This window comes from uncultured Sunxiuqinia sp. (genome assembly GCF_947495665.1).
In the GTDB taxonomy this organism is placed as follows: Bacteria; Bacteroidota; Bacteroidia; order Bacteroidales; family Prolixibacteraceae; genus Sunxiuqinia; species Sunxiuqinia rutila.
The window spans coordinates 115,344-230,686 of sequence record NZ_CANLZV010000001.1; the positions used below are offsets into that span (position 1 = coordinate 115,344).

The 115,343-nt window shown below is 43.9% G+C and carries 89 protein-coding genes, 8 tRNA genes and 1 other RNA gene (2 of these 98 cut by a window edge); 33 read left to right on the forward strand and 65 right to left on the reverse strand.

All coding sequences use genetic code 11. The annotated features are described in order from the left end of the window. From Q1A18_RS00490 to pyrE, 6 genes are all read right to left on the reverse strand, one after another. A protein-coding gene (locus Q1A18_RS00490; RefSeq protein ID WP_299576231.1) for a polyphosphate polymerase domain-containing protein crosses the window boundary here: on the reverse strand, nt 1–183 show its 5' end (the start). 564 nt of this gene lie to the left of the window's left edge; 183 of the gene's 747 nt are visible here — the first part of the coding sequence; the start codon lies at nt 181–183; its stop codon lies off the left edge, out of view. Nucleotides 184–351: 168 nt separating this feature from the next. Continuing rightward, entirely contained in the window at nt 352–717 is a 366-nt protein-coding gene (locus tag Q1A18_RS00495; RefSeq protein ID WP_299576233.1) for a DUF6686 family protein, read from the reverse strand. Nucleotides 718–794: 77 nt separating this feature from the next. Further along, on the reverse strand, nt 795–1,397 hold the full coding sequence (locus tag Q1A18_RS00500; RefSeq protein ID WP_299576235.1) for a LuxR C-terminal-related transcriptional regulator: 603 nt from the start codon (nt 1,395–1,397) through the stop codon (nt 795–797). After that, a complete protein-coding gene (locus tag Q1A18_RS00505; RefSeq protein WP_299576237.1) occupies nt 1,394–2,092 on the reverse strand; it encodes a hemerythrin domain-containing protein in 699 nt (232 codons plus the stop codon). The genes Q1A18_RS00500 and Q1A18_RS00505 overlap by 4 nt, the downstream gene beginning before the upstream one ends. Nucleotides 2,093–2,433: 341 nt before the next feature. Beyond that, nucleotides 2,434–2,883, reverse strand: a complete 450-nt coding sequence (locus tag Q1A18_RS00510) for a hypothetical protein (RefSeq protein WP_299576239.1) — start codon at nt 2,881–2,883, stop codon at nt 2,434–2,436. Nucleotides 2,884–2,948: 65 nt separating this feature from the next. Continuing rightward, nucleotides 2,949–3,581 (reverse strand): orotate phosphoribosyltransferase, encoded by a 633-nt coding sequence (pyrE, locus tag Q1A18_RS00515; protein WP_299576241.1) that lies wholly within the window; start codon nt 3,579–3,581, stop codon nt 2,949–2,951. 33 nt (nt 3,582–3,614) lie between these two features. Here pyrE and Q1A18_RS00520 point away from each other — a divergent pair, with 33 nt between their 5' ends. Continuing rightward, entirely contained in the window at nt 3,615–4,241 is a 627-nt protein-coding gene (locus tag Q1A18_RS00520; RefSeq protein WP_299576243.1) for an NUDIX domain-containing protein, read from the forward strand. On the opposite strand, the gene Q1A18_RS00525 is transcribed toward Q1A18_RS00520, so the two are convergent. The 10 genes from Q1A18_RS00525 to Q1A18_RS00570 all read right to left on the reverse strand — a co-directional run bounded on the left by Q1A18_RS00525 (nt 4,229) and on the right by Q1A18_RS00570 (nt 16,708). Continuing rightward, nucleotides 4,229–5,668: a redoxin domain-containing protein gene (locus Q1A18_RS00525; RefSeq protein ID WP_299576245.1), complete on the reverse strand. Its 1,440-nt coding sequence runs from the start codon at nt 5,666–5,668 to the stop codon at nt 4,229–4,231. The genes Q1A18_RS00520 and Q1A18_RS00525 overlap by 13 nt on opposite strands. Then, on the reverse strand, nt 5,643–6,125 hold the full coding sequence (gene coaD / locus Q1A18_RS00530; protein WP_299576247.1) for a pantetheine-phosphate adenylyltransferase: 483 nt from the start codon (nt 6,123–6,125) through the stop codon (nt 5,643–5,645). The genes Q1A18_RS00525 and coaD overlap by 26 nt, the downstream gene beginning before the upstream one ends. 522 nt (nt 6,126–6,647) lie before the next feature. After that, nucleotides 6,648–7,811 carry a sigma-54 dependent transcriptional regulator gene (locus Q1A18_RS00535; protein ID WP_299576249.1) on the reverse strand — a complete coding sequence of 388 codons (1,164 nt, stop codon included), beginning with the start codon at nt 7,809–7,811 and terminating at the stop codon, nt 6,648–6,650. A gap of 30 nt (nt 7,812–7,841) precedes the next feature. Next, the gene (locus Q1A18_RS00540) at nt 7,842–8,756 is read right to left on the reverse strand and encodes a phosphatase (protein ID WP_299576251.1); all 915 of its coding nucleotides are present in this window, start codon (nt 8,754–8,756) and stop codon (nt 7,842–7,844) included. Nucleotides 8,757–8,813: 57 nt separating this feature from the next. Continuing rightward, nucleotides 8,814–9,731: a hypothetical protein gene (locus Q1A18_RS00545; RefSeq protein WP_299576253.1), complete on the reverse strand. Its 918-nt coding sequence runs from the start codon at nt 9,729–9,731 to the stop codon at nt 8,814–8,816. A 103-nt stretch (nt 9,732–9,834) separates the two neighbouring features. Continuing rightward, nucleotides 9,835–11,082 carry a class I SAM-dependent methyltransferase gene (locus Q1A18_RS00550; protein WP_299576255.1) on the reverse strand — a complete coding sequence of 416 codons (1,248 nt, stop codon included), beginning with the start codon at nt 11,080–11,082 and terminating at the stop codon, nt 9,835–9,837. 909 nt (nt 11,083–11,991) lie between these two features. Next, a complete protein-coding gene (locus Q1A18_RS00555) occupies nt 11,992–13,125 on the reverse strand; it encodes a GDP-L-fucose synthase (RefSeq protein ID WP_299576257.1) in 1,134 nt (377 codons plus the stop codon). A 48-nt stretch (nt 13,126–13,173) separates the two neighbouring features. Further along, nucleotides 13,174–14,355 carry an adenylyltransferase/cytidyltransferase family protein gene (locus Q1A18_RS00560; RefSeq protein WP_299576259.1) on the reverse strand — a complete coding sequence of 394 codons (1,182 nt, stop codon included), beginning with the start codon at nt 14,353–14,355 and terminating at the stop codon, nt 13,174–13,176. Nucleotides 14,356–14,507: 152 nt separating this feature from the next. Next, a complete protein-coding gene (gene gmd, locus Q1A18_RS00565) occupies nt 14,508–15,695 on the reverse strand; it encodes a GDP-mannose 4,6-dehydratase (protein ID WP_299576261.1) in 1,188 nt (395 codons plus the stop codon). A 293-nt stretch (nt 15,696–15,988) separates the two neighbouring features. Continuing rightward, on the reverse strand, nt 15,989–16,708 hold the full coding sequence (locus Q1A18_RS00570) for a hypothetical protein (RefSeq protein ID WP_299576263.1): 720 nt from the start codon (nt 16,706–16,708) through the stop codon (nt 15,989–15,991). A 1,393-nt stretch (nt 16,709–18,101) separates the two neighbouring features. On the opposite strand from Q1A18_RS00570, the gene Q1A18_RS00575 reads away from it, so the two are divergent. Then, on the forward strand, nt 18,102–18,788 hold the full coding sequence (locus Q1A18_RS00575; protein ID WP_299576265.1) for a hypothetical protein: 687 nt from the start codon (nt 18,102–18,104) through the stop codon (nt 18,786–18,788). Between the two features lie 1,106 nt (nt 18,789–19,894). Here Q1A18_RS00575 and wecB read toward each other — a convergent pair. From wecB to Q1A18_RS00670, 19 genes are all read right to left on the reverse strand, one after another. Further along, on the reverse strand, nt 19,895–21,094 hold the full coding sequence (gene wecB, locus Q1A18_RS00580) for a UDP-N-acetylglucosamine 2-epimerase (non-hydrolyzing) (RefSeq protein WP_299576267.1): 1,200 nt from the start codon (nt 21,092–21,094) through the stop codon (nt 19,895–19,897). Between the two features lie 533 nt (nt 21,095–21,627). Further along, nucleotides 21,628–22,620: an NAD-dependent epimerase/dehydratase family protein gene (locus Q1A18_RS00585; RefSeq protein ID WP_299576270.1), complete on the reverse strand. Its 993-nt coding sequence runs from the start codon at nt 22,618–22,620 to the stop codon at nt 21,628–21,630. Nucleotides 22,621–22,622: 2 nt separating this feature from the next. Further along, nucleotides 22,623–23,372, reverse strand: a complete 750-nt coding sequence (locus Q1A18_RS00590) for a glycosyltransferase family 2 protein (protein ID WP_299576272.1) — start codon at nt 23,370–23,372, stop codon at nt 22,623–22,625. Nucleotides 23,373–23,407: 35 nt separating this feature from the next. After that, on the reverse strand, nt 23,408–24,565 hold the full coding sequence (locus Q1A18_RS00595; RefSeq protein ID WP_299576274.1) for a glycosyltransferase: 1,158 nt from the start codon (nt 24,563–24,565) through the stop codon (nt 23,408–23,410). Between the two features lie 74 nt (nt 24,566–24,639). Next, nucleotides 24,640–25,722 carry a glycosyltransferase gene (locus Q1A18_RS00600; protein ID WP_299576276.1) on the reverse strand — a complete coding sequence of 361 codons (1,083 nt, stop codon included), beginning with the start codon at nt 25,720–25,722 and terminating at the stop codon, nt 24,640–24,642. Continuing rightward, the gene (locus Q1A18_RS00605) at nt 25,719–27,080 is read right to left on the reverse strand and encodes a hypothetical protein (RefSeq protein WP_299576278.1); all 1,362 of its coding nucleotides are present in this window, start codon (nt 27,078–27,080) and stop codon (nt 25,719–25,721) included. Before Q1A18_RS00605 ends, Q1A18_RS00600 begins: the two co-directional genes overlap by 4 nt. A gap of 229 nt (nt 27,081–27,309) precedes the next feature. Next, nucleotides 27,310–28,434 (reverse strand): hypothetical protein, encoded by a 1,125-nt coding sequence (locus tag Q1A18_RS00610; protein ID WP_299576280.1) that lies wholly within the window; start codon nt 28,432–28,434, stop codon nt 27,310–27,312. Nucleotides 28,435–28,701: 267 nt separating this feature from the next. Further along, on the reverse strand, nt 28,702–29,670 hold the full coding sequence (locus Q1A18_RS00615) for a N(5)-(carboxyethyl)ornithine synthase (protein WP_299576282.1): 969 nt from the start codon (nt 29,668–29,670) through the stop codon (nt 28,702–28,704). Between the two features lie 268 nt (nt 29,671–29,938). Continuing rightward, complete coding sequence (locus Q1A18_RS00620; protein ID WP_299576283.1) at nt 29,939–31,033, reverse strand: glycosyltransferase family 4 protein; 1,095 nt, start codon at nt 31,031–31,033, stop codon at nt 29,939–29,941. A gap of 57 nt (nt 31,034–31,090) precedes the next feature. Then, on the reverse strand, nt 31,091–32,632 hold the full coding sequence (locus Q1A18_RS00625; protein WP_299576285.1) for an MATE family efflux transporter: 1,542 nt from the start codon (nt 32,630–32,632) through the stop codon (nt 31,091–31,093). Next, a complete protein-coding gene (locus tag Q1A18_RS00630; RefSeq protein ID WP_299576287.1) occupies nt 32,632–33,711 on the reverse strand; it encodes an SDR family oxidoreductase in 1,080 nt (359 codons plus the stop codon). Before Q1A18_RS00630 ends, Q1A18_RS00625 begins: the two co-directional genes overlap by 1 nt. A gap of 18 nt (nt 33,712–33,729) precedes the next feature. Further along, on the reverse strand, nt 33,730–35,016 hold the full coding sequence (locus tag Q1A18_RS00635) for a nucleotide sugar dehydrogenase (RefSeq protein ID WP_299576289.1): 1,287 nt from the start codon (nt 35,014–35,016) through the stop codon (nt 33,730–33,732). Between the two features lie 904 nt (nt 35,017–35,920). Further along, the gene (locus tag Q1A18_RS00640) at nt 35,921–36,295 is read right to left on the reverse strand and encodes a type II toxin-antitoxin system VapC family toxin (protein WP_299576291.1); all 375 of its coding nucleotides are present in this window, start codon (nt 36,293–36,295) and stop codon (nt 35,921–35,923) included. Next, nucleotides 36,276–36,515, reverse strand: a complete 240-nt coding sequence (locus Q1A18_RS00645; RefSeq protein ID WP_299576293.1) for a hypothetical protein — start codon at nt 36,513–36,515, stop codon at nt 36,276–36,278. Before Q1A18_RS00645 ends, Q1A18_RS00640 begins: the two co-directional genes overlap by 20 nt. Before the next feature lie 314 nt (nt 36,516–36,829). Further along, nucleotides 36,830–38,266, reverse strand: coding sequence for a UDP-glucose 6-dehydrogenase (locus Q1A18_RS00650; RefSeq protein ID WP_299576295.1), 1,437 nt, complete (start codon nt 38,264–38,266; stop codon nt 36,830–36,832). Between the two features lie 218 nt (nt 38,267–38,484). Further along, nucleotides 38,485–39,609, reverse strand: coding sequence for a Wzz/FepE/Etk N-terminal domain-containing protein (locus Q1A18_RS00655; protein WP_299576297.1), 1,125 nt, complete (start codon nt 39,607–39,609; stop codon nt 38,485–38,487). Nucleotides 39,610–39,888: 279 nt separating this feature from the next. After that, nucleotides 39,889–40,269: a four helix bundle protein gene (locus tag Q1A18_RS00660; RefSeq protein WP_299576299.1), complete on the reverse strand. Its 381-nt coding sequence runs from the start codon at nt 40,267–40,269 to the stop codon at nt 39,889–39,891. A 63-nt stretch (nt 40,270–40,332) separates the two neighbouring features. Beyond that, a complete protein-coding gene (locus Q1A18_RS00665; protein ID WP_299576300.1) occupies nt 40,333–42,735 on the reverse strand; it encodes an SLBB domain-containing protein in 2,403 nt (800 codons plus the stop codon). Nucleotides 42,736–42,772: 37 nt separating this feature from the next. Then, complete coding sequence (locus Q1A18_RS00670; RefSeq protein ID WP_299576302.1) at nt 42,773–43,303, reverse strand: ArsR family transcriptional regulator; 531 nt, start codon at nt 43,301–43,303, stop codon at nt 42,773–42,775. An 852-nt stretch (nt 43,304–44,155) separates the two neighbouring features. On the opposite strand from Q1A18_RS00670, the gene Q1A18_RS00675 reads away from it, so the two are divergent. Then, complete coding sequence (locus tag Q1A18_RS00675; RefSeq protein ID WP_299576304.1) at nt 44,156–45,727, forward strand: flavodoxin domain-containing protein; 1,572 nt, start codon at nt 44,156–44,158, stop codon at nt 45,725–45,727. A 648-nt stretch (nt 45,728–46,375) separates the two neighbouring features. On the opposite strand, the gene Q1A18_RS00680 is transcribed toward Q1A18_RS00675, so the two are convergent. From Q1A18_RS00680 to Q1A18_RS00695, 4 genes are all read right to left on the reverse strand, one after another. Next, nucleotides 46,376–48,676: a family 78 glycoside hydrolase catalytic domain gene (locus Q1A18_RS00680; protein WP_299576306.1), complete on the reverse strand. Its 2,301-nt coding sequence runs from the start codon at nt 48,674–48,676 to the stop codon at nt 46,376–46,378. Between the two features lie 44 nt (nt 48,677–48,720). Then, nucleotides 48,721–50,409 carry a gamma-glutamyltransferase gene (ggt, locus tag Q1A18_RS00685; protein ID WP_299576308.1) on the reverse strand — a complete coding sequence of 563 codons (1,689 nt, stop codon included), beginning with the start codon at nt 50,407–50,409 and terminating at the stop codon, nt 48,721–48,723. A 268-nt stretch (nt 50,410–50,677) separates the two neighbouring features. Beyond that, nucleotides 50,678–51,076, reverse strand: coding sequence for a hypothetical protein (locus Q1A18_RS00690; RefSeq protein WP_299576310.1), 399 nt, complete (start codon nt 51,074–51,076; stop codon nt 50,678–50,680). A 411-nt stretch (nt 51,077–51,487) separates the two neighbouring features. After that, on the reverse strand, nt 51,488–51,898 hold the full coding sequence (locus Q1A18_RS00695; RefSeq protein ID WP_299576312.1) for a hypothetical protein: 411 nt from the start codon (nt 51,896–51,898) through the stop codon (nt 51,488–51,490). Between the two features lie 161 nt (nt 51,899–52,059). On the opposite strand from Q1A18_RS00695, the gene Q1A18_RS00700 reads away from it, so the two are divergent. Continuing rightward, nucleotides 52,060–52,260, forward strand: a complete 201-nt coding sequence (locus tag Q1A18_RS00700; RefSeq protein ID WP_299576314.1) for a YwbE family protein — start codon at nt 52,060–52,062, stop codon at nt 52,258–52,260. A gap of 169 nt (nt 52,261–52,429) precedes the next feature. On the opposite strand, the gene pheT is transcribed toward Q1A18_RS00700, so the two are convergent. After that, entirely contained in the window at nt 52,430–54,886 is a 2,457-nt protein-coding gene (gene pheT, locus Q1A18_RS00705; RefSeq protein WP_299576316.1) for a phenylalanine--tRNA ligase subunit beta, read from the reverse strand. Nucleotides 54,887–55,115: 229 nt separating this feature from the next. On the opposite strand from pheT, the gene Q1A18_RS00710 reads away from it, so the two are divergent. The 8 genes from Q1A18_RS00710 (at nt 55,116) to Q1A18_RS00745 (ending at nt 67,496) form a co-directional block, all read left to right on the forward strand. Further along, the gene (locus Q1A18_RS00710) at nt 55,116–57,227 is read left to right on the forward strand and encodes a M3 family metallopeptidase (protein WP_299576318.1); all 2,112 of its coding nucleotides are present in this window, start codon (nt 55,116–55,118) and stop codon (nt 57,225–57,227) included. A 130-nt stretch (nt 57,228–57,357) separates the two neighbouring features. Continuing rightward, nucleotides 57,358–58,293 carry an EamA family transporter gene (locus tag Q1A18_RS00715; RefSeq protein ID WP_299576320.1) on the forward strand — a complete coding sequence of 312 codons (936 nt, stop codon included), beginning with the start codon at nt 57,358–57,360 and terminating at the stop codon, nt 58,291–58,293. 442 nt (nt 58,294–58,735) lie between these two features. Further along, entirely contained in the window at nt 58,736–61,036 is a 2,301-nt protein-coding gene (locus tag Q1A18_RS00720) for an alpha-L-rhamnosidase C-terminal domain-containing protein (RefSeq protein ID WP_299576322.1), read from the forward strand. Between the two features lie 61 nt (nt 61,037–61,097). Further along, nucleotides 61,098–63,908, forward strand: coding sequence for a family 78 glycoside hydrolase catalytic domain (locus tag Q1A18_RS00725; RefSeq protein ID WP_299576324.1), 2,811 nt, complete (start codon nt 61,098–61,100; stop codon nt 63,906–63,908). Between the two features lie 40 nt (nt 63,909–63,948). Continuing rightward, complete coding sequence (locus tag Q1A18_RS00730; protein WP_299576326.1) at nt 63,949–65,685, forward strand: family 78 glycoside hydrolase catalytic domain; 1,737 nt, start codon at nt 63,949–63,951, stop codon at nt 65,683–65,685. Between the two features lie 62 nt (nt 65,686–65,747). Further along, the gene (gene tnpA / locus Q1A18_RS00735) at nt 65,748–66,179 is read left to right on the forward strand and encodes an IS200/IS605 family transposase (RefSeq protein ID WP_299576328.1); all 432 of its coding nucleotides are present in this window, start codon (nt 65,748–65,750) and stop codon (nt 66,177–66,179) included. A 19-nt stretch (nt 66,180–66,198) separates the two neighbouring features. Then, nucleotides 66,199–67,239: an alpha-L-rhamnosidase C-terminal domain-containing protein gene (locus tag Q1A18_RS00740; RefSeq protein WP_299576330.1), complete on the forward strand. Its 1,041-nt coding sequence runs from the start codon at nt 66,199–66,201 to the stop codon at nt 67,237–67,239. A gap of 5 nt (nt 67,240–67,244) precedes the next feature. After that, entirely contained in the window at nt 67,245–67,496 is a 252-nt protein-coding gene (locus Q1A18_RS00745) for an alpha-L-rhamnosidase C-terminal domain-containing protein (RefSeq protein ID WP_299576332.1), read from the forward strand. A gap of 217 nt (nt 67,497–67,713) precedes the next feature. On the opposite strand, the gene Q1A18_RS00750 is transcribed toward Q1A18_RS00745, so the two are convergent. The 8 genes from Q1A18_RS00750 to ffs all read right to left on the reverse strand — a co-directional run bounded on the left by Q1A18_RS00750 (nt 67,714) and on the right by ffs (nt 68,993). After that, nucleotides 67,714–67,787, reverse strand: a tRNA-Arg gene (locus Q1A18_RS00750). A gap of 326 nt (nt 67,788–68,113) precedes the next feature. Further along, nucleotides 68,114–68,186, reverse strand: a tRNA-Gly gene (locus tag Q1A18_RS00755). A 45-nt stretch (nt 68,187–68,231) separates the two neighbouring features. Then, nucleotides 68,232–68,314: transfer RNA gene (locus Q1A18_RS00760), tRNA-Tyr, on the reverse strand. Nucleotides 68,315–68,379: 65 nt separating this feature from the next. Continuing rightward, nucleotides 68,380–68,453: transfer RNA gene (locus Q1A18_RS00765), tRNA-Thr, on the reverse strand. 78 nt (nt 68,454–68,531) lie between these two features. Then, nucleotides 68,532–68,604 (reverse strand) — tRNA-Gly (locus Q1A18_RS00770). Between the two features lie 66 nt (nt 68,605–68,670). Then, nucleotides 68,671–68,753, reverse strand: a tRNA-Tyr gene (locus tag Q1A18_RS00775). A 65-nt stretch (nt 68,754–68,818) separates the two neighbouring features. Continuing rightward, nucleotides 68,819–68,892, reverse strand: a tRNA-Thr gene (locus tag Q1A18_RS00780). Nucleotide 68,893: 1 nt separating this feature from the next. Further along, an RNA gene (ffs, locus tag Q1A18_RS00785) (signal recognition particle sRNA small type) lies at nt 68,894–68,993 on the reverse strand. A 211-nt stretch (nt 68,994–69,204) separates the two neighbouring features. On the opposite strand from ffs, the gene Q1A18_RS00790 reads away from it, so the two are divergent. Together Q1A18_RS00790 and Q1A18_RS00795 are read left to right on the forward strand one after the other, a co-directional pair. Then, nucleotides 69,205–69,756 (forward strand): DUF4199 domain-containing protein, encoded by a 552-nt coding sequence (locus tag Q1A18_RS00790; RefSeq protein ID WP_299576335.1) that lies wholly within the window; start codon nt 69,205–69,207, stop codon nt 69,754–69,756. Nucleotides 69,757–69,762: 6 nt separating this feature from the next. Continuing rightward, nucleotides 69,763–70,716 carry a glycosyltransferase family 2 protein gene (locus Q1A18_RS00795; protein ID WP_299576337.1) on the forward strand — a complete coding sequence of 318 codons (954 nt, stop codon included), beginning with the start codon at nt 69,763–69,765 and terminating at the stop codon, nt 70,714–70,716. 4 nt (nt 70,717–70,720) lie between these two features. Here Q1A18_RS00795 and Q1A18_RS00800 read toward each other — a convergent pair whose 3' ends face one another. Next, nucleotides 70,721–71,575 (reverse strand): Nif3-like dinuclear metal center hexameric protein, encoded by an 855-nt coding sequence (locus Q1A18_RS00800; protein ID WP_299576339.1) that lies wholly within the window; start codon nt 71,573–71,575, stop codon nt 70,721–70,723. 55 nt (nt 71,576–71,630) lie between these two features. Continuing rightward, nucleotides 71,631–72,761, reverse strand: coding sequence for a hypothetical protein (locus tag Q1A18_RS00805; RefSeq protein WP_299576341.1), 1,131 nt, complete (start codon nt 72,759–72,761; stop codon nt 71,631–71,633). Between the two features lie 167 nt (nt 72,762–72,928). On the opposite strand from Q1A18_RS00805, the gene Q1A18_RS00810 reads away from it, so the two are divergent. Together Q1A18_RS00810 and Q1A18_RS00815 are read left to right on the forward strand one after the other, a co-directional pair. Next, the gene (locus Q1A18_RS00810) at nt 72,929–74,269 is read left to right on the forward strand and encodes an MFS transporter (protein ID WP_299576343.1); all 1,341 of its coding nucleotides are present in this window, start codon (nt 72,929–72,931) and stop codon (nt 74,267–74,269) included. A gap of 56 nt (nt 74,270–74,325) precedes the next feature. Beyond that, entirely contained in the window at nt 74,326–75,807 is a 1,482-nt protein-coding gene (locus tag Q1A18_RS00815) for a DUF1080 domain-containing protein (protein ID WP_299576345.1), read from the forward strand. Here Q1A18_RS00815 and Q1A18_RS00820 read toward each other — a convergent pair. Then, on the reverse strand, nt 75,804–76,526 hold the full coding sequence (locus tag Q1A18_RS00820; protein WP_299576347.1) for a cytidylate kinase-like family protein: 723 nt from the start codon (nt 76,524–76,526) through the stop codon (nt 75,804–75,806). The two genes, Q1A18_RS00815 and Q1A18_RS00820, sit on opposite strands and share 4 nt — an antisense overlap. 185 nt (nt 76,527–76,711) lie before the next feature. On the opposite strand from Q1A18_RS00820, the gene Q1A18_RS00825 reads away from it, so the two are divergent. Next, on the forward strand, nt 76,712–78,097 hold the full coding sequence (locus tag Q1A18_RS00825; RefSeq protein WP_299576349.1) for an aminopeptidase P family protein: 1,386 nt from the start codon (nt 76,712–76,714) through the stop codon (nt 78,095–78,097). A gap of 29 nt (nt 78,098–78,126) precedes the next feature. On the opposite strand, the gene Q1A18_RS00830 is transcribed toward Q1A18_RS00825, so the two are convergent. Continuing rightward, a complete protein-coding gene (locus Q1A18_RS00830; RefSeq protein WP_299576351.1) occupies nt 78,127–78,561 on the reverse strand; it encodes a hypothetical protein in 435 nt (144 codons plus the stop codon). 208 nt (nt 78,562–78,769) lie between these two features. On the opposite strand from Q1A18_RS00830, the gene Q1A18_RS00835 reads away from it, so the two are divergent. Further along, a complete protein-coding gene (locus Q1A18_RS00835) occupies nt 78,770–79,906 on the forward strand; it encodes a HAMP domain-containing sensor histidine kinase (protein WP_299576353.1) in 1,137 nt (378 codons plus the stop codon). Between the two features lie 142 nt (nt 79,907–80,048). On the opposite strand, the gene Q1A18_RS00840 is transcribed toward Q1A18_RS00835, so the two are convergent. From Q1A18_RS00840 to Q1A18_RS00865, 6 genes are all read right to left on the reverse strand, one after another. After that, complete coding sequence (locus tag Q1A18_RS00840; RefSeq protein ID WP_299576355.1) at nt 80,049–81,701, reverse strand: SulP family inorganic anion transporter; 1,653 nt, start codon at nt 81,699–81,701, stop codon at nt 80,049–80,051. Between the two features lie 233 nt (nt 81,702–81,934). Then, nucleotides 81,935–82,354 carry an Rrf2 family transcriptional regulator gene (locus tag Q1A18_RS00845; protein WP_299576357.1) on the reverse strand — a complete coding sequence of 140 codons (420 nt, stop codon included), beginning with the start codon at nt 82,352–82,354 and terminating at the stop codon, nt 81,935–81,937. A gap of 19 nt (nt 82,355–82,373) precedes the next feature. Further along, complete coding sequence (locus Q1A18_RS00850) at nt 82,374–82,949, reverse strand: YceI family protein (RefSeq protein ID WP_299576359.1); 576 nt, start codon at nt 82,947–82,949, stop codon at nt 82,374–82,376. Between the two features lie 144 nt (nt 82,950–83,093). After that, complete coding sequence (locus Q1A18_RS00855) at nt 83,094–84,257, reverse strand: hypothetical protein (protein ID WP_299576361.1); 1,164 nt, start codon at nt 84,255–84,257, stop codon at nt 83,094–83,096. Nucleotides 84,258–84,294: 37 nt separating this feature from the next. Further along, entirely contained in the window at nt 84,295–84,858 is a 564-nt protein-coding gene (locus tag Q1A18_RS00860) for a YceI family protein (RefSeq protein ID WP_299576363.1), read from the reverse strand. A 188-nt stretch (nt 84,859–85,046) separates the two neighbouring features. Beyond that, nucleotides 85,047–86,501, reverse strand: coding sequence for an aminoacyl-histidine dipeptidase (locus tag Q1A18_RS00865; protein WP_299576365.1), 1,455 nt, complete (start codon nt 86,499–86,501; stop codon nt 85,047–85,049). A 187-nt stretch (nt 86,502–86,688) separates the two neighbouring features. Between Q1A18_RS00865 and Q1A18_RS00870 the strand changes: the two genes are divergently transcribed. Beyond that, the gene (locus Q1A18_RS00870) at nt 86,689–87,894 is read left to right on the forward strand and encodes an L-serine ammonia-lyase (protein ID WP_299576367.1); all 1,206 of its coding nucleotides are present in this window, start codon (nt 86,689–86,691) and stop codon (nt 87,892–87,894) included. A 101-nt stretch (nt 87,895–87,995) separates the two neighbouring features. Here the strand turns inward: Q1A18_RS00870 and Q1A18_RS00875 are convergent, their stop codons facing one another. Together Q1A18_RS00875 and Q1A18_RS00880 are read right to left on the reverse strand one after the other, a co-directional pair. Next, complete coding sequence (locus Q1A18_RS00875; RefSeq protein ID WP_299576369.1) at nt 87,996–89,147, reverse strand: hypothetical protein; 1,152 nt, start codon at nt 89,145–89,147, stop codon at nt 87,996–87,998. A 169-nt stretch (nt 89,148–89,316) separates the two neighbouring features. Further along, on the reverse strand, nt 89,317–90,114 hold the full coding sequence (locus tag Q1A18_RS00880; RefSeq protein ID WP_299576371.1) for a phosphatase PAP2 family protein: 798 nt from the start codon (nt 90,112–90,114) through the stop codon (nt 89,317–89,319). A 125-nt stretch (nt 90,115–90,239) separates the two neighbouring features. On the opposite strand from Q1A18_RS00880, the gene Q1A18_RS00885 reads away from it, so the two are divergent. Then, nucleotides 90,240–90,815, forward strand: a complete 576-nt coding sequence (locus Q1A18_RS00885) for a pentapeptide repeat-containing protein (protein WP_299576373.1) — start codon at nt 90,240–90,242, stop codon at nt 90,813–90,815. An 85-nt stretch (nt 90,816–90,900) separates the two neighbouring features. Here Q1A18_RS00885 and Q1A18_RS00890 read toward each other — a convergent pair whose 3' ends face one another. Together Q1A18_RS00890 and Q1A18_RS00895 are read right to left on the reverse strand one after the other, a co-directional pair. Further along, entirely contained in the window at nt 90,901–91,716 is an 816-nt protein-coding gene (locus tag Q1A18_RS00890) for a hypothetical protein (protein ID WP_299576375.1), read from the reverse strand. 212 nt (nt 91,717–91,928) lie between these two features. Beyond that, nucleotides 91,929–93,074: an aldose epimerase family protein gene (locus tag Q1A18_RS00895; protein WP_299576377.1), complete on the reverse strand. Its 1,146-nt coding sequence runs from the start codon at nt 93,072–93,074 to the stop codon at nt 91,929–91,931. A gap of 140 nt (nt 93,075–93,214) precedes the next feature. Between Q1A18_RS00895 and Q1A18_RS00900 the strand changes: the two genes are divergently transcribed. From Q1A18_RS00900 to Q1A18_RS00915, 4 genes are all read left to right on the forward strand, one after another. Then, nucleotides 93,215–93,556: a hypothetical protein gene (locus Q1A18_RS00900; protein ID WP_299576379.1), complete on the forward strand. Its 342-nt coding sequence runs from the start codon at nt 93,215–93,217 to the stop codon at nt 93,554–93,556. A gap of 123 nt (nt 93,557–93,679) precedes the next feature. Further along, nucleotides 93,680–97,486 (forward strand): efflux RND transporter permease subunit, encoded by a 3,807-nt coding sequence (locus Q1A18_RS00905; RefSeq protein ID WP_299576381.1) that lies wholly within the window; start codon nt 93,680–93,682, stop codon nt 97,484–97,486. Further along, the gene (locus tag Q1A18_RS00910) at nt 97,483–98,727 is read left to right on the forward strand and encodes a TolC family protein (protein ID WP_299576383.1); all 1,245 of its coding nucleotides are present in this window, start codon (nt 97,483–97,485) and stop codon (nt 98,725–98,727) included. Before Q1A18_RS00905 ends, Q1A18_RS00910 begins: the two co-directional genes overlap by 4 nt. A gap of 44 nt (nt 98,728–98,771) precedes the next feature. Continuing rightward, the gene (locus Q1A18_RS00915; protein WP_299576385.1) at nt 98,772–100,670 is read left to right on the forward strand and encodes an efflux RND transporter periplasmic adaptor subunit; all 1,899 of its coding nucleotides are present in this window, start codon (nt 98,772–98,774) and stop codon (nt 100,668–100,670) included. Between the two features lie 81 nt (nt 100,671–100,751). Here Q1A18_RS00915 and Q1A18_RS00920 read toward each other — a convergent pair. Continuing rightward, nucleotides 100,752–100,823: transfer RNA gene (locus tag Q1A18_RS00920), tRNA-Thr, on the reverse strand. Between the two features lie 67 nt (nt 100,824–100,890). Between Q1A18_RS00920 and Q1A18_RS00925 the strand changes: the two genes are divergently transcribed. Beyond that, nucleotides 100,891–101,262 carry a cation transporter gene (locus Q1A18_RS00925; protein ID WP_299576387.1) on the forward strand — a complete coding sequence of 124 codons (372 nt, stop codon included), beginning with the start codon at nt 100,891–100,893 and terminating at the stop codon, nt 101,260–101,262. A gap of 1,058 nt (nt 101,263–102,320) precedes the next feature. Further along, nucleotides 102,321–102,911 (forward strand): DUF3365 domain-containing protein, encoded by a 591-nt coding sequence (locus Q1A18_RS00930; RefSeq protein WP_299576389.1) that lies wholly within the window; start codon nt 102,321–102,323, stop codon nt 102,909–102,911. A gap of 107 nt (nt 102,912–103,018) precedes the next feature. Here the strand turns inward: Q1A18_RS00930 and Q1A18_RS00935 are convergent, their stop codons facing one another. Continuing rightward, complete coding sequence (locus Q1A18_RS00935; protein ID WP_299576391.1) at nt 103,019–104,071, reverse strand: serine hydrolase domain-containing protein; 1,053 nt, start codon at nt 104,069–104,071, stop codon at nt 103,019–103,021. A 240-nt stretch (nt 104,072–104,311) separates the two neighbouring features. Next, nucleotides 104,312–105,046, reverse strand: a complete 735-nt coding sequence (locus tag Q1A18_RS00940; protein ID WP_299576393.1) for a glucose 1-dehydrogenase — start codon at nt 105,044–105,046, stop codon at nt 104,312–104,314. A gap of 697 nt (nt 105,047–105,743) precedes the next feature. Here Q1A18_RS00940 and Q1A18_RS00945 point away from each other — a divergent pair. The 7 genes from Q1A18_RS00945 to Q1A18_RS00975 all read left to right on the forward strand — a co-directional run. Further along, nucleotides 105,744–107,183 (forward strand): arylsulfatase, encoded by a 1,440-nt coding sequence (locus tag Q1A18_RS00945; protein ID WP_299576395.1) that lies wholly within the window; start codon nt 105,744–105,746, stop codon nt 107,181–107,183. 54 nt (nt 107,184–107,237) lie between these two features. Further along, entirely contained in the window at nt 107,238–107,474 is a 237-nt protein-coding gene (locus tag Q1A18_RS00950) for a glycoside hydrolase family 97 C-terminal domain-containing protein (protein WP_299576397.1), read from the forward strand. A gap of 182 nt (nt 107,475–107,656) precedes the next feature. Then, a complete protein-coding gene (locus Q1A18_RS00955; protein ID WP_299576399.1) occupies nt 107,657–108,967 on the forward strand; it encodes a sulfatase in 1,311 nt (436 codons plus the stop codon). Between the two features lie 163 nt (nt 108,968–109,130). Beyond that, nucleotides 109,131–109,739, forward strand: a complete 609-nt coding sequence (locus Q1A18_RS00960; RefSeq protein WP_299576401.1) for an RNA polymerase sigma-70 factor — start codon at nt 109,131–109,133, stop codon at nt 109,737–109,739. A 193-nt stretch (nt 109,740–109,932) separates the two neighbouring features. Next, entirely contained in the window at nt 109,933–110,949 is a 1,017-nt protein-coding gene (locus Q1A18_RS00965) for a FecR domain-containing protein (protein ID WP_299576403.1), read from the forward strand. A gap of 94 nt (nt 110,950–111,043) precedes the next feature. Continuing rightward, the gene (locus Q1A18_RS00970; protein ID WP_299576405.1) at nt 111,044–114,487 is read left to right on the forward strand and encodes a TonB-dependent receptor; all 3,444 of its coding nucleotides are present in this window, start codon (nt 111,044–111,046) and stop codon (nt 114,485–114,487) included. A gap of 4 nt (nt 114,488–114,491) precedes the next feature. After that, nucleotides 114,492–115,343, forward strand: the beginning of a protein-coding gene (locus Q1A18_RS00975; protein WP_299576407.1) for a RagB/SusD family nutrient uptake outer membrane protein. It continues 1,059 nt past the right edge of the window; 852 of the gene's 1,911 nt are visible here — the first part of the coding sequence; it begins with the start codon at nt 114,492–114,494; its stop codon lies beyond the right edge, outside the window.

A 115,343-nucleotide genomic window follows, 5' to 3' on the forward strand; every position in this document is an offset into this window, starting at 1 on the left:
GTATTCCAGAAGTCGTTTGGAATCGATTTCCAGAATGAAATAATGAAGCTCGATAGCCTGGAAAATACCAGGCAGCATGCGTGCAGGTACTAAAAATTTTTTATCGGTTCGTTCCATCAGCTGAACCCGATCCAGATCCTCCAGTCCAATTGCTTCGAAACCAAAAGCATGTTTCGCATTCATGTTAGCGTACTTAAGTTGAGCTGGATGGCAATATAATAGAATTCGGCTTGATTTGCTACAAATTCAAATGATATTGTTTGTTTTGAAACAACGAGTTGTTCAGGGGCAGATTTCAATGATCAAACTAAAAAATCAGCTGATCTAATGCGATTGCCTTGGCGGTGGCACTTAGTTTGGTGATATTCTGGTCAGCGCACTAATCTTTTTAGGGTTGATTAATTTGAAATGCGTGAACTTCGATGGCTTTGGTTCATCCAGAAAGACCTGAATCAACCGGATTATTTCAACAATTTCCCAGTCAGACAGCAAGAGTTTGATGGGGGTATTTGCAAACGGAATTAAAATCTGGCGTCGGTCATTATTCTTCAGAGTTTCATTGGCGAAGTGGCTGGATCGAACGGTTCGCAAGTATTGCATTAGCTCGTTCAGCTTTTTTTCGGAAATGAAATCCATGCCGACGTTGCCGTACTCCAGATGAATTTTGCGACAAGCATCGCAAATAAATAGCTGACCGTTTTCACTCAACTTTTTCATGGGCTTTGTTTTTTTTGATGTGTAAACAAAGTTGCAGGAAAACAGCTGAACCCACAATCCCCATAAATTGGGGTTTTCTAGATCAACTCTTCGGGATTAATGTCCTGAATGTCCAGCAGATTATTCATGATGGCATAGACGGTAAGCCCTGAAATGGATTTGATGCCCAGCTTTTCAGTCAGGTTTTTCCGGTGCGAAATTACCGTGTGAATGCTAATGAAAAGTTTATCTGCAATCTCTTTATTGGCTAGTCCCAGGGCGATGAGTTTAATCACCTCTTTCTCGCGGCTGGTTAGTTCGCCGTTTTCCACCATCGCATTTTTAGGTTTACCACCTGATTGCCGGATGATCTGAATCAGCTTTTGAATTTGAACCGGTGAGGCATAAAGCGTCAGCTGATAGTCGAATACTGGAGCCTGATGCGCTTCTTCCTCGTCCTGACAAATCGCAACCAGCGCAACCTCGTTGTTTTTCTTCAACAGGTCAATGGCTTTCTGGTTAATTTCTGCCTGAGCGTCCAGCATTAAAATCATGATGCTGTTGGTGATGCCGGTGAAGGAACTTAAGTCACTGGCAGTCGTCAGCTGGGTGATTTCCATCTTGAAATACTCCTGAAGGATGAGGGACAGGCCTTTCCGGATGATTTCGGACCGATGAACGATGAAGACACTTTCTTTCATTTTTTCAATTCTTTTTCGAACTCAATAACCTGAGTGATTAAAATATGGTCTTCAATGCGGGCATGATCGTTTAAATCATTTTCAAACTGAAGCAAGGCCGTTAAAAATTCGTTCATGGCATTGTCGTCGTAGTTGGGGCTTAAGTGACGAATAATCAGGTTTTCCAGGTCGCTTAGCTTGACTTCAACGTTGGTGTGTTCATTTTCAATGACCTCGATGAACGAGCCTTCCGCCGACAGTTTCTTGTTCTTGTACAGTTCAATGATGTACGGAAAAACTTTCTCATCTTCGAGCTTAAGGTGCAGCAAAAGCTCGGCTTTATACTTCTGATAAAACGAATTGATCATTTTTAAGCTTGAGCAATTGTCGGTACAGCTCTCAAGCACTTCGTTGAGTAAACGCTCAATTTTGGGAAGGACATATTGAATGTAATACTTGTGCGTATTTTTCAGATAGTCAATCAGCAAAATGGGAGAAAAAGATAAGAATTCAGCTTCCGGAAAGTAGCTGTCATCGGTGTAAGTGTTCACAATGGCTAGAAAAAAATCGGTGTTGATTTGTTTTTCCTGACAAACTTCGCCGATGGTTTTTTCTTTGAACCCCAGGCGGATTCCAAACCGATTGATTACCGGCAGCAGGTTGTAGTTTCGGTTAATTAAGGAGGACATCTTATCTTCTTTCCTGAATAGTTCCATCGGTATTTGTTTTGTGTGTTGTAGTATAAACAGCTTTGTGCGGGTTTAGATTAAAATATTTTTAACGAAATGGAATAAAATCGCCAATAAGTCAGTTTCTGATTTGTTGCAAAGCCCCTTAGGAGGCTGGCTTTATCAGAATGTTGTTTTAAAATGGACGTTGAAATGAGCCCAAAGTAGTTCGCTAAAACGAACGAAGAGGATAAAAAAGCAGTCTTTCTTGTCCTCTTCGATAGAGTTTGCCGGGAGACCGGCTTATTTTACTTGTTATTTTGGGAAATCCGGGCTTTGTTAACCGGACCCCATGTAGGCAGTGTCGCAGCCGCTTGGTCTTTTGTCGACTAGCGGTAAGGCAGTTTGGTCAGCACTTCGGCCAGCTGATTGATGCCTTCCTTCAGTTTTTTGCCTGCCATCATTTTGATCATCATGCCCATTTCGGCATGCAGGGTCAGCTTCATTTTCGTTTGGTAAGGGCTAACCGGAAGCAACTGAATCCAGAAGGTGATTTCAACGGGTAAACTGCCTGAACTTTCAACTTTAATGGTTTTGAAGGGCTCCCGGTTGATAATCCGGATTTCGGCCTGGCCCATGCCTCCAATGTTAAACCGACACGAATCACTGTCCGATTCAAAATTGTTGATCTTGATTTGCGGAACTTGTTCGGTCACCTTTTGCAATAAATTGTCGTTCACATATTGCGATAGGTTTTCAAAGTTTGAAAGAAAATTGAAGACCACTTCTTCATTGTGGTCAATGAATTTGATGTCGCTGGTATATTTACTTAAAGCCATAAATTACAGATTAAAAAAAAATCCCCGGATGCTGTCCGGGGAGTATCTATCAAAAGTTTTATTTCTTATCTACCCCAATTGGCTGGGTCTTGTCGCCATTGGTTTAAAGATTCAACCTGCGATTCTTTAATTTCGCCAGATTCCAAGGCCACTTCAATCAATGTTTTGTAGCGGCTTAATGTTGTCAGCTCGATGCCTGCTTTTTCAAAATTTTCCTTAGCAACCGGGAAGTTGTAGGTGAAAATCGCCATCATGCCCAAAACGTCGCCACCAAAGTTTGAGATTGCTTCAGCTGCTTTCAAGCTGCTGACACCTGTTGAAACCAAATCTTCAATGATAACCACTTTTTGTCCGGCTTTCAAATCGCCTTCAATCAGGTTTTCCAACCCGTGATCTTTCGGTTTTGAACGTACGTAGATGAATGGCAGGCCAAGCTCCTGAGCAACCAACATGCCGTGGGCAATAGCTCCGGTAGCTACTCCGGCAATGACTTCTGCATTGGGGTATTGTTCACGAATCAACTTTACAAATTGATCACGGATAAATGTACGCGCTTCCGGGTAAGACAAAATTTTACGGTTGTCGCAGTAGATCGGAGCTTTCCATCCTGACGCCCAGGTGAATGGGTTTGATGGTTGAATTTTTATTGTGTTTATTTGTACGAGTTTCTTCGTAACCTCAACGTGAATCTCTTGCATAATCTATGAATGTTTAATCTGTTTTCGGGACAAATGTACAAAGTTTTTTTCAATGAGCACCTGCTGGTTCAGGGAGACCAAATCAACAATTCACCTAAAGATAACATTTATGAAGTTGTTGATATAAAGGATTTTAATGACCTCGAAACGCTTCTTCAAACTTTAGAAAGAAGTAAACATGTTGTAAAACTGTTAATTGTCCTGAAAGAGGGACTTGACCTCATGCAATTGCTTGCCGATAATATGACTTTAATTTCGGCGGCAGGCGGTTTGGTAACCAATGCCAACGGGCGTTTTTTATGCATACGACGATTGGGGAGATGGGATCTTCCCAAAGGAAAAATTGAAGCTGGAGAAGAACCGGAAAAAGCGGCTATTCGTGAGGTGGAGGAAGAGTGTGGAATTTCCGGAATGAGCATTTCTGAGCGACTTCCGTCAACCTTCCATATTTATCGTTCGCCCTACCTGCCAGCGGACAACAATTGGGTGTTGAAAGAAACCCATTGGTTTAAAATGGACTATGCCAGAGAAGAACGCCTAACGCCTCAGCTGGAAGAACAAATTGAGGAGGTGCACTGGGTTTCGGAGGATGAGCTGCCGATGGTATACGGAGATACCTATGGTAACCTGAAAGAATTGTTAAAGCCTTACCTGGTTTGATGGCGTTGTTTTTCCAGGTGCTTTTTGCGCAGCAGGTTGATAAAATGTTGCTCGAAGCCATCGAGTGGGTTGGGCGCTGGCGACAAAACCAGCTTGCCCGCCGGATCCAGCAGGTAAGCAATTGGAAAATTGGAGATGCGATACTTGTCTGCGGTCTGCTCATCAACCACATAAAAGGTTCCAAGCCAGTTTTGCTGGCTGATTATCGCCTGCTTTTCGGCTTCGTCGTGCATAATCAGGTTCAGAATTTGTAATTCCTGCTGAAGGGGAGCCTCCAGGCTTTTGAGTTGATCCAAGTGTTGCCGGCAAATGGGGTTGGACACCCGTGTGAAGTTCAGGTAGACGTATTTTCCGGCAAAATCAGCTAGCAGGTGCTGTTGCCCTTTAAAATCAGTCATTGAAAATTGGGGAGCCTGACTGCCCTGTTGTAAATAGGTTAATTTGGCTTTCAGGCGTTGAGCTATGTCTTTTTTATTTTGTTCCCACGAGCTTGCTTTAATTTTCGTTAGCAGGCTGAGTAAACTTCGTTGCGAAAATTTGCCTTGAAAATAGGCATCATTAATGGCTTGCAGGATAACCAGCCGACTAAGTTCACTATTCCAGCCGTTTTCGCTAATTAGGTAAGCTTCAATACCCGCCAGGTTCGCTTGCCCAACCAGCCGTTTGAAATTGGTTCCCTGAATTTTATTTCCTTCAAATTCAAACTGATTAGAGAATACTTGTTTGAACAGTTGGGCACAGGGCGGAATGGCCAGGTCGGGTTTTTGAGCAATAAAATAGGTTTGGATGAATTGTTTGGACTCGCCTTGGTGGAGAATAAATTCAGCAAATGCCAGGCGGTAAAACTTGTATCGTTCAAAGTAAGTATTGGATGTTGGTGGAAAAGCCTGGAGCAAACGCTTGTTCAACGAATCGACAGCCGCTTGCGACTGCTGGTGGTAGATTTGGTTAAAGTAACGGCTTTCCTCTTTGAAATAGGCCAACTCAAAGGCTTCAATTTGTCGGTTGAGTTCCTGTGGGGTGCTGTTTTTGAGGACAAAGCTGATTTCATCCGCCTCGAAAAAGGCACTGCGCTTTTGACTGGGCGGCACTGGTTTTAGCGGAGGGAAAATCAGCTCGTATTGTTGCCCGGGTTCCAGAAACAGCGAGGCCTGATAAGCATCGAAAGTGGCAAAGGCCCAGGTGGTTTCCCGCAAGCTTAGCTCTGCCTGAAAACTGCCATCTGTTGCAATTGCCAATCGGGTAAGCAGTTGCTTTTCCTCCGAAATCGGATCAGCGTAACGGTACAGCTCTATTTGGTAACCGGCATATTCCGGCGCTTTTCCTGATAGAACAACCTGTTGCTGAGCTTGCAAAAAAGGCTGGAAGCCCATGGTTAAAGCGAAAAAAAGAAGGAGGGTTTTAAGCTTCATCTTTTTTAAATTCATCCATGTTTAATTTATTGGGTAAAAACATGCTGGCATCGCCGCCATGCAGAATAATGTCGCGAACAATGGAAGAGTTGACCGGCGTGTGCTCTGGTTTGGTTAGCAGGAAAATGGTCTCAATCTGCGGGTGCATATTTTTGTTAACCTGCGCAATGGCCCGTTCGTATTCAAAGTCGGCCGATGTGCGTAAGCCCCTTAAAATGTAGTTGGCGTTTACTTTCTTGCAAAAGTCAACCGTCAGCCCTTCATGGGTTTGAACCTCTACTTTGGGCTCATCGTCAAAAACCTGGTCAATCCATTTCATGCGTTTTTCAATGGGGAAGAAGGATTGCTTGTTGGTGTTATACCCAATCATGATGATAATTTTATCGAACATGGGAAGGGCCCTTCTGACAATACTTTCATGTCCGATGGTAAACGGATCAAACGAACCGGGAAATATGGCGACACGTTTCATAGTTTGCGTGTTTTATGTTTTTAAACCTCCAAATATAACGGATATTCTTTGTAATTATTCGATATCTGAATGCTTATTGCCGAAGTGCGTGCCTGGAGAATTGGCAAACATACAGAAAATGAAGAGCTATCCCGAGCCAATTTACAGGTCTTTGCCAATGGGGTTTTCAAATTTGAAGTGGTTTTTTGTAAAGTGATTGAGCAGGAAACTTTGCAATTTACAGTAAGTGACTTACCGTTTATAAGAAGATTAAAAAAGGAAACCCATGAAACTCGGTCCGTTCCCCAGGAAACAATAAACCCCGGGGTGAAGTGTTTAAATACGCCATGACAACAACAAAAACTTTCCGGCTTCAGCGGGTCTCCTTAATTTTGTACTATGTCTTTCTAAGGTCGGTAATCTTTCGTTTTGTTATAACAACAAATTCTCAAAGAAGTTTGCTTATTCCGGAAAAACATGTTGTACGGCTTTTAAGAGGCCAGATAAGCTGAGACTTAACAATGTTATGGATTATCTTTATCACTATTTGATAGGAGCTGCAAAGGTTTCAACATCACTGTCGGTAATGGATTTGTTTCCCAGAATGATCAGGCGTTCGATGACATTTCGAAATTCACGAATATTTCCGGTCCAGTTAATCTGTTGCAGTTTAACCAAAGCTTCGTCGGTGATGGTTTTTTCGGGCATGCCATATTCGCTGCAAATTTGCTTGATAAAGTGGTTGGCCAGTTCGGGAATGTCTTCAGCCCGTTCGTTGAGGGTGGGCACTTGAATCAGAATAACACTCAACCGGTGGTATAAGTCCTCGCGGAAGTTGTTGTTTTCAATTTCTTCACTTAGGTTTTTATTGGTTGCTGCTACCACGCGCACATCCACCTTAATGGGTTTGTCGCCTCCAACCCGGGTGATCACATTTTCCTGCAAGGCACGCAATACCTTGGCTTGGGCTGAAAGGCTCATATCGCCAATTTCGTCCAAAAAGAGGGTTCCACCTGAAGCTTGCTCAAACTTCCCTTTGCGTTGTTTGACAGCCGAGGTAAAGGCTCCTTTTTCATGGCCGAACAGTTCGCTTTCAATCAATTCAGAAGGGATGGCTGCGCAGTTGACCTCGATGAACGGACCGGAAGCGCGGTTGCTTTGATCATGTAGGCGACGGGCGACCAGTTCTTTCCCTGTTCCGTTGGCACCGGTAATCAGCACCCGGGCATCAGTTGGAGCTACCTTATCGGCCATCTGAATGATTCTTTGCATGGCTTCGGATTGGCCGACAATTTCGTATTTTTTGTTCACCCTTTTTTTCAACACCTTGGTTTCGGTAATCAGGTTCGATTTGTCCATGGCGTTGCGGATGGTGATGAGCAGCCGGTTCAGGTCGAGCGGTTTTTCAATATAGTCAAAGGCTCCCTTTTTGATTGATTCCACAGCGGTATCAATATTACCATGTCCGGAGATCATCACAACGGGTACATCGGGGGCAAGGATCTGGATCTTTTGAAGCACTTCGATGCCATCCATACCAGGCATTTTGATGTCGCACAACACGATGTCGTAGACGTTTTTACGAATCAGGTCAATCCCTTGCTGACCATCTTCAGCCAGGTCAACCTGGTATTTTTCAAACTCCAGAATATCCTTCAGCGTGTTTCTGATACTGCGCTCATCGTCGATCACTAATATTTTTGACATGGTGTGCTTTTTAATTTTATTCGTTCAAAATTAATGATTAATCCATTCGAACAAAACGCCTTCACGAAGCGCGTAGTCCGTTTGGATGATTTCGCGGACTCCCAGCTTCTGAATCGTGAGGCGAATGAGCAGGAGTGCCGGAACGATCATTTCTACACGCAGGGGGTCCATTCCAATCATTTGATCGCGCTGTGCTTTGGTTGAGAAAATGACCTGAGCGGCGATCCGGTTGAAATCCTGAATCGAAATGAGCTGCCTGGAGCGGCTTTTGGTTCCGGGGGGCGTTTCATCCAGCAAGTCGGCCAGGGTGTCGAAGGCTCCCGAACAACCAATGAGTTGGTAAACCTGCTTGTTGTTAAGCTGTTGCCAAAGTGGTTTCATTCCTTGCAAAAACCAGTTTTCGATGGCTGTAATTTCGTTGGGGCGGATGGGATCGGAAATGGGAAGTTGTTCCAGCACGCGGGCCATGCCCAAAGGAAAGCTTGCCTTCCAATGAATCGCCTCGTCATGGGGTTCGATAAATTCGTTGCTGCCACCGCCAATATCCATAATCAAACTGTGGTTGGGGAGTTTGCCCAAGGCCAGTTGAACCCCCTCGAAAATCAGCTGAGCCTCGCGTTCTCCGGAAATGGTTTCCAGACGAAGGCCAGTTTCGGTAAACAGGTGTTGGGTAAATTCCTGCTGGTTGGCGGCATCGCGCACGGCCGAGGTCGCCAGCGTTCGCACGGTATCGACCGAATAAGAAGCGATGGTTTGCAGGTGTTGCTTGAGGGCAGCCGTTGCCCGCTGGAAAGCCTCTGGAGTCAGCTGGTTTTTATGGATGCCTCCTTTGCCCAACTTCACCCCAACTTTACTTTGATGGATGAGGGAGTAGGTTTTTCCGCTGATTTCGGCAATCAGCAGGTTGCAGGTGTTGGTTCCAAGGTCAATAACGGCAAGTTTCATAATCGGATTGAATGCAATTTCAACAAAGATAAAAATTGTGCGGCATGGAACAGGGTTTTACGGGCGGTCCAGTTTAAACGGGGAACGCGGGTGCCAGTTGAATCCAACGGAGAAGGAGCTGTAGTAATAATCCTGCAGCCCGGTTTTGTATTCCACAAAATAGTTTACGATCGGATTATTGATGATCAGACGTCCTTTGAGTTGAATGGGGCGGTCTTCACCATACCATTTCCAGCCATTGTAGCCCGATGCCCCCACGCCCAGTTCCAGTTTGCGGTAGTTGAACTGGCTTTCCAGTCCCCACAGGAAGCCTTCATTTTGCTCCAAGTCAAATTGATTGGTTTGCCACACGTAAAACCCAGCCATGGCATTGAGCCGGAACTGAAACTGCCCGAAGTTCACCAACTGTTTACCCATACTCATGTAATGCCAATGCGCCGGCAGGTCGGTTGCCCGGCCATCTTGGATGCTTCCGGTGGTCGTTTTCAGCGCATTTACCACCATGAAGGCGGGCCAATACGAACGTTCCCTCAGCAATTGGATGTAGGTGTTTAAAATCAGGTCGCCCCGGTTCAGGCTCCAGCCCGGGTCATCCTTGAAAAGTTGCATGATATCCCGCACCTCATTGGTCGTATGAAAGTATTCCAGCAAGTTCCACTGCAGTTCGAATGCCATGAAATTTTGAACGACCGGAAACCGAAAGTTGAGCATCAGGCTGTGTCCGCTGTCGCCTCCACCATCGCGAAAATAGGAATCGCTGGCAATCCGAAACAAGTTATCAGTACCTACTTCTCCATCTAAAATAGCGGGAATTGGCAGGGCGTTGGGACCCAGTGTTCCCGGCGCAATTAAAAGGTATTGTTTGTTGTCGGCCCCAGGGTAATAGGGAACAAAATCGTTGGTCGATTCGCGTTGAGCCCGCAGGCCGTTCCACCCTAACACCAGCGTTAGCAACAATATTGTCTTTTTAATCATTGTACAAAAATACCGAATCCCTTTTGGCATACAAAAATAGGGGGCATAAGAAGAACAAAGATCCAAGATTCAAGAACCAAGAGGGTTTCCGATTGATCAGGGCCTAGTCAATGACTGTCAATTCAGGGATGGGGATAACAAACTTTCCTCCCCATTCGCGGATGTAGCTGTTGTAATGGATGAGTTCTTCTTTTAAGTTCCACGGGAGAATAAACAGGTAATCGGGACGGGTTTCTTTGATTGTGTCCGGATGATAGATCGGGATGTGGCTTCCGGGCAAGAAGTTGCCTTGCTTGTGCGGATTCCGGTCAACGGTATAATCTAAAAAATCGGTTCTCACCCCACAATAATTAAGCAGTGTATTTCCTTTACCAGGGGCTCCATACCCGGCTACCTGCTTGCCTTCCCGCTTTGCCTGAATCAGGAACTGCAGGATTTTACGTTTGGTTTCTTTCACCTTTTCGTTGAACTGATCATAGTAGGAGAGGGTGTCCATGCCTTCTTCGTGCTCCTGTTTTAAAAGCTGATGAACGGCCTCACCAACCGGCTTGCTTTGATCGCCCTTATGACAGGCGTGTATTCTGATTGAGCCCCCATGGGTATTGAGTTTTTGAACATCAAAAAGGGTGAGCCCATGGTGATCGAAAATGGTTTTTACGGCCGTGAAAGAAAGGTAGGAGAAATGCTCGTGGTAGATGGTGTCGAACTGGTTTTCTGCAATCAGGCGCTCCAGGTGAGGAAATTCCATGGTAATGACACCGTCGGCTTTCAGGAAATGTTTCATCCCCTTCACAAAGTCATTGATATCGGGAACGTGAGCCAGGATGTTGTTGCCAATGATCAGGTCGGCCTGCCCGTAGTGCCGAACCAGATCCTGAGCGGTTTGATGACCAAAAAAGCGGATCTCGGTTTTTATGCCTTTTTCGCGTTGGGCATATTCCGCAATTTCACGGGAGGGGTCGATGCCTAAAACCGGAATACCCTTCGCCGCAAAATATTGAAGCAGATAGCCATCATTGCTGGCAATTTCTGCGACCAAAGCATTGGGGCCGATGTCAAACCGCTTGCTGACATATTCCACGTATTGCTTGGCGTGCTCAAGCCAGGTATCCGAATAGGAGGAATAATAGGCATAGTCGCGGTAAATAACCTCGGGTGAAACCACCGGAGGAGCTTGTGCCAGAAAACATTGCTCACAGACATAAACCTTGAGCGGGAAATGGGGTTCCATTTTATGGAGGTCTTCCTGACGTATTTTGTCTTCGCAAAGTGGCTGCATGCCCAGGTCGGTTACCAAGTGGCTAAGTGGTGTGTGGCAGAAATTGCATCTCCCAAATGATTGATCCTTCATATGGCGTTGTTTTTATTCAGATAAATATCCTTCCCATTTTGCCTGCTGAAACGCCTGAATTAGGGGCGAAGGAGCACACGAAAAACAGATGTTCTGAGAATATAGAGAAACATCAGTTGTTATTAGTACGTTTTTGGGGGCTTGATGGGTTCATGTTCTGAGTTTTTAATCTCGAATTTAGTTAGGGCCGAACAGCTGATTCGTATTGAGTAGCTTAACATGAAGCTTTCGATGTTGGTGTTTGGGCTTCGCCCTGATGCCAGTCCCTTTTCTCCTTAGATGAGAAAAGGAACCAAAAGAATCAAGGCTGACGTTGCTTTTGAACGAAAACGACGGATCGGTCACTCCCCGAAAACCAACTCCTCCCGCTGGTCGTCAAACAGGGTTTTCTTAGCGTGTGCCCGCGCGAATTCCTTCCCTTGTTTTCTGTTTCAAAACCCTCGTAGGCCATTCTTTTCACCTGTCGGCGAAGTGGGGGAGCTGGCCGTTGTTCAGTTGTTCTGTTATCAGTTGCCTGCTGTCGAGTTTGGTTGTTTCCTTAAAGCTGATTCGTATTGAGTCGTTTTACGTGAAGCTTTCGATGTTGGTGTTTGGGCTTCGCCCTGATACCAGTCCCTTTTCTCCTTAGATGAGAAAAGGAACCAAAAGAATCAAGGCTGACGTTGCTTTTGAACGAAAACGACGGATCGGTCACTCCCCGAAAACCAACTCCTCCCGCTGGTCGTCAAACTGGGTTTTCTTAGCGCGTGCCCACGCGAATTCCTTCCCTTGTTTTCTGTTTCAAAACCCTCGTAGGCCATTCTTTTCACCTGTCGGCGAAGTGGGGGAGCTGGCCGTTGTCGGTTGAGTGTACTTGTTATATTAACACGATCTCCTTCGCCCTATGCTCCCTGCCTTTGCTATGTCCTGCTATTCCAGGTAGTGCTGATACATCAGGCGAACGCCTTCTTCCAGCTCAATGCTGTGTTTCCATCCCAGGCGGTGAAGCTTGGACGGATCCGTCAGCTTGCGAAGGGTACCATCAGGCTTGGTTCGGTCAAACTCAATGCTGCTCTGAAATCCAACGGTTTGTTGAATGGTTTCCGCCAGTTGCCGAATGGAAATTTCCTTGCCGGTGCCAATGTTGATGTGGGTGTTTCGCACTTCGTCTCCACTGCTTGCTTTGATATCTTCAAAGTTTCGGTTTTCCAGCAAGAAAACACAGGCTGCCGCCATATCTTCCGACCAAAGGAATTCGCGCATCGGATTACCGCTTCCCCATAAATACAAGGTAACCGGCTGCTTTTGAGATGCGGGTGGCGTGAACAGGCGTGTTTCTTCTTCCGTATCTGAATGGTGCAGGTAGATCCCATATTTTTTCAGCATGTACAGGATGTCTTCCTCTGAAGCCGCTCCGTCCATGCCTTCCACGGGACGTTTATTCAGGTCGTCGCGGATGGCATCCCAGTTGCTTTCTTCGAGGCACTTCGACAAATGAATTTTCCGTACCATAGCGGGCAAAACATGCGAGGTCTCCAGGTTGAAGTTGTCATTGGGACCATACAAGTTGGTCGGCATAACCGAAATGAAATTGGTGCCATACTGCATGTTGTAGGCTTCACACATTTTTAAGCCGGCAATCTTGGCGATGGCGTAGGGCTCATTGGTGTATTCCAGCACATCGGTTAGCAAACAATCTTCAGTCATGGGTTGAGGCGCGTTCTTCGGATAGATGCAGGTAGAGCCGAGGAACAACAGTTTTTTCACGCCATGCACATAGGACTGGTGAATTACATTGTTCTGAATTTGCAGGTTTTCATAGATGAACTGTCCGCGGTAGGTGTTGTTGGCGATAATGCCTCCAACTTTGGCTGCGGCCAGAATTACATATTCCGGTTTTTCGGTTTCGAAAAAATGAGCGACGGCTGATTGATCCATCAAGTCCAGCTCTTCCAACGACCGGCCAATGAGGTTGGTGTATCCTTTGTTTTGAAGGGTTTTCCAGAGGGCAGAACCCACCAGGCCTTTATGGCCGGCAACGTATATTTTGCTATCTTTTTTCATATTGAATGCATTGATTTGGATGATTCTATTGGCGAAAGGAAACAAGGACTAGAGCCCGGTTTCCTTTCGGCGTACTTTGATTCGCATGGCCCCTTTTATGGGTTCATCAGCGAGCAGAATGAGGTAACCACCACCGCCGGCTCCTGCCAGCTTCCAAGCCAAAGCCTGTGATTTGTAGCTCTCAATCACCTGATTAATTTCTTCGTTAATCATGGATGGGAACATGCTTGTCTGCGCCTCAAACGAGTCGAGAAAAGCCTTGGAAAAGGCCGGCAAATCTTTTTGCATGATGGCAGACCAGGCTTTTTCCGAAGCACTCGCCAATCGTTTTACATTGTCGGTGTTGATGTAGGTCTCTTTTAACAAGTCCAGTCCATTGCGACGGGGCCATAACAGAACCATGTATAAATGATCTTCAAGCCAGGTCAGGATTTCTTCATCGTTTACCGATTCAAATTGCTTGGGCCAGTAGGCTGCATCGTAGTAATGTCTGACCAGCCCCGGCATGCAAATTCCAATGGCATCCTGAGCCCCTGAAATAAGTTCCGATCCGGGATCGTTTTCAAATTTGAACAGAATTTCGGCTAAACGTTCAGGCTTTTCAAGCGGGAGCGTGTAAGGCCATATCTTTTTGGCGGCATTGCGTGTTGAGGTGCTCATGCCACACCGTTCGTTGTATTCAATAATGGGTTCCAACGACAGGGTGATGGCCCAGCCGGGATGGTATTTCGATACATAGGGCTGGTCAATCCAGGTGCCGGCCAAATCAATCCGGTAGGGCAGGGTGCAGTTGTCTGAGGAACGAATGGCTGTTGTTGAGCGGGCGGGCAAGCCTGCATCCGGAATTCGTTCCAGTACCTTGAGCTCGATTCCCAGTTCGGCACACATCTTTTTCTTGGCGGGCGAATAACCATCTTCGTTCACCACAAAAAAATCGGGCTGCAGGGCTTTTAGTTCTTGCTCAAAGTCCATGATTCCACTGCCTGAATTGATGAAGGCATCGGTTACATGACGAACCGCCTTGACCATATAGAGGCGTTCCTGCTCGCTGTTGATGGTATGGCGTCCTTTCAACTCTTCAATGGTTTGATCGGAACCAATTCCCACATAAAGATCGCCAAATTGAGAGGCTTCCTTAAAAAATGCGACATGTCCGGAATGAAGCAGGTCGTAACAACCGGAAACGAAGACTTTCTTGGGGCTAGTATTGTTTATTTGTTGTTTTTCCATACGTGTTTATTTTTTAGCAATTGGATATCGGGCACTGGGACTGTGAGAATTTGAGCACTGAGATTGTGAGCGCTGAGCCATTGAGCACCTCATTTATAATATCTCATCTTATCACCGTCTCACCCTCTCATTTTCTCACCGTCTTTCTTCTTCTACTCAAAATAATTCAAAGTGCGGTAGCCACCCTCACGCAGCAGAGCATCTTTTTGCATCAGCTTAATATCCGATTGCATCATATCCTGTACCAAGCCGTTGAGGTCATATTCAGGTTTCCAGCCTAAAACGGTTTGGGATTTGGTTGGATCGCCAATCAGCAGATCAACTTCAGTTGGGCGGAAATAGGCGGGATCAACAGCCACGACAGCTTGCTGGTCTTCGGAATTGTTCGAAGGGATTGTTGTTGTAATTCGGGTCTTGATTCCTTCCAGGTATTGTTCGCCCACTTTCTGACAGAACAGGGCTTCATCAAGGGCTGTGAAATACCCCTTTTCATCTGCTCCTTCGCCGGCAAAGGTAATTTCCAGACCGATTTCGGCAACAGCCAGTTTAATAAAGTCACGAATGGTTGTGGTAATCCCGGTGGCAATCACGTAATCATCGGCTTTTTCTTGTTGCAGAATGAGGTACATGGCTTTGATGTAATCTTTGGCATGGCCCCAGTCGCGCTTGGCCGACAGGTTCCCCATGTACACTTTGTCCTGCATACCCAAGGCAATTCGGCTGATGGCCCGGGTAATTTTGCGGGTTACAAAAGTTTCTCCCCGGATGGGCGATTCATGGTTAAACAGAATTCCGTTATTGGCATGCATGTTATAGGCTTCACGATAGTTAACTGTGATCCAGTAGGCATACATTTTGGCAACGGCGTAGGGGGAGCGCGGGTAAAAAGGTGTCGTTTCCTTTTGTGGAACTTCCTGCACCAGCCCATACAATTCACTGGTTGAGGCCTGGTAGATGCGTGTTTTTTCGGTGAGACCCAAAAGACGAATGGCCTCGAGCAAACGAAGTGTTCCAATTCCATCCGCATTGGCTGTGTATTCCGGTGTCTCAAAACTCACCGCCACATGGCTCATCGCAGCCAGGTTGTAGATCTCGTCGGGCTGCACTTCCTGCACAATCCGTGTGAGGTTCATGCTGTCGGTCATATCTCCATAGTGGAGCACCAGGTTGCGGTTTTCCACATGCGGATCCTGGTACAGGTGGTCAATCCGGTCGGTGTTAAACAAGGATGAACGTCGTTTGATGCCATGAACCATATACCCTTTTTTCAGCAGGTATTCGGCCAGATAGGCTCCATCCTGTCCGGTGATGCCGGTAATCAAGGCTACTTTTTGTGTCATAATTGTCGTATTATCAGTTGTTTGTAATTAGTTGTTTGTAATCAGTTGTCGGTTGTCAGTTATCGGTTGTCAGTTATCGGTTGTCAGTTGGCGAAGTGTCTGGGCCTGCTGTTCTCCAGGCTTTGTGAATCTCAGGCGTTCTTCGCGGTTAAGCTGTGCTAAGATACATAAGATTCTCGTCTTTAGTATTTGTTGGGCGTAACTCTGTGAATTACTTTATTAAGGTTAAAGTTGTCATGGTTAAAGGTTAAAGTGTCTTGATGGTCATTCGTTGGGTACTTCTTGCTCATTTGCTAGTTAATCCAGAAAGCGAGTAGTTTTAGCCAAAGGTAAGCGAGAATAACGGCGATCAGGAAGATGCCGGTATGTCCAATCAAGGGAAGGGGCTTGTGCTTATAGCGGGCATAGGCACTGTAAATTAAGATGCCTGCCAGGTTTCCGGAGAGTGCCAGTGCCAACAAAAAATCATTGAAGGGCAGCTGCACAAATCCTTTGATGCCCACAAAAAACAGGGCATGTAGGAGTGCCAGTACTAGCATGGTCATCTTACGAAACAAGACCAGCTCGTGAAATACATACATGAATGCAATGACAAAAGCGATTTGCACCAGTGCATCCAATGTGGGATTCATCCCCGGGATAAGAATTCCCTGGGTGCCCCGGGAGTGAAGCACCAGTACCGCTGCAGCCAGCAGCTTGGCCAGTTGCCGGATGTACCGAAAGGTGACGTTTGTATCCAGGAGCAAGCCCGAAAAAAACAGGATAACCATGGCGGCTATCAGCGGATGCAAGCTTCCAAAGCCTTTGCTGCTGGTGCAAAGCGCCAAGGCCAGGTTGATGCCAAAAAACATGGAGACGCCCCCCATCGTTAGCAGGGGAAGCTTGGGGAAGTGTTTTTCTGGTTCTGCAGTCAGATTTTTAGCCAGGCCTACCTGGGCCACTGAAGGTTGAACCAAAAACACGCTGACAAAGGCAATGCTAAAGCATAGTCCGCTTAAAATAAATTCACTCATGTCGAATCGCTTGTTTTATTTTTACCATTGAGGCCGTCTGTATAGCCCGGTGTATTATTCAGACCAATCAACGGTCAAGTCTCGAATCCTTAAATCCCTGAAGGGACTTTGAAAAGGAAAAATCCGGGCTTAGCACATCCATTGTAAGCCAATGATGAATGGGGAATTTTGTAGACAGCCCCTAAAAAAATGCAAATAACGGGGTTTTACACTTGTAATGCAAAATTATATTCAATTAAAAGAGGAAGATCGGTTGTCGGTTGTCGGTTGGCAGCGAGCTTAGGGCAAAGGGCAGAGGGCAAAGAGCATGGGGTTAATCTGCACCTTTGCCTGGCGCTTAATGCTAATTATTAATAGTCATTTGTTGGTCATTCGTTGAGTGCTCGCTATTTTCATCTGACTTCGTGCGTTCGTGAGTTCGCGACTTCATCTGTTCGTTATTGGCAGAGAGCAGAGGGCAGAGGGCAGAGGGCAGAGAGCAGAGGGCAAAGGGCAAAGAGTATGGGGGTAATCTGCACCTTTGCCTGGCGCTTAATGCTAGTCATTAATAGTCATTTGTTGGTCATTCGTTGAGTGCTCGCTATTTTCGTCTGACCTCGTGCGTTCGTGAGTTCGCGACTTCATCTGTTCGTTATTGGCAGAGAGCAGAGGGCGGAGAGCAGAGGGCAAAGGGCATGGGGTTAATCTGCACCTTTGCCTGGCGCTTAATGTTTGTCATTAATAGTCATTTGTTGGTCATTCGCAGAGTGTTCGCTATTTTCGTCTGACCTCGTGCGTTCGTGAGTTCGCGACTTCATCTGTTCGTTATTGGCAGGGAGCAGAGGGCAAAGGGCATGGCGTTTGCCTGTGCCAGTGCCTGGCGCTTAATGCTAGTCATTAGTAGTCATTTGATCGTCATTCGTTGATTGGTTACTTTTTCGTCTGACCTCGTGCGTTCGTGAGCTCGCGACTTCATCTTCCTTTCCTCGTCATCGCGAACAATGTGAAGCGATCTGCTATTGGAAGGTTGGAAGATTAGAATATAGGAAGGTTAGAATGGTAATTGGTTAAAGCTGAACGGTAAGGGGGCACCGTTGCCAACGACGGTCAATCAGTCGCTCGTTTCCGTAATTCTCAAACGTGAGGTAGCGGAAAATTGATTCGTAGCGATTTTTTTCGTTGTAATAAGCTTTACCATGCTGGTTTTTGCATGTTCTTACTTATTCATAATCATTCTATATTATGTTTTTCGATAAGTAGTATTTGGAAATATCGCAAAAGGATTTGTAACTTGAAACATAAGATTGTACGAAGTAAACCGCCGGCTGGTCATCAACCTTTCCTGTTTAGTAGCGCGGATCGGAAGAGGAGGCCGGCGGAGCTTTTGCAAGATATCACAAAATTTAATGTTACCATGAGTTATCAAAGTGATTTTGAACTTTGGAAAGAACAAATTGAGAATCTCCCTCCGGAGGAGCTTAAGCTACCGAACCAACCCATTGACGATTTTGTGGCGCGTGTTGAAACTTTGGCTGTTGATGCCAATGAAGACCGGGAGGTTTTAGCTGCTGCCGGTATGGATGTTACTTTAATTGATGATCTGACCCCTCTTAGTGGTGCTTTGCGTTATTGCCAGGCTAATTGGATGAGTGTTTTCCGGGCTCGGGAAGAAGCAGAAGCTTTATGGAAGGAACAGGCTCCGCAAGCCTTCCAGTTTCGAGATGAACTGTTACACCATTTTTCCTTTGCCTATCGGGATTACGAAGACATTCAAAAGAAAGTAATGCGCATTCGCGAGGGAGCCAGCCAAGCTGATATGATTCAGGATTTATTGGAACTGGCTGTGCTGGGTGAAAAATACCCAGAGCCCTTAAATGCCATCAATTTTGACTTGGCTCAGTTGCAGGAAGCACGTACCGTTTCGCATACCCTATCGGAACTATTGGCTGCTGCCAATGGTGCTGCCGATGATAGCAGCGAAACTAAAGTTATGCGCGATAAGGCGTATTCTTTACTGGATCAAAAATCGAGTACGATTCGTGAATTTGGCCGTTATGTCTTTTGGAAAAATGAAAACAAGCGAAAACGCTATTACAAGTAGTTTGTTAAACCCCTTGATTTTAGTAGCCCCGCGGCAGTTTAACCCCTCCCGCGGGGTTTTTTTGTGTCCATCGGCAGTTTAAGGTGCCCCTCAGCAGTTTAAGTGAGTCAATCGGTTAAGTTGACCTGTCCCCCGGCAGTTTAAGTGAGTCAATCAGCTTGGTAAACCGTCCCCCGGCAGTTTAAAGCATCCCCTTGCGGACTTGGAGCTTCCCATTGGCTGTTTGAGGCGAATTATCATGCTTTTATCCGTCATCGCGAACAAGGTGAAGCGATCTGCTATTGGAAGAATAGAAGGTCAGAGGGTTGGAAGATTAGAATGGTTATTGGCTTCGACTCATTAAACCACTTAATCGCTGACCACCGATGACTCACCACGATTTCTACCCTGGCGGGGCTCCTTCTTTTCTATCGCTGTTTTTCCTCCATTCCGAAGAGGTGGGCGCCGATTGATCGGCGATGGGGTTTTTTACCTTTTCCAAAGTTCTAACCTTTGGAAAAAGTTGGAAACTCACCCCAAGCCAGCTTCGCAGGCTTTGCCCCTCTCTTCGAAAAGAGATGGGAAGAGGTTGGCAGATTAGAAGGTCAGAAGATTAGAATGTTGGAAGGGGGATTGGCTAAAGCCGATTGGTAAGGGGTGTTGGGGGGACGAATATCGGAATATCGGAAGGTCAGAAGGTCAGAGGGTTGGAAGATTAGAATGGTTGTTGGCTTCGGCTCATTTAACCACCTAATCGCTGACGACCGATGACTCACCACGATTTCTACCCTGGCGGGGCTCCTTCTTTTCCATCGCTGTTTTTCCTCCATCCCGAAGAGGTGGGCACCGATTGATCGGCGATGGGGTTTTTTACCTTTTCCAAAGTTCTAACCTTTGGAAAAAGTTGGAAACTCACCCCAAGCCAGCTTCGCAGGCTTTGCCCCTCACTTTGAAAAAAGATGGGAAGAGGTTTGGAAGATTAGAAGGTTGGAAGGTTGGAAGGTTGGAGGATTAGAAGGTCGGAAGATTAGAATATTGGAAGGGTTATGGGGTTCCATTTTCACTTAATTAGCTAACCACTTTCTTCTTGCGTTTTAAACCTTCCAGATCTTGGAGACGCTGAAAGGTTATGCCTGGTACTCAACGATTGCCTTCACACAGCGCATTGCTGCTTGCCCATCCCAAAGCTCAGGTCGTTGTGGTACACGTCCTGCCTTAATTGCCTTTTGGTATTCTTTTCGGATGCGTTCAATGTTATTGCCGACCAATACGCTGGCCCCTCCATGTTCTTTCAACGTTACCGGTCGTTCTGTATTCCAACGGAGGGTTAGGCAAGGAGTACCTAGTACACAACATTCTTCTTGTAAGCCACCGCTATCTGTGAGCATGATGGAGGCACTCATATTAAGCCGCAACATTTCGTGGTACCCGATGGGGTGCATCAAAAAGAGATTGGTGCAGGTAATGGCCTTTTCCCATAATCCAAAGTTTTGAAGCATTTTTTGCGTACGGGGGTGAATGGGCCAGATGACAGGCATTTCGCTGGCTACTTCATCGGTGAGGAAATGGAGAATAGTTTCCAGAACTTCTTTTTGATCGACATTGGATGGCCGATGAAGGGTGAGGAGCGCGTAACTACCCCTATCTCTGCTTGGAGCTGAATCCGCTTCCTTAAGAAGGGGGATAAAGGCTTGCGCGCGGTCTGAATCCAGCAGATTGGCTTTTATTATATGGTTGATTTGAAGTGTTGATGCTTTATCCCGATTGGCTTCAAGAGTGTCAATCATAATATTGCCAACGAATTTGATTTTTTCATCCGGAACGCCTTCTTTTTGAAGGTTCTCATTGGATAGTTTATCCGGAGTAAGCAGGAGATCGCTCAACCGGTCGGTAACAAGTCGGTTGACCTCTTCGGGCATCGTAATATCGCCTGAACGAAGACCAGCTTCAATATGACATACCTTGATGTTAAGCTTCTTGGCAGTTACAGAACAAGCCAAGGTAGCATTGACATCACCAACCACGACCACCCAGTCTGGTTGTTCTTGCAAGCATACCTTTTCAAATCCGATCATCGTGTTACCTACCTGTTCCGCATGGCTGCCGGAACCAATCCCCAGGTTTATGTCTGCTGCGGGGATGCCCAGCGCATCAAAAAAGGCCTGGCTCATCCGGTCATCGTAATGTTGCCCGGTGTGTACCAATATATGCTGAATGTTTGGGCTGGTAGCATCGTTATGCGTTTGGTTGTATTGTTCGATGGCACGTACAAACGGAGCAATCTTCATGAAGTTAGGACGAGCCCCTACAATGGAAATGATTTTCATGTTATCGTGGTTTTGGTTGTTATAGGTTTTGCAGAGTGGCTAGATGCCGTTAGCTAGCTTTGTTCTCAACAGCTACTCCTGTCCAAAACTGTTGTTGGTTTTCTTGATCCTTCCGCCCCAATCGATTGAGCCACCTTCCCCCAAAAAAAAGGGATGTGCTGGTCGCTCGTTTCTGTTACTCTTAAACGACTTCAAATTAAGGTTAAAGTGTAAAGGAACAAGGTTAAAGTGTCTGGAGCTTGTCAATCGATGATCACTACTTACAACTGTGCTGAACTTCGATTGGTGGTATTTTGCGCTGATGCTGACAGGTCGATGCCTTGTTGTCGTTGTAAAGGACGGGGAGCTGGCCTCTCGTTTCCGTTGCTTAAAAGGAGGCAAAAACTGTGGGATCTTCGATAGGTTCTTACAAGCCAAAGTCCAGAGCGGGAAGGGGAGGCTGTTCTTTTTCATCGCACGATAATCTTCGCTTGATTTGTGAATGATGTTTTTCAAACTTTTATTACTGGCCCCTCCATGAGGTATCTTGGATGTTATTCACTTTCAAAGGTGATGCCGTCCTTATTTTTATCAATGAACTCGTAATGCAGGGTGTTGTGCAATCCTTGGCCCAAGGTATAAGGCGCTTTGAATCCACAATTGTGTGCTTTGGTGGCATCGAATTGCGTGGTGGCGCAAAACTTTTTGACCCGAACCGAGCTAACGGCAAACTTTTTTCTTGTAAGGGCACTTAAGATGTCGAATCCATATCCGCCCAACATACCTAACCAGTAAGGAAAATGTGTGGAGGGAATATGCTTATTTAAACTTTCTTCCACCTGAGCTACCAAGTCGTTCATGTTCAAGTCTGGCTTGTCGATGTAGTTGAATACCTGGTAGCCGGGCTTTGTATTTTTTAGATGGTATTTGATAAAAGCGGCGATATTACCAACATAGGCCATGGACTTGTAGTTGGTTCCCTTGCCCACCATTAAAAATTTACCGGAGGCAATTTGTTTGAGCAGGTTATATACGTTGCCACGATTCCGTTCTCCAAAAATCACCGTTGGACGAATGATGGTTAACGAACGGTTTTCCGGATCTTGTTGGTGCCAGGCCCTTAATACCTCTTCGGCCTGCCATTTGCTTTTGCCATAGTGGTTAAACGGATCAGCCGGGTGTTGTTCATTGGGATTCTCTTTGTTAAGGCCATATACCGCTACCGAGCTGGTAAAGATGATGTTTCTTACTCCGTTCTTGTCCATGGCATCCAAGACGTTTCTGGTACCCTGGACATTTACATCGTAATACAAGGAAGTGGGAGAAACATCATCACGATGTTCGGCGGCAAGCAATACCACCGCTTCCTGCCCTTGAAGCGCGTTGTCCAGCTCCGCTTGGTTTCTGACATCACCAAGGGTTGTTAGCTCCGGAAAAAATGGGCTTTGTTGTTTATCAAAGATTTTTAGCTTAAAATCAGTTCTTGTAATATCAGTTAAGCGTGTTCCGACAAAACCGGAAGCACCGATGAAAGTAACGTTATGCATGGTTATTTCGAGATGAATTGTTTTAGTTTTGGAATTAAACGAAGAACGGGATAAAATGGAGATACTTTGATGCCATTCTTTTTAAAAGCTCGCAAGATATTTCGATTTCCTTCAATGATTTTTTTGAGTGAGCCTGTACTTTCTCCACCATAGCGCATTTTTACAATTGTTTCATCAAGGAAGGAAACTTTTATGCAATTCTTTTCTATAAAACGTAGCATCAGTTCAAAGTCAGCTGATACGTCGAGATTCGTGTCAAAAAGACCGTATTTTTCATATACTTCCTTCTTAACAAAGAATGTAGGATGAGGAGGATGCCATCCTTTCGTAAAACTGCCTGAAATAAAGGGAGATGATTTCCAGTGTCTGATTACTTTGTTCGTGTCTGTGGGAGCTACGAAATTGAGGTTTCCATACAGTGCATCACAGTTAGTTGTTGTGAATGTTTGGGCAATTTTTGCTAATATATTATCGGAAGCATAAAAGTCATCGGAATTTAAAATTCCAATAATGTCGCCATTGGCGAGTTTAATCCCTTTATTCATGGCATCATAAATGCCCTTGTCGGGTTCAGAAATGATGGTCTTAACCCGGTTGGGTCTTGATTTTATTATTTCGATGGTATTGTCTTTTGAGGCGCCATCAATAATAATGTGCTCAAGGTCAATTTCAGTCTGCTCATGAACCGAATCAATACAGCTAGCAATAAAAGGTGCACTATTAAAAGTGGCGGTGACGATAGAAATTTTCATAATTATAAAACACTTTTGTTCAGACGATGACTGTTTCACTGTTTCAGAGTATCAATTAATACTTTAGATTGATTTTCAAATGCATATCGTCTGGATGTTTCTATTGCATTTTTTCGCACCTCATTATAGTTGGATTTCGTATCTCTGAGTTGGTTAAATAGATTATTTAATGCTGTTACACTTTTAGGTTTAAATATAAATCCATTTATCCCATCATTAATTATACTTGGAATACTGCCAACGTTTGTTGCCAGAACCAAACAGCCGCTTGCCATTGCTTCAAGAACTACTTGAGGCAGTCCTTCGCTATAGCTTGGCAGGATGAAGATGTCGTGAGATCGGTATATGTCCAGTAGCTGAGGTCCATATGGAATATAACCGTGAAGATGTATCTTATTAGAAAGGTTATATTCTTTTATCAGTTGTTTCGTATTTGACATGTATTGTCCATCACCCACAATTGACAATTCGTAATCAATATTTGTGTTTTTTAAAGCGCTCAATAATTCATTTATTCCTTTGTTTACTTCAATACGACCAACGAATAGTAGGCGCACTCTTTCTTCTATATTCAGCGGGCGAAGTTTAGATTCATCGATAATATCATTGATATGATATCTGGAACTTACAAATTCACGGACATTATTGGATAGGTGCGCATAGCGCTTTTTTATATCAGGTCCTAATGTTAAAACATGTGAGTTATTTTTATTGGCAAAATTTTCCACAAATGTTTCTAAATAATTAGCGATAAATCGAGCCATTGTTTTATAAATTCCACTATATCGCATAGGGATCATTTCACGGGTATTTTGCCGAATTAGCAGACAGTGTTTTTTTTCATACCTTATTGCGTATTTCAATATTATAAGACTGATTGGAGAAGGGGTCATTACAAGTAATACATCAGACTTTTTGATGAAATCCTGAATTGTTTTTTTATTTCTAAGCCAATAGAATGGTAGTTTTAAAAACAATGCAAAAAGGTTTGAATAGCTATTTAATTCAAAAAAATGATTGTATTGCTGGATTAAATAGGAACTTTTTAATGAATCTTCTGTCCCTAATCTACCAATAAATTGAAAATCGAAATGAGAAGATATTTCATTGAGTAATAATGTGTATATATCTTCACAAAACAAAAGGTTTTTCTTTTTTAAATATCTTGTTTCTAAATAAACTCCAACTTTCATTTATGTGTATTTTATGCTTTCATTAACTATTTTACGTCTCAATTAAAATACTTTTTAGAGAGTAGTGGCGTGTTTTAACTATTTAGTAGTAGTAGGTATTGCTGTAATATACTTTCTGTCTTAAATATATTTTCTGCTATATTTTTATTTGAAATTCCTTCATTTAATAAATCATTTGGATGGGAATTGAGAGCATAGCTCAGACTTTTAGATATTGATTGTGCATCAAATGGGTTAGATAGAAAATTGGAATTTAGAATTAGCAATGGGACATCAGAAACCCGGGTGGCAATAACAGGTTTACCAGCGACCATTGCTTCACAAACCGTATTGGGTAATCCTTCCAGAATACTGAATAGACCTACGGCATCAGCTTGATGTATTTTTTTATTGATATCTAAAGTTGGAGGATGAAAAGAGAAAACGTTATCTAACTGATATTTTTCAATCTTTTTTAGTGCGACAGACTTTGAATCATCATGATTATCATCGCCATACCAATCAATTTTCAATTTATTTTTTTCTTCTTTTGTTAGTAGGTTTACAGCTTCAACCAAACAATTTAGGTTTTTTAAATACCGATGACTAGCAGCAATAACAATGTTAAATTTGCCATCTTTTTGTGGGGTGAATTTTTCGTTCGATTGCCATTTTTTAAAGTCAACAATATTGTATATTACTTTGCATTTTCTGGAAGCAAGAAGCGGATTGACTTTTCTAACCATTTTAATATTTGCATGAGAGTTGGCTACAACATAATCAGCAAATAAATGAAACCATCGATAGGCTTTCAATTTGAAAGATTTCAGGATGGCTGGGTTTGCACTTCGTTCTCCAACGACTAATTTCCATTTCCTCCTTGGGAAACCTGCTATTTCACAAATGAAGTTTGGTGCCTCCAAAAAGGATAAAACAGAATTAAAGTTCCCATGACGTATGTATCGGCGCATTTTTAATAGCCGCATGAAATGATTTGGAGCAATAATTTCATGCACTGCAATATTATTTTCATCGAGGATATCTTTAAAAAAGTTGATGCGGTGGTATACCAAAAAAGAAACCTTATGCCCATTTTGCTTTAAGCCAACAGCCAAATTAACAAGTTGACGTTGTGCACCACCAGAGCCAAGACTGTCAATAACGCAGAGTATTTTCATAAGAACTTGAGCATCGAATATATAATCAATAAGCCAGAGTACATAAATATATATTTAAGTTTATTCTTTATGATTATTTGTTTTGTTTGCTGTGATTGAATATAGACGAATAAAATGTACATGATGGGGTAGACGGCCATGATTCGTCGAACGTTAATATTGGAAGAGTTGGCCAATAAAAACAAGGCCATAAAACCCAACAGCCAAATGCTTAACTTTGGGAGTTTTTTATAGTATTTCTTCAGATTTATGAAAGAAATAAAAACTACATAGCCCCAAAAAACAGGAGCTATGCCTGCTACAATAGCCAAGAGTATTTGAGGAATAGAGTTTGAATTTGCTAGCTGAAACCAGGGTGGAAAGGGTGAGATTTGAGAAAATGCGGTAACCGATAGTTGCTTAATACCAAAAGGCAAACGATAAAGTATAGCTCCGAGCCCTCCTGAGTCTTCTGCACTTAAAGAAGTAGCTTCGGCATATCGATCTATGACCATAAATACAGTACTAAGAGAAGAGAGTATATATTTGATTGATAAGGCTGCTATGAAAACAACGATAACTGTCGTTAGAAAGTAATAGAATCTTCTGTATTTATTATTACCAGCCTTAGTATACAAAAAGAGCAAAGGAAAGAAGGAGAATGCAATACCACTTTCGAACCTGAACTCAAGTGTAATGAATTGCAATAGAATTAAAAATAGTAATCTATTTATGGTAAATGGACGATGTACAAGATATATAGCTATTGTAAATAATAGTGTAATATGAATATCTCTTAGAAGCCAAGGCGAAAAAGATAAAACATAGGCAAAAAATAAATAAAACAAAGTGTATTTGAATGCTAATTCTTTTTTTACATAAAATAATAACGTTTTATAGATGAATAGATTTATAAGTACTGCTAAAGCAGAAACGTTTATTATCTGAAATAAAACAGTGTTTCCTGTTAAATATTTGTTTGCAATAAATGCTAATGTACCAAAAAGAAAATAAGCTCCTTCCTGTTCAATATGTTCCCTGTAAATAAAACATGAATTAAAGATAGCATTTATCGACGGTTTATTTCCTAACTGTTCAGCTACTGTATAAAAATGGTCTTGATCTGGATAAATAAAAAAACTGTTTACTGCTGTATATCCCCAATAAGCAAGCATTGTGTATGAAGTGTATATAAGAAAAGCTAAGTAGAAAATAGATAGTAGATGAATGAGTTCAGCTTTATTTTTATTGGATAACCAATAAGAGATTCCAGTACCAATAATAAAAAACGAGATAAGAGAAACCGTTGTTGACATATCGCCACTAAAAAGCGATATACAAAGCATTACAACGACACTTAAAAATAGAAAAATAATCATTTGAAGCTATTTATTGCTTATTTACTTTTCAGCTTAAACCATAGTCTCAATATCCTGTTGATGATATATTAACCTAAGTGGCAAATCCAAGACTAATTTCAACAATTAGGATAATGTTTTTTCCAAAAATGAAAATTAACTACATTGAAGCAGAACAGACTAGTTATCAATTGGAGGTTAGCTTTTTACGAAGCAGAGCTTAGGGGAACCAATCCCACAGAGATTAGAATTATATATTTTTAATAGTTTCCTTTAATGCAAATTCTTGGACCCAATATTTACCTTCAACAAATTCATACTCTCCTTTTTTTATTCGTTGATAAAATCCAGGTACCTCATTTATTTTCAATTGTTCTGCTGTATCTATTCCAATAAAAATTGAGGATTCTATTATAAAATATTGATTTAATTTTTCGCTAAATAGTAAATCTGTTGCTAAAAAATTTGCTTTAAAAAGTTCCTTAACTTTAAATGCTAAGTCTAGAGCTTTTGGCTCAATCGCCTTTTTAACAACATTGCCTGCTCCAGAAGCTTTAAAATCTCCTTTTTTGGGATACCGATAATAGCCAAATAATTTATCTCCTGTAACCATAATTCTTAGATCATATGTGGCATCACTAATAAACTCTTGAAAAAGAATATAGTCTTTTTGACGTTGAAACTGGAAGTATGTTTTTGCACCTTTTGATGAAAATGCTTGATTTATAAGTTTGATTGCTTGACGTTTATTCGCAATCTTATTTACTCCAAACGAAGCTGAACCAGTATTAAGTTTTGAGATAATTGGGTATTTTGCTTTTTCTGCATATTCCAAAGCATCTTCTTTAGAATGAGATACAAAAGTAGGTATTTCTGGTAGATTAAAATGTTGGTATAAATAATGCGCATTTACTTTATCTTCGTATGTCCAGATCTCATCAAATGATGGTAAGCACTTTTTATTCATTAGTTTATCTAGCACATATATTTTGTTAGTGGCAATATCTTGAGTAGCAGGATCTGAATTAGTATGCCAAACAATTACATCAAATTTTTTGGCTTTTTCCAGCCAATCATGTCTGTATATATCATAGTACTCGTACGAAATATTGTTGTTCTTTAAAAATTTCTCATATTTCGGATAATAGGCACGATTGCTCACATATCCTTCATATTCATATCCATCTTTAACAATCCCAACGCAAATGTTTGGATTCTCATTGTTTTTTAATACTACTTTATCTGCTTTATATAGTGTATCCTCCAATTTTTCTAATGGTATAATACTTCCATTGGCTACACGTTTTTTTATATAAAAATTCCTAATAAATGGAATTAAAAATACTATCTGTTTGATTATTTCTTTTGCAAGCATAAATTAATTCTTAAAATAGATAATTTGACTGATCAAAGAAAGTGAAGATAATCCAAAATTATCTTTTGTCTGTTTTAGGTGATTAAAATATTTAGTGGGATATGCAATAATTATTGTGTATAATTTTAAAAGGTGGAATAATGAATGTAACAGCTTCAAATCTTTCATGTTGCTTAATTATTCCTTTTTTTTATCAAATGATTTTTCCAATTAAGTATTTCTTTGATCCTATGAATTATACTTAATTTAATAAATTATGAAAATCATTTATTTCACTTGAAATGCTCTGTTTTGAAAATCATTTATTTTGGAATCAATAATTACACCTTTTTTAACGATTAGTGCATTATTTAAAACATCATTAACTTTGTTATTTATTAAAAAATTAATGTAGTAAGAAACAATTGAGCTGAGCGATTTCGAAATTGTTTTATAAAACAAGCTTGGTGTGTGATCAACAACATAATGAGTTATTCCGTTTTGTACATAAGTGGGATTCTCTATTGTTGTTGGTACCGATGTTTCTATTGCTCCATTTTTATCGCAACTTATGTCAATGATTAATGTATCTTTTTTCAGATATTTTAAATCGTTTTGATAAATAATATGATCTTTTCTCGTAGTGTCCCAAGTAATTGCATTAACAATAACATCAAAATTGAATAGTTCTTCCCTAAAAAGTTGTTCTGTTTTTCTATCGTAAACTGAAATATTAGCACCCATGTAATTTAGAATTTTCATTGCCCCTCTTGCAATATTCCCTCTCCCTAAAATAGCGACTTTTGTTTCATATGGGAAAAGACCATGTAATAAAAAGGCATGAATTATAGCAGCTTCACCTGCAATCTCATTATTTCTATAGAAAGTATGTCTTCCTCTGTCAAACATTTCTTCCCATGCAAATGCTGTTAGTTCATTTTTTATTAAAATATCTGTAATACCTCTATTTTGAACTGCATGTACCCATCCAAAAATAGTTTGACATTTTAATTTATCAATATAGTCAGCATCGCCAATCTTGGGATCGCATATAATATCTTTTGTTAAAACTTCATCTCTAGATACAATATTCACTCCTAGATTTATATATTCTTGATCTGTATATCCCAAATTTAGTCCATATCCTTTTTCAAGAAAAATATATTTTGGGGTATCAATGTTTTTAATATCCTCAGGGAGCAATGTTCTTCTATTTTCATTTTCTTTGCGACTAATTGGAAAACCTACAGTATTCATAGTATTTGATTTTTAGTTATTTATTTTTTGTATAGACAAAAGAGACTTTTTCCCATTATCATTCTAGATATCTTCAATTTAATTGTGTTGTTTGCTAAATACTATTTATAGACCCCTATTGAAGAAATACATAATCTACATATCTGTTTGTAGTATTGTTTGGGTAGCAATATTCTAACTTGTAGCTAATGTTTTTTCTTTACAAGATTTAATCCAACGGTAGCTAAACGAACCTGGACGGTTATAGATGGCAATTTTCATCTTTTTTTTAGTTTAATTTTAGGGTTTCCCTACGTACTTCAGTCATAACTTTCTCCCACTTGTCAACGATTAAGCCAGGGCTAAAACGTTCCACATCTTTAATTGCATTTTTTGACAGTTTCTCTCTGAGAGTTTTATCATTAAGTAGTCTTGATAATGTTTGTTGCATTTTATCCATATTTTGATTCTCTACAAGTAATCCGTTTTTATTATGTGTTATTATTTCTGCAGGACCTGTATTGCAATCAAAACTAGCACAAGCACATCCCTGAGACATTGCTTCATTTAAAACCATTGGGAAGCCTTCATACTTTGAAGCTAATACAAAAACGGAACTATTTTGCATTAACAAATTAATCTCTTTTTGAAATCCAAGAAAAACTACAGAAGAGCTAACTCCTAAATCTTGTGCAAGTGATTTTAGATAATTAAAGTTCTCGCTTTTTCCTGTGCCTGCTATTTCTAATACCCAACCAGGGTATTGTTTGTGAATATTACTCCATATTCTTATTAAATTATCAAATCCTTTACCTTCCCATCTGTCAATACTTCCAACTGCTAGAATATTTTCCCGTCTTTCTTTTTTGGAAGTTGTCGGTGTGTAAGACAAAGGATTAGGGATTACCATTCTATTTAATCTATTTCCAATAAAATTTGCATCTTTTTCTGTTAAAACTATAACCTTTTTAGCTAGCTTATTTAGACAGATTCGCACAAAATATTCGTATCTCGAAGATATTCTGGTGAAAGTAGAGTGTTCTGAAGTAATAACCGGAGCAGATAAACCTGTTTTTGCTATTAAAACATGGACATTCAATGACCATATAAAAGATACAGAGATATCGGGTCTTATGGTTTTTATTATTGATCTGATATTTTGATAAAGTCTTAAAAAATATAATAGTTTATTTTTTGTGCTGTGGTTTTCTTTATACAAGTCAATAATTTTGACATTCTCATCTAATGTGTATGCGAAAGGTATTGATGTATTGGTTGCTAAAAATACTTCATGTCCTCTATTGGTTAGATGATTACATAGTATAGACATAACTCTTTCAGCACCACCACCTCTCATTGATGAAATAAAGAATAGGACTTTCATTTTATGTATAAATTTATTAATCTGACTATATTTTAATACTTGGAAATACTGTTAATCCTATTTTGATAAGGGGTGAGACTTCATTATTCTCCGACAAGCACTTGAAGAAAACTCCAATACTTTTTTCCTTTCAAATTTAGATAAGCCCAATATCAGAGAGAAGATAATAACTATTAAAGAACATGTTATAAGTGCTATAGATTTTACAAAGATACTATGTTCGCTTAAGTTTGTTAAAACCATTGAAATAGGAAAGCAGACAACTAGAACCTTAAAGCTAGGAAACAGTACTTTTAATAAGTAGGATTTAAGATCCAAGCTAATTGTTTTTGTTGCTAATATAAGAAGAGCAAAGAGGTTAATAAGCTCCATACCTATCATTACAATAAATACGACATAAAATTTGAATCCATGGGATAACAATAAATATGATATTGGGAAATTTAGAAATAGAATGCTTGCATCGATTAATTGATATGTTTTTATTTTTCCTGTTGCTTTAAATAAAGAATCAAGTGGGCCATGAAAAATCCGTATTAATATAAAAACAAGAATTAGTTGGACAAAAATTGTAGTATAGCTCGGAACTGTTTTCAACCAAATATTTAGTAAAAAATCGGTAGAGGATAAGACAGGTAATATCAATGCTAAAGAAACGAAAAAAGAAGCCTTTGAAGTAAAAAATATTAGTTTAAAAAACTCATCACTTTTTTTTTGAGCGTAAAGTTGTACTATACGAGGATTCGCTGCAGTTATAAGATTGGTTATAAATTGAGTTGTTGCGGATCTGACTTGGTATGCTATTCCACGAGCAGCATTGATAGAGGTTCCTCCAAAAAGGTTTAATAAGATGTTTCCTCCTTCATTGGCTAGAACGTAAGCTGAATTACCAAAGAAGTTCCATCCGGCAAAACTTCCCATTTGTTTAAATAATTTTAAATTCCAAGAAAATTGATATTTACAAAAGGGAAAGTTTTTTTTACAATAAATTGTGCTTAAAAGCCGAGTAATTAAAGATACAATTAGAATTAGTATAGCATAGAGGATTAACTTATCAAAACGAAGGTAACCCAGTAAAATGACAACCATCAATTTTAGAAAACCATCTAAGATTGAGATGTAAGCATATACATTCATTTTTTCTTTAGCTATGATAGTCGCATCATAGGGTACTGTCATAATAGTAATAATCGCTGAAAACACAGAAAGGTGAAATACTACTTGAGCTGCAAACAGCCTTTCAGGCTCTATTACCAACTTATTATTAATGTACCAAAGGCCAATAAATTCAGCGAAGAAAAGAAAAGTTGCAGAGAGTATAATATGAATATTTATACTCATACTAAAAATCTTGGTTACTCCGCCAAATTCACTTTTACCTACTTCATAATTTAAAAACCTCTGAGTTGCAGATGCAAATAGTCCCCTCAAAGAAGAAAACATTGCGACAACACCACCGACTACGTTATATATACCATAATCATTTATCCCTAACTCTTTTAGTAAAATTCTTGTTGTATAGAATGAGATGCCCATCATTATGAGCATTCTCATATAAAGGAAAGCAGTGTTTTTAGCAATGCGTTTGTTAGTAGACATCAGTGACTTAATTGTTTGAAATTTTCCCAATACCATTCACACGCTTCTTCCAATCCTTTTTTTACAGAGTATTCCGGGAGATAAGCTAGCAAGGAATTTCCTTTTTCAATGGAAGCCAAAGAGTGGGGCACATCACCTTGTCTTTTTGCGCCATATTTGAATTTGACATCCGCAATGCCCGGGTCGAACTTGGCCAGGTTATCTTTTAAGATTTGGGCTAATTCGTTGAGCGAAGTGCGTTCACCAAAGGCCACATTGAAGACTTCGGAGAGGGATGTACTTGAACTCGCTGATTTCGTTGTACTTTCTTCACAATGTTTTGCGTCATACTGGATGCGCTTTTCGACAATCGATTTGGTAGGAGTAATGGCGGCTAGTTGATTGGCTTGAATAACATTCTCGATGTAGGTGAAGTCGCGGGAGTAGGAACCATCTCCATTAATCTGTGGACTTTCGTGCTTGATCAATGCCGATACAAATTTCGGTATTACTGCAGCATAGGCACCATTCGGATCCTGGCGACGGCCAAAGACATTGAAGTAGCGCAAGCCGATGGTTTCAATACCGTAAATATCCGAAAAGTTTTTGGCAAAAAGTTCATCTACATATTTGGTAATGGCGTAAGGGGATAGCGCATTGCCAATTTTATGTTCTACTTTTGGCAGGTCAGGATGATCACCATAGGTGGAAGAACTGGCTGCATACACAAAACGTTTCACATTGGCTTCTTTGGCCGCATGTAGCATTTTTACGAAGCCACCAATATTTACATCCGTACTGGTCATTGGGTCAGCAATAGAGCGCGGAACACTTCCCAGTGCAGCCTGATGCAATACATAGTCGCAACCTTCCACCGCTTTTTGGCAATCCTCGTAATTGCGAATGTCGCCTTCAATTAAGGTAAATTCAGAGTGTTTTAGCGCTTGGACAAGATTTTCACGTTTGCCGGTTGCAAAATTATCCAGGCAAATCACGGTGTTGTTTTGTTCTAGCAAACGGTCAACCAGATTGGAGCCGATAAACCCGGCTCCACCAGTTACCAATACTTTCTTATTTTCAATGATGCTATTTTTAGTCATTTTATAATCTTCTTTTTATTATAGTCTCCCGTCTACAAGCTGTTTGTCCCAGATACCTTTAATATCGTATATGACTGCATCGTGACTGTTCCGTAGTTTTGAAATATCAATTTGTTTAAACTCATTGTGAGCAACTGCCAATACTGCTGCATCATAGCTCTGGTTAGCGTAATCTTCAACAAGCGATAAACAATACTCATGTTCAACTTCCTCTTTGTTGGCCCATGGATCATAAACATCGACATCACAGCCGTATTGTTTGAGCTCATTGATGACATCAATAGCCTTTGTATTGCGAATATCCGGACAGTTTTCTTTAAATGTAATACCAAGTACCAGTATCTTACTGTTTTTTACGGCGTGTCCTTTGTTTATAAGAAGTTTCACAATTTGGGAGGCGATCCAGGCACCCATCCCGTCATTCATACGACGACCAGCAAGGATAATTTCCGGGTTGTAACCAGTTTCCTGCGCTTTTTGCGCCAGGTAGTAAGGATCAACACCAATACAGTGTCCTCCAACTAAACCCGGGGAGAAGGGGAGGAAGTTCCATTTTGTTCCAGCAGCTTCCAGCACGTCTTTCGTGTCAATTCCTAAATTGCTGAAAATTTTGGCCAATTCGTTCACAAAAGCAATGTTAATGTCACGCTGTGAATTTTCGATGACTTTGGCCGCCTCAGCTACTTTGATGGAGGGAGCCAAGTGGGTTCCGGCGACAATTACAGATTGGTATAGTTGATCCACTTTTTGACCAATCTCTGGGGTTGAACCCGAGGTGACCTTTTTAATTTTAGTTACGGTGTGTTCTTTATCCCCCGGGTTGATACGTTCAGGTGAATATCCGACAAAGAAGTCGGTGTTAAATGTGAGTCCGGATACCTTTTCAAGCACAGGAACACAATCTTCCTCCGTTGCTCCTGGATATACTGTTGACTCGTAAATTACAATATCGTTTGGTTTCAAAACTGAACCAACGGTTTCTGAAGCTTTGACTAAAGGAGTAAGAACAGGACGGTTGTTTTTATCTGTTGGCGTTGGCACTGTTATAATGTAGTAGTTGCAGTCTGCAAGTGCTTCGGGCGAGGTGGTTAGGTTTAAGCCTGTTGGCGAGCTGCCTTTTAGCACTGATTGTAAGTTGTCGTCTGCTACTTCCAAAGTGGCATCATGTCCCGCTTTAAGTTCATCAATGCGTGCTTGGTTTATATCAAAACCAACAACTGGGTATTTTTTTGCAAATTCGACAGCTAGTGGTAAACCAACATAGCCCAATCCAATGACGGCAATTTTTGTTTCTTTTAATATCATGGAAGGTTATTTTTTTATGAGTTTTTTATTACTATTTATTTTGCAGCTCGACGAGCGCTTTGTGTTATTGAATTTGGATACTTATACTTCGTATGCTTTGTTGATAAAATTGTGCATGAGTTCGTAGGTACATGAGCAAAGAGCATGGGGTAATCTGCAGCTTTGCCTGGCGCTTAATACTTGTCATTGGTAGTCATTTGTTGGTCATTTGTGCGTTCGTGCCTTCGTACCCTCGTGTCGTCCTCCCTTCTCCGGTTTCCCTTCTCCTTGGAACTTTAGCCTTCAGTCTTGGATTTTTAACCTTAATCCCTGGCGTCTTTGCGGTTAGGAAGACTGTTGTCAGTTATCGGTTGTCGGTTATCGGTTGTTGATGGCAAAGAGCGAAGGGCATGGAGCAAAGAGAATGGGGCCCAATACTGTGCTTGTAAGAATTGACATTTGATGGTCATTCGTGCCTTCGTCCCCTCGTGTCTTCGCCCGTTCTTCTTTTCCCCTTTAACCTTGGATTTTTAACCTTAATCCCTGGTGCCTTAGCGGTTAAAGAATGTGCATGAGTTCATAGGTTCATGAGTTCGTTTTTTGCTCTGTGTTCCTCTGTGATTTACTCCTGATCACTCTGTGGTTGAAGAGGCTTGTCATTGGTTGTCAATAGTAGTCACTCAATAGTCAATTGGGCAGAGAGCATGGGGCGCCTTAGCCTAATCCTTTGCCTAAAAGATGTCATTGGTTGTCATTTGATCGTCATTCGTGCGGTCATGCCTTCGTACCCTCATGTCTTCTCCCTTCTGCCTGGCTCCCTTGGTTCTCGCTACTCACTACTTCAAATTAAGGTTAAAGGAACAAGGTTAAAGTTGTCAAGGGTAAAGTATCAAGGTTAAAGAGCCAAAGCGCCTGTTCGTTGATGTCAAACCATGGGGTTGATCAGATTTATCGTATGGTCTATATTTTGAAAATCGCTCGTGTTGGCTGTCACCAAGTCCAGTTTTGAACTGCTTGCCGTTGCAAGAATGATCGCATCAGGCAGTTTGATTTTGTGCTGACGTCGGATGAGAATCACTTGGTCAACAATTGTTTGTTCCAGTTGGATGACTTCAAAGACATTGCAAATTCGTTCCATGAGCTGCTGCTCTGCTTGATCTTTAAATGGATACCCCAAGGCCTCCATGTAAGTGATTACCGATATATACAGTTTCATGTCCTTGTTGGCAATCTTTTCCAAGGGTAACTTTTTCTGCGATAAATAGATTAAAATATTGGTATCAACGAGCTTCCCATTCATCGCGGCTTTTCTTTTGCCAATCCACCGGGTTATCCACTTGATTGAATAGGTTCCCTGGCTGGATGGTGTTTAAGATGCTTTTCAATTGATCGTATTGAGAAGATGCCTGTTTGGGCTGAAGATCATCTTCTATTTGTTTGACAAACGGAATGTTTTGCAGAAGCTTTTTAAGCAATCTTGCATTTTTTTTGGTGTCAACTTTGATTCGGAGCGTTGTCATGCATTTATTTTTTTCAAAATTAACTCTTTTTGCATTAGTCACAAAATTGGTTGTCAGTCCTATGAAATACTCACGATGTGAATTTCACAGGATAAATTGTCGGTTATCAAGGTTAAAGGATAAAGTATCAAGGTTAAAGTGGCAAAGCACATGTTCGTTGATGTCATTCGTGCGTTCGTGCGTTCATGTCATCGTACGTTCGTGTCATCGTGCCTTCGTACCCTCGTGACTTCTTCCTACGTTCGTCCGTTTTCCTTTCTCCTTTAACCTTGGATCTTGTTTCTTCAACCTTTAACCTTGGATCTTTCTTCTCCTCACCCTTTTCCGATGCTTTTCAACTCAAAGCCGATGGTTGTCAGTGCTTTTCGGTCAAGGATGTTCCGTCCATCGAAAACGAATGCCGGTTTGAGCATGCTGTCGTAAACTTTCTGCCAGTCGTAGGTTTTAAATTCATCCCATTCGGTGAGTACGGCCGTAGCATGTGCTTTGGCCATGGCCTCATAAGGATCAGCATGAACCTGTACCAGTTGTTGGAGTTCCTCTGTGGCAATGGCCTTTTCCGGGTGTTGCTGGTATAAGTATTCCAGATCGCGGAAAATCTGCGCTTTGGAAACCTGAGGGTCGTACACATGAATCTCGGCCCGGTCTTGTAACAGTTCGTCGGCTACGTAAATGGCAGCACTTTCGCGGGTATCGTTGGTGTCCTTTTTAAAGGCCCAGCCCAGAAAGGCAATCTTTTTTCCCGACACGGTATTGAATAAGCTGGAAATGATTTGTGTGGCAAAACGACGTTTTTGGTAATCGTTCAGTTTCACCACCTGTGCCCAGTAGTCGGCTACTTCGGGCAGGTTGAAGTGCTGGCAGAGGTATACCAGGTTCAGAATGTCTTTTTGGAAGCAGGAGCCGCCAAAGCCCACCGAAGATTTCAGGAACTTGGGCCCAATGCGGCTGTCCATCCCAATAGCATGAGCCACTTCGTCTACATCTGCTCCGGTACGTTCGCACAATGCTGAAATGGAGTTGATGCTGGAGATGCGCTGCGCCAAAAAGGCGTTGGCTGTTAATTTGGATAATTCGGAAGACCAGATGCGGGTGGTAACGATTTGGTCGCGTGGAATCCAATTGGCGTAAATGTTCGCTAAGGCTTGTTCGGCTTGTTGACCGGCCTCATTATCTTCGCTGCCAATTAACACGCGGTCGGCATGCAATAGGTCCTGAATGGCTGTTCCTTCCGCCAGAAATTCGGGGTTGGACAGCACGGCAAATTGAGGGGCTTTAGGGTTGGTGGACTGGTTGGAAGAGTCCAGAATGGTCCGGATGGCCTGGGCGGTACGTACCGGCAGGGTGGACTTTTCAACTACAATTTTGTTGGTGGTGGCGACTTCCGCAATTTGGCGGGCACACAGCTCAACATATTTGAGGTCGGCAGCCATGCCTTTTCCAACTCCGTAAGTTTTTGTAGGGGTGTTTACGGAGATAAAAATCATTTCCGCCTCGCGAATGGCACCTTCCACATCCGTTGAAAAAAAGAGGTTACGCCCGCGCGCTTCAGCCACCACTTCGGGTAGGCCCGGTTCGTATACCGGAAGTTTGGAGAGATCCTTGTCATTCCAATCCGCAATGCGCTGGTCGTTGATGTCAACCACGGTGACCTGGATATGTGGACATTGTTGTGCAATGACGGCCATGGTTGGCCCGCCAACGTACCCTGCACCAATGCAGGCAATTTTCTTGATTTCAGTTGGAAACATATCTATGAAAGGTTTTAAAATTTCAAGTAAATAAGGTTTAAAGTGTCAGTTGTCAGTTGTCAGTTGTCAGTTGCCAGTTTGCCTATGCTTATGTCTTTAATGCTTGCCTGGCTCCTTGTTCCGTTCTCCTTTCTCCGGTTTCCGGTTATTTTCTTCCGGTCTGCCGTTAATTTGGAAATTCAATTCTGAGATTTAACTCTCGACTCCCGACTGCTATCTTACTCTTCTTCCCAGCGTTCGCGGATGCTGGCCAGGAACTGCTTTCCAAACACGATGCCTACTCCCAGGATTCCTCCCAGGAAGGTCCAAATGATCAGGATCATCGGGCGGTTGGGTTTGGATTTTTGGAGCGGAATACGAACCGGCTCCACAATGGTGAGCACCGGCGCATCTTCCTTTACCTTGATTTGTGCTTGTTCCAGCTGTTTGGCCAGCTCGGAATACACCGAGAAGGCGATGTCGTACTCACTTTGCAGGCGTTCGATTTCTGTTTGTGCCATGGCCGAAGACACGTTTTTGTTTTGATCGCGAAAAAGGGCCAGCTTTTCCTGAGCATTCTGAAACTCCTGCTTTTTCTCCTGATAGCGCTCTCGGATAAAGTTCAACTGCTCCTGCGCCTTTTGTATGCGATAGGTGGTGATGTATTCCTGCAGCAGTTGCTGTGCCTTTTGGGCGACCTGTGCCGCTAAGGCCGGATCGTGAAAACGGGCCGCTAAGGTCAGCACGCCTTCTTTGTCGTTGATATCCAAGGACAGGTTCTCGTTCATTGTTTTAAGAACGCTTTCTTGCTCCTGGCTTAAAGCCAACAGGTCGCTATTCCCACTTGAGGGTGATGTTGGTTGTTCCCCTCTCACGGCTTTCAGGATCACCCCCGGCAAGCCCAAAGTGTATTTTTTGATGTTCCCCAGGATCCCCGGTTTTTTGTATTCGGTGTAGTACTCAAACAAGCTGACCGGCTGATTCACCTCTTTGATTTGAAAGGGCGTATTCATCAGCTCCATCTGAAAGGAAACGGATTGCAGAATCTTGGGATAAACCATGGGTGACAGGACTTCTGCTCCGCTACTCATGTCGAGGTTGAAGCCGGCCATAGCGGCCAGTGAGGACAGTCCACCGAGCTTGGAGCCTCCGGACTGGCCGGTTTGCGGCACCATGGTGGTTTGTACCGTGTATTCCTTGGGGCTGAGCAGGGCAAACACCAAGCCCAATGCAATCCCGATAAGGGTATACTTGATGATGGTGCGCCGCCCTTCCCACAGGTCTTTGGCTAAGGCGATCAAGTCAATTTCGTCATCTTCAGCGGCTGTCTTAGCCGGGATAGGTGTATTTTCTTTGTTTGTCATGTGTGTGCAGTTGAGAGTTAACAGTTGTCAGTTGTTGGGTATCGGTTATCAGTTAACAGTTATCAGTTAACAGTTGTCAGTTATCAGTTGTCGGTTATCAGTTGTCGGTTATCAGTTATCCGTTGACCAGGATTTTTCGACATAGGAGATGTTTACGAACGTACGAAGGCATGATGGTTTTCAGTTTTCAGTTATCGGTTTTCAGTTGACCAAGAATTTTCAACATAGGAGATGTTTACGAACGTACGAAGGCATGATGGTACGAAGGCACGATGGTTATTATTGCTTGGGTGTCCATTTCTCAGAATTTTGACTCATCTTAATTATCATGGCGATGATATGTTCAAACTGATCGTAAAGCTCATCATGGATCGCTTCGTTGATGTATTTAAACGAGTGAGAAAAATCCAGCCAAACTTGAGTTTCGGCCGCCTCCGCTTCGGAGTCCGACAATTTAGAAATGAAGTTCTTGGGGTATCGTCTTTTTCTCCATGCTTCAGCAAGGTTTGCACAAACCGACCTGGAACTTCTTCTGATTTGATTGGTCAACGCATGCCTCTCTTCAGCAGGAAAAGATTGGGTTAACTGATGAATCCTTAAGGCAGCCTGGTAAGCCTCCTGATAGACTTTCAATTCTTTATGTGACCGTATCTTTTCCATCGTATGCTTCGTTGTTCGTTGTTACGTGCCTTCGTGCGTTCGTGACTTCATGCCTTCGTTTTCCTATCTTAACACCGCGGCAATGGCGATGGCAATGGAGGAGAAGGCACTGGCAACGGATAACCATCGCGAGGTTTGATCTCCGGCGGGGCGGTCAGGCTTTTGCGGAACAACAATCTGACAGCCGGGCTCGGGGCTCGGATAGTGTCTTCCGATGAATCCCTTGGTTACCTTGGTGGTACCATCGCTGTAAATGATGAATACTTTTCCTTTCTTGGCTTTCGGACTAAATCCTCCTGAGCGGTTGATGTAGTATTTCAGCGAGCGGTTTTCTTGGTAAGCCAAACCTACAGGGTTCAATACTTCTCCGGAAACTTTAATCTCCTGGGTCACCTCGGGAACCAGCAGCTCGTCGCCTTCACGCAAGACATAGTCGTAGATTGACCCTGGATTCTCGAGGATGTCATCCAGGCGTAGTTCCAGTTTATAATGGTCATCCATCTGCGCTTCGGCCGATTTTAGCAGGCTATCGGGCATGGCGGTCAGCAGCGATTCATTGATGGCCTCATCATCGGTTCGCAGGCGTCTCAGGGTGGCTCCTTTGCTGAAAGCATGGGGCGTTAAGCCTCCGCAACGCTTGATCAAGTCTGAAACCCGTTCGTTTTTATTGCTGATGCTGTATGGGCCTGGATAAACCACTTCACCCTCGATGGTAACCGTCCGTTGGGTGTTGTAAGATGGTGCTTTTCGCACATAAATGTAATCGAAAGGCTGAATTTTGAATTCGGCATCCTCCGAGTTGATGTTCAGGTCGCGACTGATGTTGAACTGGTACAAGTCGGCAAGTTCGTTGGAAACTTGGGCTGCTGATTCATAATCGTGACGACGGGCCAGTTCGATGAACGATTCGCTGGCCGCTTCCGTAAATCCACCGGCCAAAAATACCAGGTCTTTTAAGCTCATGTTTTCCCGGTAAGGATATTCTCCGGGGTATTGCACCTGACCGTAAATCTTGATAAACCGGGCTTCGCGCATGCTGAATACGTCCTGAATAATGACATGGTCTTCCCGTTTCAGATCGAGATCATTCTTTCCTCCCAGTATTTCGGATACTTCGAAGGCAATGGTTTGCGGACTCAGGTCTTTGCCCAGGCGAATGATAACACCACGGTTGCTGAATACGCTTTCTTTAACCCCATCGGCTTTGGCAATCAGCTCCGAAAGTTTCATCCCTTCGGTGAGGGCAAACGTTCCGGGGCGGAACACGGCCCCTTCGATACTGACACGGTTTTCATAGCGGTCAATGATTTCACCGGCCTCAATGAAGTCTCCGTTTTGTAAGGTAAACGAATCAAATTCATTTTGTGTGATGTCCAGTACCTGAAATTGTTTGCCGGTTGTGCGGGTAATGGACAGGCGTTTGCGGTATGCCTGGTTTGAAAAGCCACCGGTATAACGGAGCAGGTCGTTCAGCTTTTCGCCTTCCTGCAGCTCGAAATAGCCTTTGCGCTTGAAGGAGCCGGAAGCTTCGACCCGTATGTCATAGGTTGGAATAAACAGGATGTCCTGGTCGCGCAGCACAATGTTGTTGGAGGCGTTGGCATGAATCAGGAAGTCGTACACATCAATCTCGGCGATTACTTTGTTTTGACGAATGACCTGAATGTTGCGGAAGGAGCCATTTTCGTTGGGACCGCCCGAGAGGTAAAGGGCATTAAAGGCGGATGCCGTTGCCGGCAGGGTGTAGGTGCCCGGCGTATATACTTCCCCAATGACATTGACCTTGATGGAGCGGAGGTTGCTCAGCCCGATCTCTGCAAAGGTGTTGGGTTTGTCGCCGCCCATGCCACTGTAAATGGCAACCAGACGCTGACGGATTCGTTTTTCTGCCTCGCGGAAATCAATACCGGCTACCTGAACAGGCCCCAGATCCGGAATCTGGACATTGCCGTTGGCATCAACCAATAGCTGATAGCTTTGCTGGCTGGCTCCCCAAATGTTGATCATGAGCTGGTCGTTGATCCCCAGTACATAGCTATCCGGAACCGGAATATTAACCGAGGGCTCAAAGCTTAAGTTCTGGGTATTGAAGAAATGGAAACCAAAAATCTTGGATGCATTGGAGGTGGTGTCCACAGGCATCTTTTGCGACAGGGAATCTTGCGGCTTGGTAATCTCCTCCGGAGAGATTGGTTTAAGGCCGTTTTGTTTGCCGTTGAGTTGCAGCTCGCTGATCCGGGTTTTTAGCTGGCTGATTTGAGAAGGTGTAGCTCCACGTAGCCGGGCCATTTCAATGGCCTGATCCATGGTGAGCCCTCTTTTTTCGATTTCCTGCACAATCTGCTGTACTTGTTGATCGCTGAGTTTGTTAACATCTACCTGCGTTGGCATTTGTGCCGAAGGAGTCAGGTAGCAAACCAGCAGGCCGATGATCCAGATAAATTTTAGTGCTTTACGTAATAGCATGTTCTAATCGTTTGTTTCAGTTGTATGACTTCTGTGTTTATTTCTCGTTGGTCCAAATGAGCAGGCTGGGCTTGTGTTGTAAATAGCTCTTCTGTTCATTTTTCCGGATATGCGTATATTGAATTTTTCGGTTGATTATTCTTTCCGCTTTACGAATATAGTTATTGATGAGTTTAATGTCCAATTGGTTGCCTACGAAAATCAAATCAATGGTTTGAGAATCGATTCCATGCGCAAAATCTCCGGTCAGGTAAGCGGCATCGATATCCTGCAGTTTCTGCGCAATGTTCTCAATAATCGTGTCAATGCCCACCATTTTTAGTAAAATGCTGTGAATGTCTTTAAACAGTGGATGAGACGTATTTGCCTGAAAAAATTTCTTGTTGCCATCAAAGTGGCTGCGTAGTAAGCCTGCATCTTCAAAACGGTTCAGCTCAATCCGGATGGCATTGGAGGATTCGCCGAACTCCTGCTCAAGGCTCCGTAAATAGCTTTTGTTGTTCTTGTTCAGAAAGAACTTAAGCAGAATTTTTATTCGTGTTTTTGAAGTGATTAATGCGTCAAGCATAATTTTTCAGGTCGAAAAAGATATTGTTCTATTGGATGTACGGCTTGCTTGGGTGTTCGTCTTTTATCTTGAAAAGGGTCCGAATTTGGCGATTTCATTTTTACACCTGCTTTAGCTAACAAATACGCTTGTATGAGCCGATGTTTGTTCTTCAAATGTGATTCGAGAAAATGAAATGCCTGGATTGTCTTCTGTTTTTGTAAGGAGCCTATTCCCAGTTTGTTGTGTGTTTTTGTCGTTGCGGTAAAGAACCGTTTTGTTGACGGCTTCTCACAGCTCCGCCTCCTCAGTCCCATTCTGCCGAGTGTTGAATCGCTTTGTAAAAGAAATGCTGTTACTAAATTGTAACAGCAAATCGAGTAGCAAAACTACTCAATTTTTCCAGAAATGGTTTATTCTTTTCCAGAATTTCATGAATGAACCATTTTTGATAGAGAATGAGCCTTTCCGACTCATGAACGATACTTTTGAGCTTTTATTTTGTTGGTCAAATAAGAACTGAATCCTGTGGCGAAAGTATGGAAAAAGGTCCATTGATCGGCAGAACCCATCGCAAGGAAATCACTAGTAATTGGGATTGCCGCAAAGGCCGTTGTCCGGTAGTTTTGTTGAAGAGTTGAAGGGACGGGAGCAGCCGTGTTTTTTAGGGCGCTTGGTTATAATTGTTTAAAGGCTTCATTGGCTATTGAACCTACTCAAGCCCCAGTTTGTTCCTTTTTACCATATCATTCTGATTCGTTAATACCACAATTTGAAATTCGGGTATCCAATGTTTTATTTCGTGATGCGACTATGTTTATAACAGCAATAAAAAAAATATGGGGTGGAAAGCCGCTTGATCCGCCCGGGATAATGACTATTCTTTACGGCGGGCATTCGGGCAATTCAAGTTTCATTGCCAGGGAAACCCAAAAGTTTTTTCAAAAGAAAAAGTTGGAACCACGTGTGGTCAGTATGGCCAAGTATGATTTTGCCCAGCTAGCTGATGAACAACACTTGGTGATCATTGTGAGTACGCATGGAGAAGGAGAGCCGCCAGAAGAGGCCAGGCGTTTTTACCAGTATTTACATTCCGGGGAAGCTCCTCGCCTGGAGGGAGTCAGCTTTACAGTTTGTGCCTTGGGCGATAGTCGTTATGCTTATTTTTGCCAAGCGGGTAAAGATATTGATTTGCGCCTGGAAAGTCTGGGAGCTGAGCGCTTTTACAAGCGCATCGATTGTGATGTTGCTTACCACCGGCCTGTTTCGAAATGGGTTTCCGGTGTTGCCAATGCCTTTCAGCCCAACACGGAAAAGCAGTTGCTGGCAGACTTGTCGGAGGATAACCATTATGCCAGCAGTCCGGCAATACTGCATCGGGTTTATCCGCTGAACCCGGAGTCGGATTCGGCAATTTATCATGTCGAACTGGAGTTGGGTGCCCCGGACTTTAGCTACCGTCCGGGAGATTCTGTCCGCATGCTTCCGGAGAATCCGGTGGAGTTGGTTGGGCATGTGTTGGATTTACTAGGAACTTCGGCTGATATTCAGGTGTTCTTTGAGGAGCAAGTTCTGTTGCTGAAAGAGGTATTGCTTAAGCAAGTTGAACTAACAAGTTTGAGTCGAGGTGTTTTAAGGCGCTACTGGGAACTTTGCAGGCATGCGGGATTGGAAGCTCTGCTTGCCGATGCGGATTTGCTAAAAAGTTATCTGGAAGGTCGGGATGTTGGCGACTTGCTGGCTGATTTTCCGTTTCAAGGCGAACCGGAACAACTTCTTCCTGTTTTGAGGAAAATTCAGCCCCGGCTCTATTCTGTTGCTGGGAGCATGGCAACCGATCCGGGTAAGCTGCACTTAACGGTGAAACAGGTGTTGTTTGATTGGCAGGAACGCAAGCGGCTGGGAGCATGTTCCAATTTTTTAACTCAGCAGTTAAAGCCAGGTGCGAATATTTCGGTTGAGCTTGTGCCCAATGAAAATTTCAGGTTGTCGGAACAAGCCGATGTACCGGTGATCATGATTGCAGCCGGAACGGGTATAGCTCCCTTTCGGGCATTTATGGAAGAGCGTGCCTGGCAGCATCCTCAGTCCCGGAACTGGTTGTTTTTCGGGGAGAAAAAGAGTGATCGTGATTTCTTATACCGCGAGGACTGGGAACGCTGGAAGGCCAATGGTGTGCTGAGTCGGATAACACTGGCTTTTTCGCGCGATCAGGAGGAAAAAGTGTATGTGCAGCATCGTTTGCGTGAGCAGGCTCAACGGCTCGGAGAGTGGTTGCAGGATGGAGCTCACGTGTATGTTTGTGGATCTGTTGCGATGGGGCAGGAGGTGACAGAAGTAATTGAAGAGGTGATGGAGTTGGTAAATTCGCAGAGCCCTGAGGAGAATCGCCTTTCGCTGGACTTGCTGCGTGAAGCAGGGCGCTGGCATGTGGATGTGTATTAGGGAGTAGGGAGAATCCAAAGAATGACAATTTTTCAAAGGCACAGGATCAGGCTAAGGAAGTCCCATGCTCTCTGCCAAATGACGAACGGACGAAGACAAGAAGACACGAACGCACGAAGTCAGAAAGAAGTTGAGAGTCATGAGTAGCGAGTATCTGCAATATGACTATTGAATGACTACAATTGATAACCAATGACAAGTCAGTTTAACCACAGAGTAACCAGAAGTCAATTACAGAGTGCCACAGAGCGAAAAACGAACTCATGAACCTATGAACTCATGCACATTCTTTAACCGCAAAGACGCAGAAAATCCGCAAAGCAATCAAGGAATGACGAACAGACGAAGGCAAGAAGACACGAACGCGCGAAGTCAGAAAGAAGTTGAGAGTCATGAGTCGCGAGTATCTGCAATATGACTATTGAATGACTACAATTGACAACCAATGACAAGTCAGTTTAACCACAGAGTAATCAGGAGTGAATCACAGAGTGCCACAGAGCGAAAAACGAACTCATGAACCTATGAACTCATGCACATTCTTTAACCGCAAAGACGCAAAAGATCCGCAAAGCAATCAAGGAATGACCGTCAATTGACTACTAATGACTATCTATGACAAGTACCAGGCCCAATCCTCTTGCGAGTTTAGTTGCTTACTTCAAACTGATGCGTGCCGGAGCCCAGGTTTTTTATGATTAAGAATTCTTCTGATTTTTGGTACTTTGCTTTTCGGTTGTTATGGCTTACCTGCTGTGCTTTTGACCAAAATGGCAGGTAAACATCAGCCGTTGTATTGGCTGGAATAATTACTTTAAGCTGGAAACGCTTCTCAGGTTCGTTAAAAAAGGAAACCTGAACATCTCCCCGGATGGTTGGGCATTTGATTTGCGCTTGCTTTAGTGTTCCCGGCTGTGGCTTGATTCGGATTTTGCTGAATCCTGGTTCCAGAGGTTCAATGCCCATCAGTTTTCGTGGGATAATGTTGGCCGGCACAGAGCCCCAGGCGTGATTCCAGTCCTGATTGGGCTTGTATTTGTTGTCCCAGGCTTCCATCGTGATGGTGGATCCGGCCCGAATCATGTTGTACCAGCTTCGCTCGCTGGTTGATGTTAGCAGTTCCAGCCCATAGTCGGCATTATGCCCGTCGTAGACAGCCTCCATTAAAAACTGCGAACCATAAACACTGCAGGCCATCCCGCGGGAGCGAATAAACGCATTGATTGCTTCGGTGTTTTTAGACGGGGCCAACCCAAAAGCCAGGGGAAACATGTTGGCATGCAGCGAGGCATGGTCAGTTCCGATACCATCGGTGTAGATTTTTCGTTTCGGATCGATTAATTTCTCATTGAAGTGTTTTTGGAGCCGCGCAGCACGCTTGGCGTAGAACTCACTTTCGTCAGTATATCCCAGTTGGTTTGCAATGGTGCTCATCACTTTTAAGGCGAAGTAGTGGTAAGCATTGACGACGGTGTTGATATCCTGAAATACAAAGCCATCGGTTTCGCCGGCTTCATTTTTCCCCAGTCCCAAAATGCCGGTGTGTGGCCAATCAACTATGTCGCGAAGCTGATCATTTAAATGAATGGATTCGAGTACACTTGGCGTAACTATACCGGTGCGGGTGCTGATGAAGCCCAACTCATCGGCAAGAGGTAACAGTGTTTTGGCTTTTAAGTCGGAGTAGTGCTGTTCCAGCGACTCTTTGTTACCTGTATAGAGGTAATCATTCCAGGCCATCAGGACCGATTGAAGAATCCATTCGGTAGGCCAGGTGGCATGATGAATCAGGTATTCATACGAGTGGCGGGCCATGCTGTACTCGCGGGCAACACCATAGTGGCAGAGTTGATTGATCAGGGCATCGGCTTCGTAGGGGATACGTTCGCGGTCGCCATCAACATAAATTCCGGCAAAAGAGGTTGCCTTTATGGAGTATTTGCACAAGTCCCAAACCTGATTAAGCACCGTGTCGGAACTGGTAAAGAACGATTCTGTTTCATCAAAGGGATAAAAGACTGTTTCGCGTGTGACCTGATGTTTCTCAATCGGGTGTTTATAGCCCTCGATTTCAACATAGCGAAAAGGAAAAACATCGCCAATGTATTGGGGAATCGGAATAGCACGGGGGCCTGTGTTGCGTTGATCCGGCTTGATGGCAATGAGGTAGGTGTTGCGTCCGTTGTTAAGCTTGAGCTGGTATTCAGCGTAGCGTCTGCTTCCTCCGGGATTTGGATCAATCTGCTGATTGCTCAGGACTTCTCCCATACGCAGGGTGATGGTATCGCCTTCGGTTCCATCCAGGCTTAGCCGAATGCGTCCAAAGGCCGCTTTCCCCAAATCAATAAATGTTGTTTCCGGGGTTCGGGCTTCAATTGTTTGAGGGTGGTCATCCTGCTTTTGAAGGGGATAGCGAGCGGTCGCGTAGTTTTGAAGCTGTGAAGCCATTTTGAACTGAGAGACAGCAGACCAGGTGGATTCAACGCCATGGTTATCCCAGGTTTTTACTTTCCAAAAGTAAACGGAGTCGGGCAGAAGGGCTTTTCCTTGGTAGCTCAGGTTGATGGACTGGCTGCTTGCTACTTTCCCCGAATTCCAATAATCCCCTTCATTGTTTTGAATATGATGCCGGGATGAAGCAACCAGAACTTGCCAGGCCACTTGCATGGTGTTGTTTTGATTGGAATTAACCACCCAGCCAAAGAACGGTTTTCGTTGTGCAATTTCAGTAAACTGGAAGTTCTCCCGACGGAAAATGGCCTGGTCAAGCTGTGTGCTGACCGGATAGCCATTCAGGAAGACCTGATCGGCATCGGTGAGTAGATTGATCGAAAGCTGCGTGGGGCAATTTCTTGTTGTTGCGCTGGAAGGCTGGGAACTTGCGAGCATTAATAGCAGGAAAAAAGGCATGAGCAGAAGTTTTTCTGCACTTTGGTGGGGATGAGTCATGGGACATTTGATTTTATAGGTTGGTCTGTTGTTTTTCGGATTGGTTAGTAGCCTGCAGCTTGTCCGTCTTTTCGGGATTCGGAAGCACCCAGGAAAACCTTGTTCTTCGGCTCCCAGCGGATGGCTTGATAGCCACCGTATCCTCCGCGGGAGTAGTTGATTTGATGTCCTTTGCTTATTAGTTCCCGGATGGTGGGGTAGTCAAAGCCACTTTCCAGGAAAACAGTTCCGCCATCGGTCATCTTTTCGCCCGTAGGCTGGCTCGATCCCTCATGGCGTATTCGTGGGGCATCGCCGGCTTCCTGCAGATTCATGCCAAAATCAATCAGGTTGCAAATGACCTGAACATGGCCCTGAGGCTGCATGGCACCACCCATCAGCCCAAAACTCATGAATGGCTGGCCGTCTTTAGTGATGAAGGCCGGGATGATGGTGTGAAACGGACGTTTGTGTGGCGCATAAACATTATGGTGCCCTTCTTCAAGGGCAAACAGTTCACCGCGGTTTTGCAGAACAAATCCCAGTTTTCCGGGTGTCATGCCAGAACCCATGCCGCGGTAGTTGCTCTGAATTAATGAAACCATATTGCCCTCGTCATCCGCTGTTGTCAGGTAAATGGTGTTTCCCTGCTCGAGCTCTCCGGCCGGAAAGCTTTGGCTGGCTTTTTGCAGGTCAATGAGTTTAGCGCGTTCCGTGGCGTACTCTTTTGAAATCAGTTCGTCCACCGGAAGCGTATTGAAGTCGGGATCAGAATAGTATTTGGCGCGATCTTCGAAGGCCAGTTTCTTGGCTTCTATAAAGAGATGCATGTATTCCGGCGAGCCAAAACCCATCTCCGAAATGTCGTATTGCTCCAGTATGTTGAGGATCTGCAAAACAGCTGTTCCTTGTCCATTGGGAGGTAGTTCCCATATGTCGTAGCCGCGGTAGCTGGTTGAAAGAGGCTCTACCCATTCCGAAGAATGATCCGCCAAGTCTTGCAGGCTCAGAAACCCTCCCTGAGCTTGCAGGTAGTCAACCATTTTATGGGCTATTTCTCCTTTGTAAAAGGCATCGCGACCTTCGGTGGCAATTTGTTCAAGGGTGTTGGCTAAGAGCGGATTTTTAAAGATTTCGCCTTTGCCAGGTGCTTGTCCATTTGGTAGGAAGACTTCTGCAAATCCCGGATAGTCTTTTAGAATTTCGGCATTACGTTTCCAATAGTAGGCAATTAGCTCTGATACAGGAAATCCTTGTCGCGCGTATCGAATGGCAGGCAGCAGGATCTGTCTCATCGTGAGGCTTCCAAACCGTTGGTGAAGCTCGGACCACCCGTCAACACACCCGGGGACTGAAACGGAAAGCGGACCATAAGCAGGTACTTTAGCGTAGTTGTGTGCTTTAAAATAGTCGAGGGTCAGTTGGTAGGGAGAACGGCCGCTGGCATTCAGCCCGTAAAGTTTCTGAGTTTTGGCATCCCAAACGATGGCAAAAAGATCGCCTCCAATTCCACAGCCAACGGGTTCTACGAGTCCTAAAACAGCATTGGCAGCAATGGCTGCGTCAATGGCATTACCGCCTGACTTTAGAATGTCGAGGGCTACTTGGGTGGCGAGTGGTTGACTGGTGCAAGCCATGCCATGCTGAGCTATTACTTCGCTGCGTGTGGCAAATTGATGACCTGTGATTCGGTCCTGGGCAAGCATGAAGAAATTCAGGCATAGAGCCAACAAGAGTAAGACAGATTTTTTCATCGGTTGGTTTGTTTAGAGTTTCTGAAAATACACAATTCTGTTGGGTTTTCAAACCGAGAAAATTGAGAGCTTGGATGATTTTGAGTGACTTACTCGTTGTGGTGTGATAAACTCGTTTCACCAGCGGAATAGCAGATGCAACTGGGCAAATCAAATACAGTCCGGGCTGTGCCGGTCAATTGTTTGTGTCCTGTGAGTAAAAAAGCTGAAAATAGGCTCCGTAAAAAACGCCAGTTATTACTGATTCGGATGCAGCACCGTGTGTCAATCAGCTGTTTTTCCGAAACTCGTTCCTTACTGAGCTTGCCAGCTCGTAGCTGGGCTTGTATACATCCCAACGAAAAAATCCGGTTGTCATCCGGTGCAATTCGCCGTGGATTTGTTCCAAAGAATCCGAGATTCGCGAGCGGAATAGCTGAGCGCAAAGGGCGCATGGTGTTCCGGTGATCTCTTCGGTCTCATTGTAAGCATCCTTTAGGGATTCAATTGATTCATCGTATTCTTTATTGATCAAAGAATCGTAAGAGTTAAATAAGCATTGGTTGATTGTTGCGCGTTGTTTCACGCATCGGCTACCATTGAACTGGCAACTTACAAATTGAATAGGTTCATACTGACCTTGCTGGTCACGGTTTGCGTTTAACCGTGAAAAAATCCATCCCTTCATGTCCTTCATTTTTTCTATATTATAAATTACTCAATTATCTGCCTTCTTCACCAATCAAAAAAATATAGAAATCGAATGCCTTTAAATTGGATTCGAAGGTTAAAAGTAATAGAAATAATTAAATAATAGCTAGTTGCTTCATTTTTTTTTAACAGACATCCTTTTTTACCCGGCATGCTGTGTGGTGCGAGCTTAACTGTTTGGGAGCTGCTTGTAAGCACTGTGCTATTTTTTAATTTGCTGAAGAGCCATCGTGTCGTTGTTTGCTTCAGGAATTGCCAATTGAACTCCTGAATCTATTTGAATAACGAACAAGTTATTGGTCGTGTTGTGTTACTTGCTGGTCTGCATTGAGCCTTTTCATCGGAATGTACAAGTTCGATGAAAAGGAATTGGTGTCAGTCCGAATGTTTATATATTTTCTTTGAACTCCTGAATGACGACTGTGGCATATTCAAAGCTGGGTTTGTAGCGTTTGGATTTGAAAAGGCCTGTCGTCATTTTGTGTAATTCATCGTGGATTTGTTCCATGGAAGCAGTAATTCGTGTGCGAAAGAGTTTGGCACAACTGGTGCAGGTTGACTTTTCCAGTTCTTTGGTTTTATCAAAAGCAATTTTCAACTCATTGATAGAAAAGTCGTATTCGCGATGAGAAAAGTGGTGAAATGAGTTGACCAGGCATTCATTGATTTTTTCCCGGTGGGTAGCGCAGTTCTTCCCGTTTTGGGGACAGCTATCCAGCTGAATCGGCTGGTTATTCGGTTCCGTCAGCGTTTTGTCGGGGGCCGGTTTCGAGTAAGTCCATTGCTCGTTTTCTTTCATTTATTGGTTATTTTGGTTTATGTACTTCATATAATTTCCTTTAAAGATAAAAATATCTTTAAATATAAATGCATTAACCGTATTAAAATTAGAACGATGAAAGCAATTCCTGATTCCGTCTTTTAAATATCGTAAAATAATTGTTTCTTCGGGCAAAAAAAATGGACGGAAGAAAACGAGCTAATATTCAGATAGAGAGTCATGTGGAGATTGTGCAGAAGCATCATCAACGAACGGGTGAGTTGACAGAAGGTTATGTTGCCCGTATTTTGACCAAGTCGCCCACGCATCCGCATGGAATAAAAGTGCAATTGGAAACGGGTGAAGTAGGACGGGTGAAAACGATTTTGGAAGATGATTAACTGTTGATTTCTCGGGAAAGTTATTCTTTTTGATCAATGATCCGGTAGTCAGTAGAGAGTAAAAAAAAGAGTTGCCGGACTTGTCGTTGGTCAAATTGCAAAAAAAAGGAGTTGGATTGCAGCTTTGTTCGTTGAAAGAAAGCTGCAATCCAAATTCCAATAATTCTTCTTAGCGAAGTTTTGCCCCCAGTTCTTTGTCAAACTGGAAAATTAACTTCTGCATGATTTTATCAATTTGCTTGTCTTTAAGCGTCTTTTCATCATCGCGCAAAGTGAAACTGACGGCGTAAGATTTCTTACCTTCCGGCACACCCTGGCCTTCATAAACATCAAACAAATCGACTGCTCGCAGGAGTTTGCGTTCAACCTTAAAGGCCAGCTCGCGAATTTGTCCAAACTGCACTTCTTTGTTCAGCAACAAGGCTAAGTCCCGACGAACTTCAGGGTATTTAGGCAGTTCTGAATAAAGCGTCTGGTTGTTTTTCTGATCCTGTATAATGGTTCCCATCACCAGGTCAGCTGCATAAACCGGATTGTCAATCTCAAATTGTTTTCTCAGTTTGGGGTGAACAATTCCAATTTCCACAACCTTTTTGTTGCCATTGCGGGTTGAGTAAGTTAAGCCTTCGCTGAAAAGTTCGTTGCTGAAGCTTTCAAGGTTTAACTTATCGTTTTTCAGTCCCATTTTCGCCAGCAGGTTCTCGGCATAGGTTTTCAACTGGTAGAAACTGCTTTCTGCCTGAGGAGAAGTCCAGTTTTCCCTTTCCTTTGCTCCGGTGATAAACAAGGCCAGGTGTTCTTCCTCGTGATAGTTTTTCAGGCGGTCCGCTGTTTGGTTATCATTGTTGTAGAAGTAGCAGTTGCCAAATTCGTACAACCGAAGGTCTGCATTTTGGCGGTTCGCGTTGCGGGCAATGGCTTCCAAACCACCGAAAAGCAGGGTTTGGCGCATAACTCCCAAGTCATTGCTTAACGGATTGAACAGCTTGACGGTATGTTCGTCTTTGTAGGTTTCTCCGTTTTCGTAATAGGATGCCTTGGTGAGCGAGTTCGACCAAATTTCATTAAACCCCTGGGCGGTTAGCATATCGGCCAGCAACATGCGAATTTTCTCCGGGTTGTGTGCGTTCGAGTATTGCAGCGAAGCATTCACTTTGGATGGAATTTCAATGTTGTTGTACCCGTAAATCCGCAGGATTTCTTCCACCACATCGGCTTCGCGTTTAACATCTACCCGGTAAGGAGGTACAGAAAGCGACAAGCCTGTTTCTGTTTCGTTGTCGATTTTTATCTCCAGTCCTTCAAGAATCAGCTTGATTCGCTCAGCTCCCAGGTCTTTTCCAATTAACCGTTGGATGTTGGCATAGCTCACTTCAACTTTGAAGTCTTCGATAGGAGTGGGGTAAATATCTACGATTTCGGAGGATATTTTTCCGCCGGCAATTTCCTTAATAAGTAAGGCCGCACGTTTTAGGGCATAAATTACCCCATTGGGATCCGTACCGCGCTCGAAACGAAATGAAGCGTCAGTATTTAAGCCATGGCGGCGTGCTGTTTTCCGGATGTAAACCGGATCAAAACAAGCCGACTCAAGGAAAATAGTTGTTGTAGAATCTTTTACGCCTGACTGAATGCCGCCGAAAACACCACCAATGCACATGCCTTCCTGAGCGTTGCAAATCATAAGGTCGTCCTCGTGCAGTTCGCGTTCCACTTCATCCAGAGTCGTAAATTTGGTGCCGGCAGGAAGTGTTTGAACCACCACCTTGTTTCCGGTTATTTGGTTGGCATCGAAAGCGTGCAGCGGCTGTCCGGTTTCAAACAGCACGTAGTTGGTAATATCCACCACATTGTTGATCGGACTCAAACCAATGGTTTTTAACCGGTTTTTCAACCAGTCTGGTGATTCCGCCACCTTCACGCCGCTAATGGTTACACCGGCATAGCGTGGGCATGCTTCGGGTGTTGCTACTTCAACGGGAATTTCCAGCGAGTGGTCATCCACTTTGAAGGCTTCCACGGAGGGCTTGGTGTAGACGATGGCTTGTTCCTGTTTCAGGTAGGCAGCCAGGTCGCGGGCCACACCAATGTGTGAGGCTCCGTCAATGCGGTTGGGCGTTAAGTCCACTTCAATGGAATAATCAGATTCAACATTGAAATAAGTGTTGGCAGGGGTTCCTACCACCGCATCGGCCGGTAAAACCATAATGCCATCGTGACTTTTGCCAAGGCCAATTTCGTCTTCGGCGCAAATCATTCCTTGTGACTCTTCGCCACGGATTTTGGACCGTTTGATGACAAACTCTTCTTCTCCGCTATAAAGCGTTGTTCCTATGGTAGCCACGACCACTTTTTGCCCGGCGGCTACATTGGGTGCTCCGCAAACGATTGGGAGCGGGCTGTCGGTTCCAACATCAACCGTAGTTTTGCTCAGGTGATCAGAGTTGGGATGTTTCTCGCAGGTGAGCACTTCGCCAATAACTAACCCCCGAAGTCCGCCTTTAATACTTTCCACTTCTTCAATACTGCCAATTTCAAGGCCTGTCTGCGTAAGTACTCCTTCCAATTGTTGCGGAGTAAGATCAGTTGCTATATAGTCTTTTAGCCACTTGTAGGAAATTTTCATAATTGCAATGCTTTATGCTGAATTTGAGAATGTCAGTCTTTTTGAGACCTGCAAAAGTAAGCATTTTTTGGGGTGGGGCAAAGTTGTATAATTATTGTGTTTTTATTTTTTTCAGAATAAAAGCTAAAAGGTCTTCCTTGTTTTAACCGGGACTAACAAGTGTCATCTTCTGTTGTCAAATATTTTCTTATTTTACGCACCAAATTTTTCAAAAAATAACACAAAGAAGATGAAGAGATTTAATCCTGTTTTAATGCTTATTCTGGTTATTTTTGCTTCTTGTAATTCATCAACAGAAACAAATTCAGCCATGGATAATCCATTTTTGAAAACCTATGAAACCCCTTTTGAGGTTCCTCCTTTCGGTGAAATTAAGATTGAGCATTATTTGCCTGCTGTAGAAGAAGGCATTAAGCAACATCAACAAGAAATAGAAGTGATTACTTCCAATCCGGAAGCTCCGACTTTTGAAAATACAATCCTGGCCATGGATGTGTCGGGTGATTTGCTGGACCGGGTGACAACCGTTTTTTACAACCTGAATTCGGCCAATACCAATCCGGAGATGCAAGCTTTGGCTCGTGAAATTTCGCCCATTACAACCGAGCACGGCGACAACATCATGCTGAATAAAGCACTTTTTGAGCGCGTAAAAGCTGTTTATGAGCAGCGCGAAAGCCTGAATCTGGACCAGGAACAGATGCGGGTGCTGGAAAAATTCTATAAAGATTTTGAGCGCAACGGGGCTAACCTGTCGGATGAAGATCAGGCCAAGCTGCGTGAGCTGAACCAGGAATTGTCGAATCTGCGTTTGCAGTTTGGTGAGAACCTGCTGGCAGAGACCAACAAAAACTTCCAGTTGGTGATTGACAACGAAGCAGACCTGAGTGGCCTGCCGGAAGCGGTGGTTGCAGCTGCTGCTGAGGAAGCTGAAAAAGCCGGCATGACTGGTAAATGGGTTTTTACTTTGCAAAAACCGAGTTTGATTCCATTCCTGCAATATGCCGATAACCGCGATTTGAGGGAGCAGATTTATCGCGGCTATTTCATGCGTGGTAACAATGACAATGAGTTTGACAATAAAAAGATCTTAGGCCAAATGGTTCAGTTGCGTCAGGAAAAAGCCCAGTTGCTGGGATTTGAAAACTACGCTGCTTACATTCTGGATAACAACATGGCTAAGACCTCTGAAAATGTTTACGATTTCTTGCTGAAACTGTGGAAGCCAGCCTTGGAAGTTGCCAAAAATGAGCGTGACGAAATGCAGGCGATCATCAACCGTGAAGGTGGAAACTTCCAGTTGGAATCCTGGGATTGGTGGTACTATTCAGAAAAACTGCGCAAGGAAAAATACGATTTGGATGAGTCAGAGCTGCAGCCTTATTTCAGCCTGGACAATGTGCGAGAAGGAATTTTTTACGTATCCAACCAGTTGTATGGAATTCAATTTGAACGTCGGGAGGATATTCCGGTTTATCATCCGGAGGCTGAAGCCTGGGAAGTAAAAGAAGCTGACGGTTCGCATGTGGGTGTGTTGTACATGGATTTTCACCCCAGAGACGGCAAGCGTGTTGGTGCCTGGAACACTGGTTACCGCGATGTGGCTTACGTGGATGGCAAAAAAGTTCAGTACCCAATTACTTCCATTGTATGTAACTTCACACGTCCATCAGGCGACATGCCTGCTTTGCTGACCTTTGACGAGGTGACTACTTTCTTCCACGAGTTTGGTCATGCTTTACACGGCTTATTTACGGATGGCCCTTACCAGCGGACAGCAGGTCGTGTGCCACGCGACTTCGTTGAACTGCCTTCTCAAATTATGGAGAACTGGGCCGCTGAACCAGAAGTACTGAAAGTATATGCCAAACATTACGAAACCGGAGAAGTAATTCCGGATGACTTGGTGCAGAAGCTGGTTAACAGTGGCCACTTCAACCAAGGGTTTGCAACCGTTGAATACCTGGCGGCTTCGCTGCTGGATATGGACTGGCATACCAAGGCTTTTGAAGGAGATGTGCTTGATTTTGAACGTTCATCCATGGACGCGGTGGGCTTGATTGATGAGATTATTCCTCGTTACCGGAGTACTTACTTTTCGCATATTTTTGCAGGTGGCTACTCGGCTGGTTACTATGTGTACATTTGGGCCGGCGTGCTGGATACCGATGCTTTTGCTGCTTTCAAAGAGTCAGGCGATCTGTTTAATCCTGAGCTTGCTGCGAAGTTCCGCACTTTGCTTGCCAAATCAGGTTCAGATGAGGGAATGGTTATTTACCGCAATTTCCGAGGACAAGATCCTTCTCCAGAATATTTGTTGCAGAAACGTGGCTTGAAATAACACAGGCCCCAAAAGAAATAGAACTCAAGGAGTCTTGCGATTTTTATTCGCAAGGCTCTTTTTTTGTGGTCGAATACGCTCCAGAGCGCTTGACTAATTTTGTAAATTGCACGCATTAAATTTTAGCTAGATGTTGATCCGAGTGAATGAATTATTGAAGAATCACCTGAAACTTCATTTTGTGGTTTTTATCTATGGGTTTACCGCCATTTTGGGAAAGTTAATTACACTTCCTGCTGCCGAAATGGTTTGGTATCGCATGCTAATTGCTTTTGCTGCACTGGGGATTTACCTGAGCTATAAAAAGCAATCGGTGGTTTATTCCGGGCGAGTTGTTTTGAAAATGGTTGCAGTAGGGCTGGTTGTTGCTCTTCATTGGATCACCTTCTTTCATGCCGTTAAAATTTCGAACGTGTCGGTGACACTCGGGTGTTTGGCTTCAACAACCTTGTTCACCAGTATTCTGGAACCAATCATTGTAAAGCGGCGGGTTAAATGGTTGGAGCTTGTTATTGGCTTGGTGATTATTGGTGGGCTTTATCTTATTTTTCAGTTTGAGTTTCGTTATAAGTTAGGAATCCTTACGGCGCTTACCTCAGCCTTTTTGGCTGGTCTGTTTACGGTTTTGAATAAAACATTTATCACCAAGTATCATCCCGTGGCCATCAGCTTCTATGAAATGGGGAGTGGCTTTGTGGGGATTACGCTTTTTCTTTTGTTAAGCGGGCGCTTTTCTTCGAACTTTGTCGCTCCAGTGCCATTAGACTGGCTATGGCTGGTTGTTTTGGGAATTATATGTACAGCCTATGCTTTTGTGGTTTCCATTGATGTGATGAAAGTGCTGTCGGCTTACTCGGTAGTGCTGACCATTAATATGGAGCCGGTTTATGGCATTTTGATGGCCTTCTTTATTTTTAGGGATTCAGAATTCATGTCAGCCGGTTTTTATATCGGAACGCTTGTTATTCTTTCCGCAGTTGTTCTTTATCCCTTTCTTGACAGGAAGTTGAGAAAACGGGCCTTGATAGCTGAAATGAAGGCCTCTTCAAAATCCTACGGTAAGTAAATAGAAACTCGGATTTTGCTTCTACATTTTTAGGTAATGTTCTGTTACCTTTCAGAGTCTATTTACTACATGCTAGTGCTTAGTTCTCGTTTCCTACCATTGACGGTTTAGCTTAATTCAGAATCATTTATACCCCGGGGCCGATAGCACAGGATAGTGGGTGCATTTAATTTTTATATATTTAATGGCAAAGCTAAAACCTAAACTTGCTATGCGATTAAACCTCTTTCCTTTCGATGTGAAATCTGCCACATCTCTTATCTTTTTCATTTTTTGGTATTTGTTGATTTTTAGTCTCTTATTGGTTGAAGGACGGAGTTGCTTTGGAGAAAAACGGACAAGTGGTTGGGGAGATTTCGATTGGCAAGAAATCATTTGCAAACCTGATTAGACTTTAGAAATGCTAAAATCTCACAATAACTAAATCTAACTTTCTGAAATCATGAACTATAAATCGTTATTTCTTCTGGCTGTTTTATTCTTTTTAAATGGTGGTTTTGGTTCGGCCCAAAACTGGACGGCTCAGCGCATAACAGACGTTGAAAACCAGAATTTAGCCAACACCTGGATTGATTTTGTCAAAGAATTTGAAGTGGAAGAGCTTCCGATTGAGGCGGTGGCATCCATTGCTTGTGATTCTAAGTACTGGATGTGGATTAACGGTAAGTTAGTGGTTTTTGAAGGTCAGTTGAAGCGAGGACCCAACCCAAAGGATACGTACTATGATCAAGTAGAATTGGCTCCTTTTCTGCAAAAAGGCAAAAACAAAATTGCTATTCTGGTATGGTATTTTGGCAAAGAGGGGTTTTCTCATAAAAGTAGTGGGCAGGCCGGCCTGGTTTTCCAGTGCAAGGCCCTTGATATTATTAGTGACCAAAGCTGGAAAAGCCGTCTGGATCGAGGGTTTGAAAACACCGCTGCACCTCATCCCAATTATCGGTTGCCGGAGTCAAATGTGCGATTCAACGCGCAGCTTGGCAATTTTAACTGGGTAAACCCCAACGAGGAATTGGTAGGATTTAATCCGGCAAAGGTTGTTGGAAGTGCAGAATCAGCTCCCTGGAACCAGTTGGTTAAACGCCCTGTTCCGCAGTGGAAGGATTATGGGCTGAAGCGGTATCCTGAAATTTCTTCTTTGCCGTTTGAAAGTAAGGGGGATACGTTGGTGTGTTTGCTACCCTACAATGCACAGGTTACTCCTTATTTTAAGATTTCGGCAGAAGCCGGAAAGCTTATTGACATTCGGACAGATCATTACCGGGGTGGTGGTCCTGAAAATGTAAGAGCCGAATACATTACCACCAACGGTGTTCAGGAATACGAGTCTCTGGGGTGGATGAATGGCCACGAAGTGCGCTATTATTTCCCCGAAGGCATCACGGTACTCGATGTGAAGTTTCGGGAAACAGGATTCCAAAGCGGGTTTACAGGTTCGTTTAGTTGTAGCGATCCGTTTTTCAATCGCTTATGGGAAAAGGCCGTGCGAACTCTTTATGTTACCATGCGCGATACCTATATGGACTGTCCCGATCGGGAACGAGCACAATGGTGGGGAGATGTGGTTAATGAAAGTGGGGAGGCTTTTTATGCACTTTCGCCAGAGGCAGCCTCGCTCACCCGCAAAGGCATGTTGGAATTGGTGTGGTGGCAGAAAGAGAATGGCGTATTGTTTTCACCGGTTCCTGCCGGGAATTGGGATCGCGAGCTTCCGGGACAAATGTTGGCAAGTATTGGCTATTTTGGGTTTTGGAATTACTATCAGAATACCGGAGATCAGGAAACGATTGAACAGGTTTATGACGGTGTTAAGCGGTACCTGGACATTTGGGAAATAGCAGACAATGGAATTTTAAAGGTTCGTGAAGGAGATTGGTACTGGGGCGATTGGGGGACAAATGTGGATAGACAAACTCTTTTCAATACCTGGTACTATTTGGCCTTAAAAGGATTTCGAAACATGTCTGAGCTACTTGGGAAATTCGAAGAAGTGACCCAAACGGAGCAAAAGATGCAACAATTTAAGACAGCTTTTAATCGGGTGATTTGGAATGGCCAGGAATACCGTTTCCCAGGCTATGAAGAAGAAACTGATGATCGGGCACAGGCTTTGGCTGTGGTGGCAGGTCTGGTTGACCCGGATAAATTCGCTCGGATTTATGAATTGTTGCAAAGCCAAAAATATGCCAGTCCATATATGGAAAAATATGTCATTGAAGCCTTGTTTCAGATGGGCTATGCTGAATACGGGCTGGAGCGATTGAAAGAGCGGTTCTCTTTGATGGTGAATGATCCGAAGAGTTCGACCCTGTATGAGGGCTGGGGAACCGGAGTTGACGGTTTTGGTGGTGGTTCGGCTAATCATGCCTGGAGTGGTGGCGGCCTGACTATTATGGCGCAATATGTGTGTGGTGTTTTTCCGGTGGAGCCTGCCTGGAAAACAATTCAAATTAAGCCTCAGCTAGGCAATCTGCAATTTGCCCAAACAGCGAATGAAACAATTGCCGGAGAAGTAAAAGTTCGTGTTGCACAGATTAATGGCGAATTCCGGCTTGAAGCTGGTATTCCGGGTGGCTCAACAGGTATAATCTGTATTCCAGATTCGTGCCAGTCGGTTGCTTTGAATAACAAAACCATTTGGAAAAGGAAGCCGAGGGCGAACTCCTATGCACATTTCGTGAAACGGGAAAATGGCTACCTGTATTTTGAAGTTCAAAATGGCGCTTGGCACTTTGTCGGCAAATAAGCCGCTCTATGGTTGGGACAAGCCAATTTTCACTTGATTAGATAACCTCAATAGAACGACCATGAATAAACCAAACTTTTCTTGCTTTACCCAGAAGTGGATCCTTTATCCCCTGATACTTTCAGTTTTGTTTTTAACAGGTTGCTCTTCAGGCGAAGTTCAACTTACAGATCTTCGCTGTGAATACCTGAAGAATCCTGTAGGCATTGACAAACAACATCCCCGGTTTTCCTGGAAAATTTTATCGGAAGAACGGGGCGTTTACCAGCAGTCTTATTCCATTTTTGTCGATGAGAGCCTCGAGGAACTGGAGCAGGGGAAAGGGAAACAGTGGCAATCGGGTCAGGTTGAATCGGGACAAACCGTGAATGTAGCCTACCAGGGAGCACCTTTGAAAAGCAATCAGACTTACTATTGGCGGGTGCGTGTACAGACCAAGCAGGGAAAGACGTGCTGGAGTGAGCCGGCAACATTGCATACCGGGCTAATGGACGCAGAAGACTGGCAGGCGCAATGGATCACAACCCGGGAGGATATCGCAGACGCAAGTCCGATTTTCAGGAAAGAATTTCACATCGAAAAAAAAGTAAAACAAGCTTATGCCTTTGTTACTGCCTGTGGTTTTTACGAGTTTTTGCTGAATGGGCAAAAAGTGGGCGATCATGTGTTGGATCCGGCAGTTACCGATTACCGGAAAACGATTTTGTATTCCACTTACAATGTGACGGATTTTTTACAGGAAGGAGCGAATGTTTCGGGTGTGATGCTGGGGAACGGGGCCTGCAACTTAAGGCAAACCGAAGGTCGGTACAGCTGGGGAAATGGCGGCTCCCGACTGGGGAATCCTTGTTTTATTGTTCAGCTAAATCTTACTTTTGAAGATGGGAGCCAACAGGTGCTCGTAAGCGATGATTCGTGGAAGTATGCACCGGGGCCAATCACTTTCAACAATATTTATGGGGGTGAAGATTATAATGCCTTGCTGGAAGTTGACGGTTGGGCAACTGATGAAATCAATGCTGAGAACTGGTCATTGGCCCGGATTGCTGAAGCTCCGGGAGGAAAACTGGTGGCGCAATCACTTCCTCCAATCCAAGTTACTCAGACCATTCTACCCATTACTGCCACCCAAGTTGCTGATGGTGTGTATCTGTTTGATTTGGGGCAGAATATCGCTGGCTGGTGGCGCCTGGAAGTTCGCGGAAAGAAAGGGCAAACCATCCGGGTAAGAGGCTCGGAAACCTTAAACGATGAGTTGTTCCCCAAACCGCTGGAAGCCGGAGACCGTTTGAGTGAAAAGTTTCGTTATCACGCCCAAAACTGGACCGATTATACCTTGAAAGGTGGGGAGGATGAGACCTACGAACCGCGTTTTTTCTATACCGGTTTTCGCTACATCGAAGTGGCTACAAACGACGGAAGCACGCTGGACAAGCTGAAGGTAGAGGGGCGGGTGGTCCGGTCGGCACTGGAGCGTAACGGAAGCTTTACATCGTCCGATTCCTTGCTCAATCAAATTCATGAAGCTGGCCTTTGGTCTCAAATGGGAAACACCGTCGGTTATCCAACCGACTGCCCGCATCGCGAAAAGGGGGCTTACAACGGAGATGGACAGGTGATTGCTGAAACCTCGATTCATGATTTTCAGATGGCCCCGTTTTTTTACAAATGGCTGAACGACATGCGTGATGCGCAGGAGGAGAATGGGCGTATTCCGAATACTTCTCCCACCTTGATCGGAGGCATGGGCGGTGGTGTTGCCTGGGGAAGTGCTTACATCCTGATTCCCTATTGGATGAATTACTATTACAACGACGCTCAGATTCTGGAAGAGCACTATCCAGCCATGAAAAAATACCTGGAATACCTTATTGAGCTGGCTCAAACAGACAGCAATCCGGAGGAACCCTATATTATTAATGACTTTTTAGGGTACTGGTATTCTTTAGGTGAATGGTGTGCGCCGGGGCAGCGTGATGGCCCCAATCACCCGGTGGTAAATACGTTCTATTTTTATTACAATGCAAAGTTGTTTTCAGAAATTGCTCAATTGCTTGGAAATACTGATGATGCCCAGCGTTTTGCTGGATTGAGTGACACCATTAAGCAGGCGTTTAACCAGAAGTTCTTTCATCCGAAAACTGCGCTTTACGGAACAGACTCAACTTATCAGACTTATCAATTGCTGGCTTTGCATGGCAACTTGGTTTCGGAACAATACAAGGAGGATGTTTTCAGAACCATCGTGGATGATTTGCATGCCCGAAACAAGCACCTGAATACCGGAATCATTGGAACAAAATACCTGTGGCCCATTTTAGAGCAGGGCAACCAGACTGATCTGGCCTATGAAGTGGCAACTCAAAAAACATATCCAAGTTTTGGCTATTGGCTGGAAAATCATTCAACCACTTTGTTGGAGGACTTTGAGGGAGAGAACTCGCATAACCATCAAATGTTTGGGTCTGTGGTTGAATATTTTTACAAGTATTTAGCCGGCATTCAATCGCCTCTGGAAGGTAACACATCCAAAGGGTATCGGCATGTTTACCTGTCACCTTCTGTACCGGAAGGATTGACTCACGTAGGTGCTTCGCAGGAAACGGTTGCCGGAACGATTGTTTCTTCGTGGGAAAAATCATCCAATCAGTTTCGCTATCAAGTTACCATTCCTGCCAACTCAACCGGAACGGTGGCTTTGCCAATTACGGGCTCTGAAGAAATGAGGGTGACAGAGAGTCAGTCGTTGATTTGGGAAAACGGCAACTACCAGCCGGGAGTGGAAGGCATTCGCAAGGTCACAAAAACAGGGAATAAAATTTTTGTCGAGCTTGAATCGGGAAGCTATCATTTTGAATTATCCGGTCAGTAATAAAAAATCTTAAGTTTAAAAATCAGTAGCTTATAGTCGTATGAAAAATATTCGTTTTACCATATTATCCGTGTTTTTGTTGTTGGTTGGAGCTTCTTGTTTTGCTCAATTTGAAGTGGTGAAGCTAAGGTGTGAACATCTCGAAAATCCTTTGGGGATTGACGGTGAACAACCTCGTTTTTCCTGGCAGCTGCAAGCTGAAAAGGATGGTATTTTACAGGCCAAATACCAACTTTGGGTGGGAACAGATTTACAGGAAGTGAAGGCTGGAAAGGGGAACATCTGGAATTCTGGAGAAGTGGATTCGGCAAGGGTACCCGCGATTTATTCCGGTCCCAAACTCAGTCCTTTTACCCGTTACTTTTGGGCAGTAAAAGTTCAGGATGAAGCAGGCAATTGGTCTGATCTGTCAGAAGCAGCCCATTTCGAAACTGGCATGATGAATAAGGAGAACTGGCAAGGGAGCTGGATTTCGGATACCTATGACTATAACCTAAAATCAGCACCTTATTTCCGGAAGGAATTCAAGGTGAGCAAAAAGGTGAAGGCTGCTCGGGCCTACATTGTTGTAGCCGGTCTGTACGAATTGATGGTGAATGGCGAAAAAGTGGGCAATCATCGGCTGGATCCGATGTATACGCGTTTTGACCGTCGGAATTTGTATGTTACCTATGATTTAACCAACTCCTTAAACGAGGGCAACAATGCCATTGGCGTCTTGCTCGGAAATGGCTGGTACAATCACCAGTCAACAGCCGTTTGGTATTTTGATAAGGCTCCCTGGCGTGCCCGTCCAAAGTTTTGCATGGATGTTCGGATTGTCTATGAAGATGGTTCGGAGGAAACAATTCGAACCGGATCGGATTGGAAAACAACCGCGAGTCCGGTTATTTTTAACAGCATTTATACTGCCGAGCATTATGATGCCCGTCTTGAACTTCCGGGGTGGAACAAGCCCGGTTTTGATGATTCGAAGTGGGGGAGTGTGCTGCTAACAGGAGCTCCGTCTGAAAACATTGTGGCACAAACGATGGTGCCTGTTCGTCATGTTGAAGAACTTCCGGTGCAAAACATGAAGAAACTCGATGAAAACACCTACCTGTTTGACTTTGGGCGCAACATTTCGGGTGTCACTCAAATGACGGCACAAGGCCCTGAAGGAACAACCATCCGTTTGAAGCATGCAGAACGCCTGACGGAAAAAGGCTACGCCGATCTGTCGAATATTGATGTTCATTACCGGCCAACTGACGACACTGATCCTTTTCAGACAGATATCTTCATCCTAAGCGGTAAAAAGAAGGACACTTTTCTTCCACGCTTCAATTACAAGGGTTTTCAATATGTAGAAGTTACTTCCGATCAGCCGCTGGAGCTTAGCCCGGAAAATCTGACTGCCTACTTTATGCATAGCGATGTGCCTCCGGTTGGAACTATTTATTCTTCAAACGAAACGCTGAATAAAACATGGCAGGCCGCCAATAGTTCTTATTTGGCAAACCTGTTTGGTTATCCGACCGATTGTCCGCAGCGCGAAAAGAATGGCTGGACGGGAGATGCTCACATTAATATAGAAACCGGATTGTATAACTATGATGCCATTACGGTGTATGAAAAGTGGATGGCTGATCATCGCGATGAACAACAACCCAATGGGGTTCTTCCGGCCATTATTCCAACCAGCGGATGGGGCTACCAATGGGCCAATGGCCCCGACTGGACGAGCACCATTGCGATCATTCCCTGGAACATTTATTTGTTTTATTGGTCTCAATAGTAGTTAAAACTATGTACTTTAGTGCATCTTGCTTTAGCTTCTAAAAAAGCTACCTTTGAAATATGGTACAAAGGACAAATGGGCATACAGTTTCTGAGTTAACTGCCCATATTGTGTGGTCAACAAAATATCGGTATTCAGTACTCACCGGAGATATCAAGGTTCGCTGTCGTTCAATCTTGATTCAAATATGCGAATCAGAGGATGTAGTAATCTTGAAAGGCGTAGTCTCATCCGATCATATTCACATGCATATCAGTTATCGACCTTCTCAAAACATTAGCGACTTGGTAAAGAAATTCAAGGGGCGAACATCACGAAAGTTGCAACAAGAATTCCCATCATTAGGGAAAAAGTATTGGGGTCGTCATTTTTGGGCGATAGGTTTTGGTTGTTGGAGTTCAGGAAATATAACGGATGAGATGGTTAATGCCTATTTGGAACATCACAGAAAGCCCGAAGACCAAGATAATTCAAATTTCATCCTAGAATAGTTGAAAAGAGATCTAAAGAATGACTTTCAGTCATTCTGATCGTAACAAACCTATGGACTTTCAGTCCATAGTGGTTAAGTTGTTTTATGGCGATCGCAAAGTTTTGGCCGATTGTTATGACAACATCAAACAGTATGTTGACTACATTGATACGAACTGGCCTTCCGGTATTACCGACTGGGGGCTGGGCGACTGGGTGCCGGTAAAATCAAAAGCACCCAAGGAGTTTACTTCAACAGCCTACTACTATGCGGACGTTGTTATTTTGTCCAAGGCAGCCAAACTTTTAGGGAAAGAGGGCGATTATCAGAAGTACCAGCGCTTGGCCGAAAAGATCAGGCAGGCACTGAATGCGAAGTACCTTGATCGTGAAAAAGGGATTTATGGTAGCGGCTTGCAGACCGAATTGAGTGTGGCACTCTACTGGGGGCTGGTGCCGGAGGAGTTGGTTGCGAAAGTAGCTGTAAACCTGGCTAAACGAGTGGAAGCGGATAATAAGCATTTGGATGTGGGCTTGTTGGGAACGAAAACAATCCTGAATGCTTTGAGCGAGAATGGCTATGCTGACCTGGCCTATGAGCTTGCTACACAAGAGGATTTCCCGTCGTGGGGCTGGTGGATTGTCAATGGTGCCACAACTTTTTATGAAAACTGGCCACTGGATGCCCAAAGTTATATTTCAATGAATCACATCATGTTTGGAGAAGTTAATGCCTGGTATTACAAAGGCTTAGGCGGGATTTTTCCGGATGAACAACAACCAGGATTCAAGAACATTATTCTGAAACCAAATTTTGTAAAGGGGTTAACCTTTTTCAATGCCAGTCATGAAGGGCCTTATGGCGAGATTGTTTCAGCGTGGAAACGGGATGGCCGAAAAATAAGCTATCAGGTTCGTGTGCCTGCTAACAGTACAGCAACACTTTACCTGGAATCGGATAATGTTATGGAGAATGGGAAATCGATTACCCGCAATGAGCTTCTGAAAGTAGTAAAATCGGAAGGCGGAGGGTTGAGGATTTCATTGATGCCCGGAGAATACGATTTTACAATTCGGTAATCAAAATGGGAGGCGAGGTAGTTACATGCTGCTTTTGGTCCAACGCCCAGGTTAACCAATATGCTTTGGGCATGAATGTGGTGGGACCAGGATGTTCCAAAATAGAACTTGAGCCTCACTTGGGGGATCTGACTTGGGTGAAAGGTACTTTCCCGACTCCTTACGGTGTGGTTGAGAGTGAGCACCGAAAGCAGGCTGACGGAACAATTGCCACCAGTTTTGAGGCCTACGAGGAAGTCACAGTCATTTTGAAGTAGTTTTTTGAGTCATTCAGAAAGAATTGTCGGTTGGGGAAATAACCTTTCTGATGCTTCATAGCGTCTTTGTGGCGGTTGAAGTAGGAATGAGGAACGGAAGCATTTCTCAGGTACGTAATTTTTTCCGCATAATTCAGATATATCGGATTTCAGCTTGTGGTTAATACCATAAAAAAAGAGAGTCAAAATCGGGTGTGATTTTGACTCTCTTTTCGAGTGAACCTGAAGGGATTCGAACCCCTAACCTCCTGATCCGTAGTCAGGTGCTCTATCCAATTAAGCTACAAGTCCGTTTCAATTGAGGTGCAAATATAGCATATTTTTGGATAAACAATGGACTGAATTAAAAATTTTAAAACCGAAAGTCAGTCCGGTTGGTGTACTCTTTTGAAAATCTATTTGTTCCGTCGAAAAAAAAGATTCGAAATTTATGGGTCAGGAGATGGATTTTAGTGTATCCTAGAGAAACAGGAGCCTGCAAGCATTGGATTAGTCTCTCTCAGCTGCTTAAAATTTGTCTTCTCAACTTGATTTTTCATGCAGTTTCTTGGTTGGAGAATTTCGTATAAAGGCACAAAAAAAGGTTGTCAAAAATGAATTGACAACCTTTAAATCTGAGCGGGAGACGAGATTCAAACTCGCGACCCTTAGCTTGGAAGGCTAATGCTCTATCAGCTGAGCTACTCCCGCAAATACTGAAATTCCAAAGATTTGATCTTGAAATTTCTCATGTTGTGGGGAGAGCAGGATTCGAACCTACGAAGTCATAAGACAGCAGATTTACAGTCTGCCCCAGTTGGCCACTTTGGTATCTCCCCAAACTATTATTTTAGAACGTTTTCCTGTTGCCAGTTTTTTATTCCAGTTGAATGTTCAACTGTTGAGCCGAATCTCAGATTCGAACTGAGGACCCCGAGATTACAAATCACGTGCTCTGGCCAACTGAGCTAATTCGGCAAAAAACGCAAAAACTGCGTTTCAATGTATTCTGTCAAAGAAAAAGGCTGTCCAATTAAATTGGCAAGCCTAAACTTGAGCGGGAGACGAGATTCAAACTCGCGACCCTTAGCTTGGAAGGCTAATGCTCTATCAGCTGAGCTACTCCCGCAAATACTGAAAATTCAAATTCCATGTTTTCAATTCGAAACAATGGATTCTAAAATTTTCGATGTTGTGGGGAGAGCAGGATTCGAACCTACGAAGTCATAAGACAGCAGATTTACAGTCTGCCCCAGTTGGCCACTTTGGTATCTCCCCAAACTATTTTTAAGAACGTTTTCCTGTTGCCAGGTTTTTATTTCCAGTTGAATGTTCAACTGTTGAGCCGAATCTCAGATTCGAACTGAGGACCCCGAGATTACAAATCACGTGCTCTGGCCAACTGAGCTAATTCGGCAGGTGGGTAAGCTACCTGTGTCGCACCGCTACAACCACCTACCCTTGCTGCCTTCCGACCCTGGGGGGATTCAGCGGGAGCTGGTCGCACAGGACTTACCCGGCGACAAAAGTAGAAAAAATTGTATTCCCAACAAACGAAAGTTGCGGGCGAACGCAACTTTTTTTCGCCCGGTTTTCTAACCAATTATTGATCAGCGATATCTTTTGAAATATTTTTTCGAATAATTTCTTTAAACAAAACAAGCGCGCTGTAAAGTGTACTTGTGAAAAATCCAATATATTTGTCTGGTACCAATAAATCATATTAATCATGGAAGAAAAATCGACTTTTTGGAAATCGGCAATGACCTATGGTATTTACTTGGCTGTTGCACTTATCTTTTACAACGTTATTCTTTATGTAACGGGTGAAAACATGAATACAACCCTGGGATTAGTTACCTGGTTGATTATGGGGGTTGGCATTTACTTGTGTCAAAAAGGCTACAGAGATAAAGAGTTAGACGGATCTATTGAGTATAGCAAGGCCCTGGGGTTTGGTGTTTCGGTGATGCTGTTTGCCGGTGTATTAAACGCTTTGTACTCGGTCATTTTAATGAAGATTGATCCCAGTATTATGGACCAGGTGCGGATTTTGCAGGAAGAAGCCATGATGAAGCAAGGCTTGTCTGATGAGCAGATTGAAGCGGCCGGAGAAATGATGACTCGCTTTCAAAGCCCCTTGATTATTGTCCTTTCAAGTTTGTTTACCTTCGCGTTTATTGGATTTATTATATCTTTGATCACTTCCATTTTCATAAAAAGAAAGTCAGACGAAAACGCTTTTGATGAGGCGATGGGGGAAGTTAAATCTGAAGATTAGTAAAATATGAATATTTCCGTAGTTATTCCTTTGTTTAATGAAGAAGAGTCGTTGCCTGAATTGGCTAAATGGATTAAACGGGTGATGGATGCTAACCAGTTTAGCTATGAAATTATCTTTGTTGATGATGGCAGCACCGATTTATCCTGGAAGGTGATTCAGGATTTGCACCAGGGAAACCGGCAAATAAAGGGCATTAAATTCAGGAGGAACTACGGAAAATCTGCTGCACTGTATGCCGGCTTTGCGACTACTGCGGGCGATGTGGTGATAACCATGGATGCCGACTTGCAGGATAATCCGGAAGAAATTCCGGAAATGTACCGGATGGTTGTGGAAGACAATTTCGATTTGGTTTCGGGCTGGAAAAAGAAACGCTATGACCCGGTTTTATCGAAAAATATTCCAAGTAAGTTTTACAACTGGATTGCCCGCAAGGCCACCGGGATTAAGATTCATGATTTCAATTGTGGACTGAAAGCTTACCGAAGCCAGGTCGTTAAATCCATCGAGGTGTATGGCGAAATGCACCGTTATATTCCTATTCTGGCGAAATGGGCCGGATTTAAACGAATTGGCGAAAAAGTGGTAAAACACCAGGAACGAAAATATGGTGTAACCAAGTTTGGAATTGAGCGGTTTATTCGTGGCCCGCTTGACTTGCTATCCGTGATTTTCATTTCACGTTTCAGTAAAAAGCCCATGCATTTTTTTGGCGTGTTGGGCTCGCTGGTGTTTCTGGTCGGTTTGATTTCCACCATTACCGTGGGCGTGAATAAACTGGTAGCGCTTGCTGAGCAGGTTCCTGCTCCTCGGGTAACCGACACCCCTTATTTTTTTCTGGCATTGACTGCCATGATTATCGGGACCCAATTGTTTTTGGCCGGGTTCATTGGTGAGCTGGTATCGCGCAATGCTTCGGAACGAAACAAATACCTGGTAGAAGATACCTTGGAATAAGCGCTCAAAAATCGTCTTCGTTCGGTGTCCAGTAGGGAACCTGATTCTCTGAGAAGTGAATGGGCACACCTTTGATAAAGCTTGTCATCCATTCGGATAGGTAGGCCATGCCTGCTTCTTCTGACTTAAGATGCCCCAAAAAGATAACCGCTTTGGGTTTGCCTTGCATCACCGCATCATTGATGTACTGATAGGTTTCCCATTCTTGTGCTTCGCCGGCAATAATTACATCAACATCTTGTAGCAGGGCAATTTGCCGTTTGGCTCCGGGAGCTCCAAGAGCCAACCCAATTTTAGAGACTTCAAGAGCGGGATCGCCAATGACGCGAATTCCCGGTATTTCAAACACCGACTGAAGTTTATGGGCCAGGTCTTTCAAGGACTGACTTTGGGTTTTCACCAGGTTTATATGATTGGCTACCGTTTGATTGGCCCAGCCCAGCTTATCAAGCATGCCAACATAAATGCCGTCGGGCTGATGGCGGTGCCAATGATCATGAAAGCGCCAGATGATTAATTCATGGGCTTTGATGTAAGCCAGTTTATCTTGCAACACCGGGTCATACTGCAAATCTTTCGTTTCATCCAAATGATTGTAAAAGACGGGTTCGTGCGTAATAATGAGGTTACAGTTTTTAGCCACGGCCTCCTGCAGAACCTGCATGTCGGCAAACATGCAACAAAGCACACCGGTAACCTGCTCGTTAGGATCACCACTTTTAAAGGTGTCAACCGTTTCGTTAGCCCAGTCACAGGATAGCTGGTTTTTTAACTGATCAATGATTTGTTGGGCTGTTTGGCCCTGAGTAGTCAGACTGAAAAGGGTAGCCAGCAGAAAAAGGAATATTCGTGAAACCATGGTTGTTGATTTTTAGGTTCTACGAAAATACGTTTTTCAGCTGGCCCCGAAAAGTTTAATTCTGTTTTTGCTCATATTTTTCTAATTGGCGAGCCACCTTTTTATTACTCACCGGCTGCTGGTTCAAAAATTGAAACGCCTTGCGGGCGATGAACTGGTTTTCATGGTTGAGTAAGCTGGCAATAATCTTTTCACTTTCACGATTGCTAGCCTGATGAATGGTAAAAAGATCCAGAACATGTTTAACCATAGAGCCATTCAGTTCCGGAAGATTTTCTGCCAGCGTTAACTGGATAGAGGTGGCCAGCTTAGGGGCTTCTCCCAATTTGTTAAGTATTTTAACTTGTGTGAAGTAGGAACTGTTTTCAAAATGGCTGAATAATTTTAATTGGTCTTTTTCATTGTCCAGCCAGTTGGATGGAATCCCCTCAATGGCTTTGTTAGAGACCAGTAGTTCGTTGCTTGCAGCCAGCGCGAAAAGTTTATCCTGCAAGGCTTGGGTTACTTTGATGTCGGGTGGAAGGTTCTCCAGTGCCCAGATGACATCTTGCTGGTTGGAACTGTTCAGGATTTGAATCGCTAACTCGGGCTGAAGATGCTTCTGTGTATAAGCTTGAATCTTTTTTTGGGTTGAGCCATGTACAATATGCCAAAGAGTATAGGTTGTGTAAACGGCATTTTCAACAATGTAGTTTTTTACGCCGGCAATGGTTGCGGCACTTACGCCATCCACTTCATCGTTTTCAACCATCGGAACCAATTCTTCTATGCGGTAATTGGCTAGGTTCGAGTAGGGATCAGCCAGTAAGGCATGCAAATGCTCGTAGTCTTGCTGAGTGAAAGGATCGTGCTCTGTTTTACTTAGAAATTCGCCTTGGGGTAGTTGAAATCCCAGGTACCTCCCGGTAACTGTCCAGTATAAGGTAATATTCAGTAAACGGCATTCACCATCAATGCAAACACCGGTCAGGATTTTTCGGGAATAGGAGTGAAGCAGGCCATCTTCATTTTTAATGACGAACAGGGTGTCATTAGGAATCGTGTCATTAAAGTTGACAACTTCGTGGGAGATGGTTGTATTTTGAGCCGGAAAGGTTGGGGAATGAAAATAAGTTAGCGTTTCCGGATTTTTCCCCGACAGGCTCAATAAGACAACTACAAAAAGTAAGTAAAAAGTACGGTTCATGCTTTTCTAATCAATCTGAATATCAACGAAAGTTGAAGCCATTTGTTTATGCAAAAGTAGTAAAAGCTCTAAAAAGAGACTTCCAACTCTTTTTAAGAAATTGTGAAAAGTGTCATTCGTTCAGGGGATAACGAACAGACCGCCTGATTTAGCGGTAGCTTTGTATCATGAATAAGCAAGCATACAATAGGGTTCCTTTTAATCCGGCTAACTCCCCAGTGTTTTATGGGTGGTTTGTGTTGTTGTTCGGAACTTTGGGGATTATCATGAGTGTGCCCGGGCAGACTATGGGCGTGTCTACATTTACAGACCATCTGATTGATGCACTTCGCTTTAGTCGGAATGAGTTGAGTACGGCGTATTTGCTGGGAACTATTTCAAGTTCTTTTATGCTTACCCGTGCCGGGAAAGTGTATGACAAAATAGGGGCTAGATGGTTGGGCGCAATTACGACAATTGCTATGGGCCTGGTACTGATTTACCTGAGCCAGGTTGACCGGATTGCTTTTGGACTGGGAGGCCTGCTGGGCAAGGAGTCCGTTCAGTTCTACCTGAGCTTTTTCCTGGTTATGACTGGTTTTTTCTTGTTGCGCTTTACTGGCCAAGGGGTGTTGACGATGGTTTCACGCAACATGATGATGAAATGGTTTAACCGGAAACGAGGACTGACCAATGGAATCAGCAGCGTGTTTGTTTCTTTGGGTTTTGCGGTAGCCCCACTTATTTTCGATTACCTGATTGAAAGTTATAGCTGGCGTTGGGCCTGGATCTTGCTGGCTTTGGTTGCAGGTTTTGGCTTTAGTTTGGTTGCGCTGGTCTTTTTTCGGGATAACCCGGAAGACTGCGGGCTGGAGCAGGATGGCGACACGGCAGAACAAATTGAAGAACAGCAGCGGGTGATGCATAAAGTGGAGAAACAATTTACACTTAAAGAAGCTCAACACTCATTTCCTTTTTGGGTGCTGGTTGTGGCTTTGTCTATGCAGGCGCTGTACATTACCGGTTTTACCTTTAATTTGGTCTCTATTTTCGAGGCGGCAGCTATGGATAAAACCATCGCTTTGGCTGTTTTTCTTCCCACAGCGGCCATTTCTGTTTTTATTTCCCTTGCAGGAGGATGGCTCAGCGATCATATTAAAATGAAGTATTTGTTGTTGGTGTTTTTATTCGGACAAATGGTTTCCATGATCAGCCTGTCTTTTTTAGCTCCGGGCCTGCCATACTTTTTCTTAATCATCGGAAACGGAATTGTTGGAGGTTTGTTTAGCGTGCTGTCTTCGGTGGTTTGGCCTCGTTTTTATGGGCGTAAACACCTGGGAGCCATCAGCGGATTTGCCATGAGCGCTTTGGTTTTTTTCAGTGCCATGGGACCTTTGCTGTTTAGCTTTTCTTTTACCAAGCTGGGGGCTTATTCCTGGGCGGCCTATTTGTGTCTGGCCATTGTTACCGTTAATTTCATAGCTGCTTTTAAGGCTGAAAATCCGCAAGAGAAAATGGCCGCTAAATAGCCTGTTTTTCAGCTGGAACTTTATCTTTGTTGGAGTAACCAACAAAACCTTAAATCATGAAAAATTCGTTACGGGCTGTTTGGGCTTTTACAGTTCTGCTATGCACTGTTTCCTGCCAAATGAAATCTCAGGATGAATGGATTTCTTTGTTTAATGGAAAAAACCTGGACGGCTGGGAAGCTATGGAGCATCCGGAGTCTTTTCGGGTGGAGGATGGCGCTATTGTTTGCCAGGGCAAACGGGCACATTTGTTTTACACGGGAGGAGAAGACCACGGCATTTACAAAAATTTTGAGCTGAAAGTCCGCGTAATGACTAAGCCGGGTGCGAATTCCGGCATATTTATTCATTCGAAAAAACAGGAAAAAGGCTGGCCATTAAAAGGCTACGAAATTCAGGTCAATAACTCGTATCAAGGGGCAGGTGACTTTGTGGAGCTGAAAAAAACGGGAAGCCTTTATGGGATCCGAAATGTGTATTATCCCATGGCTCAGGATGACGAGTGGTTCGATATGACTGTTAAAGTGGTGGAGAACCAGGTGCAGGTTTTTATCAATAACATTCAGGTGGTCGACTACATTCAGCCCGAAAAACCTTACCGCCCGTACAACGATCAGTACAAAGTGCTGGATCGCGGTTGTTTTGCCTTGCAGGCACATGATTCGAACAGCACCGTTTACTTTAAGGATATTCAGTTAAAAGTACTTCCGGAAGGGGAGAAACAAGTGCCCCCGGCTGATCTGGCATGGGACACGAAAATAACCAAGTTACACCTGGCAAATTTCCCCGTTATCGATTTCCATGTGCACCTGAAAGGGGGGCTGACCATTGAGCAGGCGGCTCAAAACTCCATGAAACTGGGCATCAACTATGGTATTGCTCCAAACTGTGGGCTGAAGTTTCCGGTTACCGATGATGAATCGCTTTATGCCTACATGGATACCGTTAGCGGAAAGCCCATTTTCAGAGGGATGCAGGCCGAAGGACGCGAATGGGTTACCTTGTTTTCGCCGGAAGCCATTGCCCGTTTCGATTATGTGTTTACCGATGCGATGACCTGGACGGATGATAAAGGCCGAAGGATGCGCCTTTGGATGCCGGAAGAGGTATTTGTGGATGATGAACAGGATTTTATGGAGCAACTGCTCACCCGCATTGAAGCGGTTGTGTCTCAGGAGCCCATCGATATTCATGTTAATCCGACTTATTTGCCGGAAGTGCTGGCTGACAAGTATGACGAGTTGTGGACGGACGAACGCATAGACCGGTTCGTAAACGTGCTGGTAGAGCATGGGGTTGCTTTGGAGATCAACTCACGCTTGAATCTTCCGTCCGAGAAAATATTGCGGCGTGCGCAAGAAGCCGGGGTGAAATTTACCATGGGAACCAATAATATAACGCCTGACTTTGGGCGACTGGATTACTCGCTCGAAATGGTGGAAAAACTGGGATTAACCTATAAAGATATGTTCATGCCCAAGCCTGCTGGGCAGAAGCCTGTTCAGCTAAAAGGCCTGCCAGCTGAAATAACAGGCTAGAAGTACGACATGTTGGATCGAAACTGTTCGGTAATCCCTTTCAGTTCGATTGCCGATTTGATGAGTTTTACCACATCGTCCGGTTTGAACCTGGACACATTGATGGTTAGATCAAACAATTCTTCGGGATGCTTTTTGTTGATGTAATGTTTACGAAAGGCGTCCCGTTTTTTTTCGGTGTCGTTGATGATCTTAAGCGCATCTTCCACGGAAATGTTTTTGCGGGAGGCTATTTGTTCAATCCGCCATTCCAAGGGAGCCTCCAACCGAATGTGTAAAGAGTGCTCAATGTCTTTAGCGATGATGTGTCCGGCCCGGCCGACTATGATGCAGCAACCATCAACGGCGAATCCCTTAATTACTTCCTTGACGGTTTTCAGAATCATCCGGTCACTTTTATACATTTTGGCATTAAACGCTTCAATAATTTCATCGAAGGTGGAGTGTTGGTCCGGAGTGAATAGCCGGTTGACTTTTCGCGGATCAAGTTCCAGTTGTCGGGCACTTTCGTGGAGCACCTCTTTACTGATCACCTGCCATTTTTTGCAAATGACAAATTCATTCAAGGCTTCAGCAAGAACTTCGGCAATTTTTACGCCGCCACATCCCACTTGTCTTGAAATGGTAACTACCGGACCTGCAATTTGATGCTTTTCACGTTGACGAGGGGTGAGATCGCCAAAGCGCTTGTTCATATAATTTAATAAGGAATTTTCCATGACGGTTTGATTTTAAGTGTTTACTTAAGTTTACGGATTCATAATAAATCAGTTATATGTTTGTTAGTACAAAATCAATCCGCATTTTTTTCGTAAATTCTATTGCGTTTTGCCAAAAGTCATACCCAGCCAAGGGAATAGTTAGTACCTTTCCGTTCTAGAAATTAATTGTAAATAGTAACGCTATGTTTAGTCAAGATACGTATAGAGCGAGACGTCAGAAATTAACCGAAAAGATGGGAGACGGGCTGGTTCTTATTTTGGGAAATGCAGACTCGTCAATGAATTACAAAGACAATGTCTATCATTTCAGACAGGACAGTAACTTTCTTTATTTTTTTGGACTCGACATTCAAAATCTGGCCGGGCTTATTGATTTAAATTCCGGAGAAGAGGTTTTATTTGGTGATGATTTTACCATTGATGATATTATCTGGATGGGGCTTCAAGCGAGCATGCAGGAGCAAGCCGCAAAAGTTGGCGTGAAAAAAACGATGCCTTTCAAGCACTTATTCAACTATGTTGGTGATGCTGTTAAGCAAGGGCGGAAGATTCACTTTACGCCTCCATACCGTGGTGAGAATAAGTTAATGCTGCACGAATTGACGGGGATTCCAGCTTCTCAGCAACAAGAGCAAGCATCGCTCGAGTTAATTAAAGCCATTGTTGATTTACGCTCAGTAAAAGAAGCCGGAGAGATTGCCGAGCTTAAAAAAGCTGCTGCCGCTGGTTATGAAATGCATGTGGCAGCCATGAAAATGGCCATGCCCGGCGTATGGGAACAAACCATCGCGGGCACCATTGAAGGAATTTCGCTGGCCAATGGCAACCCCCCTTCGTTTCCGATTATCTTGTCGCAAAATGGCGAAACCCTGCACAACCATGATCACTCGAACCTGTTGCAGGAAGGTAAGCTGATGTTGGTTGATGCCGGCGCTCAAACCAGTATGTATTATGCATCAGATTTTACCCGTACTTCACCCGTGGGCGGAAAATTTAGCCAGCAACAGCGCGAAGTATATGAGGTTGTTTTAGCGGCCAATAATCAGGCAACTGGCTTGGCAAAACCCGGAGTTAGCTATCTGTCAGTTCACCTGGAAGTGGCAAAAGTGATTGTCTCTGGGCTGAAAGAGCTTGGCCTGATGAAAGGGGACGTTGATGCGGCCGTTCAGGCGGGGGCACATGCTTTGTTTATGCCGCATGGACTGGGACATATGATGGGCTTGGATGTGCATGACATGGAAGATCTTGGTCAAATTTATGTTGGTTATGATGACGAAATTCGTCCAAGCAACCAATTTGGAACGGCCTCCTTACGACTTGGCCGAAAACTGCAGCCGGGTTTTGTGATCACCAATGAGCCGGGAATCTATTTTATTCCGGCTTTAATGGATAAATGGAAGACTGAAAAAATAAATACCGACTTCATTAATTTTGATCGTCTGGAAGCCTACCGCAATTTTGGAGGTATTCGTCTGGAAGATGATCTGTTGATTACTGAAAATGGGTGCGAACTGCTTGGTGAACGAATTCCGATAACTCCGGATGAAGTGGAAGCCACGATGAAATAGAGGGTTAAAAAGAAGGATTAAGAAGGCTGCTATTGGGCAGCCTTTCCTTTTAAAATCCGGTGGTAGAAATAGTCGAGTTCATTGCTCATCTCATCGCGCAAATGGCGGTAGGCGTCCTGCGGATCTGCAAAGTGACGATCAGCCCTATTGGGGTTGGCAAAGGTGAGATGAAGCTTATGCTTATACTGAACCGGTAAGTGATGATATTCCTCCTTGGTTTGTTCCCCCAAAGTGATTAGGTAATCCATGAGGGTGTCCTTAAAAGCTGTTGGAAGCTTCATGTCCTGACTGTCTATCGATAAGCCAATCTCTTGCAGGGCTGTTAAGGCCATCGGATGTATGGTTTGGATCGGTTTTATTCCGGCCGAATAAATGTGAAGATCAGGGGCAATGGATTTAAGAATTGCCTTCGCCATTAAACTTTTACAGGATGATCCTCCGGAACAAATAAAAAGAATTTCCATAGGCTACATATTTCTTCCAGAGTAAGTTATGAAATTTATAGGAATTAGAAAAGCCTTTGTGAACAACTGTTAGCGTTCAAGCCTGTGTTGCTGAGCTGGTTGTGTGTCAGGATAATCAGACAGCGACGATTTTATAAGTCGGTTTTAAGAGCCGTGTTCTCTAATTGGTTTTTCGTATCTTGTGCGGAAGAATATTGATAAAAAGAACATGAAACAGGATTTGCAAACCCGGGAACCTTTTGAGGAAGTTCTTAAAAGTAAGATTGAAATATCTAAAATCGAGTATATTCGGGACATTTTGGCCTCTATGTCTTCCGTTGTTTGTATTCTTAATGTGAGCAATCAAATTGTTTTTTTGAATGACACCCTGCTTAAAAAATATAATCTGGATTTAGAAGAACATGTGCTGGGTGTTCGACCGGGAGAATTGTTCAACTGTGTGAATGCCCAAAACGATACGGGAGGCTGCGGGACCACTGAGAAATGTGAGTATTGCGGGGCAAAAGCAGCCTTTGACCGGGCCTGGAAAGAAAGGAAAAGGGTTGTTCATGAGTGCAAGATTGTTTCGAAAAAGGAGGATGAAATCTTTCAGCTTGACCTGGAGGTAACGGCTACCCCAATTGCTTTTGATAAAGAATACCTGATTGTATCCATTAATGATATTACTGATCAGAAAAGAAAAGTCTTGTTGGAGCGTATTTTCTTTCACGATATTATGAATATTGCCGGGAGTCTGAGTGGTGTGCTGGGGTTAATGCCAATGCTGGAGGAGGACGAAAAGCAGGAATACCTGGATATTGCAAATTCACTGACCGAGCAGATTGTGGATGAAATCCGAGGTCAGCAACAAATGATAAAAGCGGAATCCGGAGAGCTGATTCCCAATTTTCAATCGATTGAGATTGAATCTCTGCTCCGTAAACTTGCAGATCAGATTCGATGCCACAGTGTTTCGAATGAACGGGGAATTGATTTGATAAATGAGGCCAGTGTTGAACGAATTTATTCCGATCACACCTTATTAATTCGGGTTTTGATCAATATGGTGAAAAATGCCATGGAAGCCATTCCTAAAGGAGATCGTATTGTTTTAAAGGCTTTTGATATCCGTGATGGCATTCGTTTCAGTGTTCACAACAACACATTTATTCCTCATGAAATTCAGATGCAGATTTTTCAACGTTCCTACTCAACCAAAGGGGACAACCGAGGGGTGGGAACCTACAGCATGAAGTTGCTGGGCGAAAAATACCTGAAAGGGAATGTTGGCTTTACCAGTACAGAGGAAGAGGGCACTACTTTCTTTATTGATTTGCCTGTTTCCAGGATTAATGGCAGTGCCTGATGTGTGGATAATTTCTGCAACATTCGGTTGCCGATGAAAAAACGATAAAAAGAAAGCTCGCTGATCAGCATGAAAAATTCAATCTGATCAGCGAGCTTTCTTATGTTTTAAATGCTACCAGCTTTGGTAGCTTTTGGGTTATTTACTGGTCGATTGGTTTAGATGCTGCAAACGCTTTGGCTTTCTGCAGGGCAAGGTCAAATCCGGGTAGAATCATGCCGGGCTCCAGCAAGTTTACAATGTCGTTTTTTTCCAGTTCTTGCAGCACCTCTGCGCGCACTCCCGAAAGAATTACTTTTGTTTTGATGTGATGAAGGTCGGTAATCACATCTTTCAGGTTGTGTACGCCCGTTGCATCGATGAAAGGAACATGGCGCATCCGAATAATGAGCACATCCGATTTTTGGCCTATCTTTTTCAGCGTAGAGCAATACTGCTTAGCCGAAGCAAAAAAGAAAGGACCGCTAACTTCGTAGATGGCCAGCCCGGCCGGCAGGTCCCCATAGTTTTCCAAAACATCGCTGTCAACTTCCAATTCCGTTTTTGTGCCGGCATCTGCCATTCGTTTCATGAAAAGCAAAGCGGAAAGCACCATACCAATTTGAATGGCATAGGTCAGGTCAACCAAAACAGTCAGGAAGAAGGTTACCAGCAGAATTAAAATATCAAAACCTGAGCTTTTCAGAATTGAGGCAAACGAGCGCCATTCACTCATATTGTAAGCCACTACAATCAGAATACCAGCGAGGCAGGACATGGGAATCAGTTTGGCCCATTTCCCAACGAACAGCATAATGAGCAGCAAGGTAATGGCATGCACAATACCTGAAACCGGGGTGCGTCCGCCGTTTTTTACGTTTGTGGCCGTACGGGCAATGGCTCCCGTTGCCGGGATACCTCCAAAGACAGGTGTTACAATATTGGCCACACCCTGGGCAATCAGTTCGGTGTTTGATCGGTGGTTTCCTCCAATCATACCGTCAGCTACAACGGCAGACAAAAGTGACTCAATACCTCCCAGCAGGGCGATGGTCAATGCAGGAGCAAGGTAATTCCCCAGTTGGTCAAACTGGATCGAAGGAAAAGCCAGCTGAATGTTGTTGGGAATTTCTCCAAACACCGATTCAATGGTGGTTACCGGAAGTTTGAACAGCTGAACCAAGCCAGTAATCAGAATGATGGCAACGAAGGATCCCGGAATTTTAGTCGTAACTTTCCGAAAGTATACGGTAATCAGAATCGTGACCAAGGTAATGCCAACTGCAAAAGGATTAAATGTGCTTAACTCCGAGAGGTAGCTGCCCCATTTGGGCAGAAAATCGGCTGGCAGATTGGTGATTTCTAAACCCAGTGCATCTTTAATTTGAGTGGTGAAAATAACCACTGCAATACCACTGGTAAAACCAACCACGAGCGGGTGTGGAATAAATTTTAGTAAAGATCCCAGACGCATCAGGCCAAAGAGGATGAGGAAAACGCCGGCCATCATGGTCGAAATCATTAGTCCATCCAAGCCATGTGTCTGAACAATCCCATAAACAATAACAATAAAGGCTCCGGTTGGGCCGCCAATTTGAACGCGACTTCCTCCTAATACGGAAATCAGGAATCCGGCAATAACTGCCGTAACCAATCCTTTTTCAGGAGACACCCCCGAGGCAACCGCAAAGGCAATGGCTAGCGGAAGTGCAACAATACCAACAATAATGCCGGCAAAAATATCTTTCGATAGTTGTTGCTTACTGTACCCTTGTTTCAATACAGTAAACAACTTTGGATTGAACAAATGTCCCATAAGATTTGTGCTTGAATTTTGAAGGCGCAAAGGTATGGACAATTCGCTGTCGTTATTCTCGGAACCACTTTTATTTTGAAAAAATCACCGAAATGAGTCTTTATGCTTACTGGTTGAACTAAGGTGAAAAGGGAAAGCTTTCCGGTTGGAAGTGCTGTTTGGGTTAATTGTTAATGAGTTGGTTTTGTGTTTGTTGTGTGGGGGTGTTCATGCGCACGAAGGCTTTGAACTAATTAATGATCAAGCGTTATTCGGTTTTCACAAAGGTCTTCAAGCGTTACACTTTTGAAATAATTGACAATCTGGTTGTTTAAAGTTACCCAAAATCCTTTGGCACTGCACCCCTGTTTACGATCGCAGGTAAACCCTTTGGCCAAACAGTCAATCACACAAATTCCTGCTTCAAAAGCATTGTGAATATCTAACATGGTAATTTCGGAAGCTGGCCGGGTTAAAATATAACCACTCTTTTTGCCCCGAAGGTTGATGATCAGGCCGGCAGTTTTTAGCCCGCGAATAATCTGATCCAAGTACTTGACTGACAATTCCTGGTTGGCCGCAATGTCTTTTTGCAGAATACCTTCCTGCGATTCGGCTTTTGCAATCTCAAGCATGGTCCGAATCCCATACCTGGTTTTTGTACTAAATCTCAAGGCGTTAGTTTTTTGGTTTTTATGAAAATAAAATCCTAAAACTAATAAATATTTCATCTTTAACCTTGACCAAGCCTAGAAATTTATTGGGAGGATCAATGTTGAAATCCGTTAACTTAATGGTTAGCTCGCCGGTAAGGCACCAATGGTCTCCAAAACATGCATCCGAATAGGTTTTACAGGTGAATTGGCGGGTGATTCCGTTCATGCTTACGCCAATTGTTTTTTCATCGTAGCCGTTGGCAGCATTAAATGCGATGGATTGCGAGTCAATCTGAATGTCGATGGTGGGGTATTTTTGGGCTTGAATCAGCTTCAAAAAATCCTGCAGCATCATCTTTGAGTCGGCTGTGATCTGATCAGCCGGAATTTCAATCTCGATGACCGAATTGGCTTCATCAAAATTGGCGGGAACCTGGCAGAAATCATCTTCCCGGTACTCCATATGAAAATCATTCACATTGGTTTTTCCCTGAATGTGAACCTGATCAAACATGTAACGGCTGAATGTTTCTTTTTCAGCAGCCATCTGCGCAAAGGCAGCTGTTGTTATCAAGCTAAAAAACAAAGCCAAATATGTCAACCGGATTTTCATCTTTTATTCGTTGTACGCTTACTGGTAAAACAGGACAATTGAGTCAGGCTGGCAGGTAGGTGAGTGGTGCGCGTGCGAAGCGTTTAGAGAGAGGGAAAAGCTGCTCTGAATAAATGCAGAGCAGCTTTTTTGTTGGATGATTTCTTAGAAAGAAATGGCTGCTTCTAAAACAAAGCCATTGAATTTTCCACCAGCGATATCTCCGTGAGCCGGACCATCGTATTCCTGGTTGACATAGTCAAGTTTCATCAATACATTGGGTGTCATGTACCAACCTCCACCTACATTGGTGCGGCTTACATCTGAACCATCGTTGTCGTCAACTTTGTTCAGGCGAGTACCCACATAAAAGCTTCCGAAGCGGTAAAGTGCCTGCAAAGCTGTTTGGGTGAAGTGTTGATCGGCTTCATTTCTAACACCTTTCATGTTTTCGTAGATACCAAACACTTCCAACCCGTGAAATTTCACAAAAAGGTTGGCCTGGTAGCTGTTCATTTCGCTCTGGCCACTACCTGGGCTCCAGCGTCCTGAGCGGAAGTTGTCATCAGCTCCGGGAAGTGACATCACGTTGTAGTAACGGGCTCCGGCACGGTCTCCATCCCAAAGGTATGATCCGCTGTGGCCTTCGCCTACATGGTAACCCGAAAGGGTGGCACGTACTCTCAAATCTTCATTGATGTCGGTGTCGTATCCAACTTTCCAGTTGAAAACCAGGTCTTCGCCCAAATCGTTGCCACGACCGTAGTTCAGACGACCGTTGTTAGCAGCAACCAAGGCCAGGAAACCATCTTTACGGAACATGACTTCCATTCCGGGATTGGTGGTATACGCATCCATAATCCAGTTGCCCACAAATGGGTTGCTCAATACCGAAGCATTGGTGCTACGGAAGAAATGTGCATCACCGTAATTCGGATTCATAACCCCAACGCGCAGCGTAAGGTATTCCATAACCTTATCGGTAGCTGGTAGGAATGGCATTTTGTCAATGGTTAAGTAACCGCCTTCAACCCAAGCTTCATTGTGGTGACGGGAAGACAAATACGTACGCAGGAACAGTTGGATTCCTGGTGCCAGATCAGTGGTCAAATTTAAGTTTGCTGTAGGTAAATTGAAATTATTTTTAAGGTCGCTCAGCTCTACCGGCGCCTCGTGGTCCAACATTTGAAGTTGAATCGCGAAATCGCCACCCACCTTCACTTTCACATCGTCAAAATCCTCAGCATTAATCTTTGCAGCTTCGAATTGCTGACCAAAACTTGTTACTGCAATGAATAGACTTGCAATAATGACTGTAATTTTCCTCATAATTGATTGTTAAATTTAAAATATTACGCTCTCTCTGCTACTCGTTATAAACTAACTTGTATTCTACCTTAATTTCATCTCCTGTTTTGATGGTGCCCATCATGGCTACTGGCGGCTCAACGCCAAAGTCTGACATTTTTAAATCAAGAACGCCTTGAACAGTAATTGTCCCATTGGCCGAGCTAAACTCAAAATCATCGGTTACCTTTTGCGTTTTTCCGGCAATGGTTAGTTCCAACACCACCGACCCGCTGTTTCCGTTTTGGGTTACTTGGTTTACCTTGGCTTTTATTTGCGGAAAATCATCTTCCTTCAGAGCCTCATAGGTCTTTTTGTTCATCAGGCTTCTTTCACTTTTGATGGACTTGACATCCAGCACAAAGTGTCCACCTGTCAATTGATCCAAGGCTTGGCTTTCCTGAAGCGTAATTGCTCCCTGCAGGTTCTCAACAGTCATTTCCCAGTCATGAATTGTTGAGGTCCCTTTTACCAGCATTGAACTATTTTTTGAATCCAGTTGATACTGAATTTGAGCAGTTGCAGTGTAATTGGCAACTAAAAGAAGCACCGTTAAGGTGCTGAACATTAAACTTCTAATCATTCTTTTCATGTTATCCTACCTTTCCTACTGAATTAGTAGTACAAACATAAAAACATTTTATAATCCTGCCAATGATAGGATTAATGATCGGTTTAATTTAGAATAAGATAAAAAGGTCTTATTTTCACAACTTTATAGAAAACAGCGTGGTAGTATTGCCGCAAAATCGTTTTATGTAACAATAATAGTTAAGAAATATTTTCCAATATGTCAACTAAATGGTCCCAGAACTTGGTGACAGTATGGATATTGATGCGCTCGTCGGGGGAGTGGGCACCCAAAATCGTAGGTCCAATTGAGACCATATCCAGTTCAGGGTATTTTTCCAGAAAGAGGCCGCATTCGAGTCCGGCATGAATGGAGCGAACAACGGGCTTTTCGCCAAATAGCTTGACATAGGAATCAACGGCAACTTTCAGAATTTTACTGGATGGGTTGGGCGTCCAGCCCGGATAGCCGTCTGAGTTTTTGACCTGGGCACCTGCCAGCTCGAAAACCGAGCGAACCATTTCGGAGGCGTAGTACTTCCGGCTTTCAATTTCACTTCGCTGGCTGGTTGTTATCAATACCTGGTTCGAGTCTACAAGTTTAACCGAAGCCAGGTTAGTTGATGTTTCCACCATATCTTTCATTCGGGTACTCATTTCCAGTACTCCGTGCGGACAGGCATACAGCAGGCTGAGCAAATTCTCCTGGCTGGCTTGCGTAAATACCTGCTCAGGCACAATGGTGGAGTTGTGATCAACCACCAGGTTGGGTTCAGTCCGTTCAAACTCAAATTCAACATCGGCTGAAAACATATTGAGTTCAGCTACCAGTTGTTCTTTCTGAACATGGGGAACAATAACCGTTGCAGAGGCTTCGCGGGCAATGGCGTTGCGCAGGTTGCCTCCTTCGAAATCGGTCAGGCGTACGCCATATTTGCGAATGGCCTGCCACAGAAAACGGGTCAGGATCTTAATTGCATTGCCCCGTCCTTTGTGAATATCATCGCCCGAATGTCCGCCTCTCAGGCCTTTAACCAAAATTTTTAAGGCGAAGGATTTTCCAGGTGTTTTTTCTTTTTCAATGCTCAGGGTTCCCAAGGTGTCAATACCTCCGGCACAGCCGATAAACAGCTCGCCGTCGTCTTCCGAATCCAGGTTGATTAGGATTTTGCCTGTTAAAAAGCCTGGCTCTAAAGCAAAAGCACCGCTTAATCCGGTTTCTTCATCAACCGTAATCAGACATTCCAGCGGGCCATGTGAAATGGTGGTCGAGCTTAACAAAGCCATTTGGGCGGCAATGCCAATTCCATCGTCGGCTCCCAGGGTTGTACCCTGTGCTTTTACCCATTCACCATCGACTACCGGTACAATCGCATCGGTGTCAAAATTGAAAATCGTGTCACTGTTCTTTTCACAAACCATATCCATGTGCGCTTGTAAAATAACGGTTGGAACCTGCTCTTTACCGGGTGTGGCTGGTTTGCGAATCAGTACATTGCCAATGGTGTCCGTCTGGGCTTCCAGGCCTTGCTTTTGGGCAAAGTCAAGCAAAAAGGCTCTGATTTTTTCTTCTTTTTTTGACGGACGAGGAACCTGGCAAATAGCCTCAAAGTAATTCCAGACAGGTTGTGGGTGCAGATTTTCCAATTTTTTCATAACTCGCGATATTTACAGCGGAAAACGTTTTTCCAATTTTGAAACAGGCTCCAAAGTTAATGGATAATTAGGAACCTTATTTCTGAAAACATAATTTTTTGAAAGATGTTGACGGAAATTGGCGAAACCTGATTTTTGTTTGCTTCGTAGCTTTTTATTAACGCTTATTTTGCCCAAAATTCAGTTTATGGAATCTATTCGTGAAATCTATCGTATCGGACACGGTCCTTCCAGCAGTCATACCATGGGACCCCGAATTGCTGCCGAGCAATTTCTGACTGCGAACCCGGAGGCCACAAAATTTAAATGTACCCTTTACGGAAGTTTGGCTGCTACCGGTAAAGGACACTTGACGGATTTTGCCGTAGATGAGGTGTTTAAACGTTTCCCTTTGGAAATTCTTTGGGAACCGGATACCTTTCTTCCGTTTCATCCCAATGCCATGAAATTTGAAGCCTGTAGCGAGGACGGACAAAAGCTTCAGGAAAAAATTTATTACAGTGTTGGAGGCGGTGCTGTGTTGGAAGAAGGGGAGCAGAAGGAAACGAAGAGGGTTTATGAATTATCGAATCTTGAAGATATTTTAAGTTGGTGCCATACCCACAAAAAACAACTTTGGGAATACGTTGAATTTAATGAAGGACCTCAAATTTGGAAATACCTGGAACAGGTTTGGAAAACCATGAACGAGGCCATTAAACGGGGCATGAAACAAGAGGGAACTTTGCCCGGAGGCTTGCATCTGCCGCGCAAATCAGCGATATTTAAGCAGAAAGCCGAACATTTTACCGGACCATTTAAGAAGCGCTCGCAATTGTTTGCCTATGCCTTGGCGGTATCGGAAGAAAATGCCAGCGGTGGGCTGATTGTTACCGCACCTACTTGTGGTGCAAGCGGTGTTGTTCCCGCTGTATTGAAGTATTATAAGAAAGTTTACAAAATAGATCTGAAACACATTTTGCGTGCTTTGGCTACGGCCGGGTTGATTGGCAATTTGGTGAAACACAACGCCTCTATTTCGGGTGCCGAAGTGGGCTGCCAGGGCGAAGTAGGAACTGCCTGTGCCATGGCGTCGGCGGCAGCAACCCAGCTGATGGGAGGTACTGTAAAACAGGTTGAGTATGCGGCTGAAATGGGATTGGAGCACCATCTGGGACTGACCTGTGATCCGGTTGCCGGCCTGGTCCAGATTCCTTGTATTGAGCGCAATGCCATGGCTGCTGAGCGTTCGCTGGCACACAATACCTATGCCTTGATGAGCGATGGAGAGCATCGGATTAGTTTTGATGAAGTGGTGGAAACCATGTATCAAACCGGCAAAGATTTGTCGAACCACTACAAAGAAACCAGCAAAGGTGGGCTGGCGCGTTACCAGGCCCTTCCGAAATACTAGGACAAAAAAGAAGACCAATCACTTCCGGCCATTAGGCTGAGGTGATTGGTCTTCCTGGTTATTAAAGTTTGACCCTGATTGGACAGAATACCGAAACAGGCTTAGTTGTATTTTCTAAAGTAGGCGTTTAGGCGGTCAGTGAGCCGGGCATAAATGGGCCTTGTAAATTCGATGAACAGATCTTGCGGGGCTGGTGGCGGAACCGCTTTATTGTTCAGAATTCGAACTTGCTCTTTGGTTAGCACACCTTCATCACCAACAAATATTCCGTATTGATTTCGCCATAAAAACTCTCCCGGCACTTCTTCACTCAGAATTAACTTCCGGCTTTGGAACTCTTCAATTTTGACATTCAGCAAGCCTTGTGACATCACTTCATCACTGATGATTTTGATTTTTCCTCGCAAACGTTCCTGGCGTTTTTCAATGCGGGTGGAGTCGCGGCCCACTTTTACTTCAACTTCACGCTCAACAATACGATCAAGGTTTTCCTGCTTTTCGAAGTGTTGCGGTTGGCCGATGAAAAAGTCATAAAACTCCATCCGTACAACCATGTCCGGGTAGTCAAGCTGTTGTCTATTTGCTTCGTCGGGCGTGTAAAAGGCCACAAAGCTGGAGCTGGGGTAGAGCTGTTTCATCCGGTTGATAACTTGCTCGTAAAAGAATTCAGCCGAGAGTTCATATTTCCGCAGCGGAAAGGCAATCGATTCGAGAATAACATGAATGGTTGCCCGGTCTTTGGCCAGGTACATTTTATCCAGAACATCTTTATACGAGGGCACCAGTTGGTCGGCCTGGGCGAAATGGTAATAGGCATCCTTGGCATCTTCGCGTGTTGGCCTGGACAGGCTCATAAGTCCGGCCTGGTATCGTTCTTCCGCGGCCCGGTTGGTAGCCTCGCTCAATTCGGAGGTGTACACTTTGGGCGAAGAAACAATTTTTCGTGCGGCAGGGATTCTGCGAATCATGTTGCTCAGATGATTCACCCGATTCATGACTTGGAGTGTCTTGCCCCATTTAAACGGATCGTTTCCATTCAGGATATGATCGATTTCTTCCTGGTAATAATCCATGGCCATGGGATAGCCGTTACGCACCACGTTTTGAGCTTTTTTATTGTCCGGATCACTACTCAGGCGGTTTACCGCTTTTTCAATTGCTTCGCTGTAATTTCCGCGGTCAAGTGCTTTTTTTCCCGACGAGCAGGCGCCAAGCAAAAACAAAACCACAATCAAGTACCCCCAGTTTTTCATCCACATAGTTTTTTATTTTCAATGGTAACCGATGCTACGCCTATCGAACTTTCAAGCTGAAAAAGCTTAATTCACCGTTCAATATTTCAGTTCGTTTCATTCGGTTGAAGTTGATTTTATTGAATTTTGTCAAAAATAACTTTTTTTTCTGTCCGTACTCCTTTTTGTGTTATAGGGTATAAGCTAGTTTTACCCCTTGGATGGGACCTGACCGAAAAGGGACCAGCGCAACACGTGTGTTTTTATTGTACTTTTCACTAACCAGATTCCCCACAAGAATCCCGAGTACTGCACCACCTGCGACATCGCTTAGCCAATGGCGGTTGTCGTAAATTCGAGAAAGGCCGGCAGCTGTGGCAATCGAATACGAAATGATGGGGACGGCTGGGGTATCGGCATATTGGTTGGCTATAACCGATGCAACAGCAAAGGCGGCCGTCGTGTGTCCGGATGGAAAGCCGGTGCCTTCGAGGGGACCGTTAAACTCAAAAGGATCGGCTCCGGTATCGGGGCGCGCACGGCCAATCAGGCGCTTGGGAATTTGTACAAAGAGACTGGCCAATAAGAAACTTTCACCGGCCAGCAGGGCTGTCGACTGGCTTTTGCTGTTGCCGGCCAGCAGGCCGTGAGCCATAAACCCACCAATAACGGCCAAGGCATATTCTTCGCCCAGCGGTTCCAGAAAATTGGCTGTTATTCGCTCACCCGATTTGTCGGCCTGTGTGTGCCAATCCTGAAAAGCGTCCTGTACAGGCTGGTCGACTAATGTGAGCGCAGCTAATGAAGCTGTCAATACGCCGGCGGTTGTCCAGTCGCGGCTATCCCACCGGGCTGGAGCAGTGACCAGTTTCTTGGTGTCGCGCCATCCTTTTTGAATGAATTGCCGGTTTAGCTTGAGGGTGTCAATTTGCGCCGATAATACGACGGGTAATGCAATTAAGACAATGAGCAGGTTCTTTTTTAGCATAAATGTTATTGATTTTTCAGTTGCAATGATCACAACTTTTCTTGTAGGAAACAAATTAAAATTCACCATCGAAATTTAAATTTTCTTGAAGAATAGGGATACCTTTAGCCGCTAAAACAGAGGTTATGCTTGAAATGGCGAATTACGATAAAACTTATCGGCAGGTTGATTTTTCGACAGAAATGCTTGCCGGAAAGGAATTTGATGAATGTCAGTTTATCAATTGCTTGTTTACCGGCTGCGATTTGTCGGAAACCGAATTTTTGAATTGTAGTTTTGAAGATTGCACGATGATGATGCTTAAGCTGAATGGTACCGGGATGAAAGAGGTTCGGATGAAAGGATGTAAACTGACCGGTTTTGATTTTAGCTTGTGCAACGATTTTTTGTTTCAGGTCGACTTCATCTCCTGCCAACTGGATTATGCGTTGTTTACCGGGAAGAAAATGCGCAAGACGCGTTTTTCCGGCTGTTCCATTATTCAGGCTGACTTTTCGGAGTGTGATTTGACAGAAGCGGTTTTTGATGATTGTGTGCTTACGGGAACCACTTTTTACCGGACCCTGTTGGAGAAGGCTGATTTTCGGACGGCAACCGATTTTTCGTTCGACCCGGATGAAAACCGACTGAAAAAGGCCCGGTTCTCCTTAGAAGGCTTGCCGGGTTTATTGCAGAAGTACAATATTCTGATTGAGTCTTGACCGAAAGGTTGTTTTGAGGTGAAGGTCGTTTCCCTCAAGCCAAAGATTTTTTTGGCTCAATCAGGATGGAAATCCTTCGCGATGCTTAATATTTTTGCAGGGTGATTACTTCCTGTTGATCACCTTTTGGCAACGAAATCTTTAATTCGTTTGCTGTTAGGTTGGCCAGCCCCCGAACGGTTTCTCCGGCAGCTGTTGTCCATTCCAGCGTATAAACATCGCCCAGGCCGGAAGGCGACAAGGTGCCAATGGTTTGCAGATTTTGATAGCCAAGTAGCTCCCCATTGAGCAAAATCAGTTGCTTTCGGCCAGCATCAGCATCTACCAGGTCAATAAAATAGGAGTAATTGTAGAAGAGGTTGGCTGGTTTGTACAACGCTTGCGGATTGGTTGCCTGAGCCTGAACTGTTGGAGCCGGAGCAGCCTCAGGAGCGGCCTGCTCAACCTGTTGTGCCGGAGTTGGAGCCGGAGCAACTGCCACTTGTGGGCTTGCATTCGGGTTGACGGGCAATTGGTTTAAATCCTTGAATGCTTCGGCGATAGCCTCGGCATAGCCTTTTTGAAAGTCCTTTGAGCGTCCGGTTCCTTCCTGCGACCAAACCACCCGGTTGCGGCAGTCTTTCAGTTCAACTTTCAGCTTATTCTTAAACATGTTGTTTATTTTTATCAGGTTGACCGTTAGAACATCGCAAAACTCATCATTGCTCAACTCGGCCTGAAACGTGTTTTCAATCGACTTGGCATTCAATTCATTTTGAATGGACGAGCTGAGCCCGTAAGGATTTAGCCCATTGGCAAAGTCGGGAAACTGCGTTGGAATAATGACATATTTATAAGGTGTTTGGGAATAAGCCAGCACACTAAGAACCAGCAATCCGGTAAGGAGGATAAGTTTTCGCATGATTTAATATTTTCTCAGATTTTCTGACCAAACTTACAAAATTTTCTTGGTCAAGCTGATTTCAATTCTGGTTTTTATTGAGGCTTTTGGGGCACGTTTTTTCAAGGTGAAATGATCGCATAACCAATGTTAATGGGTACTAGTTCATGCTTTTAAAAGCGAAAAAAGACCAGCTCGGAGGCCAGTCTTTTCATTGAATTGGCAAGGTGTGCTTAATTATTTTTCACAGAGAACTTGTAAATCGTTGTTGAATTCAGCGTATCACCGGGCTCCAGAACCGTGTTTGGGAAGTTGGGGTGATTGGGCGAATCGGGGTAATGCTGAGTTTCCAGGCACAAGCCATAACGATGTTCGTAAGTTTTTCCGCTGCGTCCGGTTAAGGTGCCATTTAGGAAGTTGCCGGTGTAAAACTGAACGGCAGGTTCTGTGGTGAAAACTTCCATGTAGCGACCTGACTTGGGCTCGTAAACGCTGGCGCAGAACGTTAGTTCGTCTGCTTCCTGATCCTTATTCAAAATGTAGTTATGGTCGTATCCTCCGGCAACAGCCAACGCAGGCATGTCCGAGTCGATGCGTTCGCCAACAGCATGGGGTGTTGTGAAATCCATATCGGTTCCTTTAATCGAAACAATTTTGCCGGTTGGAATCAGCTCATTATTCAGAACTTCGGTTGTTGAATCGGCATCGATGACAACAACATGATCCAGAATATCGCCATTGCCTTCTCCTTTTAGGTTGAAGTACACGTGATTGGTCAGGTTAAACGGACAGGCTTTGTCGGTTGTGGCCTGGTAGTCAATTTTCAGTTCGTTTTTGTCGGTTAAGGTGTAGGTTACCGTAACCTCTTTGTTGCCGGGAAAGCCGGAAGCTCCGTCCGGGCTGATCAAGGTCATGGCCACTGCCGGTCCGTCAGCGGTTTTCAGTTCTTTGGCCTCATAAACCTGGCGGTAAAAACTTTGGGTTCCGGAATGTAAGTTGGCTTTGTGGTTATTCACTTCCAGCTTGTACACTTCACCGTTTAGCTCAAACTGAGCATTGGCAATACGATTGGCATAAGGCCCTACAACTGCACCTTGCCCGGCATCCTGGGTTTGGTACTCAGCAATGGATTTGAAGCCTAAGGCAACATCAGCCAGCTTGCCCTCACGGTCGGGAACCAGTATGGAAACAATTTTTGCCCCATAATTGGTTAAGGTCACTTTCATCCCATGGGCATTTTCCAAGGTGTATAACGTTGTTGTTTTGCCATCAATGGTACTTTCAAAATCAGCTTTGGCATACAAAGCATCTTCCTTTTTTTGAGCGGGTTGTTGACAAGCAATTCCTGCGATCAGGAATAGAAATGCGAGTTTTTTCATTGGTTTATTCATTTTGATTAAAGCTAGTTATTATTTCATAAAGGTTGTTAATACTTTTATTGGGTCAAACAAATTTATATAAATTTGCGTTGTAAGTACAGATGACAAAGAAAATTCTTCATATTACAATGTTAGTGATTATGATGGTATCCACCTTAGGATTTACCATCACAAAACACTATTGTGGTGAAGATTTAGTTGATACGTCTGTTTCAGGCAATGTAGAAACCTGCTGCGATATGGAAGAAGGGGACTGCTGCCACAATGAAGCGCAAACCTATCAATTGGATCAGGACTATACGCCTGCCGTGGTGATTAGTCATGTTGATTACATTGCGTTTGTCATTTTTGAAATTCCCCGGTTTGTCATTGAATTACTGGGAGAAACAACTCAATTTTTGAATGTCGCCACCAAGGGAGAGTCGCCTCCCTTCAAAAGGGTGCTCCACTTCCTTTCTGATATTCAGGTTTACCGTTTATGATTTTTTGATTGCCCCGATTTCATTGGGATGAAATCGGATGTGGTAGGCTGTATGCTCGTTGCATATAGTGCTACTTTTTGTCATTTATAGCAATCAAAAAAAAAATCATAAAGTTGAGACGGTATGCTGAATAAATTTATTCGTTTCTTTTTAGAAAACAAGCTGGTAACCTTCCTGTTGCTCCTGGTTCTAGTGGGCTGGGGAATGGTTAACTCACCTTTTCGATGGGACATTGGTATTTTGCCCAATGATCCTGTTCCGGTTGATGCCATCCCCGATATTGGGGAAAACCAGCAAATTGTATATACCGAATGGCCTGGCCGTTCGCCACAGGATATTGAAGACCAAATTTCTTATCCGCTGACCACATCGCTTTTGGGAATTCCCGGAGTGAAAACCATTCGAAGTAATTCCATTTTTGGCTTATCCAGTATTTACATCATTTTTGATGAAGATGTTGAGTTTTACTGGAGCCGCACGCGAATTTTAGAGAAGCTGAATTCGCTGCCACCGGGCACTTTGCCGGCAGATGCTACACCTGCCTTGGGGCCTGATGCTACAGCGCTGGGCCAAATTTACTGGTACACCCTTGAGGGACGCGACAGAGATGGAAATCCGGCGGGAGGTTGGGATCCGCACGAATTGCGAACCATTCAGGATTTTCATGTGCGTTATGCATTAACGGCTGCCAAAGGGGTGGCCGAGGTCGCTTCCATTGGAGGATTTGTAAAAGAGTACCAGGTAGATATTGATCCGGCTGCGATGAAAGCTTATGGGGTGACCATTGCGCAGATTATGACTGCCGTGAAAAGCAGCAACCTGGATATTGGTGCCCGAACCCTGGAGTTTAACCGCGCCGAATATTTGATTCGGGCCCTAGGATACATCAAAAATCTGGGCGATTTGGAGGAAAGCGTGGTGGCCGTGCGCGATCATGTCCCGGTTCGGTTGAAGGATGTTGCTAAAATTAACTTTGGGCCGGCCACACGTCGTGGCGGACTGGATAAAGGCGGCGCCGAAGCAGTTGGTGGGGTAGTGGTAGCCCGTTATGGAGCCAACCCATTAGAAGCCATCGAGCATCTTAAAGAAAAAATTGCGGAAATAAGCCCGGGGCTGCCTTCGAAAACGCTGGACGATGGTACTGTTTCGAAAGTGACAGTGGTGCCGTTTTACGACCGCACTGGTCTGATTAAAGAAACCTTGGGAACGCTAGAAGAGGCCTTGTCTTTGGAGATTCTGATCAGTATCATCGTGGTCATAGTGTTGGTGCTGAACCTGCGGGCATCGTTGTTAATTTCCAGCTTGTTGCCCATTGGCGTGCTAATCACCTTTATTACCATGCGACAGTTTGGTGTGGATGCCAATATTGTTGCGCTTTCAGGTATTGCTATTGCCATTGGTGTGATGGTTGACGTGGGAGTGGTCTTTTCCGAAAATATTATTCGGCATATTGAGCTGCCCGAAAATGTCGGAAAGAAAGGAAAGCAACTTTTGCAGGTCGTTTATGAAGGAACGACCGAGGTGGCTGGTGCAGTAATGACGGCTTTGCTGACGACCATTATCAGTTTCTTGCCGGTGTTTGCTATGGAAGCGGCTGAAGGAAAACTGTTCCGTCCGCTGGCTTTTACCAAAACCTTTGCCATGCTGGCTGCCTTGTTGATCGGGCTGGTGCTCATTCCAACCTTTGCCCATGTGGTTTTTTCGATTAAATATGATAAAAGTCGATCCAAAAAACTCTGGAGTGGCTTGTTGGTGTTGGCAGGTATTGTCCTGGCAGTGTGGTCGGGGAACTACATTGCTTTATCGCTGACGGCTTTTGGAATCAATGGTTGGTTGGCTGATCGGTGGCCGGCCCATCGCCAGCAGTGGGTGAACTACATCAATGTGGGAATCACGCTGGCCGTGGTTGTTTTTTTCCTGACCAAAGCCTGGATGCCTCTGGGGGCACAAAACTCCCTGTTGATCAACTTCCTCTTCGTCATTTTAATCGTGGGAACCATCCTTGGATTCTTGATGCTTGTTGTGCGTTTTTACCCTCGGATTCTGAAATGGTGTTTGAACCACAAGTGGGCCTTTTTGAGTGTTCCCATTTTGATTATTCTATTCGGAATCACAGCCTGGCAAGGGGTTGACAAACTGTATGGTTTTATGCCCAAATTTGTGAAGGAAACCAAGCTATGGGCTTCTGCCAGTGAGAAGTTTCCCGGTATTGGAAAAGAGTTTATGCCTACCCTGGATGAAGGTTCTTTCTTGCTGATGCCCACAACTATGCCGCACTCAGGTATTGAGGAAAACCTGGAAGTGATTCGCTTGCTGGATAAAAAAGTGAATGCAATACCGGAGGTTGAAATGGTGGTTGGTAAATGGGGGCGGGTGAACTCCGCGCTTGATCCGGCTCCGGTTTCGATGTATGAAAATGTCATCAATTACAAACCGGAATACATGCTGAATGAAGACGGCCACCGCATGCGCTTTAAAGTCAATAAAGAAGGGGCTTTTGTGCTGAAAGATGGCAGTACCTATAATCGGGCCGATGAAGGTTTCCGCCTGATTGAACAAGAAAGACTGGTGGAGGATAAAAATGGCGAATATTTCCGGCAGTGGCGTGATAAAATTCATTCACCCGATGATATTTGGGATGAAATTTTACAGAAGGCAACCATTCCCGGTCTGACCTCAGCGCCCAAACTGCAGCCCATTCAAACACGTTTGGTGATGTTGCAAACCGGTATGCGTGCTCCGATGGGGATTAAAGTGTTTGGACCCGATTTGGAGAGCATTGAAAAAGTGGGGCTGCAACTGGAAACGGAGCTTCAACATGTGGAAGGGGTCGAGCCCATGTCGGTGTTTGCTGACCGGGTGGTTGGAAAACCTTACCTCGAACTGAACATCAAGCGTAAGGCGCTGGCCCGTTACGGATTGACTGTGGAAAGCCTGCAGGCGGTGATTGGAAGTGCCATCGGAGGCATGCAGCTGACCACCACCGTAGAAGGACGGGAACGCTTTCCGGTTCGGTTGCGCTATGCCCGCGAATTTCGGGATAACCCCGAAGACCTGCAGTCCATTTTGATTCCGACGCCTTCGGGCATGCAAATTCCGCTGGCCGAGCTGGTGGACATGCAATATACCCGGGGACCTCAAATGATTAAGAGCGAAAATACGTTCCTGGTGGGCTATGTCATTTTCGACAAAAAGGAAGGCTATGCCGAAGTTGATGTTGTTGAAAATGCTCAGGCTTATCTGAATGAAAAACTGGAAGATGGCTCGTTTGTGTTGCCGGCCGGTATGAGCTATGTATTCACCGGAAACTACGAAAACCAGATTCGGGCAACAAATCGCCTGCTTATTGTGATTCCGATTTCGCTGATTGTGATTTTCCTGATCCTGTACTTTCAGTTTCGTTCTGTAACCTCAACCACGCTGATTTTTTCAGGAATACTGGTTGCGCTTTCAGGTGGCTTTATCATGATCTGGCTGTACGGACAACCTTGGTTTATGAATGGAACCTTGGCGGGGCACAACCTGCGTGATCTGTTTCAGGTGGGAACGATTAACCTGAGTGTGGCCGTTTGGGTGGGCTTTATTGCCCTGTTTGGGGTAGCCACCGATGATGGGGTGCTGATCAGCACTTACCTCAATCAGCTTCGGGAAAAACATACTCCACAAAGCATTAGCGAAGTGCGGGCCATGGTGTTGGAAGCCGGTTCCAAGCGGGTGCGTCCGGCTATGATGACCACGGCTACGACACTGATTGCACTGATTCCGGTGCTTACCTCAACCGGGAAAGGTTCAGATATTATGGTGCCTATGGCTATCCCCTTGTTTGGAGGAATGACCATTGAGGTGCTGACCATGTTTGTGGTGCCGGTTTTATACAGTATGTGGCAGGAAAAACAGGTGAAAAACCGGACTAAAAAATTAAAATCATGAAACAGAATCCTTTTATAAAATATTTAACCGGGATGTTATTGTTGCTGCTCCTTAGTATGGGGGCGGGGGCACAGGAACAGCTGAATACTTACCTGGTGCGGGCAGCTGAAAACAACCCGAACCTGCAAGCCCGGTTTTACGACTATATGGCAGCCTTGGAACAAGTGCCCCAGGTGAAAGCTTTACCCGATCCGCAGGTGGCTTTTCCATCGTTCACGCTGCCGGCTGGAGCACGCGTTGGTGTTCAGCAATACAAGTTCTCGGCCACGCAAATGTTTCCGTGGTTTGGTACCCTGAAAGCCAGGGAAAATGTGGCCGTACAACAGGCCAAGGTGAAGTATGAGCTTTTTGAGGAAACCAAGTCAGCCTTGTTTAATGACGTTCGTGCGACCTATTACAATTTCTATTTCAACGAAAAGGCCATTCGTATCATTCAGGATAACCTGCTTGTGCTGGAGCGTTTTCGGCGCATGGCAGCCATCAAGGTCGAAGCCGGAATGGTGTCGGCGGTGGATCAGTACCGGCTTGAAATGGAAACGGGGGATCTGGAGAATGAACTGGCTTTGCTGAAAGACCAACGGCAGGTGTTGCAGGTTCAGTTTAATAAGCTGTTGAATGACGATCGCAATCAGCCTATTGATTTGCCGGATGAACTTTGGGAAACCGAAATGGCCCAAAGCAAGACGGCAGCGCTGGATAGTATTCTGAATCAGAATCACCAGCTGCTTAGCCTGGACTTACAACAAGAAGCCTTGCGCTTTAAGAAGGAGTTGGCTGAAAAGTCGGGCAAACCTACCTTCTCGCTCGGTATTGATTATTCCATTGTTGAAAAAGGAGCAATGCAGCCCAAAGGGACTGATTCGTTTATGTTTCCGAAACTTGGCCTGACGATACCACTTTACCGTAGTAAGTACAAGGCGATGGTGCAACAGGTAGCGTATGAAGAAACGGCGAATGCTTTTGAAAAGCAAAGCTTGTCGAACAGCCTGGAAAGCTTGTTTGAAATTGCCTGGAAAGAGTACCTGGATGCGAAGCGTCGAAAGGCTTTGTATCTGAGTCAGACCGAGCTGGCCGAGAATTCTCTGAGTATTCTGGAAACTGAATATGCCTCCAGCAGTCAGAATTTTGAAGAGATTTTGAGAATGGACCGGAAGCTGCTGGAATATGCCCTGGAACTGGAAAAAGCCAAAACCGATCAACAGGCGGCTATTTCCATGATTCATTATTTGATGGGGAATTAATCGGGAGGTTCAATTAACGTTTTAGACTATCAGAATATATTGTGATGAAAAAATTTAATCAATACATACAAGAAAACTATAAGTTCCTGCTTGGAGCTTTAGTGTTTGGCCTGTTTTTGGGCTGGGTGTTCTTTCATTCTTCAGCCGAAACAGCAAGTTCAAAGTCACTGACCGAAGGCCATGAGGGCCATGATCATGAATCCGATGATCCAACCACCTGGACCTGTTCCATGCACCCGCAGATTCAACAGGAGAAACCGGGCGATTGCCCCATCTGCGGGATGGATCTTATTCCGCTGGCTTCGATGAATGCCGGTGGAGAAGATATTGACCCCAATGAAATTCAGCTGAGTGAATCGGCTGCCAGTCTGGCCAATGTGCAAACCAGCCGTGTGGTAAAAGCCATTCCGAAGAAAACCATTCACATGCAAGGAAAGGTTGAGGCGGATGAGCGCAAGGTCTCCGAACTGACGGCCCGGTTTGGCGGGCGCATTGAAAAATTGTTTGTCAATTTTACCGGGCAGCAAGTGCGCCAAGGCGAGAAGCTGGCTACCATTTATTCTCCGGAATTGCTGGCTGCCCAGCGCGAACTAATGGAAGCCATGAGCTACCGGGAAACGCGTCCGGGACTTTACCGGGCTGCCCGGAATAAGCTGAAGTTGTGGGACCTGACGGATGCGCAGATCGATGCGATTGAGGCCTCTAAAACACCGCAGCAGTATTTTGATGTGCTGTCGCCCATTTCGGGCACGGTGAATAGTCGCAATGTGGCTATTGGCGATTACGTGAAAGAAGGACAGCAATTGTTTAAGCTGATCGACTTAAGTAAGCTTTGGGTGATGTTTGATGCCTACGAAAATGACCTGCCCTGGATTAAAGCAGGCGATGAAATGGAGTATACCATTCAGGCTTTACCTGGTGAAACCTTTACCGGTAAGGTACGCTACATCGACCCTTTTATTGATCCAACAACGCGTGTGGCAAAGGTTCGTCTGGAGTTGAACAATACACAACAAAAGGTGAAACCCGGCATGTTTAGTTCCGGCGTATTGGAATCTTCGATCGCCAACGAAGCTCAATTGCTGGTTCCTAAATCCGCTATTTTATGGACCGGGAAACGGGCCGTGGTGTATGTGAAAGTGCCGAACCGCGAAACGCCCTCCTTCCTTTACCGCGAAATTGTGTTGGGACCGGTTGCCGGCGACAGCTATGTGGTTGCCGACGGCCTGCATGAAGGCGAGGAAATTGCCACCAATGGCGTCTTCAAGATTGATGCCTCCGCTCAGCTTCGTGGCTTGCAAAGCATGATGAATCCGGAGGGAGGAATGGGATCAACAGGCCATCAGCACGGTGATATGAACATGGGAGCAAACGCACAAGGTGAACATGCTCAGTTTAAAGCTGCCGGTAATTGCGAAATGTGCAAAGACCGGATTGAAAAAGCGGCACTAGCAGTTAATGGCGTTTTCAGTGCGCATTGGGATGCGGAGCAACAACTGGCCCACTTGCAATACGATTCGAAGAAAACCAATCCGGAGAAGGTGCAACAGGCCATTGCCAATGCAGGACACGACACCGAAAAATTCAAAGCACCGGATTCGGTATATAATGAACTGCCGGAATGCTGCTTGTTTGATCGGCTGTCTTATACTGCTCAAGCAACTACGCCGGCTAAGGAAGAACACGCCCACTTTAAAGCTTCAGGTAATTGCGAGATGTGCAAAGACCGGATTGAAAAAGCGGCTTTAGCTGTTGGCGGGGTTTCAAGTGCCCAGTGGAATGCGGAAGAACAAATGATCCATTTGCAGTACGACCCGAAGAAAACGAGTCCGGATAAAGTGCAGTTAGCCATTGCCAAAGCTGGTCATGATACCGAAGAGTACAAGGCACCAGATGCGGTTTATAACGATTTGCCGGAATGCTGCTTGTACCGCGAGGAATAGAATAAAAAGTTTCGGAATCAGGACGTGCCGGATGCTACAACTAAGCCGGGTGCAATACGTCTTGATTCCGAAACGAACCGGAGCCTCTCATGGGAGTCGAACCCACGACCTGCTCATTACGAGTGAGCTGCTCTACCACTGAGCTAAAGAGGCTTAGTGATGTAAAATTAATTGATTCTTACAAGAAAAAGAGAAATAGTAACCCTAAAAAAGAAGTACGATGAAAACAAAAGTGATGATGCTGGCTATCCTGGTGATGATGGGTGCCGGAACCGTTTTAGCCCAAAACAAGAGTGAAAAGTTTAAAGTAAAAGGAAACTGCGGCATGTGCGAAAAGCGCATTGAGAAAGCCGCCAAATCGGTTGAAGGAGTGACCCTGGCCGATTGGGACAAGAAAACCAAGATGATGGCCCTCAGCTTTGATGAAAGTAAAACCAACGTGGATAAGGTGCAACAAGCCATTGCCAAAGTGGGGCACGACACCCCCAAGCACAAAGCCAGTGATGAAGTTTACAACGAACTGCCAGGTTGCTGCCAATACGATCGCAATGAAAAAGCCGCAGAAAAACACGATCACAAGCACGACCATTAATGGTGAACGCTTAGGCTGTATTTTTACTCATCGGGCGACTCAAAGTCACCCGATGAGTAAAACAGCTAAAAGGCTATGGATAATGAAGTTTGCCGATTCTGCCCCTTGCTTGAGCGAAGCGGTAACGAGGGGAAGCAATAAGGCGGTCTTTTTCGTCCCTGCTTCCAGCACTCCTTTCTTCAGATCAATTAATTTCTCCTTTAATCCTTAGGTCTAATTCCATGGAGCAGCCTAATGCTGAGCCAGGGAATATACCTTCGGCAGTAGCGCAGAGGCTTGCTGCCCGATCGAATCATAGATATTCTCGAAATCATAAGGTGTATTCCATCGGGAATATCAATGGTGCGACGTGGAATCATCCTTCTGACACGTCGAATCGGAGCTATGCCATACAGCAGCAAGCCTATTCGCTAAGGAATAGTCGTAATTCCACATCGAATAGGCTTCCTGCGCCAGGGAAGAGAAGGCAGAAGGCACGGTCACGAACTCAAGAACGAACGTATGAACGCACGCACACAATCTGACTATCTGAACATCTGAAAATCAATTTTTAATTGAAAAGGCTAAATAATCAAGGTGAAAGGTGAAAGGAGGAGGCCAATAAAGCTTATTTTCATTCGTGTTTGATAATAGCCCATATTCTCTTCGAATAAGGTAATAAGGGTTGCTTTGTGAAAAATTGAATGGTGCTACTAAGGTTTAAGAAAACGCTGCTAATAAAAGCATCACGCAAATAACGATTACTAATACCCAATGACCATCATTGACAATTAATGACAAACTTTTTAACCACAGAGTGACCAGGAGTAATTCACAGAGCAACACAGAACAAAAAATAATGACTACTGAATAACTGACAACTGACAACTGAAAACCGATAACCGATAACTGACCATCCGAAAATCCGGCAAGCTCTGGTAAATTTTTGAAATTCTCTTTCTTCGTTGTTCGTTCTCGAACCTTCTTGTCAGGCAGCTTGTTGGTATCATTGATTTAAACATAAACAAATATTAAAAGAATCACGTATGCCTTACCAACCATTAAAACCCAAAACACTTATGAAAATAATGCCAGTTCTTCTTTTGGGGGCAATGCTCGGTTTATTCTCCTGTACTTCGACCAAGCAACATCCGCCCATTTCGGAAAAAATCTATGCTGATCTAATGGCCAAGGGAGCCGCTATTTCCAATCAAACACAAGCTGTTTTACTCCAGCATGTTGGTCAGGCCATGCAGCAAGGAGGAAGCGAGTATGCCGTGTCTTTCTGCAACTTAAAGGCTTTTCCACTGACTGACAGCCTAAGCCAGGTTAATCATTGCACCATCGAACGGATTACAGATCGACCACGCAACACAGGCAACAGTTTAAAGAACCAAACCGACAGCTTGATTTGGCAGTGGACCGCCGGGAATCATCAATCAGGACAGCCGAAAGACACCTTGGTTGCCCTGGGCAATCAGTTGCTGTATTACAAACCAATAAAAATCGGGCTACCGGCTTGCTTGCAATGCCATGGAAGCACGAATGAAATTGCTCCGCAAACCGTTCAAAAGTTACAAGCACTTTATCCTGATGATCAGGCGACCAACTACCAGTTAAATGAACTCAGAGGATTATGGAAAATCCAATTCCAGATGGCTAACGATTGATTTAAATCCGATCCAGCTTGGTTCTGAAAGACATGATCCGGTGAAAAGTTCGTACTGCTCAAATTGTGCAAGTATGGCTGCTGACAAGGTGCCCGAAACCGACCCGGTCAGGAATTTTCTGTAGTCTTCAAAATTTTCAGAATACGATTATAGATGATTTCTGATAAAGTCCATTTGTCACCACCGCTTGTATTTACAAACTGGATGACTACCGTGTCAATATCTTTGTGGTATTTGGCAATGCTTTGATAGCCCGGAAGCAATCCGGTGTGGTGATAGCTGTAGATGGAGGAATAGATAGCCTGTTCATCCTCATTCAACAGCGAGCCATCATTTAATGCTCTTAAGAAAATGCCAACATCTTCTGCCGTTGCAACCATCGAACCTCCGGGTTGAATAAAATCATTGCCCTTGATATCCGGTTCGTAACCGACGTAGTAGCCACTCATAACCTTGTCCAGTTCCACTTCACTTAGTAAACTGTAGGTGTTGTTCAGTTCAAGTGGTGCCAGAATTTCATTTTTAATGTATTGGTGATGGCTGTAGCCCAATGTTCGGTCAAGTATTTCCCCAATCAGCAGGTAATTGGTGTTGGAATAACTGTATTTTTCGTTTGGTTGAAAGTCAGCTGGCTGATCCAGTACCAGTTGGTAGGTTTCTTGGGTGCTCTTGTAGGGATTCGTCCAGGGGTAATCAGGATGATCGGTGTAGTTTGGGATGCCACTCCGGTGCTGAACCATCATTCTCAAGGTAATTTGGTCTGCATGTTCAATTCTTTCGGCAAATTCCGGTAAATAGTCAGCAAGCGTTTGGTCCAGGTTCAGACGTTTGTCATGAACCAATTGGGCCGTAGCAACGGCAATATACAATTTGCTGATGCTTGCAATTTTGAACAAGGCATGTGGGTCTGCCGGAATCTGGTCCGCTCTGTTTTTCCAGCCAGCGCTGTAAAGGGCTGGTTCTTTTTCCGCCTGATCCACATAGACAATTATGCCGTCCAATCCATACCCAATGGCGTTGTTTAGCTGTTCCTGAACGCTGTCGGGCAGCGGTGCCAGCCATGCTCTAAGCAGCATCCATGGAACGAATACCACTGTGCAGATCAGGGCAGCACTGGGCATGACTATTCGAAGAATTCGTATGAGGTGCTTCTTTTTCATGATGTCCGGTTTTCCAAAGGTAATCTCATTTAGATACTGAGTTGGATATGCTTTTAAAACGGCCTGTTGAAAATAGCGATAAAAATTGGTTTGGCTGGCAGGAGGGGGCAATGTTTGATTTTAATAGCCCAAAGAGGCAGGGGAATTCACCTGCCGCTGCTGTTTTCGGCTTTAGAATTCACCCTTGGGTGTTTGACAGCATGCTTACACTGGCAGAAACTTTTTAAGGGCGGTTGACAGTTACATGGCTGTTAAACCGCCGTCGACGATAAACTCCGAGCCGGTGGAATATTTCGATTCATCGGATGCCAGAAAAAGAACCAGGTTGGTTACTTCCTCGGGTTGGGCAACCCGGCCTAAGGGGATGTGCTTGGCAAACTTCTCGATGGCCTCTTTGGTATCATCCTGCGAAAGCATTGGAGTAGCAATTACCCCCGGATGAACAGAGTTAACCCGAATGCCATACCGGGCACATTCCAACGCAGCCGCTTTGGTTAAGCCACGAACGGCAAATTTTGTGTCGGTGTATCCGACAGCGCCACCCACCAAGCCATTGATTGATGAAATATTGATGATGGAGCCATCCTGGGCTTTTTGCATGGACGGAATTACGGCTTTTATGCCTAAGAATACAGCTACCTGGTTGATCTCGACAATCCTACGGTAGTCTTCCTCGGTCGTTTCCAGAATCGACTTCCTCATGGTGATACCGGCATTGTTTACCAGGATATTGACGGGGCCGAAAGTTTTTTCGGTAGCCTCAATGACATGCTGCCAGTCGGTAGCCTGGGTGACATTCTGCTTTATAAACAGGCAGTTTTCTCCTAATTCTTTGGCCAAGGCCGTCCCTTTTTCTTCATTCAAATCGGTGATGACAACTTTGGCTCCTTCCTGAATGAAGCGTTTGGCATGAGTTGCTCCCATGCCCTGAGCGCCACCGGTAATAATTGCTACTTTGTTTTCTAATTGATTCATGCTGTAATTCATTAATGGTTAACTCTCTTGTTCGATACTTTATACTCTTACGAAACAGTTCCTGTCGTGTTTTAGTTGAGATTTACCGGCGAGTGTGGATTGTGAACCATTTACGCAGCTGATATGAAAAAACGGAAAGAAGTCTCTCGTTCATGGTCTCGTTGTAAATGCAAATGAAGTGCGGGAAGCATGAAATGTTCGCTGAAAGGAAGAGCCGTTTGTTTTTTTGTTGATTGATATTGAGGTGTTTTGAATTTCTAAGGTTGAATGGAGGAATTTTTTAGTTGGCGAATCATGAATAGAATGACTTTGATAAATCCATTTATTCTGATCTTTTTTTAAGTTTGTGGGATCAAATTTCCCGAATGCATATAGAATTTAATCAGGATAAGGTGTTGAAGAAGCTTGCAGATAATAACCAGCAGGCTTTGGAAGAATTATTCAATCATTATTATCCGCGACTCTATAACTTTTCAAAGTCTTGGTTCAGTTACCAAAAGGTAAGTGGGAAACTCCCTCCGGCAAGATTGTAAAAGGAGGGAAAAGCCTGGAGTTTGATGTAGCACTGGATGAACTGTTGTATTTTAAGTTGAAATAAATAGACAATTCATCACAGAGTTTTTTTGTGATTTTCTTTAGCAAGCTTGTCACTAATATCTGTTTGATAAGATGATGGATTTAATATTAAAAAGTACAGATGAATAATTTACATATAAGTTTGATTCTACTGGGAGGAGCTTTGATACTTTCATGTGAGAACCAGCAGAAAGTTCCAGACAAAAAGCCCAATATCCTTTTTCTTTTAGCTGATGATATGGGCTATGGAGAACTGGGAAGTTATGGGCAGCAACAAATAAAAACCCCCGTACTGGATAGTCTGGCTCAACAAGGAGTCCGATTTACCAGTTTTTATGCGGGGTCTTCTGTATGCTCTCCTTCCCGTGCTGTATTAATGACCGGGAAACATGCGGGGCATGCTAGTATCCGTGGAAACAGCGGGATTTATGATAATGATATTTGGAAAAGAGTGCCCTTAAAGAAAGATGAGCTAACCCTGGGGGAAATGATGAAAGGAGCAGGTTATCAAACTGCGTTTATTGGTAAGTGGCATTTGGATGATCCGAATGATGAATCAACTTGGGCGATGAACCGGGGATTTGATTATGCGATACAGGAGCAATGGTCCTCCCGGTTTGGTGGGAAAAGCTATGATGAACTGGTACATTGGATCAACATAGACCATGATTCCATTCGTTATGATCAGGAAGAATACGACTGTATCGATGAGTTTCGTACCAATTTTGTCTTGGATTACCTGGATCAAAAAGAAGAGAATAAACCTTTTTTTATAACCATGTCATATCGGATTCCTCATGGGCATGAGCGTTATACCCGAAATAAGGAATTGTATGCAGATCAGGAGTGGCCGGAAACCGAACGACGACATGCAGCTCGTATTACTTTACTCGATAAACAAATAGGACGACTATTAAAAAGATTGGAGGAGACAGGCGAATTGGATAATACCGTGGTTTTCTTCACCAGCGATAATGGAGGACATCGGGAAGGTGGGCATGACCACCGTTTTTTTAATAGTTGTGGAGGATTGAAAGGGTATAAGCGAGACATGTATGAAGGGGGAATTCGTATACCTCTGATTGCTTATTGGAAAGATAAAATCGAACAAGGTACGGTGTCTGAACATGTGGGATCGTTCCAAGACTTTATGCCAACCTTGGCTGCAATTGCCGGAATTGATGCTCCCCAACAAACAGATGGAATTTCGTTTTTACCTGAATTGACCGGAAAGGAGCAGCCCAAGCACGAATATTTGTATTGGGAGCTACAAATTGATGGCTGGGGAACTAAGCTTCCGGATGGTGGTTTTAGGCAAGCTGTACGTATTGGTAAATGGAAAGGAGTGAGGTATGGCGTTGAATCTCCCATTGAACTCTATAACCTGGAAGAGGACTTGTTTGAGACAACAAATGTGGCAAGTGATCATCCCGAACTTATTGAACAGATAAAAAAGCTGTTTAAAGAGAGCAGAACAGATACTGAAGGATTTCCTTTTGGTGGTAAAATCCAGAATTATGTGGCTGCAAAAAAGTATAAGGAGCGAACTGCTAAAAAATAGTATCAATGAAAAAAGTAAGTTATTGGACCATTATTTGTATTCAGGGATGCCTGTTTGCCTGCTAAAGATTTATCAGTTAATACGAAAGCATCAGAATCATTAACAGGAGTCTGTACTAAAGCCGCCATCGATTTTATTCAACGAAATAAAAGTGTATGGAAAGACGGTGTGAATGCCGACAAACATGCTGCCGACTTTGCACAGGAAAGCCAGGATGTTAATTCTGCTTCAAAAGTCAATGTTAAAATGGCTCCCGGAGGGGGATGGACAGCTATTTTTAAAAAGAAATAGCTCAAAATAATTGCAGCTTATAACTAAGTCAAATTCGAAAAGCGTTTGACAAAAGTTTAAAAGCCAATCTTTATAGCACAACGGAGGTCATTCCTGTAAAAACGGAATCTTTCCTTTGAAAGCTATAGGGATTGGCTTTTGTTTTAGTACTTTGCAGGTAGCTTTAACCCAAATCGCTTACCATGCATATACGAAGGTCTACTGTTTTTTTTACCTTGCTTGTTGCTTTGTTTGGTTGCCGGCAGAATGATGAAAAGCCGAACGTAATCATCTTTTTTACAGATGATCAAGGTTACTCAGATCTTGGATGTTACGGAGCAACCGGGTTTGAAACCCCAAATTTGGATGCTTTAGCTGAGAGCGGCATTCAGTTTACCAGCTTGTATGCACCGGCTACAGTGTGCACGCCATCGCGAGCAGGTCTGTTAACGGGTTTGTATCCTAAAAGAACCAATTTGCATGAAGCGGTGATTTTCCCTTATTCAACGCATGGATTGCCGCCAGAAAGTTATACGCTGGCCGAATTGTTTAAAGACAATGGTTATTCAACAGCTTGCATTGGGAAATGGCATCTTGGACATCAGCCTGAGTTTATGCCTAATCATCAAGGATTCGATTATTTTTATGGTGTCCCGTACTCTAACGATATGGACGGGCATTTTTATCGACACAATAATTTTCAATCTCCACCTTTGCCGGTATACCGCAATGAAGATATCATAGAAGAAGGGCCGGATCAGCGTTACCTGACCAAGAGGTACACCGAAGAAAGTATTCAGCTGATCAAGAATCGGGGGGAAGAGCCATTTTTTATTTATTTGGCCCATAACATGCCACACACGCCACTCCATGTTAGTGAGCAATTTGACGGAAAAAGCAAGCTGGGCTTGTATGGTGATGTTATTATGGAGCTGGACTGGAGCATGGGCGAAATTATCCGCACATTGAAAGAGGAGCATATTTACGAAAATACAATTGTTGTGTTTTCTTCGGATAATGGCCCGATATCCAATCGTTCAGCAAGGCCGTTGCGAGGCACAAAAGCAACGACTTGGGAAGGAGGGCAGCGCGTCCCCGGATTAATTGCATGGCCGCAGGAAATTCCCGCGAATAAAGTGTCTGATGAGATGGTTACGTTGATGGACTTGTTTCCAACCTTTGTTGATATTCTTGAAGATGCTGGCTCGCAAAAAAGACGTTTTGATGGGATTAGCCTTCTCGAACTTTTGAAAAATCCGGAAGAATCAAAACTGGCGCCAAGGCCTTTTCTTTTTTATGCGCGCAACGGACAGCCAGAAGCTATACGCGAAGGAGAGTGGAAGTTGCATGTTCAGAAGAGCCGGGGATGGAGTAAGGATAGCGTAGCTTTTTCACCTCAATTATACCAGCTTGGAATAGACCTCGGAGAACACAAAAATGTGATTGATGAGCATCCTGATATTTTCAAGCAGATGCAGGAAGATCTGGAAAAGGAAGATCAATTGATTCAATAGTTGCGTAGCGGTCTTTTTTAAGTATGAATGGAAAGGTGATTGGTAAAACACACTTAATGAGCGTCTAGAGATTTGTTTGTGATTTTAGAAACTCATTTTCTGAGATTTACTTTTTACGGCTGATTCATTTTTTATTTCTTTACAGCTTTAAAACTACTAACTATTGAAAACTTTCATTCGGGATATTGACTCGGAACTACTGCTTTCACTGCAAAAAGGAGATCATTCCGCTTTTGAAAAACTTTTTTTGAAGTATGGACAGAAACTGTTTGTGTTTGCGGTGTCCTATTTGAAACAGGAAAGTGAGGCGGAAGAGATCGTGCAGGAAGTTTTTATGAAAGTTTGGAAAAACCGCGAAAGGCTAAAAACAGATACTTCTTTTCAATCATATTTATTTACCATTGCCTATAATTCCATCAAAAAATCATTTAATCGGAAAGCTCAGGTTGACCAGTTCAAAGAGGAGCTGATTGATCAGTTGGATAGTGGGCGCGATCCGATCGATTTTGAAAACAACTATCAGCTGGTTATTCAGCGGCTGGATCAATTTATAGCAGAGATGCCTGAACGAAGAAAAAACGTGTTCGTTCAGCGTAAAAAGCATGGGAAATCGTTGGTTGAAATTGCGAATGAATTAGGCATTTCAGTAAAGACCGTTGAAAATCAGATAACCGAAGCCATGAAGTATTTGAAGCGTCGGTTTGCCGAAGACTTTCCCGGAGGCCTTTTGTTTTTCTCTTTATTCTTGAGGAGTCGAATTCATAAGTTGTAGACTCTGTTTTCCTCTTTGCTCCATGCACTTAGCTCTATGCGTTAGTGAGTTAGCATCCATCCATCTTCTGTTTCCTGGCACCCTTCTCCGTTTTTCTTTATACTCGAAATAAAAAAATATCCAATCAGAATAGGGGTTTTCAAAAAGTGAGGATATAACGAGTGAATAGTTTGAATTAATTTCACTAAAATTCATGTCAGAGAAGCCAATAGATAAAGAAAGATTAGGACGGTTTGTTCGCGGGAGCTATTCCCGAACGGATTACAAACACGTGAAGGAGCAATTTCAATTGGAGGAGGATGCTGATCTTCATGGAGAAATGCAGGCGCATTGGGAAAGTCTGCCTGCCAATCAGCCACTCGGTGCGGGCTTACAGGTTATGTTGGAACGCTTCAAAAGCACTCCTCTTAAAAAGAAAGAATCCACAGGAAGGTCGATTTTTAAATACTATCAGCGTGTTGCAGCAGTCTTGTTTATTCCTTTTTTGCTGGCTGCAGCCCTTTGGATGTTGCATGCCCCAAAAATCGCAACGGATGTAATGGCAACCATCCATTCTCCGGCAGGATCAAGAACCGAATTTGTGTTGCCTGACGGGTCAACAGGTTGGTTGAATGGCGGGTCGAAGTTAAGCTATCCGGTGGTGTTTTCAGAAAATCGTGATGTTGTGCTTGAAGGGGAAGCTTATTTTGAAGTTGTACATCAAGCGAACCAAACCTTTCGGGTTAAAACAAAAGCATTGACGGTGCAAGTACTCGGTACTTCTTTCAACGTAGCAGCTTATGCTGATGAAACGGCAGTCAATGTAGTACTACAGCAAGGGAAGGTGCAGATTCTTGATAGGAATGATCAGCTGACCTATACGATGAAACCCGATGAGAAATTTGAACTTGACTTGTTAGGAAATAAAGCAACAGTAAGTCAGGTTGATGCGAGCGTGCATACAAGCTGGACCAAGGGACTTTTGCGATTTGATGGAGAACCCTTGTCAGAGGTTGTAAAGAAACTGGCTCGTTGGTACAATGTCGATTTTGAGATTCGGGACGAGCAACTACAGGCTTACAACTTTAGAGCCACGTTTAAGGATGAACAATTGGATGAAATCCTTCGGATGATTTCGTTAACAACCCCCATGAAATATCGAATGGAAGAACGTAAACTAAATAAAGATGGAACATATATGAAAAAGAAAATCATTATCGAAAGGCGATAATTAAAAGCAAATCAGGAAAGTGCTACCAACACTTCCCTGACAAATTGCAGAGTCACTACAGCAAATTTATTAACAACTCTACAACCGTAAATTTATGAAAAAATTACAAAGAAGTGGGGCACTCTATTGGTGTGCCCTAAAAAAAACATTTAGGATTATGCGTTTAATCGTTTTATTTCTATTGACTGGCATATTACAGGTTTCGGCACTAAACAGTTTCTCGCAGCAGGCCCGTATGTCAATGAATCTAAAAAATGTGCGTTTGGTTGATGTGTTAAATGAAATTGAAAACCAGTCGGACTATTATTTTCTCTACAACCAGGATCTGATCAATGTTGATCGGAAGGTCAACCTGGAGGTCAAACAGCAAAAAGTAGAAGCAATTTTGGATGAGCTATTTGACCAAACAAATACCCGGTTTCTGATTAGAGAGAGACAGATTATTTTAACCAATCTGAACTCGGAGTCAGTTGTTCAGCAAGCACAAGCAGTATCCGGGAAAATAACCGATTCTTCAGGCCAACCACTTCCCGGCGTAACTGTGATTGTTAAAGGAACTACTCAGGGAACCATTTCTGATTTTGACGGAAACTATACGATTAAAGATGTTCCGGCAGATGCCATTTTGGTTTTTTCTTTTGTGGGAATGAGAACAGAAGAATTGGCTGTTTCGGGCAAAAGCGTGCTTAATATCACTATGGTGGAGGATGCTATTGGCATTGAAGAAGTGGTTGCCGTAGGGTATGGAACCCAGAAAAAAGTAAACCTGACGGGAGCTGTTTCTGCTGTGAAAATGGAGGAAGTTTTGGGTGACCGTCCGGTTACTGGACTGGGAACCATTTTACAAGGTGCTGTTCCGGGCTTTACTTCCTCGTCCTCAGCGATTCCAGGAGGTGGAAATAATTTTAATATCAGAGGCTTGGAGTCAATTAATGGCGGTGCTCCGCTGGTGTTGGTCGATAATGTTGTTTATAATGACTTATACCTAATTAATCCGGATGATATCGAGAGTATTTCTATCTTAAAGGATGCTTCATCGGCTGCCATTTATGGGGCTCGTGCATCTTTTGGAGTCATTTTGATTACAACAAAAAAAGGGAAGCGAGATGAGAATCTTTCAATTAGCTACAACAATAATTTTGCGATATCAACCGTGAATGGTCTTCCGGAACTGGCTGCACCTTCCGATATGATTCAAACATTAAAGGATGGAGAGTATTCATCTATCTGGTCGGGGCAAAATATTGATACTTATATTGATTTACTTCAGGACTACCGAAATAATCCGGCAGCCTATCCGCTGGGCTGGACCGAAGCCAATGGAACCAAGTACTTTCTGAAACAAACCGATGTGATGGGCGATATGTTTGAACCATCGTGGAAACAAACACATAACATCTCGGTGCATGGAGGAAGCGAAAAAATCAATTATCGAATTTCTTTTGGTTATACCGATGAAGACGGTATTTTGGTCACGAATAAAGATGCGTTTAAAAGAACCAATGTTTCTTCTTACGTGAGTGGAGACATTACATCATGGTTAACAACATCTCTGGATATTAAATACAATACTGGTGATAAGCAATATCCTCATCTGGACGGAAGTAGTGAGTTAGGGCTGTGGCCAACTAATCTTCCCTCTTATCATCCGGATAGTTCGCTGCCATACGGAACAGATGGAGATGAGTACCTGGTGATGACTCCGGCCAACATCATCAAAGAAGTTGATGTGTCAGAAAGGGTGAGTGATAATACTCGGATTTTTTCACGTACTGAGATTAAGCCGTTAAAAGGCTTAAAAGCTATTTTCGAATATTCCTACCAAATTGGTTTGACGGATAATCAGGATTATGCCAACTATTTTCAGGTTCACCAAGGATTAGCTGAGAGTATAAAACCATCAACCACGACCAGTCCGTTTTCAACATCAAGGGCTACAACAAAATACACAACGATCAATGCTTTTGCTAATTACGAACGAACAATAGGAGAGTCGCATAACCTGTCAGGAGTCATTGGCTACAACCAGGAATACAATGATTACAGATACTTGTATTCAAAGGCATTCAATATGATTAATAATGAGCTTCCTTCTTTGAGTGGAACCAATGGGTTAACGCCACCAGAGACTAGCGATGGCTACAATGAGTATGCCCTTAGAGGTGGCTTTTTCAGATTTAATTATAACTATGCGCAGAAATATTTTGTCGAGTTTAATGGCCGTTATGACCTGTCTTCCAAGTTTCCTACTGATTTTCGTGCTGGTTTTTTCCCATCGGTGTCAGCCGCTTGGAATCTCGCAAAAGAATCATTCATGGAGTCAACGAAAAGAACCATTTCTTTATTAAAGTTACGAGGCTCATACGGAACGCTGGGTAACCAGAATATTGGGAACTATGGCTTCCTGCCTACCTTCCCCGTTGTTGATGGTAACTGGATCTATAATGGTCTTATTCCTCAAACCATGGGCGGTTTGCCAATGGTTCGTGCTAATTATACCTGGGAAGAGGTAAATACGGTTAACGGAGGGCTTGACTTTGGCTTCCTAAATAACAAACTCAGTGGTTCGTTTGATATTTTTCAGCGCAACACCCTCGGAATGTTGGGGCCAGCCGAAGAACTTCCTGCTGTTGCCGGAGCAACTGCTCCTAAACAAAATGCCGCTGATATGAAGACCAATGGTTGGGAGTTTGCACTTAAGTGGAAAGGTAATGTCGGCAATGTGAAATATGGGCTTGGATTTAACATTTATGATTCCCGTTCAACGATTACGAAGTATAAAAATGAGACCAAATTATTATCTGCACCCTATTATGAAGGGCAGGAGATTGGTGAGATTTGGGGCTATGTGACTGATGGTTTTTATACCGCAGATGACTTTGATGCAAACGGGGCTTTAAATAGTGATGTTGTTAGTATCAGGGGGATTACCTCTCATGAAGGAGACATTAAGTTTAAAAACTTAATGGATGATGAAACCAGTGAAAATAGAATTGATACGGGGGATAATACTGTAAGTAATCCGGGCGACCGAAAGGTTATTGGTAACAATCGTGCTCGCTACCAGTATGGCGTAAATGGTTCAGCAGACTGGAAAAATTTTGGATTGTCTTTTATCCTGCAAGGGGTTGGAAAACGGGATGCCTGGATAGGTGGAAATATTATTTTCCCTATGGCAAATCAATATGGTACCGTTTACGCCGACCAGGTTGGCAAAATCTGGACACCTGAAAATACGCAAAATGCGTACTATGGGCGTATCTATGAGAATGCCGGAAGTTCACAGGGATCCAATCAACGGGTGTCGGATAAATTCCTGAGTAATGCCGCTTATTTACGTGTCAAGAATATCACACTTAGCTACAGCTTACCCAAAAGCATTCTGAATAGAATTCGTTTAAATAATGTCAAGGTGTTTTTTAGTGGAGAAAACCTGTTTACGTTCGATCATCTTCCAGAAGGAATTGATCCTGAGAATTTGGGATGGACTTATCCACAATACAGAACGATCTCTTTTGGTCTAAACTTAAATCTATAAAATCATGAAATTCATTAAATACTTATTCTTCTCGTTAATTATAAGCTCGGTTGGGTGTAATGATGATTTCTTGGAGTACTCGCCAAAGACATCATTGACTGAAAAAACAGCTTTTGCTTCGTATGACAACTTTAAAACCTATTCCTGGGGCTTATACGGTATCTTTGCAAATTCTCAGATGAGACAATACCTTGGAACCGGAGCTCAGGTTTATACGCATGCATTGGGAGATGTTTATGCAAATTACCTGTATATGAGTAATGGTACGAATGTTCAACGCAATGACTGGCAGTGGAATAATATTTCTTCTACTACGAATATGGATAATGCCTGGGATTTCAGTTATATGCGTAAAGTAAATGTAATGCTTCGCAATATTGACGGTTCACAGATGAGTGAAGAAGAGAAAAATCACTGGCGAGCTGTCGGATTGTTTTTTCGTTCCTACCGTTACTATGATTTATTGGCTCGCTATGGAGACGTGCCTTGGTTGGAAGAGGTTGTTGAGGATGATGATTTGGAGGTTCTGTATGGAAAAAGGACGCCTCGTAATGAGGTGGCAAGTAATATTTTGCGCGACCTGAAATATGCAGAAGAAAATATAAAAGAAAAAGGTGAAGGAGAGAATACGATAAACAAAGATGTCGTACGAGCACTCCTGTCCCGTTTCTGTTTGTTTGAAGGCACTTGGCGGAAATACCATTCACTTTCGGATGCTGATGTTTACCTGAAAGAGTGTGAGCGTGTTTCGAAGCTCTTAATTGATGCTTATCCAACAATCGCAACTAATTTTGTTGATTTGTGGTCCTCGGATGATTTATCGAAAGTTCCGGGTATTATCTTATACAAGGAATTG

Bases quoted from the DNA above. Each gene is read 5' to 3' on its own strand.
- Q1A18_RS00805 (WP_299576341.1), bottom strand. From the start codon at position 72,761: ATGAACCGTACTTTTTACTTACTTTTTGTAGTTGTCTTATTGAGCCTG.
- Q1A18_RS00910 (WP_299576383.1), top strand. From the start codon at position 97,483: ATGAAACAGAATCCTTTTATAAAATATTTAACCGGGATGTTATTGTTG.
- Q1A18_RS00675 (WP_299576304.1), top strand. From the start codon at position 44,156: ATGACTATTCTTTACGGCGGGCATTCGGGCAATTCAAGTTTCATTGCC.
- Q1A18_RS00935 (WP_299576391.1), bottom strand. From the start codon at position 104,071: ATGAAAAAGAAGCACCTCATACGAATTCTTCGAATAGTCATGCCCAGT.
- Q1A18_RS00880 (WP_299576371.1), bottom strand. From the start codon at position 90,114: ATGCTAAAAAAGAACCTGCTCATTGTCTTAATTGCATTACCCGTCGTA.
- Q1A18_RS00835 (WP_299576353.1), top strand. From the start codon at position 78,770: ATGAAACAGGATTTGCAAACCCGGGAACCTTTTGAGGAAGTTCTTAAA.
- Q1A18_RS00800 (WP_299576339.1), bottom strand. From the start codon at position 71,575: ATGGTTTCACGAATATTCCTTTTTCTGCTGGCTACCCTTTTCAGTCTG.
- Q1A18_RS00840 (WP_299576355.1), bottom strand. From the start codon at position 81,701: ATGGGACATTTGTTCAATCCAAAGTTGTTTACTGTATTGAAACAAGGG.
- Q1A18_RS00525 (WP_299576245.1), bottom strand. From the start codon at position 5,668: ATGAATTTAAAAAAGATGAAGCTTAAAACCCTCCTTCTTTTTTTCGCT.
- Q1A18_RS00940 (WP_299576393.1), bottom strand. From the start codon at position 105,046: ATGAATCAATTAGAAAACAAAGTAGCAATTATTACCGGTGGCGCTCAG.
- Q1A18_RS00650 (WP_299576295.1), bottom strand. From the start codon at position 38,266: ATGTTTCCAACTGAAATCAAGAAAATTGCCTGCATTGGTGCAGGGTAC.
- pheT (WP_299576316.1), bottom strand. From the start codon at position 54,886: ATGAAAATTTCCTACAAGTGGCTAAAAGACTATATAGCAACTGATCTT.
- Q1A18_RS00820 (WP_299576347.1), bottom strand. From the start codon at position 76,526: ATGGAAAATTCCTTATTAAATTATATGAACAAGCGCTTTGGCGATCTC.
- Q1A18_RS00855 (WP_299576361.1), bottom strand. From the start codon at position 84,257: ATGAGGAAAATTACAGTCATTATTGCAAGTCTATTCATTGCAGTAACA.
- Q1A18_RS00900 (WP_299576379.1), top strand. From the start codon at position 93,215: ATGATGGTATCCACCTTAGGATTTACCATCACAAAACACTATTGTGGT.
- Q1A18_RS00865 (WP_299576365.1), bottom strand. From the start codon at position 86,501: ATGAAAAAATTGGAAAATCTGCACCCACAACCTGTCTGGAATTACTTT.
- Q1A18_RS00640 (WP_299576291.1), bottom strand. From the start codon at position 36,295: ATGAATGGGAAGCTCGTTGATACCAATATTTTAATCTATTTATCGCAG.
- Q1A18_RS00725 (WP_299576324.1), top strand. From the start codon at position 61,098: ATGAATAAACCAAACTTTTCTTGCTTTACCCAGAAGTGGATCCTTTAT.
- Q1A18_RS00860 (WP_299576363.1), bottom strand. From the start codon at position 84,858: ATGATTAGAAGTTTAATGTTCAGCACCTTAACGGTGCTTCTTTTAGTT.
- Q1A18_RS00710 (WP_299576318.1), top strand. From the start codon at position 55,116: ATGAAGAGATTTAATCCTGTTTTAATGCTTATTCTGGTTATTTTTGCT.
- wecB (WP_299576267.1), bottom strand. From the start codon at position 21,094: ATGAAAATCATTTCCATTGTAGGGGCTCGTCCTAACTTCATGAAGATT.
- Q1A18_RS00605 (WP_299576278.1), bottom strand. From the start codon at position 27,080: ATGATTATTTTTCTATTTTTAAGTGTCGTTGTAATGCTTTGTATATCG.
- Q1A18_RS00540 (WP_299576251.1), bottom strand. From the start codon at position 8,756: ATGAAACTTGCCGTTATTGACCTTGGAACCAACACCTGCAACCTGCTG.
- Q1A18_RS00695 (WP_299576312.1), bottom strand. From the start codon at position 51,898: ATGAAAGAAAACGAGCAATGGACTTACTCGAAACCGGCCCCCGACAAA.
- Q1A18_RS00795 (WP_299576337.1), top strand. From the start codon at position 69,763: ATGAATATTTCCGTAGTTATTCCTTTGTTTAATGAAGAAGAGTCGTTG.
- Q1A18_RS00575 (WP_299576265.1), top strand. From the start codon at position 18,102: ATGAGTTATCAAAGTGATTTTGAACTTTGGAAAGAACAAATTGAGAAT.
- gmd (WP_299576261.1), bottom strand. From the start codon at position 15,695: ATGACACAAAAAGTAGCCTTGATTACCGGCATCACCGGACAGGATGGA.
- Q1A18_RS00730 (WP_299576326.1), top strand. From the start codon at position 63,949: ATGAAAAATATTCGTTTTACCATATTATCCGTGTTTTTGTTGTTGGTT.
- Q1A18_RS00550 (WP_299576255.1), bottom strand. From the start codon at position 11,082: ATGAAGGATCAATCATTTGGGAGATGCAATTTCTGCCACACACCACTT.
- Q1A18_RS00955 (WP_299576399.1), top strand. From the start codon at position 107,657: ATGCATATACGAAGGTCTACTGTTTTTTTTACCTTGCTTGTTGCTTTG.
- Q1A18_RS00560 (WP_299576259.1), bottom strand. From the start codon at position 14,355: ATGGAAAAACAACAAATAAACAATACTAGCCCCAAGAAAGTCTTCGTT.
- Q1A18_RS00555 (WP_299576257.1), bottom strand. From the start codon at position 13,125: ATGAAAAAAGATAGCAAAATATACGTTGCCGGCCATAAAGGCCTGGTG.
- Q1A18_RS00680 (WP_299576306.1), bottom strand. From the start codon at position 48,676: ATGACTCATCCCCACCAAAGTGCAGAAAAACTTCTGCTCATGCCTTTT.
- Q1A18_RS00720 (WP_299576322.1), top strand. From the start codon at position 58,736: ATGAACTATAAATCGTTATTTCTTCTGGCTGTTTTATTCTTTTTAAAT.
- Q1A18_RS00495 (WP_299576233.1), bottom strand. From the start codon at position 717: ATGAAAAAGTTGAGTGAAAACGGTCAGCTATTTATTTGCGATGCTTGT.
- Q1A18_RS00655 (WP_299576297.1), bottom strand. From the start codon at position 39,609: ATGACAAACAAAGAAAATACACCTATCCCGGCTAAGACAGCCGCTGAA.
- Q1A18_RS00885 (WP_299576373.1), top strand. From the start codon at position 90,240: ATGCTTGAAATGGCGAATTACGATAAAACTTATCGGCAGGTTGATTTT.
- Q1A18_RS00905 (WP_299576381.1), top strand. From the start codon at position 93,680: ATGCTGAATAAATTTATTCGTTTCTTTTTAGAAAACAAGCTGGTAACC.
- ggt (WP_299576308.1), bottom strand. From the start codon at position 50,409: ATGAAAAAATCTGTCTTACTCTTGTTGGCTCTATGCCTGAATTTCTTC.
- Q1A18_RS00945 (WP_299576395.1), top strand. From the start codon at position 105,744: ATGAATAATTTACATATAAGTTTGATTCTACTGGGAGGAGCTTTGATA.
- Q1A18_RS00645 (WP_299576293.1), bottom strand. From the start codon at position 36,515: ATGACAACGCTCCGAATCAAAGTTGACACCAAAAAAAATGCAAGATTG.
- Q1A18_RS00690 (WP_299576310.1), bottom strand. From the start codon at position 51,076: ATGAAGGGATGGATTTTTTCACGGTTAAACGCAAACCGTGACCAGCAA.
- Q1A18_RS00815 (WP_299576345.1), top strand. From the start codon at position 74,326: ATGAAAAATTCGTTACGGGCTGTTTGGGCTTTTACAGTTCTGCTATGC.
- Q1A18_RS00890 (WP_299576375.1), bottom strand. From the start codon at position 91,716: ATGCGAAAACTTATCCTCCTTACCGGATTGCTGGTTCTTAGTGTGCTG.
- Q1A18_RS00600 (WP_299576276.1), bottom strand. From the start codon at position 25,722: ATGAAAATACTCTGCGTTATTGACAGTCTTGGCTCTGGTGGTGCACAA.
- Q1A18_RS00620 (WP_299576283.1), bottom strand. From the start codon at position 31,033: ATGAAAGTCCTATTCTTTATTTCATCAATGAGAGGTGGTGGTGCTGAA.
- Q1A18_RS00545 (WP_299576253.1), bottom strand. From the start codon at position 9,731: ATGATTAAAAAGACAATATTGTTGCTAACGCTGGTGTTAGGGTGGAAC.
- Q1A18_RS00875 (WP_299576369.1), bottom strand. From the start codon at position 89,147: ATGAAAAACTGGGGGTACTTGATTGTGGTTTTGTTTTTGCTTGGCGCC.
- Q1A18_RS00670 (WP_299576302.1), bottom strand. From the start codon at position 43,303: ATGCTTGACGCATTAATCACTTCAAAAACACGAATAAAAATTCTGCTT.
- Q1A18_RS00925 (WP_299576387.1), top strand. From the start codon at position 100,891: ATGAAAACAAAAGTGATGATGCTGGCTATCCTGGTGATGATGGGTGCC.
- Q1A18_RS00570 (WP_299576263.1), bottom strand. From the start codon at position 16,708: ATGAGTGAATTTATTTTAAGCGGACTATGCTTTAGCATTGCCTTTGTC.
- Q1A18_RS00585 (WP_299576270.1), bottom strand. From the start codon at position 22,620: ATGCATAACGTTACTTTCATCGGTGCTTCCGGTTTTGTCGGAACACGC.
- Q1A18_RS00700 (WP_299576314.1), top strand. From the start codon at position 52,060: ATGGACGGAAGAAAACGAGCTAATATTCAGATAGAGAGTCATGTGGAG.
- Q1A18_RS00745 (WP_299576332.1), top strand. From the start codon at position 67,245: ATGGGAGGCGAGGTAGTTACATGCTGCTTTTGGTCCAACGCCCAGGTT.
- tnpA (WP_299576328.1), top strand. From the start codon at position 65,748: ATGGTACAAAGGACAAATGGGCATACAGTTTCTGAGTTAACTGCCCAT.
- Q1A18_RS00635 (WP_299576289.1), bottom strand. From the start codon at position 35,016: ATGATATTAAAAGAAACAAAAATTGCCGTCATTGGATTGGGCTATGTT.
- Q1A18_RS00510 (WP_299576239.1), bottom strand. From the start codon at position 2,883: ATGGCTTTAAGTAAATATACCAGCGACATCAAATTCATTGACCACAAT.
- Q1A18_RS00870 (WP_299576367.1), top strand. From the start codon at position 86,689: ATGGAATCTATTCGTGAAATCTATCGTATCGGACACGGTCCTTCCAGC.
- Q1A18_RS00915 (WP_299576385.1), top strand. From the start codon at position 98,772: ATGAAAAAATTTAATCAATACATACAAGAAAACTATAAGTTCCTGCTT.
- Q1A18_RS00520 (WP_299576243.1), top strand. From the start codon at position 3,615: ATGTACAAAGTTTTTTTCAATGAGCACCTGCTGGTTCAGGGAGACCAA.
- Q1A18_RS00615 (WP_299576282.1), bottom strand. From the start codon at position 29,670: ATGAATACTGTAGGTTTTCCAATTAGTCGCAAAGAAAATGAAAATAGA.
- Q1A18_RS00895 (WP_299576377.1), bottom strand. From the start codon at position 93,074: ATGAAAAAACTCGCATTTCTATTCCTGATCGCAGGAATTGCTTGTCAA.
- Q1A18_RS00810 (WP_299576343.1), top strand. From the start codon at position 72,929: ATGAATAAGCAAGCATACAATAGGGTTCCTTTTAATCCGGCTAACTCC.
- Q1A18_RS00790 (WP_299576335.1), top strand. From the start codon at position 69,205: ATGGAAGAAAAATCGACTTTTTGGAAATCGGCAATGACCTATGGTATT.
- coaD (WP_299576247.1), bottom strand. From the start codon at position 6,125: ATGAAACGTGTCGCCATATTTCCCGGTTCGTTTGATCCGTTTACCATC.
- Q1A18_RS00965 (WP_299576403.1), top strand. From the start codon at position 109,933: ATGTCAGAGAAGCCAATAGATAAAGAAAGATTAGGACGGTTTGTTCGC.
- Q1A18_RS00505 (WP_299576237.1), bottom strand. From the start codon at position 2,092: ATGGAACTATTCAGGAAAGAAGATAAGATGTCCTCCTTAATTAACCGA.
- Q1A18_RS00500 (WP_299576235.1), bottom strand. From the start codon at position 1,397: ATGAAAGAAAGTGTCTTCATCGTTCATCGGTCCGAAATCATCCGGAAA.
- Q1A18_RS00850 (WP_299576359.1), bottom strand. From the start codon at position 82,949: ATGAAAATCCGGTTGACATATTTGGCTTTGTTTTTTAGCTTGATAACA.
- Q1A18_RS00740 (WP_299576330.1), top strand. From the start codon at position 66,199: ATGACTTTCAGTCATTCTGATCGTAACAAACCTATGGACTTTCAGTCC.
- Q1A18_RS00610 (WP_299576280.1), bottom strand. From the start codon at position 28,434: ATGCTTGCAAAAGAAATAATCAAACAGATAGTATTTTTAATTCCATTT.
- Q1A18_RS00970 (WP_299576405.1), top strand. From the start codon at position 111,044: ATGAAAAAATTACAAAGAAGTGGGGCACTCTATTGGTGTGCCCTAAAA.
- Q1A18_RS00625 (WP_299576285.1), bottom strand. From the start codon at position 32,632: ATGTCTACTAACAAACGCATTGCTAAAAACACTGCTTTCCTTTATATG.
- Q1A18_RS00590 (WP_299576272.1), bottom strand. From the start codon at position 23,372: ATGAAAATTTCTATCGTCACCGCCACTTTTAATAGTGCACCTTTTATT.
- Q1A18_RS00630 (WP_299576287.1), bottom strand. From the start codon at position 33,711: ATGACTAAAAATAGCATCATTGAAAATAAGAAAGTATTGGTAACTGGT.
- Q1A18_RS00830 (WP_299576351.1), bottom strand. From the start codon at position 78,561: ATGGAAATTCTTTTTATTTGTTCCGGAGGATCATCCTGTAAAAGTTTA.
- Q1A18_RS00930 (WP_299576389.1), top strand. From the start codon at position 102,321: ATGAAAATAATGCCAGTTCTTCTTTTGGGGGCAATGCTCGGTTTATTC.
- Q1A18_RS00665 (WP_299576300.1), bottom strand. From the start codon at position 42,735: ATGCTATTACGTAAAGCACTAAAATTTATCTGGATCATCGGCCTGCTG.
- Q1A18_RS00715 (WP_299576320.1), top strand. From the start codon at position 57,358: ATGTTGATCCGAGTGAATGAATTATTGAAGAATCACCTGAAACTTCAT.
- Q1A18_RS00660 (WP_299576299.1), bottom strand. From the start codon at position 40,269: ATGGAAAAGATACGGTCACATAAAGAATTGAAAGTCTATCAGGAGGCT.
- Q1A18_RS00825 (WP_299576349.1), top strand. From the start codon at position 76,712: ATGTTTAGTCAAGATACGTATAGAGCGAGACGTCAGAAATTAACCGAA.
- Q1A18_RS00595 (WP_299576274.1), bottom strand. From the start codon at position 24,565: ATGAAAGTTGGAGTTTATTTAGAAACAAGATATTTAAAAAAGAAAAAC.
- pyrE (WP_299576241.1), bottom strand. From the start codon at position 3,581: ATGCAAGAGATTCACGTTGAGGTTACGAAGAAACTCGTACAAATAAAC.
- Q1A18_RS00535 (WP_299576249.1), bottom strand. From the start codon at position 7,811: ATGTCAAAAATATTAGTGATCGACGATGAGCGCAGTATCAGAAACACG.